We start from the raw sequence: 99609 nt of genomic DNA, 5'->3' as shown, positions 1-99609 counted from the left end.
GGCGTGGTGCATGCCGACAAAGTCACCTACATCCTCACCGATCCCAATGGCACGGTCCTGGCCGAAGCGGACGCGCAAGGCAACATCACCAAGACGTTCGACTACCGACCCTACGGTCAGCAGGCGCTAGGTCAGCCGCCGAACGGGCCGGGTTACACCGGCCACGTCAACGATCCGGATACCGACCTGGTGTACATGCAGGCGCGGTATTACGACCCGGAGGCGGGAAGGTTTTTGAGTGCGGATCCGGTAGGCCCGACGCCGGGTGATGTGTATGGGTTTAACCGGTATGTGTATGCGAACAACAATCCGATTGGCAACATTGACCCGAATGGGCGCGAAACAGGGCCAGCATACGCGGCCATCTATCGACTAGATGGCGGTGTGCCCCAAACGTACATCTCGCCCAACGACAGGGTCGGCCCTGCAATACAGGCGGGGCTAGGCGTTCTGCCCGTCGTAGGCGACGGGGTGAATATTGGCCAGGCCATTACGAATCCCTCGGCAATGAATATTGCTGCTGCTGCGGTTGGTGTATTGCCTGTGGTCGGTGGGGTTGCGGCCGATGCTGTGAAGGGTGCCTCTGCCGCAGAGCGGGCAACAGCCATCGCAGGCACGATGAGTGCGAGAACGCAACGATCTGTCACTATTGCTGTTACGGAAACTAAGGAAGGGGTGCGAGTGGTTTCCTCTAGCGAAGGCACGCTGAGGTCAGCGGCGCAAGGGGCGCTAAAGGACGGTGAAGTCGCCGGAAAAGGCGTCGCCGGTACGCATGCAGAAGTCAATGGTATTAACGTTGCTAAGGAGATGGGTTTGACACCCACCGGCACGGCCGCCAGTCGGCCGATTTGTTCGTCTTGCGCACAAGCGCTAGAGCAACATGGTGTTACCCCATTGTCACCATTGAAGCAGCAGCCATGATGTATTCGTTTGTACCAAGCGTTATCCACGCGCACCTAAAAGAGCTGGATGAAACCAGGCGCATAGCGTTCGGTGTATTTCTTTTGGAACGGGCTTTGCCCAGCTACTTTCAATTTCAAGCTGACTCGGGCGGTTTGGGCGGTGCAGAACTTCGGGCCGCCTTGGCCCAATGCTGGGCCGCACTTGAAGCGGGTTCGCGCGATGGCGCGAAGTTTGTCACTGTGGAGGCATGCGAAGAAGTATTGCCGGACTCAGAAAATTACACATCCATTTACACATCTGCGGCTATCGACGCGGCAAACATCGCTTGCTGCCTGTTGTCCTATCTTGATAGTGGCGACCTATCGAATCTAATGGAAGCGGTCCAAGCAAGATGGGATACGTTGTACCTCTTCATCCTCAACGGCACAGGCATAGACCCTGCTGTTGATGGATTTCAACAGGACATTCTCCACCACCATCTCATGCAAGAAGAGTTGCGCTTATTGCATGACGACATTGCGTATTTGCAAGCTATATCAGGCGAAGGTCCGGTCGTTCTCATTGCCGCCATTGAACGTGTCAATCAATTGGATTATCGCCGGCTACGGCTAAAGCTCTGATAGGTAATCGGGCAAAGAACATCACCATCACCTGGTCCACCGCCAACGGTGTCACCAGCTACAACGTGGAGAAGCAATTCAACGAACAACATTGGACCTCGATCTACAACGGCAGCGCTGCCACCTTCACCATCCATCCCGCCGCCAATGGCACCTACAGTTTTCGGGTGCAGGCTTGCAACGTGTATGGCTGCGGTGATTGGGGGCAATCGACCAACGTGCAATTGGAGAATGTGCCTTCCGCACCGACCTCCATCAGTGTGCCGGGCGCAAGCTTCAATCCCGTGCCGGTAAGCTGGGCCAGCAGCCTGAACGCCACCACCTATAGCCTGGAGCAAAGCATCAACGGCGGCGGTTGGGCCGTGGTGTACGACGGCGGTGGTGCCAGTGCCAATGTGGGAGTCGGCGTGTCGGGCGGCTACGTCTATCGAGTGAGAGCGTGCAACACCTACGGCTGCAGCGGCTACACCACCAGCCACACGGTGTCCGTGACTGTCCCGCCCACCTATGTCCCTAGCATCAGTGTGCCCGGCTTCAGCGCTGACGGCAGCTACACCGTAAGCTGGACTGGCGTGAACGACGCCAATCGCTATGTCTTGCAGGAACAATACAACGGTGGCGGCTGGACCACCGTACAAGATAACGGTGCCACCCATTGGAGTACCGCAGGACGCGGTGCGGGCACCTATGGCTATCAAGTCATAGCATGCAACAACGCCGGATGCGGGCCGTGGAGCAACGTCGTGACCGAAGCGGTCGAGTTGGTACCCGCTGCACCTACCGTCACGGTGAAACAAGTTTCCACAGGCCCGATGATTATGGCAACGGTCACCTGGAACGCCGTGCCCAATGCAGCGTATTACGTGGTGCAAGCAACGACCGGCTCCACCACGATGCAGATGTATTCGGGACCCGATACATCGTGGTCGGGCGGCTATGCCCAAGGCGCCGTACGCACCTTCCAAGTGAAAGCATGCAATAGCTACGGGTGTTCGCCTTGGAGCGGTTGAGTGGGCATGTGATGGTGCAAAGAAGCTGCATTGATGGAAAACAAGCGACGACAACCCGACAAGGAAAGCCATGATGAAACCATCCCTGTTGCGCGCGCTGTGGGTGCTGACGTGCCTGCTGCTCTGCGGCGTGGTGCACGCCGACAAAGTCACCTACATCCTCACCGATCCCAATGGCACGGTCCTGGCTGAAGCGGACGCGCAAGGCAACATCACCAAGACCTTCGACTACCGGCCTTACGGTCAGCAGGCGTTGGGTCAACCACCCAACGGCCCAGGTTACACGGGGCACGTGAACGATCCGGATACCGACCTGGTGTACATGCAGGCGCGGTATTACGACCCGGAGGCGGGAAGGTTTTTGAGTGTGGATCCGGTGGGGGTGCAGCCGGGTGATGTGTACGGTTTCAATCGGTATGTCTATGCAAGCAATAATCCCGTCATGCGCACGGACCCTGATGGTAGGCAGGACTATTCGGCGCAATATTTGGCCGCTTATAGCGGTTGCGCGAATACAGCTGGCTGTAAGCCTGAAGACGTCCCGAATCAAATTGCAGCGGCTCAGGCTCCAGCCGTAAGGTTGATGGGCTTTGTTCCGATAGCTAGCGACGTCCAAAATGTCACGGATGCGGTAAGCGATCCTTCTCCCCTTAATGTAGCTGTTGCTACGGTAGGCGCTCTTCCGGTTATCGGAGGAGTGGCATCAGGAGTATTGAAGGAAGCAGGTGAAGTAGCAAAAGCCGGAAAGACAGCATCGAAAATAGATCGCGCTGCCTTTAAAGCCGAGCGAGCCGCGTATTGGAAAGCGGAGGCTAAAGCCAATCCGGCGAAATATAGCGAAGAAGACCTCGCTAGAATGCAAAAAGGCGGGGCGCCCACCGGGCCAGATGGTCATCCAATGGAACTGCATCATGTCGATGGGACTCCCGAGGGTGGAGTTTCACCGATGAGCCGAACCGATCATCGTAGTGGTGACAATTACAAAGACAACCATCCATGGTTATTCAATGACAAACAATGACATATTTGAAAGCCAGGTAAATTCTGATGGAAGCCGGGCCGGTGTGTACGAGCACGATGATGATGTGGGGTACTTTTATCTTTATGACCTCACGCGCACTGAAGGCCAGAAAGTGACCGCTGCTATCCGTGTTTCCGTTGGACCATTTAGGTACAGCTTGGACGACTTGGCCATTCGATGGAGTGGCAATGAACGTTTTGTTGGTTTGTTCATCAAGAACCAGTTGTGCGCGGTATTCGATGCAAAAAGTCACGAGGCATTCGGCGGTGAATCCGAGCACAGTGGTTCGATCCCGGAGTCGATTAAGAACACCTTCAAAACGCCCTGAAAGCCCTGAGTAGTTTTCAGGCTTCGCAGATGAATAGCATGTCAAAGGCGGCGGCCAATACACCAGCAGGGATCGGAGCAACGATGGCAAAACGGGGTCACCATTTCGCCGCTCCGGTCAATAGGCAAATAGACGCCCATCTCCGATCATCGCGGAGAGGGGTGTTTCCCGTATAGCGCTGACCGACAGCTGTTGTGTTGTGTGCGGTGCCAAGATCGCACCAGTCATCGTTCTGAATCCATGCCGAAACAAAGGGGGCGGAGGTAGTTATTTAGGATTAACTACCTCCGTCTCTTTCCTCGGCGGTGCCGAAATCGTCACCAGTTCGCCCTGGTCGAGTCCGACTGCATAGCAAAAATCATTCACCCATAAACTGTACGAAGTTGAGTCTTTCACGGCGTACGCGGCAAAGCCTGCGGCCTTCAATCAGTGCGCCTGAGCAAGATCAACGCTGGTTGTGGCGTGCTTGATGGTCTCCAGCACATCGCCCATCTGAAAGCTTAGATCGGCGAAGAGACGCCCGATCATGCTGCGGTTGATGAAAAGCATGGTGTCGTGATCACCGTTGGTCGTCTCGGTGCCGGCGAGCTGCGCCATCAGAAGAAGCTTGTCGCGAATCATGCGTAGCTCGTCGTAGTCGTCTTTGGACAGCACGTAGCTTCCCGCGCTGAGCAGGTCGTAGTTGGGGTGATTCATGGGCCTATTCCATTACCGTAGGTCGCGCCACGTATTGCGCGTGGCGCGAAGGGCTACAGGAAAAATCCTGCACGTAGTGTTGGAACTTTCCGGTACCGTTTTCTACGTGTGCCCATTGTGGCCCGACGCCGTCCAGTATGAGCGGCGGTGAAGTAGTACAAATAGCGGCTTGGCGGGGTCACGCGCGAGCGTGCGTGCCGTATGATCGAACGTAACCATGATCAACATCCTAGGTTGGTTGTGGCCAGCGGATCGTTTGGGCGGCTACCCAGGCGATCCGCGCTACTTCACTCATGTCGGGCGTGCCGTAATCATCGAATCGGGATGGGCACGCCCGACGAAAGCACCTTCGCATACCTGCGACATGGTTATCTGTCAGTGCACGCGGATTTGATATTGGCGGTAATGCCGATTTTGACCGCCGCAAAAATGTCCGCCACGGGTCGGAAGCAACGGGGCTGCAAAGTCCCGGTATCGACCTGGGACTGCACGGCCAAAACAGATGTGAAGCGGGCATTCGAGATGGGGCGGGAGGATACCTTGCGTTCAGTGCAATCTGGGTTATTGGCCAGACCTGTCAAGGCGTTGGCGTAAATCCCAATCGGGGCTTCTTCAAGTTGCTGCCGCTTCACTGTGCACGTTGTGGTGCGAGCCTTGGGCCTTTTTTAAAAGTTACGCGGCCGTCTCCGCCAGCCACTCCTTGCTGATCCAGTTCACCAGCAGCGCACCGGCTTTGGCGATGCCTTCTTGCTCGCCGAGCCTTTCCACGAGCATGTCGCAAAGCCCGGCAAAGTTTCCGTCTTTCTGGATCAGCAACATCGCGGCATATTCCAGCGCATCCACCGCTTCGAGAAAGACAGTGAACTGCTGTCGCCATACGATCACGCCGGCGGTTTCCGCGAGCATCTGGCTTTCGGGCAGCGCTTCGTTTCGTTGAAAGGCCGACCAGGTATCTGCTGCATTGGTCGTCGCCGTCAAAATCTTGAGCGACGGCGCGAGACGCAACCGGGCCGCATCCCAATCGGTCTGCGCGAGCGCGTCCGGCGTCAGCGCATCGCCATCGACCGCCACGAACGCTTGCGCAAGCGCGAGTTCGATGCGCGCCAGCTCGCGCACGTCCGGGTTGTCGGGATAGAGCGACGTCAGCGTTCCGTCGAAGTCGCCGCTGTAGGCGTCGAGCGTCCACGCATGCGGCGGGTGGCTGTCGATATGGGCGATGGCCGCGGCCAGAAACGCTTCTTCGCCGAGCCATGTACGGACGTGCGGGTAGCTCGCTTCCAGACAACTGATCAGCTGGACGCGATAGTTGTTCTGATAGACGTTCAACCCGGCGCTGGAGCCGCCGCTCAGGCGCGATGCCGCATCGTCCGATGCGGTCACGAGCCAAGATCGAAAATCGCGTTGCATATCGGCGAGTTTCATGCCGCCACCGCCTTGCGCGCCCACGCATCGATATCGCCGATGCTCCGCGCGATCGCCAGTTCGTCGAGCAGATCCTTGAGCGGCGGAATGTTGCCGTCGCGCTCGATCATGGTCGCGACCGGCCCGGTCAGCGCGATGGCTTTCGCGTAGAGCGCCCAGACCTCGTCGCAAACGGGGCTGTCGTGCGTATCGATCAGCAGCTCGCTGCCCTCGCTGTGTCCGGCGAGATGGATCTGCCGCACGCGATCGGCTGGAATGCCATGAAGGTAGGCGTGCGCGTCGAAACCGTGATTGGTGGCGCTCACGAAAATGTTGTTGACGTCGAGCAGCAGGCCGCAGCCGGTGCGCTTGCTCATCGCGTCGAGAAATTCCCATTCGGTCATCGCGGCATCGCCGAAGGCGATGTAGCTGGACGGATTTTCGAACAGCATGGCGCGGCCCAATACATCCTGCGCCCTGTGGATATTGGCGCAGACGATGTCCAGCGCCTCTTCGGTGTAGGGCACTGGCAGCAGATCGTGCGAATTGAAGCGATCGATGCGAGACCAGCTCAAATGATCGGAGACAAAAAGCGGCTCGATCTCGTCCGCCAGCGATTTCAATGTGCGCAGATACTCTGTCTTCAGGCCATCGGCGGAACCGATCGACATCGACACGCCGTGCAGCACCACCGGGTGACGTTCGCGTATCCGGCGAAGAATGTCGCGCGGCTGGCCGCCTTCGACCATGAAGTTCTCGGAGATGACCTCGACAAAATCGACGCGCACACGGGTGTCGAGGAAGTCGCGGTAGTGCTCCCGGCGCAAGCCGAGTCCATAACCTGCAAACGTGGATAGTGACGTGGACATCGCGTGGCTCCTGGACTGAAGAGTGAAGGGCTGGACCCGCGCCGTGCGGGTCCAGCCGGATCGATTACTTGCCTTGCGGTTCGGTCAGCGTGCCGCCCGCAGCGACGCATGCGCTCGGTGCCTTCACGACGACGCCCTGGCCTTTGCAATCGTTGAGGCCCTTGCAGTCGTGCTTGGCGGTGGCGCAGAGGCTTTGGCCCTTGCAGGTGTTGACGCCGTAGCAGCGGCCCGGCTGTTCCTTCTGCACGGACTGATCGGCGGCGTGCGCGGTGACGTGCACCGAGGCGAGGGCGAGCGCGACGACGGCTGCGGCAGCGGCGAAGCTGTTGCGGGACTTGGAGACGAGAGTGTTCATGATGTTTTCCTTGGGTTGAGTGTGTTGGGGACAGTGAGTAAACGCGGGGTTATTTCAGGCTCTGCGCCGCTTCTTCGATGACTTGCGCAACCTGTTCCGGCTGCGACATGAAAACGAGATGGCTGCCCTTGATCTCGGTGATCTTGGAACCGGCACGCTGGTACATCGAGCGCTGCAGATCGGGGCTGTAGAAATGGTCTTCGGTGGCGACGACCGCCCAGCTGGGCTTGTTGCGCCATGCCGCGACGCCGGCGGCGTGGCGCAGCGCGGCGACGGTTCCCGGTACCTGCGAGATCGCCATGAAGTTGGTGCGGTTCGCGGTGAGGTCGCCGCCGAGATCCGCGCCGAATTTCTTCTGGTCGACCACGATGTAGCCGTCGAAGGACGTTTGCAGATCGCTGCTGGGCTCGGGCATGGATTCGACGAGCTGCAGCACGCTTTCGCCTACGCTCGGCGCCACGGCAGCGACATAAACCAGGCCCTTGACCTTGTCGCGGTTGCCGGCCTCGCTGATCACGGCGCCGCCGTAATCGCTGCCGACCAGCAAGGTCGGACCGTCTTGCTTGCGAAGCTGCCGAAACACTGCGTCGGCGTCATTGGGCAGCGATTCGATGTGCGGCTGCACCACGCTCACGGTGTAGCCCTTGTGGATCAGGATGTCGTGCACGACGTGCCAGCCCGAGCCATCCACGAAAGCACCGGGAACGATCACGATGTTCTTGATGCCGGTTGGTGCGGGAGGCGTGGTGTCGGCGGCGAAGGCGGGGCTGGCCGCCGCCAACATGAGAGCTATCAAACTCAACGATTTACGCATGGGGTTTTTCCTCGGGGGAATTGCTATGAAAGAACGGATGTTTGGTGCGGCGATCAGCGCGACAGCGACCAGCCGCGGCGCAGGCGATCCAGCGACCACGTGCCGCCGCCGCGAGCGACGAGAGGCAGCAGCAGGCCGGCCCAGCTCAAGTGCGTGGGCCACGCATCGGGGTACACGAACACTTCGATCACCGTAGTCATGCCGAGCAGCGCGAGCGCGGAAGCCCGCGTGAACAAGCCCAGCACCAGCAACACGGGGAACAGATGTTCCGCGCCGGTCGATATGCGCGCCGCCCAATCGGATGGGATCAGCGGCAGCGCGTATTCGTTGGCGAACAAGTCATAGGTGGATGGCTTGATCGTCAGGAAACCTTCGACTTTCGTGCGTCCCGACTGGAAGAACACGGCGGCGATGCCGAGGCGCGCGACAAGCAGCAGCAAGTTGTCGGGCACGATGCGCGACAGCCACGTTGTCGGTGCGCTATCGCGAGGTTCGCTCACCGCGAACTTCGTCGAGGCGATTTCCATGCTGCGCGAGCTCATGACTTGGCCTGCAGCGAGCCGAAACCCTTCGGCGTCTTGATCGTGGTGCAGGTGCCCTTGGGGACCAGAATCCAGGCGTTGCCCTGGTAGTCGGCCTTGGCGGTACCCGCGCAGGTCGTGCCCGGGCCGGCGGCGCAATCGTTCTTGCCGGCGCCTGCCACGCCGTAGCATTTCTCCATCGCCGGCTTCGCCGAGCTGGACGTGGCATGTGCGCTGGTCGCCAGCGTTGCCAGTGAGAAGGCCAGTGCGGCGGCCATGGTTGCGTAGGTGCTTTTCATGAATGTCTCCGTGAATGAGTGAGTGAAGTCAGATGTGGGCGCCGCTCAGACGGCGGTGATGACGGCGTTGATGTTTCCGCGCGTCGCCTTCGAGTACGGGCAGATCTGGTGCGCGCGATCGGCGATGGACTGGGCGAGGGCGAGGTCGAGTCCCGGCAGGCTCACCTGCAGGCGGGCCGAAATGGAGAAGCCTTCTTCGGGGGCGTTGTTCAGATCCACTTCGGCGGCCACTGAAGCGTCGGCGGGAAGACGGATGCCCAATTCCTGCGCGGCGCGACCTATCGCGCCAATGAAGCAGGCGGACCAGCCGGCGGCGAACAGCTGCTCCGGATTGGTGCCGGTGCCGGCGGAGCCGGGCAGCGAGAGCTTGATGTCCAGGCGGTTGTCGCTGCTGCGCGACTGGCCGTCGCGGCCACCGGTGGTGACGGTCTGGGCGGTATAGAGAACGGTGTTGTTAGACATGGTGGGTTTCCTGAGTGAAAGGCCATTCGCCCCGGGCGGGCGGCGAGGAGTCGGCCGGTGTGCATAGGAAACCGTCGTGGCGTATCCCGGATGTGTCGCGCGGAGCGCCAAAAAGCATCGGAATGTGTAGCGGGCGGCGCTGGATACGTTCCGATACAAAACCGGCCGATCCCGGGCGGCTGGCGGCGCGATGCCGTTGTACAAACGGATACAAAAAGCCGGTTTGGCGGACACGTCCCGGATAACTGAGGCCCGTCAAATAGCGGCCAAGGCAACGCGCACTGGCGCCGCCATCCACTCTGACGAGGCAAACCCCATGACTTTCCTGCGTATCGCCATCGCCCTGGCCGCCCTGGCTTCGGCGCTGCTGGCCTACTGGCCCGACGCGTGGACCACCACGGCCAGCGCCCAGGAATCGGTCGCCCAGGCGGCGGATTTCACCGGCGCGGACCGCTGGTACAACTCCCAGCCGCTGACGATGGCCGGACTTCGCGGCAAGGTCGTGCTGGTCGAGTTCTGGACGCGCGAATGCATCAACTGCATCCACGTACTGCCGCACACCAAGGAGCTGTATGAGAAATACGGCAAGGACGGCCTGGTGGTCGTGGGCGTCCACACGCCCGAGTACGACGAAGAACGCGATCCGGCCACGCTTCAATCGGCGATCCGCCAGCTCGAGATCACCTGGCCGGTTGCGGTGGATAATGAATCGCGCATCTGGAACGCCTACGGCAACCACTTCTGGCCGGCGCTTTATCTCATCGATCAGAACGGTCGCGTGGTGTACAGCCACATAGGTGAGGGAAACTATGTCGAGACCGAACAGCGCGTGCGACAGTTGCTTGGCAAAGCACCGTAAGACGTCACCGCAACCCAACCTTTTGGATGAATCACATGGATCACGTCGACCACATCCTCGTCGTCGATGACGATCACGACATTCGCACCGGTGTCGTGGACTATCTACGCAAGAACGGCCTGCGCGCGAGCGCGGCCGTCGACGGGCGCGACATGTTCGCGCAGCTCGACACCTCGGCGTTCGACCTGATCGTGCTCGACATCATGATGCCGGGCGACGACGGCCTGGTGCTGTGCCGCACGCTGCGCAGCGGCAAGCATCGCGCCGTGCCGATCCTGCTGCTCACCGCGCGCGACGACGAAACCGATCGCATCATCGGCCTGGAGATGGGCGCGGACGATTACGTGGTCAAGCCGTTCTCGCCGCGCGAACTGCTGGCGCGCATCAAGGCGGTGATCCGGCGCACGCGCATGCTGCCGCCCAATCTGCGCATCACGGAGACGAGCGACACGTTGTCCTTCGGCCGTTGGCGCCTGGATACTACCGCGCGTCACTTGATCGATGAGGACGGCACCATCGTTGCGCTGAGCGGTGCCGAATTCCGCCTGCTGCGCGTGTTTCTGGATCATCCGCAGCGCGTGCTGTCGCGCGACCAACTGCTCAATCTGACGCAGGGCAGAGATGCGGAGCTTTTCGACCGCTCCATCGATCTGCTGGTGAGTCGCTTGCGAACCCGCCTCGACGACAAGGCGAAAGACCAGACCTATATCAAGACGGTGCGCAGCGAAGGCTATGTGTTCAGCATGCCGGTGACGGTGCACGGGGACGACGCATGAGCGGTCTGGCATCGATGGCATCGAAGCGCTGGTTGCCGCGCAGCATGGCGTCGCGTCTCTATCTGATCATCCTGGCGGGTTTGCTGCTGGCGCAAGGCCTTTCCATGGCGCTGCAGTCCTACGAGCGTTACCAAAGCGCCGTATCGGTGATGCTCAATACCGTCGAACATGAGGTAGGCACGTCGGTCGCGATACTGGACCGACTGCCTGCGCAGGAACGCCCCAACTGGCTCGGTCGTCTTCAGCGCGACAATTACCGCTTCCTGCTGGGTACGGGCGAGCCTGGCAAGCCGCTGGCTTCCGAGCGTTCGCGCGAGGTCATTCGCCGCATCGCCAGAGAGGTCGGTCCCGATTACCACGTATACGGCGACAACATCTCGGTAAAACCGGAACGCTACCAGGTGCATCTCACCTTGCATGACGGTTCGCCGCTCACGCTGGAAGTCACGCCGTACATGGCACCCGTGGCGTCGTGGCTTCCTGTCGTGCTGACGTTGCAACTGCTGCTGCTGCTCGTGTGCACGTGGGCGGCGGTTCGGTTTGCGACACGGCCGTTGACGCAGCTGGCGCAAGCCGCCGATTCGATGACGCCGACCGCCGACGGGCCGCGCATGAGCGAGAAAGGTCCCACCGAAGTGGCGCATGCCGCCGTGGCTTTCAACACCATGCAGGAGCGTGTCGCGCGTCATCTCAAGGAACGCTTGCATATCCTGGCCTCGATCTCGCACGACCTGCAGACGCCGATCACGCGCATGCGGCTTCGCGCCGAGAATCTGGACGAGGGCGAAGAACGCAAAAAAATCCTTCGCGATCTGCACGAGATGGAGCATCTCGTGCGGGAAGGCGTGGCCTATGCCCGCAGCGCGCACGGCGGCGCGGAGACGCCGGTGCGCATGAACGTGGAAGCATTTCTCGAAAGCCTGGTGTTCGACTACCAGGATGTCGGCAAGCCAGTCACGCTGTCCGATTCCATCGACGGCGCTGCGATGGTGCGTCAGCAGGCGTTGCGCCGTGTATTGGGCAATCTGGTCGACAACGCGATCAAGTATGGCGGTGCCGCCGAAGTCGGCGCGTGGCGAAATGCGCAGGGCGCACTGTGCATCGCCGTATCGGATCGTGGTCCGGGCATCCCCGAAGAAGAACTGGAACAGGTGCTTCAGCCGTTCTATCGCCTGGAAGCATCGCGCAACCGCGATACCGGCGGTGCGGGACTTGGGCTGGCGATCGCGGCACAACTTACGCGAGCGATCGGCGGAAACCTCACGCTGGCCAATCGAGAGGGTGGCGGGTTGGTGGCGACCGTCACCTTGTCTTGAGCGGAAACCATCGTGGCGACATCGTTGCAGCGTTGCATCCTCTTGCGCACGCGATTTCGTCGATTCGCCGCATTCGTGCAAAATGGAGTCATACCCAGATGCGGAGTGTGGCGCCGTGACGCAACCACGTGAGCTATTGAAGGCGGCCGATATCGAGGCGATGAGCGCCAGGCGTTCGGAGCATACGTTGAATCCCAATGCGATCCGGCACATGAAGTCCGTCGGCGACGTCACGGGATTGACGCAACTGGGCGTGCATATCATTACCCTCATGCCCGGCCACGAATCGTCGGAATATCACCGTCACCTTTACGAGGAAGAGTGCCTGTACATGCTTTCCGGTCGTGGGGAGGCGTTGATCGACGATCGGCGGCATCACATCGGCGCCGGCGATTTTCTCGGTTTTCCCCGGCGAGGCGCCGCGCATGTCTTGGCCAATACCGGGAGCGAGCCCCTCGTATTCCTGGTCGTCGGGCAGCGACTGGAGCACGATGTCTGCGATTACCCCCACAAGGGCATGCGGCTGTACATGGCGGGCGAAGACGAGACGTACGCCAAGCTATGAGACCTTCTTCATCCTGATCGCCCAAAAACCGCAAGCGCTCTTTCAATAAGGTTACTCGTCGTGTCGCATTATTCCGGTCCCCTGCTCACGCGCTCCATCGGCGAGGCGCTGCTTGCCGCGCACGATATCGGCACGAGCGAATGGATCGGCTCGCTGGATCTGGGGCGTTCAAGTGGCAGCGCACTGCTGCAGTCGGACGCCTGGCAGTGGAAAGGGCAGCGCTACCCGTATCCGAACAAGCTGAAAGACCGCACGATTTATTACTGGGATGGCGACGAATTTTCGTCGGTGTCGCGATTTTCGGGCTCCCTGATCAAGCTGGTGCCCACCGAATGGGGTGCGCCCACCTTCGAGATCGACGGCATCAAGATGCTGCCCACGTCGAAGGAATCGCCGTTCGAGGACGCGCGCCGCAAGGTGGCCTTGGTCGAGCCGCGCGGCAAGGTGCTGCTCGATACCTGCGGCGGTTTGGGTTATTTCGCTGCCTGTTGTCTGGAAGCTGGCGTGGCGCGCATCCACTCCTTCGAAAAGAATCCGGATGTATTGTGGTTGCGCACGCTCAATCCATGGTCGCCGGATCCTGGCGAGCCCGCCCACGGCGGTCGCCTGCAACTCACCCATGCGGACGTGTCGCAGGCGATCGCGCAGATCGCCGACGCTTCCGTGGACGCGCTGCTGCACGATCCGCCGCGCTTCGGCATCGCCGGCGAACTCTACTCGCAGGTTTTCTACGATCAACTTGCGCGCGTGATCCGTCGCGGCGGACGCCTGTTTCATTACACGGGCAGCCCCAACAAGCTCACCAGCGATCGCGACGTTCCGCGCGAAGTGGCGAAACGCCTGGAAAAGGCGGGCTTCAAGGCGCAACTCGCGCTCGACGGCGTGCTGGCGACGCGCCGCTAGTTCAGCTGCCGCCTTCTACTCGATCACATGCGGCACGAAGCGCGAGGTGTCGCGCGTGATCAGCGTGGCATCTTCGCGGATGCCCATGCCTGCCGGCGTATCCCCCACCACCCAGCTGCCGATCAGCGGATAACCGCCCGCGAAGCGGGGCAGCGGATGAAACGCCTGCCGAATCGCGGGGCTCTTCGTGTATCGCCCAGGCGAGCTGATCTGTTCGCCATCAGGCAACGTGATGTCGACATTGGCACCCTCGCGCGAGAACAGCGGCTTGCGCACCCATCCCGGTGCCAACGCTGCGGTTCGATCGTCGTCGAAAAAAGCGGGCAGTAAATGGGGATGGCCGGGATGGCGTTCCCACAGCAAGGGCAGGATGCCCTTGTTGCTCAGCACGGCCTTCCACGGCGGCTCGATCAACTGCATGCCCGCGCGAGGAAGGTAAGGGCCATATCGGTCGGCAAACAGATATTCGAGCGGATACAGCTTGAACAGGGAGCCGATCACCTTGTCTTGCAGATCGGTAAAGGTGCCTTGCCGCGACAGACCGATGTCTTCGATGGCAATCGTCTCGCCGTGGACGCCGGCCTGGATCGCGCAGTCGCGGAGGTATTCGATGGTGCCCTGGTCTTCCGCGCTGTTGCGCGCGGCGGCGAAATAGAACGGCCGGCGCAGCGATTTGCCGAACGTGGCGAAGGCAAGGATCAGCAGCTCCTGCAACTGGTTGTACTGATCCGTATTCCCGGCTAGCACACCGCGCTGTTGTTGCTCTTCCAGCCATATCCACTGGAAGAATGCAGCTTCGTAAACGGAAGTCGGCGTGTCGTAGTTCAGTTCGTAGAGCTTTGCGGGCCCGCGGCCGTCGTACACCAGATCCATGCGTCCGTAGAGATGCGGTTGCCGGCGGCGCCACGAATCGGCGATCCAATCCCAATAGGGTTCGGGTATCGCCAATCTGGTCAGCAAAGCTTCGCTTGCGACGATATCGCCGACCAGGGACATGGCGAGCTGATGAAGTTCGGCGGTCGGCGCCTCGATGTCGCGCTCGATCTGCTGCAGCGTAAATGCGTAATAGGCGGATTCATCCCAATAGGGTTCGCCGTTGATGGAATGAAACCGAAAACCGTACCGCTCGGCGGTTGCCTGCCAGTCGCCGCGTGGTTCAACCGTTACACGCTTCACTCGCCATGCCCGCCTTCGCCTTCGCCGTGACCTTCGCCACCGAACCCGCCGCGTCCGATCGTGTCGCCTTCGCCGGCGGTTTCACCCGACGAAATCGAGTGCCACCCACCCGGGCCGGTTGAATAGATGCGGCCGTAGTGGGCCGAATAGTAACTATCGTCGCGCTTGTGAAACACGGGGCCGGCCGGATAAAAGCTGGTGACGCGATCGTGCACGACACGACCGACCAGGAAACCGTACATCGCCGGGTGCCACGTAGAAGTGCCGTCCCAGTTATCGGTTTCCTCGCAGGTGTCGTTGTCATACTGTTGCGCGCACTGGTCGCGGTTTGGAAATGACGGCGCGGCGCGCGGCGCTTCGGCCGAGGCCTGATTCTGCGCTTGCTGACAGATCGGAGCAGGGACACCGCCTTCGGCGCAATTGTCCAGCGTGGTAAACATCTGCTGGCTCTTCTGGGTGTTGTCGCAAGCGCTGAGAAACAGCGGCGTTAATCCCATGACGACAAGCGATGCCGTTCTGGATCGTTTCATGTCGTTCCTTGAATTCCCCCGGTGGTGAGGCGATTCTAAGCCACGGTGAAAGTGTCGCAAGAGCCCGCCGCCAAAGACCACCGTCGCGAGGTTGACGATATGCCTAAACTCCGCTCAGGTTTGGAAGGGCATGCGGCAGGCAATGCCGTTGGACGGCATGGTTCTTCCGTGGAGCCATTCTGGAGCCAAGTGCCGGTTTTCGATCTCATGCGAATGTCGCGCAAAGTGTTCATGCTTGTGCAGATCTATTCCAGGTCCACGGCGAAGCACCTGACTTAGATGCCAGTCTCCGCACCACCCAAGGTGAAAAAATGAAAATTACATTCACGAAGATAGTGAGGCTGGCGGGCAAGGCAGTGCTGTTCATTCTCGTTGCCGCAGGCGTGGTGCTTCTGCTCGCAGAACGCTTTCAGGAAACGTCGTTGATGAACTTCATACGTTCCATGATGTGAATAGGCTGGCGTCTGCTTCCGATCCAAAGCGGTCGCACTAGAATGGCTCCCATCCTGTTAAACCTTAAGCCAGATGCGCTACTTATCTCTTCTGCTTCTTGGTCCCTGGCTCGTCCTTTTAGCCTGGGCCTATTGGGTGGCCTGCAAGCGCTCTCGCGTGACTTGGCGGCACGGGGTGTACGACATGGTGGTCATCGTCGTCGCGTTAGCCGCTGCATACGGATGTGCCCTGGCGGCCTACGATGACATCGCTATCCAAAACGTCGGAAACTTTGGGCGGGAAAGCGGCAGCATCTGGAAGCAGGTCATGCCGGCCCTGTACGGCTACGGCGCTTTCGCTGCGGTGATGGTGGTTGGGGTAGTGGCGAGGTTTCTTTTCCGACGACGCAGGCGCGATCTGTTGAGCCGATAGGTCGAACGTCTCGTCATCGGGATTTCCAGGGGCGGCGGAAACGCCAGGGCGAAAACAAATTGTGGATCAGTGGACGAATAGCCATGAAGGCGATTTACGGTATCGCGGTTCTCTGTGCATGGTTCATCAGCGTCAACGCGGTTGCATCGACATGCGCCTCGCCAGGGCAGCCGGCGAGCATTTCGGTAACGGGACATCCATTTTCGGCGGTTGCTTCGGCAGATAACTGCTGGCTGTTCGTTTCCGTCACCGGCGATGAGAAAGCCGGCTCCGTTCTTGTCCTGCACAACAAGGATGGTGCCTTCGAACCGGACCACGCCGTTCCCTTGAAAAGAAGCGCGCGAGGCGAGTCGCTGTCCCGCGACGGACGCCTGCTGGCGGTCGCTGGCGGCGATGCGACATCCCTATTGGATGTTTCCCGGCTCGAACATGGCGGCAACGACGCATTGCTCGGGGCGTTGCCCGATGGCTCCGGTTCGGGCGCCGTCTACGCCGCGATCACGCCCGATGCAAAGACGCTTTTCGTATCCGACGAATATGCGAAGCAGATCAGCGTGTTCGATCTCGCCAAAGCACAAAGCGCCGGTTTCGACGGCAGCGCCTTGATCGGACGCATCCCCGCTGCGAACTTCCCCGTGGGTCTAGCCGTTTCGCCCGACGGACATTGGTTGTATGCGACGACCCAGCGAGGTCCCGACACCATGGCGCCGATCTGCAACCCCGAGCAGAAGAGGGGGCAAATGCATCCACAAGGGCTCTTGATGAGGATCGATGTTGCAAAGGCCGAGGTGGACCCTGCTCATGCCATCGTCTCCGTCCTGCCTGCCGGCTGCAATCCGGTGCGTGTTGCCGTATCGCCTGGTGGAACGGAATTATGGGTGACGGCGCGTGGTGGCAATGAGTTGTTGAGATTCCTTATCGACGGATGGCTGGAGGGAACCGAGCACGCCAAGGTTGGGCACTTCCCATTGGGACCCAGCCCGGTGGGTGTAGCCATTCGTCAGGATGGCAAGCAGGTCTGGGTGGCTTTATCGAGCCGTTTCGGTGGCGACAAACCTGGACAATTGGCGGGGCTTGGCGGTCTGCAAGGAGCATCGCAGCTGAAGCAGATGTCGATATCCGCAGCGGGCTTTCCGCGCGAGGTGTCCTTTCTCCCCGATGGTCGGACTCTGGTGGCGACCTTGTTCGACGCCAATCAGGTGCAGTTCGTGCCTACGCCGGATGAGTGAACGGCATCGCCGTTGTAACGCGTGTCAGGCGCGTGCCGGTTGCGTGTGACGAGTTCGAATCCATTGATTCAGTCCTGCACACAGCACGAGCAGTGCGCCGGTCACGAAAAACACATCGTGCAGGCCGATGCGCGCGCCGATCTGTCCGCCGATCAGCGGGCCGATCACTTGTCCGGCGAACTGCGAAGATTGCAGATAGCCGAGCGTTTTGCCGGTGTGGCGTTCGTCCACCGCCTGACGTACCAGTTTGGCGATGGAAGGAAGCAGGCCCGCGATCGTCATGCCCATCACCACGCGCAAAAGGGCCAGCTGCCACCATTGCGTGACGAAGGCCTGCGGCACCATCACCAGGCCGGTCGCCAGCAGACAGCCGATGATGACTTTCCAGCTGCCGACGCGATCGGCGAGCGCGCCCAGGCGCGCGGCGGTCAGCATGCTGCCCAGGGCGGAAGCCGCCATCACGATGCCGGCCGTGCGCGCAAGACGATCGGCGGGCACGGCGAGTTGCCCGATGTACACGGTGATGATGGGTTCGATGGACATGTTGGCCAGCAGCACCATCATCGCCGTCACCAGCAATGCACCGAGTACGCCGTATTGAACAGGGTTCGATGATGCCGCGTGCGTGGAGGCCCGGTGCCTTGCGTCCGATTGGCGATCGAAATCCTCTCGAACCAGGAAGATCGTCGCCGCCGCGGCGACCGCGATGATGGCGCCGCCGACAAAAAACGTTCCGCGAATGCCCACCCATGTCGGCAGAAAGCCACCTACCAGTGGTCCCACCAGATTGCCGGTCAGGGCACCGGTGGACAAAACGCCAAGCGCCCAGCCGGATCGTTCGCGCGGCACCTGCGTGCCGATCATCACGATGGAGGCCGAAGCGTAACCGCCGACCAGTCCCGCGATCAGGCGCAGCGCCACCAGCTGGTAAACATCGTGCGCGACACCGATCAGCGACATCACCACCGCCATGCCGAGCGCGGCACGTACCAGCATCGGCTTGCGGCCGTATCGATCGGCCAGATGACCCCACAGTGGCGCCGTGACGGCCGTGCCGAGGAAGGTTGCCCCGAACGCCACGCCGGACCATTGAATGACTGCGGACGACGATGCGATACCCAGTTGCTGTACGTACAGCGGAAGAAAGGGCAGCAGCATGCTGAGGCTGACCAGCGTGGTGAACGATCCGAACACGCACACCACAAGATTGCGTCGCCAGTAGGAAGCGTTGCGTTCCACATAGCCGAGACGAGGTGCATCATTGGCCTGAGCTGACATCGTCATCGCCTCTCACCAAAGCCTTCGTTGCGCGCTTGCGCGTGCGTCGTCGCTACAAAAGGAAACGAGGTTGCGCAGCGGGCTGCGCAACCAGAGGAGTTACTTTTTCCCGGCTTGCTTCTGCTTTCGCAACTCGGGAACAGGCAGTCCGCCCCAGCCCCAGTTCTCCAGCTCCACTTCTTCGATCACGACGAATGTGGAATCGAGCGGCTTGTTCAGAACATCCAGCAACAACTGGCTGGTGCCCTTGATCAAGGCGGCCTTCTCTTCGACAGTGACGGCACTGCGTCCGGGACCCGAACCCTCGCGGGTGATCTTGATGTTGACGATAGGCATGATCGTTCACCTCGTTGTGATCGGAGGCGGGCGTTGCGCTCGCCTCCGGGGGCGTCAGTGACCGGCGCTCTGGCCGCCGTCGACGTGCAGGATCTCGCCCGTGACGAAGCCGGCGGATTCGAGATACAGCACGCCGTCGACGATGTCGCTGATCTCGCCCATGCGGCCGACCGGATGCAGCCCGGCCAGTGCGCCGTGCGTTTCCGGACTATGCATCGGCGTCTTGATCACGCCCGGCGCCACCGCATTCACGCGAATGCCGCGCTTGGCATATTCGATGGCCAGGGACTTGGTCGCCGAATTCAGGCCGCCCTTGGTGAGCGAAGCCAGCACGGACGGCACGCCATCAATCGCGTATTCGGCCAGCGTGGTGGTGATGTTCACGACGTGGCCGCTGCCCTGCTTTTCCATCTCGGCGATGGCGAGCTGCGTGATGTGGAAGAAACCGTTGACGTTGACCGAGAGCACGTTCGCATAGTCTTCCGCCGTGTAGGCGGTGAACGGCTTGGCGATGAAGACGCCGGCGTTGTTCACCAGCGTGTCGACGCGGCCGAAGCGCGACAGGGCTTCCTTGACGAGACGCTCGGCCACGGCGCGATCGCCGATGTCGCCGGGAATGGCGATAACGTCCGGATCGCTCGACGGCTTGATGGAACGCGAATTGGCGATGACGCGATAGTCGCGGTCGCGATAGGCCTTGACCAGGGCCGCGCCGATACCCTGCGAGGCACCGGTGACGATGGCAACTTTACGTGGGCTGTTCATGATGTCTATCACTCGAAGATTGGAGGAGGCCAGCTTGATGCTGATCGGGCCGGCGGCACCGATGGCTCCAATCTAGGAGTGCACGAACGCGATGCGAATCCCTGCTATTCGGCAGACACTCTTCCGCGCCGCGGTGGAATCGGCTGTTCCGGCGGGGTTTCGGCGTCCTTGGCCAGACACGCAAATTGCGTGCGAAGGCGCGGCAGGGCGAAGTCGACGAACGCGCGGACCTTGGGTACGGAAAGACGTCCATACGGCGAAACGAGATGCACCGGAAAGGGCGAAGGCTCCGCATCGGCAAGCACGATGCGAAGCAATCCCTGCCTGATTTCGGGCGCTACGTGATAGGAAAGCAGGCGCGAAATGCCGTGGCCTTCGACCACCGATGAAATCGCGGCGCGCACGTTGTTCACCACCAGGCGTGGCGAGAACGACACCGCGAGCGGCACGGATGAACCGTCCTGGGAAGGAAACGTCCACGAGTCCTGCCCCATGTGCTGCATGGCAATGATGTGGTGCTTGGCGAGGTCTCCCGGCTCGGCGATGCGAGGGTGCGTCGCCAGGTAACGAGGCGAGGCCACGATAACCCGGCGAACTTCACCGATGCGGTGCGCGATCAGCGTCGAATCGGCAAGGTGCGAGATGCGCAAGGCCAGATCCATGCCCTCGTCGATGAGATTGACCGCGCGTTCCAGCAGATACAGGCGCACATTCACCGTCGGGTACTGCTCCATGAATGCGTCGACGATCGGCCGCAATACTTCCACGCCGGAAAATACGGTGGCGGTGATCGTCAAGGTGCCGCGCGGCACGGACTTCTCGCCCGCAGCCTGCCGGTCGGCCTCCTCCAGATCCGTCAGCATCTTTCTGCACGCGGTAGCGTAGCGTTCGCCCGCTTCGCTCAGCTTGATGGAGCGTGTGGTCCGATGCAGCAGCGGTACGCCGACGTGCGCTTCCAGAAATGCGATGGCCCTGCTTACCGCGGCGGCCGAACGGCCCGTCCTGCGGCTGGCTCCGGCAAGGCTGCCCTCGTCGAGCGCCGCAACGAAGACTTTCATGGCATCAATGCGGTCCATAAGCGGTGCCTCGCGGATAGGCCATGGAAGTCAGGGCACCGGCAAGTTTGCTACAAATCTCCCGGATCGGGGTAGGTGTAGTCGACGCCCTTGAGGGTGGACGCATCATGCTCGTGGATCACCACGGTGACGTACTTGGGGTCGGCACCGAGCGTCAGCTGCGTCGCTTCCGTGAGTTCGCGCATGAGCCGGTGTTTCTGCAGGTCCGACAAACCGCGCTTGATGTGGCATTGGATAAGTGGCATGGCATGTTTTCCAGGCGCGAATCAGCCGTTGCTCGAAGCGCGGACAACGTCAGGCAAGTGCTCGCCGTTTTCCACGAAGTTGAAACCGCGGTTTTCGTGGATGACCAGAAACACATTCTCGCGCGGCTCGCCGGTGGTGCGGCTGACGGCATCGAGCAGTGCCGATGCAAGCTTGCGCAGTTGGTCGTCGGTGCGTCCGTTGCGCAAATCGATGGTGAGCATGGCCATGACGGCCTCCTTGGGTTTCGATGGCAGCCTCGGCGTGGCACACATTCGCCGCGGACATCGGCGCGAATGCCGATACCCGATCGATGCCACTCGTCGAGGGGTTCAAACAAGCATCAATGCGCGCGCGTGGCCGCGCTTATGAATTCGATGACGCAAATTCGGTCGAACGGCTGAGCACTTCCCAGGTGTCGATTTCATCGCTCAATGCGGCAAGCTGTTTTCGCACGAGGGACAGCGCGTCGTCGCCAAGCAACAGGTGTACGGGCGGATGCTCCGCGTCGATCAACGCCAGCAGCACCTGTGCCGCAAGGGCTGGATCGCCGGCCTGTTTGCCGCTCTTGTCGTGGCGTGCGTTCCTGATGGGATCGAACAGCGCGTCGTAGTCGGCGATGGAACGCTCGCTGCGAATCATCGAGCGGCCCGCCCAGTCGGTGCGAAAGGAACCGGGCGCCAGCGCCGTCACCTTGATGCCGAATGGCGCGACCTCTTTGGCGAGCACACCCGTGATGCCCTCGATCGCGAACTTGCTGCCGGCGTAATAGGCAATGCCTGCGAGCGGCGCATAGCCGGCCATCGAGGACAGGTTGATGATGTGCCCGGAGCGTCGTTCGCGCATGCCCGGCAACACGGCCTTGATCATGGCGACGGTGCCGAAGACGTTGACATCGAACTGGTGGCGCATGGCCTCCAGCGGCGATTCCTCGAGCACGCCTTCGTGGCCGTAGCCGGCGTTGTTGACCAGCACATCGATATGCCCGAATTCGGCGAGGATCGAAGCCACCGCGCCGTCGATGGCATCGAAGTGCGTGACGTCGAGCAGCACCGCACGCGCGCGTCGGGGATGGATGGCTTCGAATGCCGCGATATCGCTCTCGCTACGCACGGTCCCCACCACCGTATGGCCGGCAGCGACCGCCGCTTCGGAAAAAGCGCGACCGAAGCCGCTGCTTACGCCGGTTATCAGCAAGACCTTGTTGGTTTCGCGGTCCATGGTAGTCCTAGGCCGCCGGCGTACAGGCGAATTCGATGCGCAGGCCACCGGGCTCGCGCACGATACAATGCATTTTCGGGCCCGAACGCACCGGCTGCGGTGCGAATTCGACCACCACGCCAGGCCAATTCGAGACACGCTCATAGAGGCTTTCGAGCTTGGCAAGACTTTCCACTTTGAACGCAACGTGGTGCAGTCCCACATTTTTCCGGCGATCGAACGTCGTATAGCCGCCGGACTTGTCGACCTGCCATAGCGTCAGCAGACCATGTCCGTCGGAAACGAACTTCGCCGGATAGTCGGGCCTCTCGCCGACAACCTTCCAACCCAGGCACTCGACGAAAAAGCCGCACGTCAATTCGAGATCGCTCACCGCAAGCCCAAGGTGATCGATACCCGATGTCAAAGCATTCTGGTCCTGCATGAAAGCTGTTCCTGATGACCTGATAGTCGATGAGATACGCAAGCCAGCCATGCGCCGTCTCTTGTTGCGAACCAGCCTAGGAGAAACAGGCAGGCCTGCGAAGATGCCCTGCACGGAAGACACTCTTCCGCCTCGCGGACGAATGCCCTCACCGCTGTCGTCATACGATGCGGTGCTGCAGCATCCATGACGGGCTTCGAGGCACCCAGGCGGCCGCCGCGAACGAGCCTTGCCGACCCTTCGACCTTGGGAAGGGTTGATTATCGGCATGTACCTATTCGCGTAGCGATCGAACCGGCGTACATTTCCCCCATTCAGGCTGCGCAGGTCACGTCCAGGCCCCATCCCATCGAGCCCTTGCTCATCTTTCGTAATCGAGAACGTTCCGCGGCGAACCTCGGGAGTGCCATCTGATGAACACGAACCGTTTAAGGCCACGTCCCATCCAGCTGCTTCTACTGGTGCCCTTTCTGGGCCTGCTGGATGTGTCGTACTACAACGTCGCGGAGCCCGCGTTGCTGGGGTTCCCCTTTTTTTACTGGTACCAGCTGCTATGGGTGCCCGTCACGGTGATCCTGATCTGGGTGGTCTACCGGAGGACTCCCCATGACGACTAAGCCCGACTATGTGGCGATCGGCATCTTCGTCGCGTTCTTCCTGCTTGTCACGGTGATGGGTTTCTGGGCCGCGCGATGGAATCGGCCGTCGCAGACGGCGAATCTCGACGAATGGGGACTGGGCGGACGCCGCTTCGGTACGTGGATCACCTGGTTCCTGGTGGGCGGCGATTTCTACACCGCCTACACCATCATCGCGGTGCCGGCGCTGGTCTATGCGGTAGGCGCATACGGTTTCTTCGCGCTTCCGTACACCATCATCGTGTACCCGTTCGTGTTCGCGGTGATGCCGGTGTTGTGGCGAACGGCCAAGCAACACGGTTACATCACCGCGGCGGACGTGGTGTACGGAAACTACGGGTCGCGGGTGCTGGAGCTTGCGGTCGCGCTGACCGCCGTGGTGGCGACGATGCCGTACATCGCGCTGCAACTGGTCGGCATGGCCTCCGTGCTCACCGCGCTAGGCTTGAGCGGCGAAATTCCGCTGATCATCGCGTTCATCGTGCTGGCGGTGTACACGTATTCATCCGGCATCCGCGCGCCGGCGCTGATTGCCTTCGTGAAGGACATCATGATCTACATCGCCGTCATCGCCGCGGTGGCGGTGATACCCAGCAAGCTCGGCGGCTACGGCGCGGTGTTCGCGGCGGCGGACGACGCCTTCAAGGCCAAGGGCGCGGGCGGCATTCTCCTGAAGCCCGATCAATTCGTGCCGTATGCCTCGCTGGCACTCGGTTCGGCGCTCGCGGCCTTCATGTATCCGCATACGCTGACGGGTGTGTTTGCCAGCAAGAGCGGCGACACCATCCGGCGCAATGCCATGCTGCTGCCGGCCTACACGTTGTTGTTGGGCCTGCTCGCGCTGCTCGGCTACATGGGACATGCCGCGCACCTCACGCTTGCGAGCAACAACGATGTGGTGCCCACGCTATTCAGGACACTGTTCCCGAGCTGGTTTGCCGGCTTCGCATTCGCGGCCATCGGCATCGGCGCCTTGGTGCCCGCCGCGGTGATGAGCATCGGCGCGGCCAACGTCTTCACGCGCAACTTCTGGAAGGCCTACGTCAATCCATCCATCTCGCCGGAATCGGAAGCGAAGGTGGCGAAAATGGCATCGCTGATCGTCAAGGTCGGCGCCCTGGTCGCCATTCTCTACCTGCCCACGCACTTCGCACTCGACCTGCAGCTGCTGGGCGGCATGTGGATCCTGCAGACGTTGCCGGCGGTCGTGTTCGGTTTGTTCCTGCATCGCCTGAAAGCGTCTTCGCTGCTGGCGGGCCTGCTCGTGGGCCTGGCGAGCGGCACGTGGTTCATCGCGTCCGACGGGTTGAAGCCGATTCACCATCTCGTCCTGGGCTCGTTCTCGGTGTCGCTCTATACGGGCTTGCTGGCACTGGTGATCAATCTGGTGGTGCTGGGTGTCGTGCACCTGGCCACGAGCCTTGGGGGAAAACGCTAAGACGTTTCAGGCTCGCTATCGGTGTTCGAGCGGGGCGATTCGGCGAAGCTTTTATCGCGCTGAATCGCCCTTGCTCGTATAGGCCACGGCGTCGTGCGGATGCAGGCTTTCCTGATGCTCCAGGCGCACATGGAAATCGGCGATGCCGCTGTCGGCATCGAGCGCACGCTGGATGCGACGCGCCGCGTCTTCGCAGAACATCAGGTTGCTGCCGTTGGCCAGCGCGAACGCCTGCTCGTCTTCGCGCTTCACCGCCGTCTGCACCGGCGTGCCCAGCGCGTGTTCGACGCGGTCGAGCAAGCCGATCAGGTTCAGCGGCGCACCGTCGACAAAGCGCACCAGCAAGCGCGCCACGCTGCGCTGCGCATGCGGCGTCGCCACGATGCCCTTCTCGCTACCCAGCCACGCCAGCACGGCCGCGTGATCCACCGGCTTGCCGGCATCGAAATCCTTCGCGAACTGCTCCTGGATCAGCTGGCGCGACAACGCCGCCGAGGCGGGACAGGTGGAGGAGTACACCACTTCGGTGCCCAGCTCCATGCGGAAACCGTCGGCACACAGGCTGGCTTCGATCGAAACCGGGTAGGCGCGCCAGCCGCTGTTGTCGCTGCGCAGCGCGGCGCGGCGCACCAGCTGGTCGAAGCGGATGCTGATGCGTGCGCGATCGGCCAGGTCCTTGTGCGACTCCAGGAAAGCGCGGAGCAAGGACTCCAGCATCGCACCGTCGACGGTACGGGTGCTCAGGTACTGATCGACCAGCAGGTACAGGCGCGACATATGGATGCCGCGACGATCCGGACGGGTGAGATTGACGAAGGCGCCGACCTGGGCGCTGGCGCGCTGCACGTCGCCGTCGCCTGCGTCGAAGCGCACGGGCACTTCGATCCCATCCATGCCTACCCAGTCCAGCGCGCCGGCCACGTGCAGTTGCGACTGAATGGCGACATCGGGCATCAAGCCGACGGTGTAGGGGACGTTCTTCACGGTGCGATTCCGGATGGGTAGCGTTGCAGATCAGCGCTGTGTTTTTCGCGCATCGCCGAGCGTCGCCACGGCTGCTGCTGCGTTCACCTGAAGCACGCCGTGGGAGACTTTGCTGCTGCGTAACAGCAGATCGTGCACGGAGCGCGCATCGAGCTTCGGTGCGAGCGACAGCACCAAAGCGGCAATGCCGCTCACGTGAGCGGCAGCCATGGACGATCCGGAGGTGAAGTCGTATCCGCCGCCGGGTTGTGTCGTAAGAATGTCGGTGCCCGGCGCGCTCAATATGCCTTGCGGTGCCGGCGACGCGCTGCTCATGCGCACCACAATGACGCCCGGTGCGTTGTCGGGAAATCCATCGAGCGATCCGTTCGGCGGCAACGCAGCCACCACGATGCGGCCCTCGCTCAACAATTGATTGAGCAGTTTGCCGAGCAAGGGATCGGCGGGGCCGCCCAAACTGAGATTGACGATGCGCGCATTCGTATCGATGATCGCCGCGAGCGCCTTGGCGAGCGTGAAGGAATTGCAGCGCGCACCGCTGTTGGGCACCTGCGGATACCAGCAGGCCTTGTAGATGCTGACGATCGATTTCGGCGCGATGCCCACGATGCCCTGATGGTTGTCGGCGTCGGCGGTAATGATGCCGGCGACTTCCGTGCCATGGCTGTCGCGGTCGAACGACGATGCGTTGCCATCGACCTCGTCATGCGTGTCGCTGATGCGGCCTTGCAGGTCCGGATGCGTCGTATCGGCGCCGGTATCGACAATCGCGATATGAACGCCGGCGCCCTGGCTGGTGTTGTGGGCGACAGCGGCATCGGTTTCGACGAAGCCGCGCTGCAAGTTCACGTAGGGATCGTTGTAGGGATGTGGCGGGTCCTGGGAATCGTCCGCGTAGACGGCGTAATCCTGCAGCGGTTGCGCAAGCTGTACGCGATCGTCCTTGGCGAGCGCCTTCAACAATGCGTCGCGCGTCACGCCGGCCGGCGGTTCCAGCACCACGCAATAGAGCTTGAGCGCCTTGATCGGCCAGCCTGCGACTTCATGCAAGCCATACTGCTGCTTCAGTGCCGCCAGGTTGGACACGGCACGTTCGCCTGCGCCGTAAAGCGCGTGCGAGGTGTAGCCCAGTAGACTCGAGCCGGCATGCGTCGAAGGTGGTTCGATCGGGTTGGCGACAGCCAGCACGATGTCGCGCTGGCTGTCCATCGTCGATACGTTGACCGGCGCACGGCCGACATCGTTGGGAGAGTCCTGCGAGGCCACGGAAGGCGAGTGCACGCACGCGCTCAACAACGCAGCGAGAGCGACAGAAAGAAAAAAGCCGTGCTTCATGGCGTTCCGACGATGGGCTCCGCCAATCGGATGCCTCGTGCAGCGCGCAGCTGCTTCAACGCCTGTTGTGTCGTCACCGTGGAATTCGCCGGCGCGACCGTGTAGGCGCCCATGTCGTTGGGGCCGCCCACGACCTGCAGGCGCAGCGAATGCAGCAGTGCATTCCAGTCGGTCAAGGTCATGCTTGCATCGGGCACGACCCGGATGGAGCCCGCCGCGACGGGCGCCGATTCCTCACTCAGCGTGCGATACGCCGGCGCTTCGCCCGCCGACCAGAACTTCATGCTCAACGCGCCGATGGCAATCGCCTGCACCATGACGGCTGCAACCAATCCGCGCGTCAGCCAGCTCCCGGAACGCAAGCGATGAGGGGTTTCCTCGCGCACGGGCGCATCGATGCGATCCATCAGGCGCTTCAAACCTGCATTGGCGTCGATGTGAATCTCCGTCGGCAGCGACAGCGCCAGGCGCAGGCGATTCTGCTGCTCGAATTCCGCGCGGCAGGATGCGCAGTGGACAAGATGACGATCCAGCCACTGGCTTTGTTCCTGCGTGGCGCTTTCCTGCAACACCCAGGGCATTGCCTCCCAGGCGCGCAGACAATCCTGGCCGGTATCCATGGGGTAGCTCATGACACGCTCTCTTTCAAAACAGGTGATTCGCCCGCCAAGCTGGGAAGCACGTTGCGCAGCTTGACGCGCGCATGAAACAAGCGTGCTTTCACCGTGCCCACCGGGCACTGCATGATGGTGGCGACATCGTCCAGGGAATGGCCTACGCCGTAGACCAGTTCGACCACGACGCGCTGATCCGCCGACAGACGATCCAGACCCTTGCTCAGCCAGTCGCGCAATTCGCGATCTTCATCCGGGTCCGACGACGGTATGCGATCTTCCGGTATCGCATCGTCTTCCACGGGTTCGTCGCCATGCTGCCGCAGGGTCTTGAGCCCGCAGCGGTAGGCAATGCCCATGATCCACGTCGAAACGCGCGAATCGCCGCGGAACTCGCCGGCTTTCTGCCAGACGATCCAGAAGCAGTCGTTGACGACTTCTTCGATGACGTCCGTGCGCCGGGTCAGGCGCGACAGAAAGCGGCACAGCCGGCCGTGATAACTGTGGTACATCGTTGCCAGCGCGACGCGGTCACCCGTCGACATGCGCTGGAGCAGCATGCGATCGGTTGCGTCGGCGTCGATAGTGGCTTCGTTCATAGGTCTGGAGGAGTCGCCGGGTAGCGGCGGGTTTCCACATGAGTGCGCTTAAGGCGCCGGAAGGTTGCCTCGGAATCAGAAAGACCACGATACCGTGCCCACCCACGGCTGGGCGACCAGGCTACCTGAGCGCCGGGGTATGACCGGATTTGTCGCGATGCGATCCAGCTCCACCCGCCATGGGCCGTAGCTCCACAGCAATCCGGCATGCCCGTAGCGATACACGCCGGTGCCCAGTCGGTTGTTGTAACCATATGATTCATAAGCCTGAATCAATTTCTGTGCGACGCCGACACCCATCGAAAGGGAAAAATGCCAGGCCAGCGGCCAGTGGAAATCGATGTCGGCGGCACCTCGCGGGACGTGATGGGTTCCGTTGGTAAGGCAGATGGCGGACAGGCCAAACGTCAGAATGTCCCGGTATATCCAGTTGAGGCCGATTTCGGTTCGATCGAAAAGCCGTGCCTGGGCATTGCCCGGGTAGTCGTAATAGAGCGCACCGGCCTGCATTTGCCAGTCGCTGGAGAGCGACCAGTCGCGCGACACCTGGGCCATCGCTTCGGAAAAGTGCCCAGGCGAGCGTATCTCGGTGGCACCCGAAACGCCGAGGGACCAGCCCGACGCGGAGGTCCAGGAGCTTGCCGCCTGCAAAATCGGTGTGGTAGGCGTGATCGCCAGGCCGCGATCCACCAGCTGGGAACTGACCGCCACCGCGCCGCTGACCGTGGACGATTGCGCACGGAGCGGCTGGGAAACGCACGCCATCGCCGCCAGCCACGCACACGGAAGACCCATCCGGACAACGCCGAGGCGGCCGGTGCTTCCAGCGCGAAAAGGGCAACGCTCCTTCATGAGGATCTACGCACGCAGAGATCGTAGACAGGCTCTAACAAGTATTTCCGGCTTATAGACGATCCGGAAATACAAGGAAATGTCATTGGTGGCGCGCAACGATGTCATCAGTGGATCGTGCTCAGGTATGAGATGAGGTCATCAAGTTGCTTGGAATCGGTCAAGCCGTCGTACTTCATCTTGGTACCGGGATTGGCCTGTTTGGCGGGTTGCGACAAATAACCGTGCAGCTTGTCGGCGGTCCACACCCAGTGAGCCTGCAGCAACGCATCCGAATACTTGTAGTTGGGCGCGGTGCCTGCCGCGCGTCCGACTATACCGAACAGGCTGGGACCTTTCTTGTTGCGTCCGTCCTTCACGCTGTGGCATTCCGAACATTCCGTCTTGAAAACATCCGACCCGGCGCTTGCGTCACCGGCCATGGCAAAAGGGGAAATAAACGCACCTCCGAGATAGAGTCCAGCAGCAGCCACGCACAACGGTATCCAAAGCAACTTGCTCACTTTCTGACTCCTGTACACATTTTTTGAAGGGGATGCTTTAGAAGGCGACACTCGCCAAAATCAAAAATGCATCGAGGTCCCGCGCACTGGTCCCCGGAACACCGGGCGGCGCGCCGAAAACGTTCATGCTGCTGCCGTTGAATCGGTTGAAGCGGAACCAGGTGGCCGACAGCTTCAGGTTGGCGAAAGGTGTCAGCGAATCGTCCTTGCCGAAAGGCGTCCAGAACACCGTGAACTGGTTGCTGGTGGTATCGGGAACGCCGTAGGGCTCGTAGCGAACGACATCGCGCGTTCCCGTGCTCATCATGTGCGCGACGGAAAAGCCGTAGCTCTGCAGGAACGTGTAGGTGAGCGACAATGTCTTGTCGTGCACCGCCTCGTGCGTCTGCGCCGTGATGCCCGGGAACGGACTGGGCGGCAGGCTGCCGTAATGCCGCAGTTCGAGAATATCGACAAAACTCGCCTGCACGATGTTTTTCCGATTGCCGATGAACTGGTACGTCAGGTCATAGCCAAGATCGGTGAGGTCCTCCGTGGGGCCCGTGCGCGGAAGCTGGCGCTTGGTGGTCAATGCGACGATGCCGGCGGAGAAAAATTGCTTCTTGAGATCCTTCATGTACGCGAAGCGGAAATAGCCGGTATCGCTGAGCTTGCCCGGATCGCCCGATTGCGCATAACCGAGATTGCTCTGTTCGGATAACGGCAGCGCCGTGTACGTGCCGACTTCGCCGTACCAGTCGGAGTCGTAAACGCCATAGACAGTCGCACCGATCACGCGATCGGCCAACGTATTGGGGCTGGAAGGATTAAGCAGCGTACCCGTGACGCCGGGCGGGCCGAGTTGCGTGGAAGCGAACAGATCGCTGACGGCGTCCTGGAATCCCGGGTTGTTGTTCACGCTCACGCCGAAGGTGGCCTGCTTGCTGCCCAGATTCACGTCCTTGGCCACGAAACGCAGGTCGACATCGCTCAACTTGGTGCTGAATTTGTCGTTGCCGTTGTTATCCGTTGCGATCTTGACGTAACCGCCGATGTTGTCCGTCACTCGCCCCGCCAGATAGATATCCGCTTCCGTAAGCAGATTGCTGCTCTGGCCCTTCGCCGGCACGTTGCGTGTGCCGGTGATCTGGGCGGCGACCGGAATCTTGAAGCCGTTGCTATCCGTATCGGTATAACCGTTGAGCTTGAAGCGCATGCCAAACGGCGTCAGTGCAGGGCCATAGGAGCCGGCATGGCAGTCCGCGCATGCGTTGCCGGTCTGCCGCGCATAGGCAGGAATGGCCTGCGCGCCGGTGCTGGCAAAAAGCAGAAGCACGGCGACGGCAAGCCACAGGTAAACCCTGTGCGTCCGGCGCATCGGGCGTCGATTCAAAAGTGATGACATAAGATCTCCTTGTCGTGATCCAGTGCGACAGAACACAAGGCGCTCTCCAAGAGCCTGTTTACGGTCTCGGCGTAGCCCGCGTTGCCAAGGTGCGGCCGGCAGGTGGTAGTGCGTGGCGCAGCGCCTGACTGGCTGTCAGGCCAAGCCGCGCGCTGCCGCATGGCGGCCGCACCTTGGCAACCCTTCGGGCCGGGTCTGTTTGCCCGCCGGGCTGCGTCCTCACTCAGTTGTGTATCGACATACACGCCTTCGTTCCTCCTTGCCCGACAGGCAAACAGTCCCGGCGCGGGCCACGCCGAGACCGTAAACAGGCTCTTACCGTCGGCGTTTGGGAAGCATCAGCCGCAGCGTTCCATCGCGCAGCGCGAAGTGGTGCCAAAGGGCGGCTGCGATGTGCAGCAAGACCAGCGCCAGCAACAACCAGGCGGCATCGAGATGCAAGGTCTGCAGCCGATCGGCGAGATCTTCGTCGCCGCCGACCAGTGCGGGCAGGGTCAGGCCGAAAAAATGCACCGGCTTGTCTTCCGCATTGCTCAATGCCCAGCCGAGGATCGGCAGCGCAAGCATCAATGCATACAGCGCGATATGCGTCAGTGCCGCGGCCGCGCGGATCGGCCAGGCATTGCGGCTTGCCGATGGCAACGTGCCAAGGCGAATGCGCAGTGCCACGCGCAAGAAGAAAAGAATGAGCACGAACAATCCGAAATGGCGATGGCCTTCCAGCAGCCATTGGCGCAAGGCGCGGCCATCGACTTGATCGCGGACCAGGATGAATGTCACCCCCACGCACACGCAAAGCACCGTAAGCCAGTGCATCACCACCAACCTCCTTGGACGCTCCACGGCGATCGTCTGCGAAGGCTGATGCGCGGCGCCGCTCGCGTCGGCTTCCGCGCCGGGCATGAATGCCACGTTTTTCCCCTGCTTTGACCCAGCCTTGATGTCCAATGCCATATCCGAGCTGCCCGCGCGTCCCGTCGATTCATGCCTGCCCATGACCTTCCTCACGCCAGAAGCAAACCGCGTGGCGTTGCGAAGACGGTCTCGTGTGCATGGGTGCCATGCGGGGAGCGAAAGGTTGCGCCGATTCAACGATGAGCCGTGAAAACGGCGTCGACATCGTGGTGTATCGAGCGAGTCATATTGATGTCATCGAAAGGAGTGGCGGCGACTTCGCGTTCGAAGTCCGGCACAACCTTTCCAGGATGGTGCGGCACTCAGGTACGTGGGTCACCTTCACGCAATCACGGCCTGGCCTTGAACATGGAAATCGAACGCATTCAGTTGCAAAAGCATGGCGACGACCGCGGCATGCTCATCGCGTTGGAACAGGATCGAAACGTGCCTTTCGACATCCGGCGCGTGTACTACCTGTTCGCGACGCATAACGACGTCCATCGCGGCCAGCATGCGCACCGTCATCTGCATCAGCTGGCGGTGCCGGTGCGCGGTTCCGTTACCATCCTGCTGGACGACGGCAACGGCCCGGTGGAAGTGGTGCTCGACGACCCTTCGCAGGGATTGCTGATCGGCTGCATGGTGTGGCGCGAGCTGTACAACTTCAGCCACGACTGCGTCTTGATGGTGCTGGCCGACCAGTTGTACGACCCGACCGACTACATCACCGACTACGCGCAGTTCCTGCGCGAAGCGAAGGGTTCCACGTTGCAGGAAGGCTTGGCCGCATGCGCCGTCCGCTAGTGATCATCGGCGCGGGCGAGTTCGCGCAGATCGCCTGCGAATACTTCACGCATGACAGCGATTACGACGTCGTCGCGTTCAGCGTCGAGCGCGACTATCTCAAAGAGTCCACGCTCGCCGATCGTCCCGTCGTGCCGTACGAAACATTGGAGGCGCAATACCCTCCGGCCGACTACGAAGCGTTCGTCGCGATCCCCGCCACCCACCTCAATCGCCTGCGCACGCGCTTTTATCAGGATGCCAAGCGCAAAGGCTACCGATTCGCCACCTACGTCAGTTCGCACGCCTTCCTGTGGCACAACGCCGAGGTAGGCGAAAACAGTTTCATTTTCGAAAACAACGTCATCCAGCCCTTCGTCAGGATCGGCAACAACTGCGTGCTGTGGAGCGGCAACCACGTCGGGCACCGCACGGTGGTGCACGACAACGTGTTCGTCGCCTCGCACGCGGTCATTTCGGGTTATTGCGTGATTGGCGAGGGATGCTTCATCGGCGTCAATGCCACCTTCAACGACCAGGTCAAGGTCGCGCAGGACAACGTGATAGGCGCGGGCGCCCTGGTCACGCGCGATACCGAGCCGGGGCGCATCTACGTGGGCTCGCCGGCTCGCGCGATACCGGACAAATCCAGTCTCGCCGTGAGGCTTTGACAGCGCATGGGCGCATGGATCAAGAAAGGCCTGGTCTTCGAGACCGCGCTGCACAGCGTGGGCGCATGGATGCGCCATTCGGCGCTCACCCCGACGCCCTGGCGCATCAGCGACGAACTCATTCGTGTTTACGCGGGCTTTCGCGATGCCTATGGCGTCAGCCGCATCGGCTATGTGGATGTAAGCGCGGACGATCCGACGGACATCGTGCACGTCGGCGCCGAGCCCGTGCTCGATATCGGCCGGGATGGCTGTTTTGACGACAACGGCATGATCCTCGGCGATATCGTCGATACGCCCGATGGCCTGCACATGTTCTACGTGGGCTTTCAGCGCGTCGCCAAAGCCAAATTCCTCGCCTTCACGGGCCTGGCGATCTCCCGCGACGGCGGGCTTCATTTCGAGCGTGCACAGGAAACGCCGATCCTGGACCGCGCGCATGGTCGCAGCACCATCGGCGCAGTGCATTCGGTGCTGCGGGAAAACGGCCGCTGGCGCATGTGGTACGCCGTCGGCGACGATTGGGAAACCATCGACGGCCGTCCCTTTCCGCGCTATCACATTCGCTGCGCGGAGACGGACGATCCGCGCATCCTTCCGCGCGAAGACCATATATGCCTGCAGCCGAGCGGCACCGAATATCGTATCGGCCGGCCGCGCGTCTATCGCGATGGCGACAAGTACGTCATGTATTTCACGCGCGGCAATGTCACCGGCGAATATTTCCCGGGAGTCGCCTATAGCGAGGATGGCATCCGCTGGGAGCGCCACGACGAAACGCTTGGCGTGGCCCTGTCCGAGAGCGGCTGGGATTCGCGCGTCATCTGCTATCCCACCCTGATCCGCCATCGCGGCAAACTGCTGATGTTCTACAACGGCAACGACATGGGCATCGACGGCTTCGGCGTCGCCGAATTCCATGATGACGATGCGAACGGTGGATTTTATGTACACCGTTAAGCCGTACGCGCCGATTCATGCCGTGGACTGGGATGCGCTCGTCGAGCGCTCCAGGAACGGCAATTTTCTGCATCGGCGCGGCTATATGGATTACCACGCGGATCGCTTCGTCGACCGATCGCTGATGATCGAGCGCGACGGAAAGGTGGAGGCCGTCTTTCCCGCCAACCTGAAAGACGACGTCGTGGTGAGCCACGGCGGCCTGACCTATGCCGGATTGATCACCACGCAGGACCTGCGCGCGGAATCGACGCTCGCCGTCTTCGAGCAAATGAGCGAGCACTATCGTTCGCTGGGCATCAAGCGCATCGTCTACAAGGCCATCCCGCACGTTTTCCATGCCTACCCCGCCGAAGAAGATCTCTACGCCCTGCATCGCCTGGGCGCGAGGCTGAAGCGGCGCGATATCTCTTCCGTCGTGTCGTTGCGGGAGGCGTTTCGCTTCGCCGATGCGCGCAAGCGATCGATCAACAAGGCGAAGAAGGCCGGCGTGCACTTGCGGATCGGTAGCGATCTGGCCGCGTTTCATGCGCTGCTGACCGAGACCTTGCGCAAGCACGATGCCGCGCCGACCCATAGCCTGCCGGAGCTGCAGTTGTTGCAGGCGCGCTTTCCCGACCGCATCGTGCTGCACGAAGCGCGCGTCGACGACAACCTGCTTGCCGGCGTGCTCGTCTACGACTTCGGCCGAACCGTGCACACCCAGTACATGGCCGCGTCGGACGAAGGGCGCGACCTCAACGCCCTCAGCCTGCTTCTCGGCGAACTCATCGGCCATGTCTACGCCGACAGGATCTACTTCAGCTTCGGCATTTCGACCGAGCAGGAAGGACGGCATCTCAATGGCGGCCTGATCACGCAGAAGGAACGTTTCGGCGCACGCGCCGTCGTGCACGATTTCTACGAGTGGGAGCTTTGATGGACGTTCCGTTTTTCAGTGCGAGGGATATCAATGCCCGTTACGCCGACGAGCTGAAGGCGGCCGCCGCACGCGTGATCGATTCGGGCTGGTATGTGCTCGGCGAGGAAGTGGCGGCGTTCGAGCGAGAGTTCGCCGCCTACTGCGGCGTGCGCCATGCGGTGGGCGTAGGTAATGGACTGGATGCGCTGGCGCTGATCCTGCGCGGCTACAAGGAACTCGGCGCGCTGACCGAGGGCGACGAGATCATCGTGCCCGGCAACACCTTTATCGCCACCTTCCTGGCGATCACCGAAAATCGCATGGTGCCGGTGCCCGTGGAGCCCGACGCGGCCAGCTTCAACCTCGATCCGGATAGCGTGGAAGCCGCCATCGGCCCGCGCACGCGCGCCATCATGGTGGTGCACCTGTATGGGCAGCTGGCGAACATGCCCGCGCTGCTTGCGCTGGCGCGTCGATACAAGTTGTTGCTGATCGAAGATGCGGCGCAGGCGCATGGCGCGAGCAGCGACGGATGCAAGGCCGGCGCGTTCGGCGATGCCGCGGCCTTCAGTTTCTTTCCCGCCAAGAATCTCGGCGCGCTCGGTGACGGCGGCGCGGTCGTCACCAACGACTCGATGCTGGCCCATCGAGTCGCCGCGCTGCGCAACTACGGCTCCGACGTGAAGTACCGGCATCTGTTTCAGGGCGTCAATTCGCGGCTCGACGAAATGCAGGCCGCCATGCTGCGCGTGAAGTTGAAATACCTGGACGAGGACATCGCGCGCCGCCGTCATGTGGCGCAACGTTATCGGGACGGTATCCGGCATCCGCATATCCGCTTGCCGCAGGCGCGGAGCGAAGAGCAGCACGCCTGGCATCTGTTCGTGGTGCGCTGCGCCTATCGCGATGCGTTGCAAAAGCACCTCCATGGGCTTGGCATACAAAGCCAGGTGCATTACCCGGTTCCGCCGCATCGCCAGTCGGCGTATGTGTCGCTGCGCGACGTCCGCCTGCCGCTGACCGAGCGATTGCACGACGAAGTATTGAGCCTGCCGATGGGGCCGACGCTGCGCGACGACGAAGTGGACCGGGTCATCGCCGCATGCCAGGTGTTCGAGTGCCCGCCATGAATTTCGTGCGCACCGGCTTCTATACGACCATCGCCACCGCGGCGCGATTGGCCGCGGGCCTGGTGGTCATCAAGCTGGTGGCATGGTTCGCGGGGCCGGAAGGCGTCGGCAAGCTCGGGCAGTTCATGAGCCTGATGTCGCTGCTCGCGGTGCTGGCCGGCGGCGGCATCAGCGCGGGCATCGTCAAGTACGTCGCCGAATATCGCCACGACGCGCAGCGGCTGTCGCGGCTGCTGTCGGCGGCGCTCTGGTATGCCTTATGTGCATCGTGCCTGATGGGATGCGCGGCGCTGCTCTTCAGCCGGCAGATCGCACTGTGGCTGTTGGGCGATTCCCACTACGAAAGCCTGATCCGCATACTCGCCGTCGCGCAACTCGGCATTGCGCTCGTCAACTACATCCTCGCGGTGATCAACGGCTTCATGGACGTGCGCCGGCTCGCATTTGTGCAAGTGCTGGGTTCGGCGACCGGCGTGGTGATGGTCGTCGGGCTGTCGCGCTGGTTGCATCTTTATGGGGCGCTGCTGGCGCTGGTGGTGGGGCAGGTGCTGACGCTGGTCGTCGGTTTGCCCGCGTGGTGGCGCAGCCCGTATTTCCGCCGCAGCATGCTGCGCATGCGGTTCGATCGCGAGATGACCACGCGGCTGGCGGCATTTTCAGTGATGACGCTCACCTCCGCGCTGTTGCCGCCGTTGATCAACATCGCCGTGCGCAATCATCTGGCGCTGCAGTTCGGCTGGGAGCAGGTCGGCTACTGGCAGGCGGTCAGCAAGGTGTCGGATGCGTATCTGCTGTTCCTCACCACGGCCATCAACATCTACTACCTGCCCAAGCTGGCGTCGACGCACGAACGCGCCTCGCTGGCGTTGGAGCTACGCAGCGCGTATCGCCATCTGCTGCCCGCCGTCATCGTGCTGGCGGCCGTGGTGTATGTGCTGCGGAACTGGGTAACCCATCTCCTGTTCAGCGCCGACTTCACCGCCGCCAATGCGTTGTACGGTCCGCAGCTGATCGGCGACGTCGTCAAGATCGCCTCGTTCGTGCTTTCGTATCTGATGCTGGCCAAGGCGATGACGCGGCTGTTCGTGATCTCCGAATGCGTGTTCGCCGTCAGCTACCTCGCGCTGGTCTACCTGTTCACGGCTTACTTCGGACTCGTCGGCGCCATGTACGCCTTCGCGGTCAACTATCTGCTCTATCTCGTGTTCAACGTGCTGGTGGCGCGACGTTATCTGGGGGAAACATGACCGTGGCCGACGCCATGCCGACGAAGCCGCAGACCATGCCGCTGGTCTCGGTGCTCATTCCCGCCTACAACCACGAACGCTTCGTGCAACGCTGCCTGGACAGCGTGCTGGAAGACCTGTATCCGTCCAAGGAAATCATCATCATCGATGACGGTTCCACCGACGGCACGCACGAACGCATCGTGGAATGGATGGCCCGGCATGGCGACAAGCTGCGCGTGGAATATGTGCGCCGCGCCAACCGGGGCATTGCCGCGACCTTGAACGAACTGGCGGCCCGCGCTCACGGCGAATTTCTCCGCCTTGGCGCCAGCGACGACTACCTGCTGCCGGGTGGCCTGGAAGCCCAGGTTCGCTATCTGATGACGCATCCGTTCAAGAAGGCGGTGGTGGGCGATTCGATCGTCGTCGATGAGAACGGGCTGATCCTGCATGGCAGCGGCATGCACGATCTCCACGGCGCGAACAAGAAGCTCTATCGCTCCAACGAAGGCATACGCCGTGCCGTCATCAGCCAGTGGGCCATCGGGGGACCGGTCGCGCTGGTTCGAAAGAATGCGCTCGATACGGTCGATCGCTGGACCGAAGGGCTACGCATCGACGACTGGGATTTCTTCCTGCGCCTGGCAGCGCGCGACGGGCTGGGCTTCATCGATGTCACCGTCTGCGCGTATCGCATCCACGGCAACAATCTGAGCAAGACGCGGCATCGGGAAACGCGCGTCGTCAACCTGATCGAATCGCGCCATGTCGCCATGCGCCGCGCGCACCTGTTCGAGGAGCCTTACCGGACGCTGCTCAAGGCGCAGGCCCATTTCATCGGCGCCAAGATCGCCTTCCTGCAGCGGCGCCTGCTGCTGCTCGTGTTTCATATGACGATGTATCTGTCGCTGATCCTGGTCTCGAAACTGGGATTGCCGACGGCTCATTCGGTGATCAAGGAGGCCTGACGGCATGCTGCGCCTTCCTTCCACCTATCTCTCGCTTCCCATCCTGCTGTCGTGCGGACTCACGTGTCTCACCTACGACCTGTCGGAAAGCTATCTGGAGGGCGTGTTGCTGCTGGCCGTCACCGCGCTCGCGATCATGCTGGTGGACGCGCTGTTCGGATCGCGGCTTCCCGGGTTTGCCCAGTTTCGCGCAGGCAGCTACATCGGCACGCGCGAGTCGTTCGTTGCCATGGCGTTCGCGTGCGGAGTGATGTTCTTCTGCCTGCTCGACCTGACGCTGTTTCCCATTCCGCTGATCGACAATCCGTCGTCCTACGCCAGCATGGAAGGCGGGCACGAACACATTCGGCACATTTCCGACATGTGCTGGGCGCTGCCGCCCATCGGGCTGCTCTGTGCGCGGAGCAAGTGGTTGCGCAATCTGCTCGTTGTCGCGGGATTGGCTTTTCCAGTGCTGGTGATCGACCGCAACCGGATCTTCGCGTCACTGTTCTCATTCGCGCTGGTGGTGATGTTCCGGCGCGACGAGTCGAGGCCGTTGCCGTGGAAGAGCGTCGGTTTTCTGGCCGTGGCAGGCGCCGCCGCTTTTTCGGTGCTGGGCATCCTGCGGTCGGGCACGCTGGATACCGTCACGCTGCCTTTCAGTGCGATGTATCGCGACGCACCCCAGGGCATCAAATGGCTGCTGCTTTACGTCACCGCCGGCCCGTACAACTTTGGAGCGATGCTGGCCAAGCATTATTCGAACGCCAGCTTCCTCGTCAATCAGGTGGTTCCCATGGCGGGGTCCATCGCGACGGCCGGAACGAGCATTCCGCTGGATGCGCCCAACATCAACGTCGGCACGGAGTTCTTTCCGTTCCTCATGGCGCTGGGTCCCATGGGCGCGGTGGCTTCGATCCTCACGCTGTACGCCATGCTGTGGTGGAGCGTGCGGCGCCTGCATCCGCCGGTTTCGTTGTTCGCGTGGCTCGTCTTTCTGCGCATGTCGTATGTCTGCGTGATGTCGCCGTTCGCGCCGCAGGCATTCACGTGGACCAACATCGGCTTTGTCGTGCTGTGCATGGTCATGCAAATGCTCGCGGCGTGGTTGCCGAACAGGAGGGCGCCGTCGGTGGAGAGGGAACATGCCGCGACAGTCGCTCGAACGATGTCTTCACCAACGTTGCAGTGAGTCCAAGACGATGGAACACGATGAAATTTACTTGATCGATACGTGGCGGATCCTGGTCCGCGAATGGAAATGGTTTGCGGCGCCGTTGCTGCTGGTGCTGGCGGCGACTTTTGCCTTCATCCATGTCGCCAGGCCGCAATGGGAAGCGACGGCCTGGATCCAGATCGGACAGGTGGGTGCCGTGCCGCCCGGCCAGGATCCGAAGGCCGAACCCTTGCAGCGCGTGATGGAGCGCTTGCAACTCCTGTCTTTCCAGAACGATGTGGTGAAAAGCGTTGGCCTCTCGCCGGACGCGCGCGACGCCCATCTTTATCGCAAGAGCCTGAAGTTGGAGCCGCTGCCGTATGCGGGGCCGCTCATCAAGCTGACCCTGCGCGCGTATTCGCCGCAACAGGCCGATCAGCTTGCTACCGCCACGATGACCCAGTTGCAGGCGATCCATCGGCGCATCGAGGCCATGCCGCTGGCGCGTGCGCATAGGCATCTCGATGAAGTGCAGAAAGAGCTGCAGGCTGCCCTGGCCGACCGCGACCGGCTGCAGCAGGCGGCCGCACCGGGCAACCAAGGCGACGCGGGAGGCAAGAATGCACCGGGCTCCGTGCTGGCGAGCGCGTTGCTGTCCAGCAAGAACGAAGAAGTGCACGCCTTGCAGCAGGCGGAAGGCGAGCTCGCCGATCGTCTCAGCGCTGCATACACCTACGACACATCGCTGATGTGGCCGGTGTACGTGCCGGACAGGCAGGCGTTTCCCAATCCCGTGTTGATGTGGGCCGTGGGCCTGGTGCTCGGCTTGCTCCTGGGAGCCCTGGCCGCGATTGCGCGAAATGCCTTGCGGCGTGCCGCAACAACGCGGCATGCGCTCGGAAAAAGCATTCAACCAAAAAAGCCCGTTCACGCACTTACGGATTAGAAGGCGTCGCTTGCCATCTGGTGGAACGGAAATCGAAGTGAGCAGAGCATACAAACTTGAAACCGGAAGCATGACGATGGCGCTCGACGAGACGCAACTGCTCGATACGCAACGCGCCTTCGACAGCGTCGCGGCCGACTACGACGGTCCTCGTGGCAACAACGAGCTGATCCAGCGCATGCGGCTGACCTTGTGGGATACCGTGCGCGATGCCGTGCCTCCGGGTTCCCGCCTGCTCGACCTCGGTTGCGGCACCGGCATTGATGCGGCCGAGTTCGCGCGGCAAGGTCATCACGTCGTCGCCACCGACTGGTCGCCGGAAATGGTCGCGCGCACGCGCGCACGCGCCGACGAAGCAGGACTTATGTCGCGCGTGCAGGCGATGCATGTCGGTATCCATCAGCTCGACCGGCTCGACGACCGGTTCGACGCCGTCTACTCGAACTTCGGTCCGCTCAATTGCGCACCCGATCTGCGCGTCGTCGCGGCCGAATGCGAACGGTTGCTGCGGCCGGGCGGCATGCTGGTGTTTTCGGTGATCGGGCGGATCTGCCCGTGGGAAGTCGGGTACTACGCGCTGAAGGGCCGCATCAAGCGTGCGACCGTGCGCGCTGCGCGCGGCGCGACGGCGGTGGGCATGAATCGCCACACCATCTGGACGTATTACTACCTGCCGCGCGAGTTCTATCGCGCCTTCGCCGATCATTTTTCGCTCGAGAGCTACCGGGCGCTGAGCCTGTTCATGCCGCCACCCTATCTGGTGGATGTCTACCGGCGCCATCGCGAGAGGTTCGAGCGCCTGGGCCGGCTCGACGATCGCTACGGTGCGCTGCCGCTGCTGCGCGACATGGGCGATCACTTCCTTATCGTGATGCGTCGGCGCTGAATCCGTGAATACGTCGCCCGTACGAACGAACGCCAGTCTTTGCCTCGCGGCTACGGTGACGCCGGAAGGTGTGACGCGCGCACCGTTGCCGATACGCGCAGGACGCGTCGGTTCGTCCAGGGCGGCATGGGCGTATCAGCTCGATCTTCGCGATCACCTGATTTTTCCGGCCCTGATCAATGCGCACGACCACCTGCATGTCAATGCCGTGCCTCCACTGATACCGGATATACCTTTTCCGAACAGCTATGCCTGGATCGCGGCGTTCCAGGCACATTTTCAGGATGCGGATGTTTCGGCCGCGCTGCGGATACCCAAAGCGCTGCGCCTGCGGCACGGCGCGCTGAAGAACCTGCTTGCCGGTACCACTTGCGTGGCGCATCACGATCCCTGGCATCCGGTACTCGACGAGCCGGATTTTCCCGTGGCGTTGCTGCGCAACTACGGCTGGAGCTATACGCTCGGTTGGCAGGAATATGGCCCGCCGGTGCAGCAGAGCTTTTTGGCGACGCCGGCGGAATGGCCCTGGATGATTCACCTGGCCGAAGGCACCGATGCGGTCGCGCAGACAGAGCTGGCACAGTTGGACATGCTGGGATGTCTGTCGGCCAACAGCGTTCTGATTCATGGCGTCGGTTTGCGCGAGCAGGACATCGAGCGCGTGATCGCCTGCGGCGCGGCAGTGATCTGGTGTCCAGGCAGCAATCGCACCTTGTTGGGACGCTCGCTCGATCCGCGTCGTTTGTGCGAAGCCGGCCGGCTTGCGCTGGGCAGCGATTCGCGACTCAGCGGCGAGCGCGATCTGCTGGACGAATGGCGTGCCATCGTTGATACCTGCGAACTCGGTGCAGCGCAATTGCTTGGACTTGCCACCACACAGGCGGCACGCATCCTGCGACTTCCATCGCGCGGCGCGCTGCTGCCTGGCGCGCATGCGGATCTGGTGATCGCCGAGGATCGCGGCGGCGACGCGGTTCGCAGTCTCGTGGGCATCGAGCGCAGCCAGATCCGCGCGGTGGTGCGCGATGGCGTTCCGCAAATCGCCGATACCGATTTCGCCGAATGGTTCGCGGTGACCGGCACGGAAGCCGTGCCGGTGAAGCTGGATGGCAAACCGAAACTGCTCGCCAAACATCTCGCCGAACCCGCGCTGATCGCACTCGAGCCAGGACTGGAGCGCATCGCCGACTGGGACGAACGCGCGTGCGATGTCGCCGTGGAGGCTAGGTATCACTGATGCCGCACACGCCCGTCCTTACGCCGGCAAAAGCCTATGCCTTGTGGGCACCGAATTACCCGGCGCGCGCCCACAATCCGGTCATGCAGGCCGAGGAGCGCGCCATGCTCGCGCTGATGCCGGAAGGACTGCACGGACAAACCGTGCTCGACGCCGGCTGCGGCAGCGGCCGTTACATGCTGCACGCGCTGCAGCGCGGCGCGATGCGCGTGAAGGGCGTGGACCTGTCGCTGGAAATGTTGCAACGCGCGGCGCAGGAATTGCGTGAGTATCGCTTCGACGCGGACGTGCGCCTTGTGCAGGGAAGCCTGACCTCGCTGCCGACGCCCGACGCCTGGGCGGACCTGACCATCTGCGGCCTGGTGATCGGCCATCTCGACGACCTCGAACAATCGCTGGCCGAGTTGTGCCGTGTGACGCGCCCTGGCGGCACGGTGTTGTGCAGCGACGTGCATCCGATCGGCCACGCGCTCGGATGGCTGCGCGACTTCAAATGCGATGGACAGCGCTATGCCGTGCGGCATAAAGCGCATCGCTACAGTCACTGGCACGCCGCCTGCGCCCACGTCGGGCTGGACATCGAGCAAGTGCTGGAACCCATGCTCGATCCGGAAGACGTCCCCGGCGACGCCCACTTCGACCGCATGGCACTGGAAGTTCCCGTGGCCCTGGTATTCCAGCTGCGGAGAACGCCATGACCTTTACCGCCCTCGATACGCACCAATGACGCGCCCGCATACGCTGCTGATCAATCCGACCGTCACGTCGCGCTCCAGCGCGCGGTTTCCGCTGTCGCTGCTGCACCTCGCCGCCGCGCTCGACAAGAGCGGCAGCAGCGACATCATCGACGGCAATGTCGACCGCGATTTCGTCAACGACACCTTGCACGCACTGCGAACGCGCCGCTTCGATGCCGTGGGCATCAGCGTGATGGGCGGTCCGCAGATGGCGCCGTCGATCGAAGTGTCGAAGGCAGTGCGCGAACATTTTCCCGACATGCCCATTGTGTGGGGTGGCTATTTCCCCACGCTTTACACGGATACGGCGCTTGCCGCGCCGTATGTCGATTACGCCATCCGTGGGCAGGGCGAGGAAAGTTTTCCGGCGCTGATGACGGCGCTGAGTACGGGTGATGCATCGTCGCTGGCAAAGATCGGCAGCCTGTCGCGTAAGGTCGACGGCGAGATCGTCCACAACCCGAGCCGTCGGTTCTCGCTCGCCGATCCCAACACCGTGCTGTCGTACGACAAGCTCGGCGATCCCAGTCGTTATCTCGCGCGCACCTTCCTTGGAAGACGTACCGCCGCGCATCAGGCTTCGGTGGGATGCCGCTTCCGCTGCACGTTCTGCGGCGTGGCGGCGATGTTCGGCGGCGCCACGGCGCTGCCTGCCACCACGCGGCTGGAGCGCGAACTCAGCTATCTGAAGTACGAGCTGGGCGCCGATTCGATCCAGTATTTCGACCACAACTTCTTCGACCGCGAAGAAGACATGGTGCCGCTGCTTGAAGTCATGGCCAAGCTCGAACTGCCGTGGTGGTGCTACGCGCGCTCGGACGCCTTGCTGAAACTGTCGGAGAGTTCGTGGAAGCTGGTGCGCAAGAGCCGTCTGCGCATGGCTTACATCGGCGCGGAATCGCCCAGCGGACAGATGCTCAAGGACATCCGCAAGGGCACGCGTCCCGATCAGACGTTGGAAGTGGCCGAACTGTGCCGGCGCAACGGCGTGATTCCCGAACTGTCCTTCATGGTGGGGCCGCCGGAAAACACGGAAGAAGAAACCGAGCACACGTTCGAGTTCATCCGCGAGCTGAAGCGCATCAATCCGCAGTCCGAGATCATCGTCTACGTCTACACGCCGTTGCCCGAAAGCAGTCGTCACGAAAAGGATCGCGGCAAGCGGCCTTCAGCGCCTCTGCTCGATGTCAACGGCGAACCGGTGGTCTTTCCGAAGACGCCGGAAGAATGGACGCAGCAACACTGGGTCGACTACGCCTGCCACGCGGATGCGCCATGGCTGACCGACAAGCTGCGGCGCCGCATCCGCGACTTCGTGACGGTACTGCGTTGCCGTTATCCCACGGCGCAGGACCTGCGTTCGCCGCGCTGGGCCAAGCGCACGCTCAGCGTGGCCGCGTCGTGGCGTTACAGCTACCGCAAATACAACCGGCCGTGGGAGCTGGAGCTGGCCAATCGCCTGGTAAAACTGCGCATGCCGCAGGTTTCGGGACTCTAGGCGAATGCCGGCGTTGCATGTTGCGCAGATCAACTTCGTTCCGGTGCCGGAGGGCCTCGGCGCGACCGAGGTTTTCAGGCAATGGCCGTCGCTGGTGGATGTCGCCGAAGCGGTCGCCAGTTCCGGCACGCGTGTGTCGGTGATCCAGGCGACCACGCAACCGGTTCACGTGGTCCACAACGGCATCGGGTATCACTTCAGCGACATTCGCGATGCGGAAACCGCCATAAGTCGCGGCCGTCGCTTCGCGAATCTGATCGACGACATCAAGGCGGATGTCCTGCATGTGCATGGCCTGGATTTCGCCGAAGATGCATTCGCCATCGCGCAATACCTGCCGGATCTGCCGATCCTTTTCCAGGATCACGCCAACCGGCCGCCGCACTGGTGGCGACGACCGCAGTGGCGGCGCTGGTACAAGGCTGCCTCGGGCGTTGCATTCACCGCACCGGAACTCGCGCAACCTTTTACCGACGCGCATTTGCTCGATCCCCGCGCGCAGGTATTCGCCATACCGGAATCCAGTTGCCGCTTCACGCGCGGCAGCCGCGCCCGCGCCCGCGCGGAAACGGGGCTCTATGGCGATCCGTGCATCCTGTGGGTGGGACATTTGAGCGCCGGCAAGGATCCCATGACCGTGCTCGACGGCGTCGCGCAGGCCGCGACGAAACTGCCGGGACTGAAATTGTGGTGCGTCTTCGGCGATGCGCCGCTGCTGCCGGCCGTGCAACGACGCATCGATCGCGATCCACACCTTTCCGGGCGCGTGCATCTGCTGGGCAAGGTGGCGCATCAGCGTGTGGAATGGCTGATGCGCGCGGCGGATATATATGTCTCGGGAAGTCGTAGCGAAAGCTGCGGCTATGCGTTGCTGGAAGCCATGGCGTGTGGCGTCACGCCAGTCGTCACGGATATCCCATCGTTCCGCGCACTGACTGGCGATGTCGGGCATCTGTGGCCGTGCGGCGATGCGACGCGATTGGCGGAAGCATTGATTCATGCGGCAACGCATCGCCAGTTGCCGGAACGGGTGCGCGCACACTTCGACGCCGCGCTTTCATTCCCGGCGGTGGGACGGCAGTGGGCCGAGGCCTATGCGCAAGTGCTCGGCGACCAGCCACGGGGGTTGCGATGAAACTGGCCCTGGTCGTTCCGGGCGGCGTGGATCGCAGCGGAGAATTCCGGGTGATCCCCGTGCTGCTTGCCTTGATCGAGCGCTTGGCGCGTATCCACGACGTGCATGTGTTTGCCTTGCGGCAGGAAGCCGCGCCGGATCGCTGGAAGCTTGCCGGCGCCACCATTCACAACATCGGCGACGGTTGGACGCGGCTTCGTGCCATCAAGGCCATTCATGCCGAACACCAAAAGGCTCCTTTCGATCTCGTGCACGCGATCTTCTCGGGCTCCTGCAGCTTCGTCGCCGTGGCGGCGGCGAAGTGGTTGCGATTGCCTAGCGTGGTGCACATCGCAGGCGGCGAGCTCGTCGCGTTGCACGAGATCGGTTATGGCGGTCGGCAGAAGTGGAAAGGGCGGCTGCGCGAAGCGCTGGTATTGCGCGCCGCCGACGCGATCACGGCGGCGAGCGCGCCCATCATCGACTCGCTGCGCGGCCTCGGCCTGCATGCGGAGCGCATACCGCTCGGCGTCGACCTGAAGCAGTGGCCACCCATTTCCCCGCGCGGCCGCACCGGCGCGCAGGCCCGGCTTGTCCACGTCGCCAGTCTCAATCGCGTCAAGGATCAGCCGACGCTGCTGCGCGCGCTCGCCGCGCTGGCGAAAGCCGGCGTCAACTTCCGGATGGACATGGTCGGCGTCGATACGCTGCAAGGCGAGATCGACCGGCTGGCGCATCAGCTTGGCCTGGAGCCGTACATCCGCTTTCTCGACTTCAAGACGCAGCGCGAGTTGCGGCCGATCATGGCAGCGGCGGACCTGCTGGTGATGTCGTCGCTGCACGAAGCCGGTCCGCTGGTACTGCTGGAGGCTGCAGTGTTGGGTGTGCCGACAGTCGGGACCGCGGTAGGGCATATCGCCGAATGGTCGCCGCAGGCCGCGTGTGCCGTGCCGGTGGGCGATTGGGAAGCGCTGGCGCGTGCGATCCAGCATGTGCTGGCGCATGAGGAGTTGCGACTTCATCTGGCAAGCGAGGCGCAACGCCGTGCGATGGCCGAAGATGCCGATTACACCGCGGGCATGTTCGAGGCGCTCTATCACCAGCTGCTCGCGGCGCGTTTCAGCAGCGGTCTGCGCATCGCGCGCTAAGAGCCATCAACAAAACGTAGCGAGCGGCTCTAAACCGCGAGCTTGGTCGATTCCAGCGCCGCACGCACGACATACAAGGTATCCATACGAGGCACCGGTTTCGTCAGCCAGGTCAGCACGCGGCGGCCGTGATTCAACGTCACCCAGCTTTGGCCCTGCAACCAGACCTGCGTGCGTACCATGTCGGCACGTTCCTTCACGGCTTCTTGGGTGGGCTTGATGCGATTTCGGATGCAATGCCCTGCTTCGCCGACCGAGCGCGACCATTCGATGCCTGGCAGCGCACGCAGCCATAATGCGGAACACGAAACCTGCGTCAGCGTCTGCCGCCTTGACACGGCGCGCAGCAGGACATTGCAATCGCGCTCGACGCGCCTGAGCACCGAATCGGGAATCGCTTGGCGGTAATAGCGTGTCACCAGTCGTAACGGTGGCAGTGCCCACCACGGCGCTTCGGTGGCATGCGTATCCCAAAGCGCGTCCCAGTCGCGCGTGGTCATGCGCGTGGCCAGCAGGGAGATGTCGTTGAGGTGAATCAGGCGTAGGCTGCGGCCGCAGATATTGCCGGCTGCGTGCAGCAACAGGTGACTCATCAGCGCACCTGTCGAAGGATAGGCATTCAATCCGGGATGCGGCTTCTTCGGGTAGATCCGGTCGGTGATGTCGATGGTGGAGATCGGCAGCCGTTCCTGGATATGCGTATGCAGTTCGATATTGACCGGCGTATCGCGATGTTCGCCAAGGCCCGCGAACGCTTCGCCGTCCGACGGCTTGAATACCCGATGTTTCCATTGCGCGTACGATTCGACGTAGCCGAGCTCTTCCAGCAGCGCGGAGGCGCGTTCGGTATCCGCTTCGCGCACCAGCAGGTCGATATCGGCCATGGGCCGATCACCGGCCGCATACATCCCGATGGCGTGCAGCGCGGAACCCTTCAGGGGCACGATGGCCAGGCCGGCGGCGCGCGCTTCGGCATCGATCTGCGCCAGCAGCGAGACGATGCGTTGCTGGCGATGTTCGACATGCTCGCGTTGCTCGGCGAGAAACTGTTTCCATCCCGGGTTCTGCCAATAGGAAAGCCGGGAGAGCAGCGGCGAAACGCCGTGCGCCACCGCCGCCGCCGAAGCCAATCGCCATTCGAGATCGCTCCACGCGGGCGTCGGCGTGCCCGGCCGCGCAAGCGCCAGTTCGGCGGCGAGCGCTTCGGTGGTGCGATACAAGCCGGCCTTAACGGTTTTGAGCGGTGGCAACATGGCGTGGCGGTCGGGTGTGGCTTGATGCGGTGGCGAGCGACGTTGTCGCATGTTCGGTGCGGTGCTGTTGTTCGACAGCGAGCAACGCATTCCAACGGACATCGAGGGTGGAAAGCGCTTCGTCGTAACGTTCCGGCGGCGTGCTGCTCTTCGATTGCTGGATGGCGATCTGCTCGTGCATGAGATCGCGCACGCTGCGATAGAAATCGGAGTCGTAGGCGCCGCGAAACATCATCGCGAGGTCGGCGCTATCCCGCCAATGCGTCTTTTCGCCGAGCTGGGCTTTCACCTGTTCGTAGAATTTGGTGCCCGGCAGCGGGTAGGAGACGCTGACGCCGATGTCGTCCGGCGCCGCGGCCGTGATCAACTCGCGCGTCGCCAGCAGATCGATGAGTTGCTCGCCCAGATAACCGAGCTGGATGAAGAAGCCTACGCGTATGCCGTGTTTGCCGAGTCGTTCGCGTGCTGCGATGAGTTCGGCGACCTTGGTGCCTTTGGTCATGGCATCCAGCACGCGCTGGCTGCCGCTTTCCGCGCCGATCCACGCTTCGGTGCATCCGGCCTGCTTCAAGGCGGCGGCCATGCGTTCGCTGATCAGGTCGGCGCGCGTCTGGATGGTGAAAGGCACGGAACCGTCGGCGGCACTCAGATGTTCGGCGAATTCCACCACCCAATCGATGTGGAAGCCGAAGATGTCGTCGGCCATCCAGATGTGGTCGGGCTTGAACATGCGTTTGAGATACGTCATCTCCGCGGCCATGTCCTGCGCGCTGCGTTGTTTGTAGTGGTTGCCCCAGATCGGCTTGGCGCACCAATTGCAGCGGAAGGGGCAGCCGCGCGACGCCGCCATGTTGAGGCTGAAGTAGCCGTGATGCGCGAGCCACATCGTGCGGTAGCGCTCGATGTCGACCAGATCCCACGCCGGGTGGATCACCAGGCGCGGATCGGGCGGCTGCACGCCGATGCGTGTGACGTGCGTCTGTTCGCTCACCAGCGTGGCGACCCCGGTGATGCCCGATGTCCAGTTTTCGGCATCGATGCCTGGGTTCTGTTCCAAACGGTTGATCAGTTCGACCAGCGCCGCGACGCCTTCGCCGATAAGTACCGCATGCGCGCCCGCTGCAAGAAAAGCGTCGGGCTGGTCGGATGCGTCGGAACCCGCAACGATAACGCGGGCACCGTAGGCACGCGCTTCGCTGATCATCTGGCACGCCGCCTCGCGCATGCGGGCGAGACACATCTTGGTCAGGAAATTGAAGTTGTCTTCATAGATGACCACCACGTCTGGCTGGGCGCGATGGAGCGAGCCTGCATAATCTTCGACGCCATCGGCGAGCATCGCGTCGAACAACGCGATCTCATGCCCCATCTCCCGCAGGAGCGCGGCAAGGTGCAGGGTGGCAAGGGGAGGGTAGGGCTTGCCGCGCTCCCACTGTTTCCGATCGTATGTCAGGAAGTAGGAGTGGCCTACCTGGATCTTAAGCATCGGGGAGGAGCCTCGATCGTAGCGTTGGATAAGCTGCATCAGCACCGGCGTTGGCGCCGGCGTGTCGGCTCCATCGTTCAACGCTGTTTGGTCGTGAGTGCTGCGTGGCACGCCGGCGGTTGCCTGGCGCGACGAAATAGTCGGATGCGCAACCCATTCGGGGAAAAACCGCACTCACCCGCACATTGATCTGGATGGATCTGGTGCCGTGCTGCGCAGGGCCGGACACGAATCGGCTGACACCTTATGGCTTTGACCTGTAGCCCCCGCATAAGCGAAACCCACGTCGATCCCTTTCGCGAACGGTCGCGCCAGCCGTTTTCCACGCGCAAGCAGATCCTCGGCGGAAGCTTCCTGTTCGAGAGCAACAGCGTTGCGCTGCTGCATGTGGTCGATCAGGCCTACGGCGGCCTGCCATCGCATCACCTGCCGACATCCGCGACGTCATTTCGCATCGAATTGCGTCTGCTCCCGCGCAACGCACCGAGTACGGCCGAACCGCCGCCCGTGCAGATGCAGTCCGGGGCCGGCATCCTGTGCGGCATCATGGATGCATGCAATTACGTCGTCCTGATGCCCGAGCAGCACAAGGCATTGGTGGTGGCATCGGAGGACATGCTGCAGCGTCCTTATCATCTGCGCTACGAGCTGATCGAATTCGCCGTCTTCACCCTGGCATCGCGTGGCGTGGGTCTGGTTCCGTTGCACGCCGCATGCGTGGGACTTGACGGACGCGGCGTGTTGTTACTCGGCGCGAGTGGATCGGGCAAATCGACGCTCGCCTTGCACAGCCTGCTGCGCGGCCTGGACTTTCTCGCCGAAGATGCGGTGTTCGTGCAGCCGGAAAACATGCTCGCAACCGGTGTGGCCAATTACCTGCATATGCAAGCCGATGCCTTGCGATTTGTTGAAGACGAAAGCGCGCGCCGATGGATCAGCGAATCGCCCGTCATTCGCCGCCGTAGCGGCGCGGCGAAATTCGAGGCGGATCTCAGGTTGGGATATGGCCGGCCCGCCACCGCTCCACTGAAACTGGTCGGTGCGGTGTTTGTATCCAGCCAGGCCGCCGATGATGCGAGCGAGTTGTTGCATCCATTGCCGGAACACGACATCGCCGGCCGGCTCGTGGCCGATCAACCGTATGCCGCCGGGCAGCCGGGCTGGTCGCGTTTCGAAGAGCAGCTGCGGCACGCGGGTGTATACCGGCTGCGCCGCGGCAGCCATCCGCGAGCATCCGTCGATGCATTGCTGCAGCTGCTCGGCAAATGACTTCAACGCGTGCAACCGACACCCACGAACGCCGCACTTACGGGCATGGCGGCGTGCCATGCGGAAGGAGAGGGGTTCTGAGTACAGCCAAAGCTTCAACGGAATCGCGGCCGTCCCGGCCGGACGGCCGCGAGGACGTGTAGCGATGTCCGGTCATGCGCCCTTGCCGGACGAACCGCTGCGCGCGTTTGCGAGCACGCTGAAAAGCGTCGGCGTGGCTGGCATTGCCGTTTACGTGCTGCTGTCGCTGGGATCGGCATTGGTCGGCAGCCTCGCGGCGGTGCTGGTGTTGCCGCTGGTTCAACCCGGGCACGCCTTGCCGATCGGCAACGGATTGTTCGATGTGCAAGGCGGCACCGATCTGCATGCAGCCGTCTTCGCGGGAGCCACCATCGCGTTTGCATTGCTGCGCTGGCAGGCGGCGCGGCAAGGTGCGCGTCTTGCCGGTCGCTACGGCATGCATCTGCGGCGCTCGGTCCATGCGCGGTTGATCGATGCCCCGCTGGCGTCGCTGGCCGATGCCACCTCGGCGGAAATCGCCAACGTGCTTACCTACAACATCGAAATCATCACCCAGGGTTTCAACGCGTTGTTGCAGCTGCTGGTCGCGGGCGTGACCGCCGTCGTGAGCGTCGCCTTTGCACTGTGGGTATCGCCGCCGCTGGTTCTGGCGACGCCCTTGCTGGCTGGTTTGGGTTTGGTGGCGTCGCGCATCAGCAGCCGCGAGCAGGCGCAGGTCAGCCGGCAATACGTGTCGGACCTGACGCGCCTGTTCTGGCTCAGCGAAGATTTTCCGCGCCGCTTGCGCCACGTGCGCTCGTTCGAGAAGGAACAGGCGGAAAAAGAAAGCTATGGCGATATTTCCGAACGACTCCGCCACGGCTATCAACGTCAGCTGTACCTGATCGCTTCCGGGCGACTGATGCTGGAGTTGCTGGCAGCGGTCGGCATCGCCGCCATCTTCGTCCTGGCGTATCGCCTGCATGGCGTCGATCAGGCTTCGCTTATCGCCGTGTGCCTGCTGCTGGGGCGTTTGTTGCCTTATCTGGTGTCCACGCGGCAAAGCTTCCAGCAATTGCGTGCCGCGGTGCCCGCGTTCGAATTGTGGCAGCGGTACATGCATCGGCATCCGTCATCGTCATCCTGTGTGCCTTCGCATCGCGTCGTTGCCGAAGACGTACTTCATATCGGGCGCGTGCGGCTGATGCCGCCGCTCGATACGCTGGATATCGGCGAACTCGCACTCGCGCCCGGCAAACTGACCTTGGTGTCGGGCGACTCCGGTATCGGCAAGAGCAGCCTGGTCGATGTGCTGGCCGGCATGGCCAAGCCTAAGGAGTTCGTCGCCCGTATCGGTGCGCGATCGATCGATTTCGATGCGTATTGCGAACTGGTACGTCGAGGCGCCTACGTCAGCCAGAGCGTTCGGCCATGGCAGCGTTCGATCCGCGAATGCCTGCTGTGGGCGGCGCCCGATGCCACCGACGACATGCTGATGAGCGTGCTGGAAGATGTTGGTCTGGCCAGGCGGCTTGCCGAAACACACCGCAACCTGGATTCCGCCATCGACAACGCATCGAGCAAACTCTCCGGCGGCGAGCTGCAACGGTTGCTGCTGGCGCAAGTGATCCTGCGCCAGCCGCGTCTCGCTTTACTGGACGAAGCGACCAGCGCGCTCGACGTCGCTTCGGAAATCAAGGTGCTTTCGAAACTCAGGCAGCGTCTGCCGCAAACGATACTGATCGTGGTGTCGCACCGGCCCGACGTGATGGCGATCGCCGATCAGCGCATTGCCATCGGACAAGATCGCAACGTCGCCGCTTGAATCAACCGCCAGCCAGCGACGGCTTCAGGCGCTGCCGGTGCGCCGCCTGCTTCGCGCGGTTGCCGCAGAGCGACATGCTGCACCATTTGCGTGCGTGCCCGCGTGTGTGATCGGCGAACAGCAGCGTGCAGACCGGGCCTTCGCACGCTTTCACAAAAGAGAAGTCTTCGTCGCAAACCAATTGCGCGAGCGATTGTGCGATCGGGAGCAGCAACGCCTCGGGCGAACTCCAGCGACGCGAGCGGATCAGGCGCAGCGTGGAGGTTGCGTCGCTTTCCGGGGCGATGATTTCGTCATACCCCTCGTCGCGTTTCAGTAACTGATTGAGCGGTTCAAGCTCGGCCAGGTCCGCAGCTTCGAGCGGACGTCCCTTGTGCGCGCGGACGAAGTGTCGGAACCACTCCCTGAGCGTGCGCGCCTGATCCGCCAGGCGATCGATCTCTCCCGGAATCGCCCGCGCACGCATCGAGTCGATCACCTCATCCGGCACCAGGTGCGCCTGCCGGAGCCAGCTCAACAGGCCTTCGCCGTCTTCGAGCCAATCGATGGGGGTATCGACCGGTGTGGCTATGGAATTGAGGAAATCCAGTCCGAGCGAGTCGGCCAGGAAAAGGGCGGGCATGGGCTGGGTCATGGGTCTGTCTCCTGGTGCGCAAAGTAACCCCCTTAAAAGCTCTTGACAAGTTACTTTTGCAGGAATAACCTCCTTGTCATTGTTGAGGCGGTTATCAAGATTTCAATCTTCAGGCCGCCCCCGTTCCGAGTTCCAACTGCATGGGAGAGGCCGAAAATGAACACCAACGCAGCAACCGTGGTGCTGGTCCATGGTGCATGGGCGGATGAGACGAGCTGGGATAAGGTCGTTCGGCTGCTCCATCAAAAAAGCATTAAGGCAGTTACGGCACGCCTGCCGCTTTCGTCCCTGGCTGACGACACGGCGGCTCTGAACAAGACGCTGGAACGGGTCGAGGGGCCGGTGGTGCTGGTCGGTCATGCGTATGCGGGCGCGGTGATCGCCTCGACCCAAAGCTCCAAGGTGAAGGCATTGGTGTACGTCGCGGCGCTCGCGCCGGACCAAGGCGAGACGGTGGCCGACGTGTTCTATCGCAACGAACACGACGACAAGGCGCCGAAGCTCGCGCCGGATGAGAACGGCTGGATCTGGTTGCCGAAGGAAGCGTTTGGCGCTGCGTTCGCGCAGCACGCCACCCCCGAGGAGCAACAGGCGCTCGCCGCCGCGCAGCTTCCGATTTCGCCCAACTGCATCACCGTTCCCGTCGATCAGCCGCTTTGGAAGCGCGTGCCTGCCTGGTACCTGGTGGCGCAGCGCGATCACATGATTCCGGAGAAAACGCAGCGCTTCATGGCCGAACGCATGAACGCGCAGATCAGCGCCTATCCCGTCGATCACGTACCGAGCGTCACCGCGCCGGAACTCGTCGAGCGCGTGATTGTCGACGCCGTGCAGCAAAGCAAGGCTTGAGCGCGCTTACAGCTTTGCCGTTCGCCAACACCCTGGTGATGCGGCTCCAACCACACAACCCTGTAAATCAATTCTTCCCAAGGAGAATCCGCCATGAGCGCTATCCATTATCGTCACGCCGATGTCGACGGCTTCAAAGTCTTCTACCGCGAAGCCGGTTCGCCCGGTAAGCCGAAACTGTTGCTGCTGCACGGCTTCCCGAGTTCCGGCCACATGTTCCGCGATCTGATTCCGTTGCTCAGCGATCGCTTCCATATCGTGGCACCCGATCTGCCGGGGTTCGGTTTGTCGGATATGCCGTCGCGCGATACGTTCACGTATACGTTCGACAACATCGCCAGCGTCATCGATCGCTTTACGGAAGTGGTGGGCTTCGATCGCTTCGCCGTCTATGTTTTCGACTACGGCGCACCGACCGGTTTTCGCCTGGCCGTGAAACATCCGGAACGCATCACCGGCATCATTTCCCAAAACGGCAACGCCTACGTGGAAGGATTGAGCGATGGCTGGAATCCGATTCGCGCGTATTGGGAGAACCCCTCCGAAGAAAACCGGCAAGCGTTGCGCGGATTCCTGGCGCCGGAATCTACGCGCTGGCAATACACGCATGGCGTGACGGACGAATCCCTCGTCTCTCCCGACGGCATTGCGCTGGACAACTACTACCTCGCGCGCAAGGGTGCCGATGACGTGCAGCTGGATCTCTTCCTCGATTACCAGAGCAATGTGGCGTTGTATCCCACTTTCCAGGCGTATTTCCGCAAGCACCATCCGCGCTTCCTGGCGGTATGGGGCAGGAACGATCCGTTCTTCCTGCCGCCGGGTGCGGAAGCGTTCAAGCGCGATATCCCGGATGCGCAGGTGCGTTTCTTCGACACGGGACACTTCGCGCTCGAAACGCATGCGAAGGAGATCGCACAAGCCATCCGCGAATTTTTCGCGGCGTGATATCGGTCATCGCAGCCGGATTTGGAGAAAGTCATGTCTAACTCAACGGCAATCGTCACGGGCGCAAGCCAGGGTATCGGCCGAGCCACTGCGGTTCGTCTGGCGAAGGATTTCGGTTCGCTGGTTCTGGTGGCCAGGAGTCGCGATCATCTGCAGGAAACCGCGGAGACGGTTCAGGCCCAGGGCGCCAAAGCGCTAGTGCTGGATCTCGATCTCGCAGACAAAGCCTCGGCGAAGATTGTCGTTGAGAAGACGCTGTCGGCATTCGGTCGCATCGATGCGTTGATCAATATTGCCGGCGCCGTCCCACAGATCGATCTGTTCGAGATGACGGATGAGCAATGGGACGCAGGCATGGCGCTCAAGCTGCATGGTGCGCGACGTTTGACGATTGAGGCTTGGAACGCACTCAAGCAAGCCCATGGGTCGGTGGTGTTCACGTCGGGCAATTCGGCGATCTTTCCCAAGGCACCTTATGCCGCCGTGGGCACCATCAACGCCGCGATCGCCGCGCTGGCTAAAGCGTTTTCGGATCGCGGCATCGCCGATGGCGTGCAGGTCAACAGCGTGTTGCCTGGTCCGGTGATGACAGGTCGCCGCCGTTCGTATCTCGAACATTGGGCGCCGTTGCACAACATGAGCGTCGCCGAAGCGACGGAGTACTTTCCGCGCGAAGCGGGCATTGCCCGATATGGCAAACCCGAAGAAATCGCCGAACTGATGGCATTCCTGGTCTCGCCCGGCGCGCGCTGGATGACCGGCGCCATGCTTCGCATGGATGGCGGCGAGGTCAAATCGGTCTGACTGATACGGCCGGCTTATGGCCAGCTACCGATAACGCAACGACTCCACCAGTAGCGAAAAGGCAGGCGAATGCTGCCGCCTGCTCGGGTAGTAAAGGTGATAGCCGGGGAACGGCGGACACCAATCTTCAAGGACACGGACCAGCCGTCCTGCTTTGACGTGATGGAGCACCATGTCCTCCGGCACGTAGGCCAAGCCAAAGCCATCGAGGCAGGCGGCGAGGACGTGTGGCGCCGTGCTAAACGCAAGTTGTCCTTGCACGCGAGCATGCATCTGTCGCCCACCGCGCTCGAACTCCCAGGCATAAGGTCCGCCATACGTAGGCAGGCGCAGATTGATGCAGCGATGTTTGGTGAGATCCTGTGGTTTCTTCGGTTTGGTCTTTCCGGTGAAATAGGCTGGAGACGCCACTGCCGCCATGCGCATCGACGGGCCGATTCGCACGGCGATCATGTCCTTTTCGATCTGCTCGCCCATGCGCACGCCGGCATCGAATCGCTCGGCGACGATATCCTTGAGTGCATAGCTGACGTCGAATTCCACATGAATATCGGGATAGTCGCGCAACAACGGGCGCAGCTTGGGCCATAAAAGCGTGGTGAGTGCATGCTCGCCGGTGGTGATGCGTATCGTGCCGGCCGGTTTGTCGCGCAGTACGCTCAGTGCATCGAGTTCTTCCTCGATCTCCTCGAGGCGGCTGCCGATGGAACCGAGCAGACGCTCGCCCGCATCGGTGAGCGCGACGCTGCGCGTCGTGCGGGTAAGGAGTCGCACACCCAATCGGGCTTCCAGGCTCCGGATCGTGTGACTCAAGGCAGGCTGGCTGATTCCAAGATCGGCTGCAGCCTTGGTGAAGCTGCGCGTGCGCGCGACCGCGGTAAAAGCGAGCAGGTCGTTGAGGTTCTGGCGAGGCATGGCCGTGGCACCTCGATTTATAAATACGCGTTATATGTTCAATCATATTATTCCGTCTAATCAATAGCCGATGACGGCGTCAAACTGTTGCTTGTCCATCCTGTTTGGAACAAGCACATGCACATCGTTCGCGGCGGTTCGCAGGCCTCGGTAAAAGGCCCGGCAGACTTTTTCACGGGAAACGTGCGTATCGACCCGCTCTTCAATGCCACGGAACCCGCACGCGTGGGTTGCGCCAGCGTCACGTTCGAACCGGGCGCCCGCTCGGCGTGGCATACCCATCCGCTGGGTCAGATTCTCATCGTCACGTCGGGTTGCGGCTGGACGCAATGCGAAGACGGCCCCATCGAAGTCATTCGCGCCGGCGACGTGATCTGGTGTCCGCCGGGACATCGCCATTGGCATGGCGCGACGGCAACGACTTCCATGACGCATATCGCTGTCCAGGAGTACTTGAATGGCAAAGCCGTCGAATGGATGGAGCACGTGACCGACGAACACTATTTGGCAAGGGAGGGTTGATTCGATGAGTAGTGAGACCAAGCCCGCGGCCGGTCCTTATGCGGATATCGCGCCCGCACTCAACGATTACACCCGGCAAGTTCTGTTCGGACAGGTGTGGGAACGCGCCGCGCTTCCCAAGCGTGATCGAAGCCTTGTCACGGTGGCCGCACTGGTGGCGCTCTATCGCGTCAATGAGCTGCCATTTCATCTGAAGTTCGCGTTGCAGAATGGCGTCACGAAAGAGGAGCTTATCGAGCTCATCACGCATTTGGCGTTCTATGCCGGATGGCCGTGTGCCAACACTGCCATTGAGATCGCGCGGAAAGTTTTTGCCGAATCCCTATGATGCGAGTTGCCAAACCATGCCTCATGTCATCGTGAAACTGTGGCCAGGCAAAAGCGAGCCGCAGAAGCAGCGCCTGGCGGACCGCATAACCCGGGATGTAATGGATGTTTTCCGCTACGGCGAGGCGGCCGTGTCGGTGGCCATGGAGGAGATCGACCCGAACGAATGGGCCGAGAGGGTCTATCGCACGGATATCCAGGATCCGCCTGGCAAGTTGTACAAGAAACCCGGTTATCAGATGTAACTCGGCCAGGCAGGAGTGCTCGTGGCCGACGCCTCCGGCCGTGCAGCCCTCGCACCAAAATCGTCAGTTTAACTTGCAAGTTAAACTTCTAAGTTGTATGGTGGCGACATGGTCAAGTCGACTCGTACCAGCGCCGCCATGGAAGCCGCCGTCACCGACCTCACGGCGGCGGTGGGACTGCTTTTGCGCCGCCTGCGTTCGGAAGCGAATCCGAACGAACTCAATCTTTCGCAACTCGGCGCCTTGGCGCGGCTGGATCGGAACGGTGCCGCGACCACCGCGGATCTGGCGCGCGCCGAATCGATGAAACCGCAATCGATGGGGGCGATTCTTGCGAGCCTGGAACAGGAAGGGCTGGTCAGGCGGCAGCCACATCCCACCGATGGGCGGCAGATTCTTTTTGCCTTGACGGCAGCAGGCGTCGAAATGAGACGCCAGCGCGGCATCGCCAAGCGCGAATGGCTGCTCGCCGCGATGGCTGAGATGGAGCCTGCCGAGCTGCAGACGCTTATCGACGCAATCCCTCTGATCAAACGCCTGGGCGAGCCATAGCGGCGGAACTGCTTCCGGCTCGCGTAAGCATCGCAAACGCGCGACGAGACGACGCGCACGGTAACGCTCTGCTTGAAAAGGGATTCCATCATGATGAATTGGCTTCACGACCTCTCTTATTTCTTCGGTGGCGCCTTCCTGGCCAACGCCATCCCGCACTTCGTGAGCGGCACGATGGGGCGCCCGTTCCAGTCGCCTTTCGCGCATCCGCCTGGTCAGGGCTTGTCGTCGTCCACGGTCAACGTGATCTGGAGTTTCGTCAACTTCGTCGTGGCCTATCTGTTGATTCTTCGCGTTGGTCAATTCGACATGCGCGACGTGGAATCGATAGCTGCATCAGGGTTGGGTGCGTTGTTGATCAGTCTGTTTCTGGCCAGGCATTTTGGCCGCATCAACGGCGGCAACCTTCAGGCGGCCGGGCGTTCGTGACTTCGCAGGCCAGCTCCGAAGCGCTTGATGCGGCCGATCGACTGCATCCGTCGATCTGGAAAATCACGGCTGTAGTGATACTGGGTTCGTTCCTCGCGCAGCTCGACGCGACCATCGCCAACGTATCCCTTTCCAGTCTTGCCATCGAGTTGCACACCGGTCTGTCGACCATTCAGTGGGTCACAAGCGGGTACCTGTTGGCGTTGACGCTGGCGTTGCCCATGAGCGGCTGGCTGGTGGATCGCATCGGTGCGAAGGCGGTGTACGTGTGGTGCTTCGCCGCGTTCACCCTTTCCTCCGCGTTGTGCGGATTGGCGTGGTCGGCGCAATCGTTGATCGGATTTCGCGTCATTCAAGGGATCAGTGGCGGATTGCTCGCACCCATGGCGCAAATGATGATGGCGCGCGCCGCCGGCAGGCATATGGCGCGCGTGATCGGTTACGCCGCCGTGCCGGTGTTGCTTGCGCCGATCCTGGGTCCGGTCATCGCGGGGCTGATTCTGCAACATGCATCGTGGCGCTGGTTGTTTCTCGTGAACTTTCCAGTCGGCGTGTTGGCGCTGGCACTTGCCGCCATCTTCCTGCCTCACGATCGGCATCAGGTCAGGCCACGCGACCTGGATTGGGTCGGGCTGGCATTGCTGTCGCCCGGCCTGGCGATCTTTCTCTATGGATCGGACCGCATCGGTGCGCCGGCAGGCCAGGTCGCGATGCTGGTTTCCTGCATCCTGCTTGGCCTGTTCTTCTGGACGGCCAATCGCAAGGGCGATGACGCATTGGTGGATCTTCGGCTCTTCAAGAGCGGCGTGTTTCCTGTTTCCGCGGTGACGCAGTTTTTATCCAACGGAGCGATATTCGCCGGGCAGATGCTCATTCCGATCTACCTGATTCGCGATTGCGGACGCTCGCCCGGCGAGATGGGTTGGCTCCTGGCGCCGCTGGGGATCGGCATGTTGTGCACCTATCCGTGGATGGGCGCGCTGACCAGCCGCTTCGGCATTCGAAATGTTTCCGCGGCTGGCGCACTGTTGGCCTTGATCGGTACTTTGCCTTTCCTTTACCTCGCCAGCCATGCACTCGATCTCACCGTGCTGGCGATTGCGCTGTTCATTCGCGGCGTGGGCCAGAGTGCGGTTGGCATTCCTTCCATATCCGCCGCGTACGCGGCGGTGAGCCGGCACGAGCTGCCCATGGCCACCACATCCCTCAATATCGTCCAGCGTCTCGGCGGACCTACGTTTACGACGCTCTGCGCAACGTTGCTCGGATGGCGTCTTGGCATGCAGCCTTTGCACGAGTCGTCGCTGAGCGCTTATGCGTGGGCGTTTCTATTGCTCTGCATCGTGCATGCGGGCACGGTCATGGCGGCATGGCGACTGCCTCGTTCCATGAGTGAAATAATCGGTAAGCACGTTGCGGAAGCGAAAGACGGCGCAGAGGTTGTTAATCGCGCATGACGACTTCCAATCCGTTTTCTGAACCAGGCATGCCATCTGGCACTGTATCGAAAGCACGCGTGTCATTACGTTAGCGGACGAGGCTGAGTTTCCCCAACTCAATACCCCCGCCCTATTGCCATGTCCAAGAGTGGTTGCCGTGCTGCGCTCGTGTCGGCAGGTGGTCTGCTGCTGACGTTATCGGTCCTATGCGCTGATGCGCATGCCGAGTATCGATTCCTGACCGACTCGCCCGATGCCGGTGGCAACATCGATGCCGATGTCACGCCTTGCCAGCGTTACGACAGGATGCAGCCGCAGGGCACCACCAATCCCGCGATCAGCACCTGCGAAACAGTGTCGCCCGATTGGGGCGGATCGCGCCAGAAAATGGCCGATAGCGGCTGGTTGCTTCAAGGCGGCGTTTATGTGGGCGGCACGTTCGATCTGTTGAATCATGATCAGCACCCTCAGCTCTATATCGGCCAGGATTCGACGTACCGGGCCAATGTGTTCCTGACTGCCACCTACGATTTGTCGCGGATCGGTTTCGCCGGGGCATCGCAGCTGGTGTTCAACGCGAACGAGCAATGGTTCTCCTACGCGGGAGAAAACCCGACCGGCTTCGCGATCAACAGCCTCTACATCACCCAGCGTTTCAATGAGGGGCGGGTGCAGCTGCAATACGGTTATGAGGAACTGGGAAACCAGTTTTACGGTTTTTCCCTGGGCACCAATTCGACGACATCGCCGGCGGGTGTCGGGAGTTCCATTCCTTACGAGGTCGGATTCATCTTCAACAAGACCGCACCCGAGATCAATTTACGTTTGGCTTCGCCTGACAAACACTTTTACGACCGTTTCGGTGTGACGCGCAGCGTGGATCCCCAAGGCCCACAGGCCGATTGGGACAGCAATAATTTCTGGGGACTGAAGTGGCATATCCCCGGTGCCAAGGCGCTCTTCATCAATGAGCTGGGCTACCAGACCGATGCCGCGCCTCAGCAACGCATGATGTGGGTGCGCCAGGGCGTGATGTACAACGAAAGCCAATTTCCCGATTTCCACGGCGGCTATGCCAACCACAACTACGCCTACTACCTGGTCGGCGACTATCAGCTGGTTCAAACCGATGCGGCACAGCCGTTTCACGGGTTCTACGTCAACGTAAAGACCGACTATGCGCCGCCCGATCGAAACGTCTTCACCGGCGATGCCGGCATTACGTTCTACATGCTAGGTCCCTTTGGTCAGTCCTACGATGTGTTCGCACTCGGTTACACCTTCGATCAACTGAGCAGATCGTTTGAACACATGCGACAGGCAAGTGGCTTTACGGCGGTGGATTACAGCCGCAACTATTCGCTGTCCTATGTCCACCGTTTGTCGCGCGGCATTTATCTGTCCAATCAGCTGAGCTATACCGTCAATCCCATTCCGACACCGAAACAGCCGGCTGCTTTGACCTGGATGAGTTCGCTGTCGTTGTCTTACTGAATTTGAAACATAAAAAGCACGGCCTCCGTCCTGAAAAAGAGGGTGGAGCAGGCCATTGGTGATGCGCGCGTTACGCACCAGCAGTCGATCGCAGCGCGCTATGCGACAAACAGGCGAGTCATGTCATCATTCGCAGCGGGGGAAAGTAATCACTGACTTCGAGAAGGAGCGGTGCCGTGCGATTCAGCGTCCTAACCATGTTAGTAGCCGGCCTTGCCGCTGCCTCCGCAGCGCGCGCCGACGTCGTTACAGCCGACGCCGCCGGCTTCCAGATCAAGAACACCCTGACCATCAACAGCACGCCTGACAAGGTGTACGCCGCCCTGTCCAGGATCGACCAGTGGTGGAACCCGCAGCACACCTTTTCCGGCAAGTCCGCCAACCTGAGCCTGCAGACTCGCGCAGGCGGTTGCTTCTGCGAGAAGCTCGCGGACGGCGGCAGCGTCCAGCACATGCTGGTGATCTACGCCGCGCCGGGCCACGAGCTGCGCCTCAACGGTGCGCTTGGACCGCTGCAGACCGAAGCCGCCACCGGCGTGCTGACGCTGAGCCTCAAGGCGAAGGGCGGCGCCACCGAGTTGACCGAGATCTACACCGTCAGCGGCTGGACCAAGGGCGGTTGGGGCGACTGGGCCTCGGGCGTGGACGCGGTGCTGCTCGAACAGATCACACGGCTCAAGGGCTACGTCGAAACGGGCAAGCCTGTGCAGTAGCCGGCTCCTGATCCGCGGGACAGTGTCGATTCCCGAAAACCCCATTCGTCGTTCCAATGCGGAGCTGATGAATTTTAGAGCCTTGAAGACGAACGAGTGGCACCATCGGGAGAATCCATGAACGACATGAGCGCGCTATCGGAGTACCTCGTCATCTCTCGCGGGCAGTGGGATAAAGACAGATCGCGCGAGGAAATACAGAAGGCGATTGACGACTTCTACACCTGGCACGATCGACTCGTCAGCGAAGGGGTAATGAAATCGGGACAGCGGCTCGCGAGAGAGGCAAAAATTGTCTCAAGCGGCGGCGTGACCGATGGCCCCTTTGCCGAAGGCAAGGAGGTTGTGGGCGGCTACTGGTTCTTCCTGGCCGGTAGCCTGGCCGAAGCGGCGGCACTTGCCGCGCAGAATCCCTGCCTGGCCTGCGGCCTGACGTACGAGGTTCGACCCATTGAAGAGGAACGGGCCAGTGCATTTAAGTTGAGCAATGAAATGCCTGAGAATTTCGGCCATGGAGAATGACTCACGGCAAGAGTCATTGCGCGCAGCCACTGCGATCCAAGCCGGAACGAAAGGGGGCAGAGCACTTTTCTATAGAAGCGGAAAAGAAAAGTGCTCTGCCCCCTTCTTTCGTTATTGCGAGCGCAGAACACCGTCGCCGATGCCAAGGCACAGCCGCAACGACGTGACGACCTGTCTCGCCAGCGTGCCCCGGCTTTCCTCTGGTTTTGTACGGGGCATGGGTGGCGGAATCTCGATTATGTTGCGCAGCAGTCTTGGATCTGTGATGTAGCCATGCAGGATTAGCAGCTCAACCCATGGCGACGGCATGCGCAGATCCAGAAGTGGCTGGCTGGGGGTGATCGACGGTGTCGCCGGAGAGGAGTGTCGCCGTCATCGAGGGACGTGAGCAGAAACGCTGATACCAGCCGGATAGCCGCGGGCGTCCGGCCTGGAAGGCATGGATGTTGCGGAATTCGATCCAGCTAAGCGCCGTGGCGATCGCGATATCGCCGATGTCCACGTCGTCGCTGTCGGTGACGTTGGCTTCCAGGTAATCGCAAGTGGCGATGACTTTTTGCAAATGGCCATCGAGCAACGGCGGCCATCGCGTGGCCTCGGGCCGCCGTTCCGACTCCCATCGAATCGCGATGCCTGCGTCCGCCAGTCCTGCTGCAAGCGCCTGGTTGCGCAGCGATCGAAAGCGAAGAGATGGTATGGATGAAATGAGTTTCCGGCCGTCATGCAGGCTATCGAGGTATTCGCAGATCACGCTGGAGTCGAACAGTACCGTCTGGTCGTCGCAGACCAGCACTGGCACCTTGCCCAATGGATTGAGCGCGAATACGTGCTCGTTGCGTTGTACCGGGCTCGTTTCGTGGTGAACGACATGGATGCGATCGGCCAGGCCAATCTCATGGGCGAATACGAGCACTTTGCGGGCATACGGCGAATGCGACTGGTAAAGCAGCTTCATGAGGCGAAATTCCGGGGTCGTCTTGGGGTCGGGCCATGCTAAAGTCCGCCGACGCGGCCAGCCCGCGAGTTGGGCCGGTGCGGTGCATTTTTTCCCCGCTTCCCATTGAATCCGCGCGCAGATGACCAGTGAACTGGACAAGATCGATCGACGCATTCTGGGCATCGTGCAGAAGGATGCTCGCCGTCCCGCCGAGCTGATCGGCGCGGACGTGGGCTTGTCCGCCTCCGCCGTCCAGCGTCGCATCGCACGCATGCGCGATGAGGGCGTCATCCTTGCCGAGGTGGCGTTGGTTGATCCGAAACGCGTGGGGCGACCGTTGACGATGATCGTCGATGTCGAGGTGGAACGTGAGCGGCCGGAGTTGCTGGCGAGCCTCAAGCAATGGATCGCCGCCGAGCCGCGCATACAAGAGGCGTGGTATGTCACCGGTGCTGGCGACTATGTGCTCATCATCGTGACGAGCGACGTCGACGATTTCGATGCGTTGATGCAACGTCTGGTGACGGAGAACGCCAACGTCCGCCGTTTCCAGACCAGGGTGGCGCTGGGCACGCTCAAGCGCGGTATGCAGGTACCGATGGACCCGCCGCCGGCCATCCCATAGGCCGGATGTCAGCTTACTGCCCTCAGGAACATTCGCTAGCATCCGCTGATCACGATCGGACGGGCTGCGAAGCAATGCAAAATTCCTCGATGGGTACGTGCTCTTTTCTCGACAAGGGATTCCACCACGTACCACGGCGCTGTCCCTCAAAGCGCGTGCTCCCAGCCGCGATACTGCTTGCGTTCGGCTTGGTCTCGACCGCGTGGGCCGATACCTCCGAGTCCGCCCGCTGGCATCGCGAGGCGCAGGCCGTCACCATCACGCGCGATGACTGGGGCATCGCCCACGTACACGGCAAGACCGATGCGGACGCCGTGTTCGGCATGGCCTACGCGCAGGCGGAAGACGATTTCAATCGCGTCGAGACCAACTACCTCAACGCGATGGGACGTCTCGCCGAGGCCGAAGGCGAATCGGCGATCTGGCGCGATCTGCGCATGAAGTTGTTTATCGATCCCGCCGAGCTGCAGCGGCAGTACGCCAGCAGTCCGGCCTGGTTGCGGGCGCTGATGAATGCCTGGGCCGACGGCTTGAACGACTACCTCGCCACGCATCCCGACGTGCATCCGCGCGCTATCAAGCACTTCGAACCGTGGATGGCCTTGAGTTTCAGCGAAGGCAGCATCGGCGGCGATATCGAGCGCGTGGCGCTCGGTCCGCTGGAATCTTTTTATGGACATGACGGCGACACGGTAGCGAGCGTGACGTCGCCATCGAGCTGGGCCGAGCCGTCCGGCTCGAACGGTATCGCCATCGCGCCCAAGCTCACCGTGAACGGTCATGCCTTGTTGCTGATCAATCCGCATACGTCCTTCTACTTCCGCTCGGAACTGCAGATGTCGAGCGATGCCGGTCTCGATGCGTACGGCGCCGTCACCTGGGGGCAGTTCTTCATCTACCAGGGTTTCAATCCGCACATCGGTTGGATGCATACGTCAACGACGGCCGACGCGGTGGACGAATTCGCCGAAACCATCGTGCACAAGGATGGCAAGCTGTTCTATCGCTACGGCGGCGCGTTGCGGCCGGTAAGCGTGCGTCAGATCAGCGTGCCGTATCGCAAGCCGGATGGCTCGCTGGCCGAACGCCGCTTCACCGTCTATGCGACCCATCATGGTCCGATCGTGCGCGAACAGGATGGCAAGTGGATCGCGATGGCGCTGATGAACAAGCCCATGCAGGCATTGGAGCAAAGCTGGCTGCGCACCAAGGCCAGCGACTATGCCAGCTATATGAAGGTGGCCGCACTGCAGGCCAACTCGTCGAACAACACCCTTTTCGCGGACGACAAGGGCGAGATCGCCTATCTGCATCCGCAATTCATCCCGCGCCGCGACAATCGTTTCGATTACACCAAGCCGGTCGATGGCAGCGATCCCGCGACCGACTGGAAGGGCCTGACTCCGCTCGACGAATTGCCGCAGGTGCTCAACCCGCCGAACGGCTGGGTGATGAACACCAACGATTGGCCGTACTCGGCGGCAGGTGCTTACAGTCCGAAGCGCGAGGACTTCCCGAGCTACATGGATACGGTCGGCGAGAATCCGCGCGGCATCCACGCCACGATGCTGCTGACGGGCCAGCGCGACTTCACGCTTGCATCGCTGATCACGCTCGCCTTCGACTCGTATCTGCCGGAATTCGCGCGCCAGCTTCCGATTTTGGTTGCCGATTACGACGCATTGCCTGCGGGCGATCCACTCAAGCAGAAACTGGCCGGCCAGATTGCCATGCTGCGTCACTGGGACTATCGCTGGGGCATCGCCTCCATGCCCACCACGCTGGCGGTGTTCTGGGGCGACATCCTGTGGGACAAAATGGACAAGGCGGATAACGCCGAAGGCGTGTCGGTCTACGACCTCATGGCGCAAAAGGCCGGCGCGAAGGCGCGGCTCGATGCCTTGTCGGAAGCCTCCGACCGGCTCGTGAAAGATTTCGGCAGTTGGGGTATTCCCTGGGGTGAGGTGAATCGCTACCAGCGCGTCAACGACGCCCTCGTGCAACCCTTCGATGACAGCAAGCCGAGCATCCCTGTGCCTTTCACGTCATCGCGCTGGGGTTCGCTCGCTTCATTCGGTGCGCACCGCTGGCCGGGTACCCGCAAGTATTACGGCACCAGCGGCAACAGCTTCGTCGCCGTGGTGGAGTTCGGCGATAAAGTTCATGCACGCGCCATCACCGCCGGCGGCGAAAGCGGCCATCTCGATTCCGCGCATTTCAACGACGAGGCCGAGCGTTACACCACCGGCAACCTGCGACAGGTTTATTTCTGGCCGGAGGAGCTGAAGGGACATGTCGAGCGTGTCTATCATCCCGGGGAGTAATCGTGAGAAAGGTGGAAAATTGTGGTTGTTGTTGGCTTGCGTCGGCGATGGCTAGGGAGTGCCCCTCCCGACACGCAGTGGCATTGCATCAACTCAAACGAACTCGGACTTTTGTCGCCAGGATTGAAGATGAGTCGAGGAATCAGGTTCAAAAAGTTATGGTTCGATGAAGACTTGACCGAATTGGAGATAACCACGTCTGATGGAGAATCGACCTTTCGCAGTCGCGTGTATACAAGTCACGAAAATCTGAACGAGATCATCAATGGCTTAGTCGCGTTCAAAGGCCACCTGCACGGAGGCATTTATGATATTCGCCTAGGAGCTATTGGCCCCGAGTTTGCGAGGGGCGCTTTCCATGCTCGGTTGCACTTTCACAAGTTGGGGCGCGGGCGGCTATTCATCACCGTGATGGCGGAGTCAGAGTGGCTCGATTTCACCGTAACTAAGGTGGCAAATCGTTGCACTCTTCATCTAATTAGCGAGCCATCTCTACTAGATAACTTCATTGACGAACTAAAGCGACTACAGCACGGGGCTACCGACGAGGCCTTTCTCGCACTTGCTTCGCCGTAATACCCATGTTGTTCTGGAATGTCGGCTTCCGACCCGGAGTGGGCACCGAAAGGCCCTGTGCGTAACAGACCTTGAAGAAGGTGAGCATCACTTTCTGCGGTGCCCCGGTGGTTTCCACCCCATAAGTTCCTCTGCGCTCCATTCCGCCGCAGCGAGTTTGGCGATGAAGAAATCGGCCAGCGCGCTAACTTTCGCAGGCCGTGCGCGGGCCGTTGGCGTTACGAAATACAGACCACCTTCGGGAATGCGCCAGTCGGTCAAAATGGGCTCAAGCTGCTTGTCGCGGAAATACTGCGTCGCCACGAACTCGGGAAGTTCGGTGATGGCGAGTCCGGCGAGGACGGTGGGCAGTAACGCTTCCACGCTCGTTCCTCGCAACGCTCCAGTGGGTGTGACCAGGCACTCCTCGCCGCTTTGGTGGCTAAAACGCCAGACATCGCGCCTGCTCCTGTTCGCGTAGGTCAGGCACTGGTGCGCGCCGAGATCGTGCGGATGTTGGGGGCGACCATAGCGAGACAGATAGGTCGGCGATGCCACGACAAACCGGCGCACGGGTGCGATGAGACGCGCGACCAGCGATGAGTCTTCCATGATCGCGATGCGGAGCGCGGCATCAAAACCATCGCCGATCAGATCGGCATGTGCGTCCGTGAGATGAAGATCGACGGAAATTTCCGGATAGGTGCGAAAAAACTCGGGCAGCAAGGGCGCGACCCAGCGCGCACCAAAGGAGAGTGGCGCCGCGAGTTTTACGAGACCGCGCGGACGGCTTGAGGTCTCGCGTGCGACATCCTCGGCTTCCTCCGCATCGGCATAAATTTTCGCGGCGCGCTCGGCAAGCGAGCGGCCGTAGTCCGTGAGCGCGAGCCGCCGGGAGGTGCGGTTGAACAGTCGCCCTCCGAGCCGTTCTTCGAGGCGGGTCACGGCCCGGGAGACCGTGGCGACCGAGACGCCCATGGCGGTTGCCGCCGCCGCGAACGAACCTTCTTCGGCGACCTTGCCGAACATCGCCAGCCCTTCGAAATCCGGTAGTTTGGACATAGCAATCCTGCAACGATAGTTTTCATTCATTGCTATTTCGAAAAGTAGCACGCCGCCCTAGATTTGTCCCGTCGCACCACACCACCTATTCCGGAGACAAATCATGGCTCGCAAACTCGAAGGAAAAATCGCCGTCGTGACCGGCGGCACCGCTGGAATCGGCCTCGCCACCGCCAAGCGCTTTGCTACCGAAGGCGCGCAGGTCTTTGTCACCGGCCGTCGCCAGGCCGAACTCGACGCCGCCGTGGCGGCGATCGGTTCGAGGGCCACCGGCATCAAGGCGGATTCCGCCGATCTCGGCGATCTCAATCGCCTCTACGAGCGCGTGAAGACCGAGGCAGGCCGCATCGATGTGCTGTTCGTCAATGCCGGCGGCGGTTCGATGTTGCCCTTGGGGTCCATCACCGAAGATCAGTACGACGAGACGTTCGGCCGCAACGTGAAAGGCGTGATCTTCACGGTGCAGAAGGCGTTGCCGCTGCTGGTCGATGGCGCCTCGGTGATCCTGACCGCATCGAACGTCAGCATCAAAGGCACGCCGGCGTTCAGCGTCTACAGCGCTTCGAAAGCAGCCGTGCGCAACTTTGCACGCAGCTGGACGCTCGACCTCAAGTCGCGCGGCATCCGCGTCAATGTCATCAGCCCGGGCCCGATCAAGACGCCTGGCCTCGTCGACCTTGCCGGTCCCGATGCCGCGCAACAACAGGGCCTGCTCGACTACATGGCCACCACGATTCCGCTCGGGCGTGTTGGCGATCCGGAAGAAGTCGCCGGCGCCGCCGTGTTCCTCGCTTCCTCCGACTCCAGCTTCGTCGCCGGCACTGAACTCTTCGTCGACGGCGGACAGGCTCAGATCTGACGAAACCATTTAAGTGGCCTGGAACATTCGAACCGGCCATGCAGTTCGACACACCTCAAACATCGCCACAAACAGTCAACCACCTCGGAGATTCCCATGAACAACCAGACTTACGCAGAAACCACGGTCGTTCCCTCGGCCATTCCCAGCGCTGTCACCACGATCGTTCCGGCCGTCGGCCGCGTGCTGATCAGCACTCTCTTCCTCCTTGCCGGGCTTTCGAAAATCGCCGCGCCGGCGATGACGATCGCCTACATCCAGTCCGTCGGATTGCCGTTGCCGTCGATCGCGTTCGGTCTTGCCGCGTTTACCGAGATCGTCGGCGGCATCACGCTGCTGCTCGGTTACCGCACTCGCATCGTCGCGAGCGTGATGTTCGTGTTCACGCTGGCAACCGCCGCGTTCTTCCACAACCACTTCGGCGACCAGAACCAGTTCATCCATTTCTTCAAGAACGTCGCCATCGCGGGCGGCCTGCTGCACGTGATCGCTTTCGGTGGCGGCCGCGTGAGCCTGGATGGTCGCCGGTCCTGAGATGACGGCTGGAGCGGCGAAGGCCGCTCCAGCCGCAACTTTAAAGAGATGGAGATGACCATGCTTGAAGTACTTGCGTTCGCCACGCCAAACAGCGTCAAAGTCCCTATCGCGCTGGAAGAGATGGGGCTCGACTACAAACTCATTCCGGTGAATTTGCGTCAGGGCGATCAGAAGACCGATGCCTTCAGGGCCATGAACCCCAACGCGAAAGTGCCCGTGCTTATCGACCGTTCCTCCAAGTCTGGAGAAGGCGATCTGGTACTGAGCGAATCCGCTGCGATTCTTGTCCACCTTGCGGAAAAGACCGGGCAGCTGCTTCCGAAGGAAGGCGTCCATCGCGGCAAGGTTTTCGAACAACTCTTCTTCCACGCATCTGGCTTGAGTCCGGCATTCCTGCAGGCCTTTGGCGTTGCGCTGCAGTCGTCACCGCAACCCGAAGCCAAGGCACGCGCCCTGGCGGAGGTCGATCGGGTGCTTGGCGTGCTTGATCACGGCCTCAAGCATCACCGCTACGTGGCGGGCGATGCGTACAGCATCGCGGACATTGCCCATTTCGGATGGGTGTGGCGTCACCAGGCGATCGGCGTGTCTCTGGACAAGTTTCCGTCTGTCACCCGTTGGTACAACGACGTCTCGGCACGACCCGCCGTCGTCACCGCCATCGGCAAGACGCTGGCGCTCGCTCAATAGCACCAGCGCCATATCGACCATTTTTCTGAAACAGCGCGTGCACAACCTGGACGCGCAACGATTTTCACACCATGCGACCGAAACCCGGTCCACAAACAATGAATAGGGAGAAGTGTCATGAGTGATCGTATCGATGAACTGCTTCATCGCAACCTGCAGGAGGTTTTCGGCGAAGGCGACGCGACACGTCGTCGTGCGGCGATCAAGGAGCTCTATACCGAAGACTGTGCGGTTTACACGCCACTGGGTGTACTGGTCGGGCACGACGCGCTCGACAAGTTCTCCGGCGACCTGCGCGCAACGCATCCGCACTTCGTGTACACCCCGCACAGCAAGCCCCAGGCGTTGCACAACGCCGGCCGCCTGGCGTGGGGATCCGGCCCGCGTGGCGAATCGCCCGATTACACGGGTTGGGATGTGATCATCGTTCGCGACGGGAAGATCGCCGCGCTCTATGTCTTCCTGGATTCCAATCCTGCATGACCCTGTGACGATCTCGCTGGTTATCCACTAGAGCCACCAGCGTAGATCGCCGTGACATGCCAGACCATGGCTAGTGGCGCAGTATCGCAATCACAATTTCCACGACGATCAACGCAATGATCGCGATTTCCAGCAGCTCCGCACGCTTGCCGGAGGCCTCCTCGTAGAGGGCGGCATACGTGTCTCGAATGATCGACAGCTTGCGATCCACCGCCTCGCTGACATGGCGCACGCGGAACAGGTCCAGTGCCGAGGTATAGACGCGCGCAAGATAGACATCCTCGGTGACCTGCAAGGCGTTATCGACCTTCTCGGTGATTTCGGTCACTTCCGCCACCAGCGTGTAAAGCTTGCGCGCCAGGTCGGCGAAGTGACGCGCGGCCATCGGGTTGCCGGCATGGTGGGCCGCTTCGACCATGTCGTACATGCGCGGCAACTCGGCATCGAGCAGCTCGTCGTAGAAGCGCATTTCCAGCAGCTGCGCGTTGGCGACCTCCAGAATATCCACCACGTCGGAATCGCCGCGCGGTTCGTAGATAAAGGCGCGGTCCCAGGTCAACACGACGAGATCGTCGGCGTAGTAGGAGAAACGCTGCTGCAACAGGTCTTTGCGCGCCTGCTCCGACAACGGGCGCTGCTCGCCGGAAAGCAGCGGCACCAGGTCGATGCGTTCGTGCATGGTGCTGACAGGTATCGTTTCGTCGAAGGCATGCACGATGCCCAACAGATAATCCTCGTGCAACGAGGCCGGGCTGGGTTTCGTCAAGGCCGGCAACAGTGCGGCGCGTACATGTTCCAGCAGCTGCGTCCATACAGGACTGTCGGCGCCAGGTCCCAAATGCGCGTCCACTGCATTGATCAACTGCGAAAACGACAGCCAATCGCAGGATATGACCGGCACCTGCACCGAAAACGCAGCCGCGCCGAACTCGTAAAGCCTTACCGTGACTTGCGCTCGGTAGGATTTTCCAAGCAGCGAGAGCTCCAGCGGATCGAGTGTCAGCAGCACCGGAGGAACCCCGAAAGCCAGCGCTTTCGGTGGCGTGCTGGTGAGCTTGCTGCGCACGCTGGCCGAGCGCTTTTGCCTCTCCCACAGCGCTTCCACGCTAGGGAGATCGATCGCGTCGGCAATATCGATCATATGCATCGCAATCACGACAGCCGACTGAACCGTGGGTTGTTCGTATGGCATAAACAGGGCGCCCGAGTGGATGCGGTATCCGTACGCTTACCCTAACGTCACGCTTAAAACGCGTTTCCGTTTGGACAAAGCATCTGGTGCTTGACTGGAGAGAGGCCGGTTTCGCTTCTTGCGCATCCATCGGGCAAGAAGTAAACCTGATCTCGTTCTGGGCAGCCCAATCGCACGCTTTGGTGATGTCGGCGTGTCGCGGCTAGTGTGTGCGGACATGCAAAAGGCCGCAAGTGCCGTAGCGCAGCAACCGTCGGCGCAGCGACTTTCGTCGTTTACGCGTTGTTAGACGGGAATGTTGCAATCAAAGCGATGTTCGCTTCCGAAGCATTCTGAGTGGCCCGTACTTTCAAATGTCAGAGACCGCTCCGCCCGTCATCAACCACGCTTGGGCAACTTCCAATCCGGCCGGATGAAGTGGCAGGTGTATCCGTCGGGATAATGTTCCAGATAGTCCTGATGTTCCGGCTCGGCTTCCCAGAACGGGCCGGCGGGGGCGATCTCGGTGACGATCTTGCCGGGCCAGATACCTGATGCATCGGCGTCGGCCACCGTGTCTTCGGCGACGTGTTTCTGCTCATCGTTGAGGTAGAAGATGGCCGAGCGGTAGCTCATGCCCACGTCGTTGCCCTGGCGATTCTTCGTCGTCGGATCGTGGATCTGGAAAAAGAATTCCAGGATCTGGCGATAGCCGATGCGGTTCGGATCGAACACGATCTCGATCCCTTCGGCATGCGTGCCATGGTTGCGGTACGTGGCGTTGGCCACGTCGCCACCGGTATAGCCCACGCGCGTGGACACTATTCCCGGATAGCGCCGCAGCAAATCCTGCATGCCCCAGAAGCAGCCGCCGGCCAGGATCGCGGTTTCGTTTTTAATGGTCACGTTTCTATCCTTCCTGCAAGTCATCACCCGATAGAGCCAGGCTGGCATGGCCCACGCCGGCTCCGGTCGCTGGTGCCGACCACCCTATGACGTTCAATATGGTTATGCCAGAGGTGTGATTCAATGGAGAGGCAGGGAGGATTTCTCTACACAAAACGCAGCCATGTTCACTTTCCAAATCGGCAACCTCGCAGGAAGTACACCAGGCCCGTTTTTTCGGGAAACGGTGCAGGCTTGCGCTGCCAGGACAAGGGAGAGGTTGTCATGCGAGCCGTAGCGCGAATCGCCCTGATCGTTACATTGGCGCTTGATCTCGCGGGTTGTTACAGCGTGATCAAAACGCCCGACATTGCGACTGCATCTGTCTATGGTCCCCAGGTTTCCGGCGGAGCGTTAAGTCCGCAAGAGGTAGCGCAACTGTCGAGTTGGATCAAAGCGCACGACGCCGGCTGGAGAGGATTGATGGCAACGGCTCCCACACCCATTACCATGGCCATCGTCATGCGCGAACCAGGTGGCCGACAGACTTCATTGGATTTATTCGAGGCAAAAGACGGCACGGCGATGGCGTACTTAAACGCGCCAAGTCCAGCACCACCGCTCGAGCGCTACCTGTCGGAGGCGGATGTGGCAGCTCTTCGAGCTGCAGTGGGACATTAGGCGCATAGGTAGGCATGCGTGAAAGGACGATTGTTTCTTTGCAATCTTGGGATGTCCGCTTTCGGCCGGTTGAAGTCGCAACCCGAAGCGGACATTCCGATTGGAGCTTTGATGTTGAAGCTCGGCTCCAGCATGGCCTGATTGTGTGCGACCGTCAGCCCTCTTGGCGCGTGGGGCGGAAGAGGATCTCATTCACATCGACCTCCGGTGGCTGGCTGATCGCGAACGCAACCGCCCGTGCGAATGACTCGGCTGGAATGGCGTATTGCTCGTAAAACTTTTGGATGTGACTGGCGACATCGGGTTCGGTCACGCTGTCTGGAAGATTCGTGGCCACCGCGCCGGGCGAGATCACTGTCGTGCGTATGTCGTAGGGTTTCACTTCCTGACGAAGCCCCTCGGACAACATCAATACGGCGCTTTTGGTAGCCGCATACACAGCGCTACCGGGTCGGACAGTACGGCCTGCGACGGACGAAACATTGATGATGTGACCGCTTTTCTGCTGCTTCATGTATGGCAAAGCAGCCGCGATGCCATACAGCACACCCTTGATGTTCACATCGATCGTTTGGTTCCAGTCGTCGATCTTGAGTCGCTCGAGTGGCGAGTGAGGCATAAGGCCGGCATTGTTGATCATGACGTCAACGCGCCCGAAGGTTTGAACTGCGGCATCGACCAGTGCTTTGACCTCTTCGTGACGCGTGACATCGGTAACCACGGCGATGGCCTTGCCGCCAGCGTGGGCCAAATCGCCGGCCAATGATTGAATGCGATCAAGGCGTCGCGCTCCCAGCGCAAGAATGGCGCCGCGTGCACTCAGATAGCGGGCAGTTGCTTCGCCGAGGCCGCTGCTCGCGCCGGTGATCACGACGACCTTTCCTTCGATGTTGGTATTCATCGGCTTATTCCTTCTCCAAATTTATTAAAAGACTTCAGGCTGCCGATGACGGGCGACCGGCGCCTGTGCGCCGATCAGCGATCGACACGCTGCTGGATGTGAGGCGGATAACGGTCACCCACCACTTTGACTTGGTGCAGTGCCACGTCGATGGCCGACAGATCGCTGGTCGATAGCTCGACTGTCGCGGCCCTGATGTTTTCTTCCAATCGATGTAGCTTGGTCGTTCCGGGAATCGGCACGATCCAGGGCTTCTTTGCGAGTAACCAGGCAAGGGCGATTTGCGCGCGCGTAGCCCCTTTGCCGTCCGCAATCTGCCCGAGCACCTCGACCAGCTGAACGTTGGCCTTGCGATTCTCTTCGGAAAAACGTGGCACTACATTGCGAAAATCAGTCTTGTCGAAGATGGTGGTCTCATTGATTGCGCCGGTCAGAAAGCCCTTGCCGAGCGGGCTAAATGGCACGAAGCCAATCCCTAACTCTTCGAGCGTTGACAGCACCGTTTCTTCAGGCTCGCGCCACCACAGCGAGTACTCGCTTTGCAGCGCAGCCACCGGCTGCACAGCATGGGCGCGACAAATTGATTTGGCACTCGCTTCGGACAAGCCGAAATGCTTGACCTTGCCCTCCTGAATCAAATCCCGAACGGCGCCGGCTACGTCCTCCATCGGCACAGCGGGGTCCACGCGATGCTGGTAGAAGAGGTCGATGCGATCTGTCTTCAACCGGCGCAGCGATGCCTCGGCGACCGCACGTATGCGTTCGGGTCGGCTGTCGAGCGGCTGCCTTGAATCGCCATCTTGAAAGCCGAACTTGGTGGCAATAACCACGTGGTCGCGAATGGGGGCAAGAGCCTCGCCGACCAGTTCCTCGTTGATAAACGGGCCGTAACACTCGGCGGTGTCGAAGAAGGTGACGCCCCGCTCAAATGCTGACCGGATTAATGCCACGCCTGCAGACTTTTCGGTCGCCGGGCCATAGCCGAAGCTCAGCCCCATGCAGCCAAGGCCGACCGCCGACACTTCGAGACCGCTGTTTCCAAGTTCACGCTTTTGCATGCTGATCTCCTTTCGAAAGGTTGCCGCCCAGAGGGGCTTTGGTTGGCGCCAAACGGGCGGGCAGCACGTGGCCACCAGGCCCATCAAGCGTCCATTGGCATTTCATGGAGGCATGGTAGGCTGGTGTGTATAGCTCAACAATCTGGCTAAGACTGCACGGGCTATTGAGGTAAATTCATCTATGCGGCGTGCTGGCCTCTCTGAACTCACTGCATTCGTCACCATCGCCGAGCAGCGAAGCTTTCGCGCCGCCGCCCGTCAGCTAGGTGTTTCACCTTCCGCGCTGAGCCATGCCATGCGGAATCTCGAGGCGCGACTGGATGCGCGATTGTTCAACCGGACAACTCGATCGGTTGCCCTGACAGAAGTGGGCGAGCGACTTCTACGGCGCGTGCAGCCTGCCATTGCCGACCTCGACGATGCAGTCAGCGAAGTGGGGGCAGCTCGCGATCGTCCGTCGGGCTCAATACGGATCAGTGCGGCAGAATCCGGAGCGAAGCCGCTCATCCGGCATGTTCTTCCTCAGTTCCTGTCTGCCTATCCCGACATCCACGTCGAAATAGTCGTAGATACACGAATGGTCGACATCGTGGCCGACGGTTTTGATGCAGGGGTCCGACTGTTCGAGGACGTGCCACGCGACATGATTGCCGTCCGGTTCGGGCCGGACTTGCGGTTTGTGGCCGTGGCGTCGCCTGTTTATCTCTCGCGTCATGAAGCGCCGAACGTGCCTCAGGATCTGGGGAAGCACCGCTGCATCCGTTTCCGGTTCCTCAGTGGCGCGCTCTTCCGCTGGAATCTTGAGCGTCGTGGCAGTCATATGGATATGGACGTTGAGGGACCCATGACATTGGGCAACACAAATCTGATGGTCGATGCGGCCCTGGCCGGTATCGGCATCGCCTGGGTGCCGGAGTACCAGGTCGCAGAGCATCTCGCATCGGGTCGATTGATCCACCTGCTTCCGGAGTGGAGTCCTTCCATTCCCGGGGTGTGCCTCTATTACCCCTCCAACCGGCATCCTCCGGCTGCACTTAGATTGTTTACGCAAGCGGTGCGCGATTGGGCGAACAGCCACTTGGCATAACGATGATCCGAAACATCCCGACTTCAGTACCTGGCTTTAGGTCCGCTTACGACCCGAAGCGGACGTCCGCCACGAAATGGCTAAGATAGGTTGCAGCGACCGAAAGGGCATTCCTGTGACCTCATCCGATAGTGATTTTGACAGCGAGCACGACTTCGACGAGAAAGAGCGTGTTGATGACTCAGTAGAGGCGTGTGTCTGGCAGCTGCTAGTGCTGATCAATCCGGGTGATGAAGAGATGGCCCTGCAGCAATTTGCGGATTACCGCGATGCAGTCGCCCAGGCGGACGAGAATGACGTAGAGCCGATTGAAATCATCCGCAGAGTGATCGACTGGCGATCCGGCTTCTATGTCGACGGACAGGACACGCGTGCACTGGTGCAGGCCATCGACGAGCTTTCATCGCGCTGGAATATATCTATTGATTGGGGTGGCGACCCGGACGATGACGATTTCCACTCGGACATCGATGCGGCTTCGCTGTTCGCCGTCGCCTATGACCGCCTGCTTGAGCACGGCTATACCTTGTGGGCCTGGGAGGCCGAGGATGACAGCTACGGGGGCTGGATCACACTGAAGCGCGACAATGAGTTTTTACGCGAGCTAGCGATTTCACTGGGTATCAACATGCGGCTGGGCAGCGAAGTTACTTGAGTTTGACTGGTCATACTGCGTATGTGTTTTGATCGCACATACGAGATCTCGGAGGTTCTGCGAGTTATAAATGGTGATTTTTTAGACGTGACCAAGCATTGGTTGACGCGTCCGCTTTCGACCTGAGGCGGACATGCTAGACATATCGACAAGTCGGTTTTGCGCCCCAGGGGGAACGGGTGGACACGGACGAGAAGATTTATTCCCTTCGCTACAGATCGAGCCGCGCTGAAGTTTGGCGTTGGTACTGGCGTGCGTGGCTTTCCAGATATGGGTGGTGGCACCTGCTCCTGGCTGTAGCCGTAACAGGGGAGACGTTGGCGATCCAGGACGGCGAGTTTCAACTATCGAAATTCCTGCTTCGATTCTTGTGGGTTGCACCAACACTCGTTGGCTTGATGGCTGCCTGGCCGCAGGTTGCATTCAAAAGCCAAGAGCGCCTGCTTGAGGTTGGTCCCGAAGGCTGGTCCACAAGCATCGCCAAAAAGAGCGGATCTAGGACATGGCGCATGGTCGGCTCCATTCGAAGCAACGACGAGATCATTTTCATCGTTAGCACTTCGGGCAACGCATTGCTTATTCCTAAACGGGCGTTTCAAAACGGGATATCCAGGGAAGCCTTTCTTGCGGACATTCGTCACTGGCATGGCTCGTGTGCCAGCCCAACATAGAGTGTCCACGAAATCCGAGTTGCAGCACGAGTAATGTCCGGATAAGTAGGCGGAGCACTTTTCTATAGGGACGGATATGGAAAAAGTGCCCCGACGCCTTTTTTTCACTTGGCCGAAGCGTCGTCAGCAATCGGCGGCGATGTCCGCTATCGGCGCGAAGCGAACATTTCGGATATCACGGCCTCACTTCACTCGCGAGCTGATTTTCCAACCTTATCTGCGATTGAGGGCTGACGACACTTGGTTTCACTTTTCTGCATGGGTCGATGGTTGCCGCGTCCGACATCGCGGTCCCATTCATGAAGGCTTTGTTTTGGACAATAAACGGATTAGTAACGATTTTATTAGCTTGCGGGTGGAGCGGCGGGGCCGTCATGGATTCGCTCCTTGACTCGGCAATTCGCGCGGCGTAGGAGATGGATTGTCTAACTGTCACAAGGAGACGGACATGCGAACGCTACTGTTTCCTGCCCTGATCGTCGCATTGCTGAGCAGCACGAGTGTCGTTGCCGTCGAGCCGACAACGCTTGGCTACCAGAACAACCGCTATATCGAACCGGTACTGGTACGGGTGAATGCCCAAGGCAAGGTGACCGATTTCATCCCGGCTTATCCGCTTTCGCCCGAGCTCACGCGCTTGCTGGGCGCCAACTTGAACGAAATGATCCATACGCCTGCCACCACCAAAGATGGCAAGCCGGTGCCCACCCAGTTCGTCATCAACGTGGCCTTGCAGTCCGAACCGCGTAGTACGGGCGATTACGATGTCCATTTCACTTACGTCTCGGCCTTTCCGATACCGCTCGGCAGATGGTATTGGTCACGCAACAACTTTGGCCAGCTGGCGCTGGGCAGTCCGAACATTTTGTCGACGTACCCTGTTCCTACCCGCTTTACCCGCGACTTTTCGACTGGCGCGATGTTCAGCGCGAACAACTCGCCATCTCCGAGCGGCGTGCACGTGAGCGGCGGGCACTCGCATTAGGGATGCGCTGATTAGCCTTGGCGCCAACGGCCTCATGCTCAAAAGGTTCGCTAAAAACGGTACCTAAAAACCGTACCTGGTACCGTCATGAGGTTCACTCATCGTGCGACCAGGCCTTTCGACCGCGACTTCAGCCGGATGACGCCACGCATTGACCTATGCATGCATCATCCACGCCGTAGCTACAGCAAGCCATCGATGGGAAGCTGGCGCAGCAGGGTGACTTCCGTACGTCGCTTGGCGCTTGCATTGGGCTCGGTCTGATAGGTGACCGGTTTGCCATTCTCCTCCGCATGCCAGGCAAGTTGGTGGGTAGCCGGGTCGACCGTCACCTGGTACGCATTTGAAGGTTGCGTCGCGGTGTGGAAGAAATCGCTGATGGCACGGGCCAACCCGGGCGAATCCACGATCACGCCCATTTCGGTGTTGAGCAGCTTGGAACGCTGATCCATGTTGAGGGAACCTATGAAGACCTCGCGGTCGTCCACCACGATGGTCTTGGCGTGAAGGCTGATACCCGACGACTTGCCAATGTCCGTGGTGGGTTGGCTCTGGCCCGACGTGGGCTTGAGTTCGTAGAGCTGCACGCCGCCTTCGACCAGCGCCTTGCGATAGTGCACATAGCCAGCGTGCGCTGCTGTTTCGTCGGTCGACGCGAGTGAGTTCGTCAGTATCTTGATGGACACGCCACTCTGGGCCCGCTCCACCAGATGCTGGGTGCCGGCATCGCCAGGTATGAAGTAGGGCGTCGTCGCAAGTATCTCGTGTTGCGCGCCGTCCAGCATGGTCTTGAGCCGTGGGCCGATGCGCAACGCCGGCACGTCGCCGTCGGCCTCGATTTTCTCCGGTTGATCGGCCACGAACTCGGCATCGCCCCAAAACCATGCCCCGCGCTTGTCGGCGGTCGGCCCGTCGGGCAACTCGTCCATCACGGCCTGCGCATAGTCCGATTGCGCGAATTTGCGCACTTCTTTCTGGAGAATCACCCGTGCGGCAGCGAGACGCTTGCCGGAATCGTCCGTCTTCTTGAGCTGTTCGAGCGGATAGGCGGCATCGCAGTTCCAGTAGGCGTCGAACGCATCGGAAGCCTGCTGTACGACGGGGCCGATGGCCACCACGTCGAGGTCGCGAAAGTGCGTGTCGCTACCTGCGTCGAAGTAAGGATCGCCAATGTTGCGTCCACCGATGATGGCCACGTTGTTGTCGACGATGAACGCCTTGTTGTGCATGCGCCGATTGAGGCGTCGCCACTCCAGCATGAACTGGACGGCACGCGACACCAGCGTCGGGTTCCGCGTCCGGAATGGATTGAACAGGCGAATTTCGATGTTCGGGTGCGAGTTCAGCGCTTCGAACAGATGATCCTTGTCATCGAAGTTGTCGTCGTCGATGAGCATCCGCACACGCACGCCACGGTCGGCGGCGGCAAGGAGGTGCTGCATCATCAGGTGCCCGGTCATGTCGTTGGCGAAGATGTAGTACTGCAGGTCGATCGAGTGCGCGGCATGATCGGCCAGCGCCACACGACTCAACAGTGCGTTCGTGCTCAGTGTCAGCAACCGAAAGCCGGACTGGTGCGGATGCTTGTCCACCTCCGTGTGCGCGTATCGCGCCGATGGCGTATCGGCGGCTGGCGGCAGGTGATGCGTCTCCACCTTCGCCGTGCTGGGCGGAAGCGTGGAGCACGCCTGGAGGAAAAGACAAACGATTGTGAAGGCAAACGCGACGACCCAGCGATCTGTTCGCATGCTTACACCCTCAAGTTGGCCAGCCAGTCCGCTGCTTGCGGACCATTCCCGCTCCGGTTGATGGTTCATTTAGCATAACCAGGCGCTATCCCTGCTGACTGCCGGCGTGCATCGGGCTTTGTTACAGCCCGCGTCGCCACGCGGTCGTACACTGTTCAGCAAAGCGACGATTCACTGACGCCGGTGGAGACTACCGGATGGATCCGCAACGCGAAGCGAACACTTAAGACTCGGCAAGCCGCCGGTTTGGAATCGTACAATGGGAAAAGAAGGCCCAATGGCGTTAACGCATGCAGTCGTCAGGCCTGGATATAAACCCACGCCTGGTTGCCGGATTTGAGCCGCACCGCAACGCGCTTGTAATCCGAGACTTCATAGCTATCGGCTGAAGCCAACTCCGCTTCGGTGATCCAAAACACTTTGCCGTTCACTTCATCGGTCGAGTTGTCGCTCTGAACAACGATCGGATGAAACGTCTGGCCACTCTTGCGAAGGACGTCGGGATCGGTGATTTCGACCATCAGCTGGCGGTAGCCGGGCATGGCATCTTCTTCCCCGTCCAGGAGACGGCCGAAGGATTCGAGTTGGACGCGTTCAAGCTGCAACGTTCCGTAGGAGAACAGCAGCACATTCTGGTCGTCAGACACGCTTTCTTCTCCAAGGATGCATGGTTGGCCAAAGCGCTGGCACCCAGTAGCAGGATTTTACGACCGACGCGGCCTTTGCGCAGGTGTCGCCAGTAGCGGGGTGGTAGCCGTCGGCGCCCGTTGTCAGGCTGCCCATATCCGATCTCGATCCGACGCGGGCCCATGTCGTGCGGCAGGGAAGGGGCGAGGTAATATAGGGCAGGTCCACCGTCCGCAAAGGGCTGCCTGTCGTGAGTATCCCAAGCCTTGGCAGTACTCCATCGCAGTCCATAAGTGGTCTCATTGCGCGCCCATACCCTCATCACAAAGGAGGGTTCAGCGAGTCGACGGCGCCGGCTGTTGTCGCCCCGGCGGACTCCTCGACCAATAAAAACGCGAACCAGCTGGCCGCGGCTGTTGCGGCAGCGCTGACGCAACTCGGACTCACCGCTACACCCAGTACGGTGTCCACCGCCGCCACGGCTGCAACGGCGGCGAGTGGATCGGGTGATGCGGTCGCAGGAAACAGCACACCGCTCGCACCCCTGCCGCAGCAACTAAAAGCATCGCAGCAGGTACAGCAATACAAGAATGTCGCATCGACGTTCTCGAATCTGGCTCAGGCATTGAGCTCCAGTTCCAGCAGCACTTCGTTAGCGTCGAACGGTTCCAGCAATTTGACCGCGGTCTTCCAAAACCTTTGGACGTCGCTGGGCGCGTCATCCGGAACATCCGCCGACTCTTCGAGCGGCGCACTCCCGAGCTTGCCATCGTTTCTGCAAACGCTGGCGCAAAATTTCGGTGAAAGCGGGATTTCCGGCCTGCGTGGGGTGTTTGTCGACACCATGGCCTGATGGCAACAGGCGATTGGATTTTTGATAAGTTTCTCGTAGGAGAAACGATGATCGTTGCGCTACGCATGGTCGCAAAGACATTTGTCTGATTTATCGTCTGCTCGCTTGCGGAATGGTTCAACGGGATTGAGGGAAGAGGCCTGCATTCTGCGGCCATGACATACAGGGGGAGGGAATGGCGATGAGGATGTTGCGTTTTTGCTGCCTTGGCGTAGGCATGTTGCTCACCAGCAATGTCTGGGCGGATGTCTGCCATTTGAAGGATTACGGCACCTTGCCAGTGGAAATGACCGGCGGAAGAGCCATGACCACGGTCAAAATCAATGGGAGCGATACGCGCTTCATCCTCGATACCGGGGCTTTCTTCAGCGTCATGTCGAAGGCCAACGCGTCGTCGCTTGGGCTCAAGCTGCGATCTGGTCCAGACGGTCTTCGCATCATGGGTATTGGCGGCGCCGCGAACGCTGAGGTCGCGCGCGTCAAGGATTTTGGCATCCTCGGTACGACGCTCAACAACGTCGAATTCATCGTCGGCGGTACCGATGTGGGCTATGGATTGCTTGGCGCCAACCTGATCGACATGATGGATGTGGAAATCGATCTGGCCCATGGAAAGCTGACGCTGTTCGATGCAAGTGAATGTGATAAATCCCCTCTGGCCTATTGGACCAAAGAGGGCTACAACGTCGTCGATATCGAGACGCCTCGCGGCCGGTCCGATCGGCGCACTTTCTTTTACGTAACGATAAACGGCAAGCGCGTGTTGGCGCAGCTCGACTCGGGCTCGCCTGCCACCTTGCTGACCCGTCATGCCGCCGAGCGAGTAGGCATCGACCTCAATGCGCCCGACGTCAAGACCGGCAGCAGCACCTACGGCATTGGGCAAAAGTTGATGAAGACATGGATCGCACACGTCGACGCCTTTTCCGTTGGCACGGAAACCATCCAGCATAGCCAGATGGAGGTCATCGACGGATCCATTGGCGACGGGCAAACCGACATGCTTCTCGGCGTGGATTTTCTCCTCGCCCATCGCATGTTCATTGGCAACAGCCGAGGCAAAGCCTATTTCACCTACAACGGTGGCCGCGTGTTTACCTTCGCGGCGGCCATGAGCGACGGCGACAAATCCGATGTGGGTGCTGCTGATGGAGGCAACGCCACAGCGCCCAAGACCGCGAGCGACTACGCATTGCTTGGCGATGCGCATTTGTCTCGCGGCGAAACGAAAGCGGCGCTCGACGATCTGGACGAGGCCATCCGCATGGCGCCCGATCAAGCGGCTTACTATGTTTCCCGTGCAAAGGCTCACGAAGCGGACAAACAGCCCGATTTGGCACTCACGGATCTGGATAAGTCCTTGAGCCTGGATCCGAAGAGCGTCGACGCGCTGCTACTGCGCGCACAACTTCGCTATACGCACAAAGACCCCGCAGGTGCGACGGCCGACGTGACTGCGGCTGGCGCCTTAGTACCTGCAGGATCAACGCAGGCGCGTTTGATTGCCGCCATGTACATCCAACTCGATCAACCCGCTGCGGCGCTGCCGATCCTCGATGATTGGATTCGCCTGCATCGCGAGGACGCCATGCTCGGCAACGTGCTCAACGCGCGCTGCTGGGCACGAAGCCTGAGCAATCAGATGCTCGACGACGCCTTAAGCGATTGCCGCAAGGCGATCAGGCGCGATGGCGAAAACCCGGCTTATCTCGACAGTCTCGGCATGGTGCAGTTGCGGCTTGGACATTATCCCGAAGCGATCAAGGCCTATGAGCAGGCCGTCGCGCAAAGGCCGCGTTCCGCGTGGTCGCGCTATGGCCTGGGCCTGGCGAAAATCCGCAACGGCCAGAAGGATGACGGCGATGCCGATCTGGTCGCCGCGCGTACGCTCGATCCGCAAATCGATGCACGTGCCACCAAGTACGGTTTGACCGTGGCGGGGCCATAGGCGGATGCGACCTGTGTATGGAAACCCCGCCTGCGTAGCCGGTTTTCCAGTGCAACATCGCGGCGCGACAACATGACAGCACACCATCTGACCATCGTTCACTACCCGCCCCATGAACCTTGGCGTTGCGTGGAGATCCAATCGCCTGGCTGGGAGGACGTTTCCGCTGCAATCCGGCAGATGGACGACAACGGACATCCCATTGTCCAGTTGAGCTGGGACGACGTAGACAGCTGCTTCGACGACGAGTCGTCGTTCAATATCATCGGCGGCGGTGCATCGGGTTTTGCTCTGTTCGAAATGAATGGATGGCAGTTCGATGACCCACGTGGAAGCGATGAAGACGTTCGCCTCTGGCAGAGTGACCAAGGCTACTTCTGCAAGCGCAGAAACATAATCGATGACATCGATGTGGTGCTAAAATTGGCCAGGATTTATTTCGAGACTGGCTCCTATGACGAGGTTCGGCGCGCGTGCTCCGATCTTTCGCGTCTTGCCGGATTACCCTGACGCTTCATTGCGAAGAGGGAGTGGATATGAAAAGACACATAAAGCTATCGATGTTAGTGATCTTTAGCTGCGCCGCAGTCCTCTCCCAAACGGCTCGGGCTGCTCAGCCGCCAAGCCTTCAGTGCATTATGGGTCCGGTAACCAAACAATTTGGTAATACACCTTGGTTGGTTTACAGCTGCGACGACAAAATGTCCATTGTCATAGTCACCGCAACCAACAATCCCGCCATGCCTTTCTACTTTTTCTTCTCGCACTCGGACAAGGGCTACGAGCTGCATGGAGAAGGCACGGGGGACAAGCATCTGACCGATGCGACATTTGCCCAACTTAAGCTTCTCTCCGATTCTCAGATCATGTCGCTGGTCGCCGAAACGCAAAAGGCATCGACCAAGAACTAGGATCAATCAGCACGAAAAGGGGTGGGGCACTTTTCTATAGAAACGGAATTAGAGAAGTGCGATGACCCAGGGTTTTCCAGGCGAGTTTATTTACGGGGTAAGGCGATGAGGCAACAGCTCAAGCGTATTTTTGCGTTGCTGTTAGCGGTGAGTTTCTTCCTGCCGCTAACGCAGTGCTCGCAAAAGCTGGGAGACACATCACAGCCTCTAACGGAATCGGCCAGCAACGCTTACGAATGGCCAAGCTTGCTTTCGATCGCGGTTCTTTTGCTTTTCTTCTGGCCGCTCGCGCTTCAGCTGTGGCGAATGGTCAAGAGGATACGAATATCAAGCCGAAGATCGTCTTGGATCGAATTTGGTTTGAGCATTTCGAGTCTTGCTGGGATCTCATGGCTGACGTTGCCTTGGATGTTTAAGTTTGGCGCGTCCCTTCGATATGGTGCTTTTGTAGCGTTCGGTAGCGCATTTGCGTATGGCGTTGTATCGCTGGTTGAAGCGATGCAGCACAGTTCCATCCAAGGGAAGTAGCGTCGCAACCCTAGGCGGACGCTATGGGGGCATGCGGTGGGTCAAGCCTGGGACGTCATAAAGTACAAGGGCGGAAAACGGGTTCTATTGCTTGCAAAGTCGATCGATTACGATCAAGGGGACGCTAAATTCATGGTATCTCAAGCTGCGCGCTTTCCGATTCTGATTGGTGTGTCGCTTGTCGTTTTTATCGCCATCCTCTTGCTCGTTTTGCATAAGCGTGCCACGCCACCGTCTTACGTTAGCGTCGCTCTAATTTCGCTAGTGGTTGTTGTCGGCGGTATGGTCTTTGCGAAACTTACGCAAAATGCCGGCTGGCCTTGGTGGATCTACTATACCGTGCCGGCTGGCATCACTTTATTGCTCCCTACCTTGGCGCTTCGCATGTCGTGGCCCGAGCTGTGGCGATATTTGATTCTGGCTTTCTTGTCGGCTCCGGTCATACATGCTGCCTTTTCATTCTTTCTAGATTGGCACGATTACATGCCGTTTCTACATGTGCTTTCGCTCAAAAGCCTGATCGCGTAGGCACGCAGGTCTTTTAATAACGTAGCTAGGTAGGCTTCACAGGGGGATTCATGCAAAGCCTTCGTTGCTTTTTATCGGCTATCTTGGTTTGCACTTTGGTAGGGGCAGTTGCTGCATCGGAAAGTCGTCCGTTGGTGGACAATACGAAAGTCGTTCCATTAACGCGATTTCTTGAGGAGCAACCACTTAACAAGGACGCGCCACTTGTACGCGCCGCGTTGCTGGATTGGGAAGACAAAAGCACAGATGTGGTCGATGTCGTCTGTCCGGGTATGTTTTCGCCGGTGCCGGACAAATCCATCAAATATAGCGCCGAGCTGATGGCGCAATTTATCTTTGGCAGCGCCGCATACCAAATCGCAAACCCAAGCGAGAAAGGCAAGCTTATGCCGGCTCAATTAGCTGGCATGAAGAGCATGCTCAAGGCGTACCGCTCCATTATTGCGCTGGAACCGAATGCTCGGATAAGTCGCTTTGATGAGTTATCCAAGGACGAAGAGCAAGGGAATCTTCCGCAAGTTGTCGAGCCTTTGGTCGTTGCCAACTGCAAGTCTCCAGCCGACGCGTCCACTGGCGGTTTGCCACCCTGGCATTTCCAAATGACTCCGCAAGAGGTCGCGTCGTTCAGCGACTATGGCCCTTATGACAAGTTTCGCAACGGCGACCTTGAAACATATTCAGGGCTATTCAATGGTCACAAGGAGAACGTGCAGTTCTACTTCGAAGACGGCAAGCTCGCGAGGATTGAGATCAGCCTTTACGAGGGTCAAGACGTCAAGGCCGCTGCCAAAGCGTGGGGGCAGACATATACGGTGCTAAAGACACAGTATGGCAATTTGGAATTGCACGGCATCCAGATTAACCCGTCTGACGATACGCCTTCGCCCGATGTGATAGCCGTTGCTTCAGGGGCCGCGGTGCAGGCAGGAGGAAAGGTTCAACTGGCTCCGCTCAAGCAGCCCATGGATAAATTCGTCTTTGCCAGCTTCAGCAGCTCAACCGTACAGGGAGACGTCTTTTACTACGTGGAAGTCTTTTACGATCCGCCTCATGGTTGATGGCGTGAGTGGGTGCGGCGCCAAGTTACGCGACCCATGAGCTTGTCTCGAGCGGTGCGGGCGCGGTCACTGCCGAACAGACAAGCGCCATCATGGATGTGATGTTGATCACGCCGAATTCGCCGCGTAAATGCTATCGGCCATGGTTGCGTCGTCAAATAAGTTTTTGTCAGTTAAGCGTAAGTGCCGGCGTCATTGCTGCGTCGCGCAACACGTTACGCGAATCTTCTTGGCATATTGCTCGAACATGGGCACTCGGGGGTGCCGATGTGCTGATGGGTAAATCAATCCATTAGCGTGGTTGTTCTTGTGTCTATAAATTAAAAGAGGGGATTTTATGACCGTTGATCGGAAGGGCATGCCATGCAAGCGTCACGCACTATGGCTGTCGATGGTATTTGCTGGATTGGCTGTTTCATCGCTACACGCTCAGGACAATGCCTCGCAGAATGACACCTCGCAGCAGAACAGCAACGTCAAGCAGCTGCAACAGGTCATCGTTACGGGTACGCGTACCACCGATCGCACGGTGGCCGAATCGTTGTCGCCGGTCGATGTGATTTCGCCGCAGGATCTGGCGGCGACGGGTCAAACCGATCTGGCCAGTGCGCTGAACGTGTTGCTGCCTTCCCTGGACTTCCCGCACACCGCCATCACCGATGGCAACGACGGCCTGCGTCCCGCCACGTTGCGCGGACTATCGCCTGATGACGTATTGGTGCTGGTCAACGGCAAGCGCTATCACACCTCGTCACTGATCAACTACAACTATGCGGTCGGCCGCGGCTCCGCGCCGGTGGATTTCAACTCGATTCCCATGTCGGCCATCGATCACATCGAAGTGCTGCGCGATGGTGCGGCGGCGCAATACGGTTCCGATGCGATAGCCGGTGTGGTCAACGTCATCCTGAAGGGTGCCCCCGGAGCAGGCAAGAACGAGATAGACACCTACGGCGGCATCATGGACAAGGGTGATGGGGCCAACAACGGGGTGGAAGGCACAGTGGCCGTTCCGCTCGGCAATGCCGGCAACGGTGCCACTGCGCCGGGTTGGCTGCGCTTGTCCTTCAACTACCAGAGCGTGATGAGCACCAACCGGGCGGCCGTTACCGACCCCACGGTCAACTATCCGCCAGCCGTCTTCTATGGCACCAACTTCCCGCCGCCGACACCTTACGAGCGTTACGGCGAGCCGGCCCAGAAGATCTACCAGGCGGTGATCAATTTCCAATACGACTTGAACAGCAACGCCCAGCTGTACGGCTTTCTCGATCTGAGCAAACGTACCGCCAAGTCCAACGGTTTCTGGCGCTTCTGGAACAACTACGACAATACGGTACCGGCCGTCTATCCGAACGGTTTCCTGCCGCAGTTCGACAACCCCACCAAGGATTATCAAGGTGTGTTCGGCGTGCGCGGCAAGGCGCTGGGCTGGAATTGGGATCTTTCCGCCAACTACGGCGAGAACAATCTGCAATTCGACATACAGAACTCGATCAACAGCAACCTGTATTACTCCACGGGTTACTCGCCGACATCCTTCTATGCCGGCAGTTACACCACACGGCTCTTCACGCTGGATCTGGACGCCAACCGCGAGTTCGATCTTGGCTTCCTGAAAAATCCGCTGTCCGTTGCATGGGGCGTGGAGTTCAAACAGGATACCTACGCCGTCGGCTCCGGCGACGCCGCATCCTGGTACTTCAACCCCAACACCATCGATCCCAACACCGGCGATGTGTATACGGCCGGGTCGCAGGTCTGGGGCGGTATCAAGCCCAGTCTTGCCGGCACCTGGAAACGCAACAACGGCGCCGTCTACATCGATTTGGAAAACGACCTTACCGACAAACTATCCGTCGGCGCGGCAGGTCGCTTCGAGGACTACGACGACGGCATTGGCAGCGTGGCGGCCGGCAAGCTGTCGGCGCGCTACCAGTTCACCGACACGTTCGCACTGCGTGGCACGGTATCCAATGGCTTCCGTGCACCGTCGCTGGCGCAGATGAACTACAGCTCCACCGTGACCCTGGTGGAAAACGAACAGCTGGTCCAGGTAGGTACGTTGAGGCCGAACAATCCGCTGGCCATCTCCTATGGCGCCAAGCCTCTGACACCGGAGCAATCCACCAACATCTCGGTGGGCAGCGTCTGGCAACCCAGCAACCACTTCAGCAGCACCGTGGATTTGTATCAGGTCCGCGTCAACCATCAGATCGTCTACAGCGATCAGATGAACAACACCAACCCCAACTATCCGCAATACGGTGAAATCCAGTTCTTCCTCAACGGGGCCGACGTCACCAGTCGCGGCGCCGACGTCGTGTTCAACGGCATCCAGGATCTGGGCAATTGGGGCAGTCTGGTCGGTAGCGTAAGCGCCAATTACAACCGGATCAGCGTCACCGGCGTCACCAATCCAACGCTGTTCGGTCCGTACAGCCAGGCACTGCTCACCGATGGCACGCCGCGTACCAAGTACGTGTTCAGTGGCGACTGGAATTACCACCACTTCAAACTGCACGCCGACGTCACGCGATACGGCGAGGTCAGCGAGATCACCATCGATACGCCGCAATCCATCAACGACTTTGGTGCCCCTTCGGTCGGACAGATCTATGCCGCACGTTGGATCACCGACCTTACGGCTTCCTACAACTGGCGCCAGTGGACCTTCTCCGCAGGCGTCGACAACCTGTTCAACCAATACCCCACCAAGGTCATCCTGCCCAATATCGCCGGTGACGAATATGCAGCCGTTGGCCTGCAATACTCGTCGCTCTCGCCGTTCGGGTTTGATGGTCGCTATTGGTTCGGGAAGATTGCCTACAACTGGTAGACCGATACCAATAAGGGGCTCGATGTAGTTAAGTGCACCTGACTACCTCGAGCCCTAAGTTCTCCTCGCGTTTCGCGTCGTTACCGTCGTCTGTTCAAACACGTGCGACGGCAAGTCTCAGATCACCTAGAGGTGCTTGATGAGTACCCATGACGCCATTAAAGATGCCTTGATCGCCGTGGCGATTTTGAATCTGGTCGTCTCTGTGGCTGTTGCGAGCAGCTCTGCATACAGCGGTCGCCAAAAGATGCTGCAAATTTTGGTCATTTGGGTCGTCCCGGTAGCCGGTGCTCTGCTTCTTGGCCTATTCATGCTGACTCGGCGTGGGAATGCACCACGTACGGGGTATCCGTCTGAAAGAAGCGAGGACATTGGCCAAATTTGGTCAGGCCTCCACCCGCCAGACCAGAAGCACTGACTTTTTAGGGCAAATCAAATGTCCGTTTTCGACTCAAAGCGGACTCAAGTGAGAGTTTGACGACATGGACGAGCACACATTGGCGTCCCCTTAAAGCGAACACAAAAGTCTGTGATGTGGTTGGCCGGGTACCCGATAGAGCACGGCTGCTATCGCCCGCAGAAATGGATCGCACGCCGGCACTAAGTGGCATATCGCCGGACCCAATCACAAGGAGATCATGCTGTGAGAAATGCAGTGATGTGGTTTGCACTTGTCGCCATGGCCGGCAAGGTTCTAGCCGGGGAGCCAGTTATTCGTCAGCAACTACCGGCGGCTTACGAAGCAGGTCATTTCTACGTACTGTCTTCCGTCCCTGCGGGCCAATCTTTGCGATTGCTGGTCGATACGGGAGGAGCAGGGGGAAGCGGTCTGTTTGCTCTTAAGGCATCTGTCGTAAAGCGACTTGGGTGGAACCCTCGTTCGTGCACGGCCCTTGGCGAAGGAATACCGGTCGTTACTTCATCACGCTTGGCGAAATCTCTCCCGTCGCCATCACGAGAAACTCCCTGTCACGCAACGGCGATGGTGCTGCCCGACGCTAATCTTGGTATCGATAACCTGGATGGCATTCTTGGAGCCGGCTATTTGCCGGGCCAGACGTGGACTTTCGACTATCCAAATCAACAATTGTGGCGTGAAGCGAACAACTGGAGGCCGACGCATGAGTATCATGAAACGGCCATGGAATTGCCTCATGACCGCGAGGGACATCCTGCGGGCCTTCCGCGCATTCACCTGATAATCGATGGTGAAGATATTCCGATGTTGCTGGACACTGGAGCTACAGCCAAGCCCACGGCGGCCGGCGAAAAGGCGACGGACATTCCTACCGTTCTTGGCTATGGGGTGACCAGTTATGCCCCGAATAGCCTCATCGATCGTTGGCATGCGCGTCACCCGCAGTGGCCATTAGTCGAGAACGGCGATGACCTGATTCCCCATGCGCGGCTGATTCGCGTGCCAGAGATTCAAATTGCGGGCTGGTCGATCGGCCCAGTCTGGTTTACAGAACGAGCAGATCGGAATATCGAAGGCCTCGCCAGCTATATGAGTGGCCCGGTTCAGGGCTCGGCAGGTGCCAATATCTACCAGCACTTCATCATGACGTTGGATTACAAGGAAGGTAAGGCCTATTTCGCGTGTGCGACGGGCTGCCGTCCATCCAACGGCTCTGAGGTAGTGTCGCGAGCTGGAGAGAAATCCCCCGATTGAACGGCCGTTGTTGTCATGTCCGCTTTCGATCCAAAGCAGGTGCTTCAACACATAAATTGAACTCTTGAGCATCAGGGGAAAGGCGTATGAACATGAGCCCTCATGAAGCGAGTTCGAGCCGGATGCTCTCGGGCGAGTGTTTGTGTGGCGACGTCCGTTACCGCGTGGAAGACAGCTTCCTCTATGCGCTGAACTGCCACTGCTCTCAATGTCGAAAGGCGACCGGTTCCGCCTTCAAGCCTTTTGCAGGTATCGAACGAAGCAAATTAAGCGTCATCGAGGGCGACGAGGCGCTTTTGATTTTTGGCGATGAAAACGGACACGATGCGCGCTGCAAACGGTGCGGAGCCTATCTTTATTCGGTGGTTCGCGATGGGCAATACGTGCACGTCACCTTGGGCACGCTGTTCGATACGCCATCGATACGGCCGACCGCACACATTTTTGTCGGCTCAAAGGCGCCGTGGTACGCGATCAACGACGACCTCCCACAGCATCAGGATCTCCCCTGACGAACTCTTCAATGAGCGTTGATCGGGGTGCAACTCATGATCAGATGTAATGCCCGCTTTCGGCAAAAAGGGTGCCTGGTAGTGTTATTCGCGTTATTAGTCGAATCGCTGCGCGCGGTTTTGCAGACCATCGATAGGCGCATATTTCGAATACTTACATGGCATGCAACCCTGCCTGGCGACTTTGACCAGGCATTCACAGGATGAGGCGTATAGCTCCCACTCCGAAACCAAACGAACGCCCTTGAGTGCAGTTCCGGAGGTTTGACCATGAAAACCGCTGCCTTGTTAGCTTGTTTTGCATGTGCTGCCGTTACATCAATGGCATCAGCTCAATCTCTACCATTTGATGATCCGGCGATCAGTGATGGCCCATGCAATCCTCCACCCCCTATTCCATTTCCATGGCAAATTCTTGATGCCTTGGAAGGATTGCCTCAAGGTTTCCAACTTTATTTGCCTTTTGGCAACCAGGCTTATTATCGATTTATTTGGCAGCAGGTTAATGGTGCAACGCCTGCTAGTAGCCAATCTCAAATTTTATCAACGCAACCAAGGGTTACGTTTCCCGATGTGCTTGCAGCACTTTCATTATCCGCGGGGACGGTTTTTGTTTTTAATTCAGACAATTATTATTATCATCTACAACCAATTCCACAGAATCTTGATGACACGGTATTGGAAGTCAATATTGTTTTCCCAAGCCCCGGTTCTGCTCCGTTTGGATTTGGAGGCACTTTAATTCCATCGAGATTCGTTTGGGCTGATAACTCCACGTTTGTCGAATGGCACTGTTTTACTGGTTCCGCTGGTCAAGGGGTTCAAATCTTCGATGTAATCTCGTTGAATCCCTCGCTTACGAATGACGAGACGTCACAGATTTCAACTCTGCTGGAAGGCTATGGATTCCTGCCACAGAACTTTGTGACCATGCCTTATTAGTTGTGCGTAAATGTCTTTTGGTTTGACCGCCTGATTGCGGCGCAGCGCTGGAGCCAGGCTACCGGCACAGTTCCTTCACCGGCATGTCAGCTTCCACTGCACGCAGCAAAGCTTGCCCTTCTCCCACACAGAAAAAGCGCCGTTAAGGCGCTTTTTATTACCCTCACATCGGAGGCCGGAGCGGAATCGTGAATCGGTACCATGAAACCATGATGAAACGGTACCAGTTCTGTTATTCGATTCGTTATTTGTATTTGGGCTGGTCAAGCCCCCCGCAAAGGGGGGCTTTTTTTGTGCTCTGCCTAGATGGGAGATAGAGAACCTTGTTCCCCTCCTTGTCAGAGCCGTACCTCCACAGCTAATGGTGGGTGCTTCAGTTGACAGATCGCCGATCGATCTCTCTAACCAATCGCGAATCCCAAGGACACCATATGCCATCTTGCAGAAAGCCTGCATCTGGCACCCCTACCTTTTCGATGTGCTCTTCAACTTCGAAGGCAGTAGCAGAGCACTGCTCAGTCGTATTGCTGAACAACTGGATGGACTTTTCGTCAAGATAAAACGGGTACTCCTCGTTGTACTCAACTCGACCACGTACGACCTTGCCCATTATGTGCACGTCTCTACCTTGATCATTGCTGTTAATAATTGCGCGTATTCGTTCTATCAGCACCTGATTACTGGTCGCGAAAACAAACTCGTGAGGACCAAATGTCGAACGTGGCCCTGGGCCCGAGCTATTCGGGGAATTAGGTGTTACAAACGAAAAATACCGTGTTTGGGAAGCGGCGGAAAAACTCAACATGCCGAAAGCAAGCGTCACTGCTCCAAGGACAAACGTTTTGCTTTTCAAGTTTCTTCTCCATAAGAAAGAGTGCAAGCCGCACTCATGCCCACCCTGTACGGGTCGAATCTAGAAAGCAGCGCTTAGCTAAATTGCGCCAACTATCACAAATCTCTTGGCGTGCGTTGAAAGCTGACAGTCGACTTCCCGTAATCTGACATCACGCATTACTGGAGGTCTCCGGGCAAACTAGCCCCAAGGAGACCAATGGTGCGCAAGAGTAGGTTCACGGAAAGTCAGAACGTCGCGGCGCTAAAGCAAGTCGAGGGTGGTCGGCACGTCAAGGACGTGTGCCGAGAACAGGGCATTTCCGAAGCGACGTGCTATGTATGGAAGTCCAAGTACGGCGGCATGGAAGTCTCGGACGCGGAGCGGTTGCGCGACATCGAAGTGGAGCATGCCAAGCTCAAGTGCATGTACGCCAGAAAAACGGTACATGGCACCGTTATTATTATTATGGAGGTTGGAGTGCTTTGACTGAGCCGGATTCCGAGGTCAGAGGTTTAGTTCGCTAATCAGCCCGCGAATGTCCACTTCCGACCCGAAAATGACAATCTTACGGCGATCAAAAATCGGGTTTATCGCCAACACCGAATCTGCGTGCACTGACAGAAACCGCGTCGCAAGTATGCGATGGTGCTGTCGTCGGGCGTGCCCATCCGCCTAGATGCCCACGGCACGCCCGACATGAGTGAAGTAGCGCGGATCGCCTGGGCTGGCACCCAAACGATCCGCTGGCCACAACCAACTAGGAAACAGTTGACCATGGTTATGTTCGATCATACGGCACGCACGCTCGCGCGTGACCCCGCCAAGCCGCTATTTGTACTACTTCACCGCCGCTCATACTGCGCGGCGTCGGGCCACAATGGGCACACGTAGAAAACGGTACCGGAAAGTTCCACCACTACGTGCAGGATTTTTCCTGTAGCCCTTCGCGCCACGCGCAATACGTGGCGCGACCTACGGTAATGGACGAGGCCCATGAATCACCCCAATCACACCCTGCTCGACGCGGGGAGCTACGTGCTGTCCAAGGACGACTACGACGAGCTATGCATCATCCGCGACAAGCTTCTGCTGATGGCGCAACTCGCCGGTACCGCCACCACGAACGGCGATCATGACACCATCCTTTTCATCAACCGCAGCATGATCGGGCGGCTCTTCGCCGATCTGAGCTTTCAGATGGGCGATGTGTTGAAGATCGTTAAACACGCTTCAACGTGTGTGGACCTTACGCAGGCACATTGATCGAAGGCGCCAGGCTTCGCCCGAACGGCATCAAAGAAAAGTTCGAGGCTTCTATGGCTTCGGCGTTGAAACACGCGCGATCAACTCATCCAGGTGCGACAGGAACATCTTCAGGATGGGTGAGTTGTTCGATTTGCTGTAACCCACGGCCAGATCGATCGTGGGTGCCTTGCCGGCGAGCGGTCTGCTCACCACCGACCACGGCATCAAATTCTGCACGTACGACGGAATCAGCGTCACGCCGCGCGTCGACGACACCAGCGACATCACCATGGCGGGATTGTCCACGAGTTGCTCTGGCGTGAACGCTACGCCCGCACTTTCCAGATAGGTGTTGATCACGTTGCCGAGTACGTTGGCTTTCTTGCCCATGCCGATAAACGGCTCGCCGACCAGGTCGCTCGGTTTGATGGTGTCGCGCGAGGCGAGCCGGTGATCGCTGGGCATCAACACCACCAGCGGTTCCTGCTTCACCGAGCGGTAGATCAGGTCGTAGTCGGGTTCTGCGCGCAGAAAAGCCAGATCGAGTTTGCCGCGCGCCACGGCATCGGCGAGATCCGGCGAGTAGTCGCTGGACACCGTCACGTCGATGTTCGGCAGTTCGGCGCGAAGAATGTGCATCGCTTCGGACAGCCATGTCATTTCCTGGCCGGTGAGAAAGCCGAGTGCGAAGCGCTGCTTGGCCGGTTGCGCGGCGCGGCGTGCGGCTTCAATGCCGGCATCGACCTGGCTCAATGCCATGCGCGCGTGATCGAAAAACACCTTGCCGGCTTCCGTGAGCTCGACACCGCGTGCACTGCGCACCAGCAACTCCGCGCCGACCTGATCTTCCAGATCCTTGATCTGCCGGCTGAGCGATGGCTGGGAGGTATGCAGGCGTCGTTCGGCGGCCACGGTCAGGCTGCCCGTTTCGGCGACCGCTATGAAATACCGCAGATGGCGCAGTTCCATCGGTGTCTCCCGAAGGCATGCTTTTCAGGCATGGGCTCCAGCTTACAAAGTCTTTTTCAAGCGCGCCACAGAAGCCTAGATTGCGCTCCATGGCGAAGCGAGCACCGCATCGGTGATGCCTGAGAGGCCTATCTGAACGCAGCGGCGCGGCCCTTGAAATTAGCCCCAATGCCCGGAGTTGATGACATGAATACCCATACCGAGCAGACCGCGCCGACCCCATTCGTGAAAGCCAACGGCATTCGTCCCGGCGCAATGACGTACGCGGAACATCCGCGACACGAAGCCCCCATCTCCATCGCCATCCCTGAAGGAGCAACGACATGATCTCATCCTCCGCCCAGCGCCCCATGAAAATACCGGGTCCGGATCATCCCATTACCGTCGAACGCACCGGCAAGCGCGTCGTGGTGAAGGTCGGCGGCCGCACCGTGGCCGACACGCGCGATGCGTTGACGCTGAAAGAAGCGAGCTATCCGGCCGTGCAGTACATCCCGCGCAAGGATGTGGACATGACGCTGCTGGCGCGCACCGATCACGCCACGTACTGCCCATACAAGGGCGACTGCAGCTACTACAGCATCACGAGCGCAGGCGAACGCGGCATCAATGCCGTGTGGACGTACGAACACCCGTACGACGCCGTCGCGCAGATCGAGGAACACCTTGCTTTCTATCCCGGGCGCGTCGACGCCATCGAACTGCTCGATCACTGATTTCGTCATCCCACCCTCCCTTGAAATTGGAGCACTGTCATGAGCAACCTCACGGGTAAAACCGCCCTGGTCACCGGGGCATCGCGCGGCATCGGCCGCGCCGCCGCGCTGGCGTTGGCCAAAGCGGGCGCGCAAGTTCTGGTTCACTACGGCAGCGCGCAGAGCGAAGCCGATGCCGTGGTCGACGAAATCCGCAAGGCCGGCGGACGCGCGGAAAAAGTGGGCGCCGACCTGAGTGCGCCGAACGGCCCGCACGAACTGGCCAAGCATGTGCGCAGCATCGTGGGCGATCGGCTGGATATTCTGGTGGCGAACGCCGGCGTTTCCAAAGCCGCGCAGATCGAAGAGACCACGGTGGAAGACTTCGATCGCCTGTTCGCCGTCAACGTGCGCGCACCTTATTTTCTCGTGCAGCAGCTGATGCCGACGTTGAGTACGGGAAGCAGCGTCATCTTCACGTCTTCGCTCGCCGCACGCGCCGCCGTGGGCAATCTGTCGGCCTATGCGGCGACCAAGGGCGCGGTGGATACCATGGTCAAACACTTCGCTTCCGCGCTTGGCTCGCGTGGCATTCGCGTGAACGCCGTGGCGCCGGGTGTGGTGGAAACGGATATGTCCAACTTCACCAAGACCGAGGAAGGCCGCAACGTCACGCTCGGCATGCAGGCGTTGAAGCGCGTTGCGCAACCGGATGACATCGCGGGTGCGGTGGCGTTTCTCGCCTCCGATGATGCACGCTGGATCACGGGCGATACCTTGCAAGTGGACGGCGGTTCGAAGTTGTGAAGCGTGAGCGCCGTGTCGCATGGACATGGCGCTTAAAGGGGAATTCGGTTGTAGCCATCGCGTTTCGGACGATGTGTACGCGAAGCCGATATTTGGCCTTATCCGATCAGCATCCTTTGGCCGCCGAAGTCGGGCAGCGCGGACAGTACACTCGCGGCATGCCACCGGAGGACAAGGCGATGCGAATCGCTAGCTGGGGTCATGCCGTTTTCGCGGCGACCATGATCATTCTCGGGGTCATGGGTTTCATCGAAGGGGATTTCGCGGAGCTTTGGCAGCCGGTATCCAAGGCTTTGCCCGTGCGCGAGGTGCTGGTTTATCTCTGTGCTTTCCTCTTTCTGGTGTGCGGCATCGGCTTGTTCTGGTTGCGTGCTCTCGCTGCGCGTGTGTTGCTTGCCTATCTTCTGGTCTGGTTGGCGTTGTACAGAGTGCCTGCGGTTTTCATCGCACCTGCGACGCAGGATGCCTGGTCGGGGTGTGGCGAAAGTGCGGTGTATGTGGCGGGAGCCTGGGTGTTGTATGCGTGGTTCGCCACGGATTGGGATGGGCGGCATCGCCTTGGTTTCGCCGTGGGCGATCGAGGGGTGCGCATCGCTAGAGTGTTTTATGGCCTGGCGATGATTCCGTTTGGTGTGGCGCATTTCACCTATTTCAAAGAGACGGTTGCGCTGGTGCCTGGCTGGTTGCCGTGGCATGCGGCGTGGGCGGGTTTCACCGGCTCGGCGTATATCGTCGCGGGTGTGGCGGTGCTTGTGGGTGTGTGGGCGCGGTTGGCGGTTGCGCTTTCGGCGGTGCAGATGGGGGTGTTTACGTTGTTGGTGTGGGGGCCGGTTGTGGTGGCGGGTGCTAATGACTTTCAGTGGAGTGAGAGTGTTGTTTCTTGGACGTTGGCGGTTAGTGGATGGGTGGTGGCGGATTCGTATCGGGGGATGTCTTGGTTTGCTGTGGGTAGGCGCTAATTGGCGGTCATTGCTGCTTGCGTCGCGCTTCATGTTCGTCGTCCCGGCGGAAGCCGGGACCCAGTGGCGTCGGTTTTTATTTGAGCGTTGA

The 99609-nt window shown here is 60.3% G+C and carries 111 protein-coding genes and 1 pseudogene; 72 read left to right on the top strand and 40 right to left on the bottom strand.

Annotation, left to right across the window (positions count from 1 at the left end; translation table 11 throughout):
- From DWU99_RS16355 to DWU99_RS16335, 5 genes are all read left to right on the top strand, one after another.
- A partial coding sequence (locus DWU99_RS16355) for an RHS repeat-associated core domain-containing protein (protein WP_199535826.1) occupies positions 1-921 on the top strand: 921 nt, incomplete at its 5' end.
- A complete protein-coding gene (locus tag DWU99_RS16350; RefSeq protein ID WP_115479136.1) occupies positions 918-1523 on the top strand; it encodes a DUF416 family protein in 606 nt (201 codons plus the stop codon). The genes DWU99_RS16355 and DWU99_RS16350, both read left to right, overlap by 4 nt.
- A gap of 65 nt (positions 1524-1588) precedes the next feature.
- Positions 1589-2533: a phage tail protein gene (locus tag DWU99_RS16345; RefSeq protein WP_115479135.1), complete on the top strand. Its 945-nt coding sequence runs from the start codon at positions 1589-1591 to the stop codon at positions 2531-2533.
- Positions 2534-2606: 73 nt separating this feature from the next.
- Positions 2607-3554: an RHS repeat-associated core domain-containing protein gene (locus DWU99_RS16340; RefSeq protein WP_233511183.1), complete on the top strand. Its 948-nt coding sequence runs from the start codon at positions 2607-2609 to the stop codon at positions 3552-3554.
- Positions 3541-3882, top strand: coding sequence for a DUF2251 domain-containing protein (locus tag DWU99_RS16335; protein WP_115479133.1), 342 nt, complete (start codon positions 3541-3543; stop codon positions 3880-3882). Before DWU99_RS16340 ends, DWU99_RS16335 begins: the two co-directional genes overlap by 14 nt.
- 426 nt (positions 3883-4308) lie before the next feature.
- On the opposite strand, the gene DWU99_RS16330 is transcribed toward DWU99_RS16335, so the two are convergent.
- The 8 genes from DWU99_RS16330 to DWU99_RS16290 form a co-directional block, all read right to left on the bottom strand.
- Positions 4309-4578 (bottom strand): XAC0095 family protein, encoded by a 270-nt coding sequence (locus tag DWU99_RS16330; RefSeq protein ID WP_115479132.1) that lies wholly within the window; start codon positions 4576-4578, stop codon positions 4309-4311.
- 672 nt (positions 4579-5250) lie between these two features.
- Positions 5251-6000 carry an HvfC/BufC N-terminal domain-containing protein gene (locus tag DWU99_RS16320; RefSeq protein ID WP_115479207.1) on the bottom strand — a complete coding sequence of 250 codons (750 nt, stop codon included), beginning with the start codon at positions 5998-6000 and terminating at the stop codon, positions 5251-5253.
- Entirely contained in the window at positions 5997-6848 is an 852-nt protein-coding gene (gene bufB, locus DWU99_RS16315; RefSeq protein WP_115479130.1) for an MNIO family bufferin maturase, read from the bottom strand. Before bufB ends, DWU99_RS16320 begins: the two co-directional genes overlap by 4 nt.
- A 64-nt stretch (positions 6849-6912) precedes the next feature.
- Entirely contained in the window at positions 6913-7203 is a 291-nt protein-coding gene (gene bufA2 / locus DWU99_RS16310; protein WP_115479129.1) for a BufA2 family periplasmic bufferin-type metallophore, read from the bottom strand.
- Positions 7204-7252: 49 nt separating this feature from the next.
- Entirely contained in the window at positions 7253-8017 is a 765-nt protein-coding gene (locus tag DWU99_RS16305; protein WP_115479128.1) for an alpha/beta fold hydrolase, read from the bottom strand.
- A gap of 53 nt (positions 8018-8070) precedes the next feature.
- Positions 8071-8559, bottom strand: a complete 489-nt coding sequence (locus DWU99_RS16300; RefSeq protein WP_199535825.1) for a DoxX family protein — start codon at positions 8557-8559, stop codon at positions 8071-8073.
- Complete coding sequence (locus DWU99_RS16295) at positions 8556-8837, bottom strand: BufA1 family periplasmic bufferin-type metallophore (protein ID WP_115479127.1); 282 nt, start codon at positions 8835-8837, stop codon at positions 8556-8558. Before DWU99_RS16295 ends, DWU99_RS16300 begins: the two co-directional genes overlap by 4 nt.
- A gap of 45 nt (positions 8838-8882) precedes the next feature.
- The gene (locus tag DWU99_RS16290; protein ID WP_115479126.1) at positions 8883-9299 is read right to left on the bottom strand and encodes an organic hydroperoxide resistance protein; all 417 of its coding nucleotides are present in this window, start codon (positions 9297-9299) and stop codon (positions 8883-8885) included.
- Positions 9300-9615: 316 nt separating this feature from the next.
- Here DWU99_RS16290 and DWU99_RS16285 point away from each other — a divergent pair, with 316 nt between their 5' ends.
- The 5 genes from DWU99_RS16285 (at position 9616) to DWU99_RS16265 (ending at position 13718) form a co-directional block, all read left to right on the top strand.
- The gene (locus DWU99_RS16285) at positions 9616-10158 is read left to right on the top strand and encodes a redoxin domain-containing protein (protein ID WP_115479125.1); all 543 of its coding nucleotides are present in this window, start codon (positions 9616-9618) and stop codon (positions 10156-10158) included.
- 35 nt (positions 10159-10193) lie between these two features.
- Complete coding sequence (locus DWU99_RS16280) at positions 10194-10934, top strand: response regulator (protein ID WP_115479124.1); 741 nt, start codon at positions 10194-10196, stop codon at positions 10932-10934.
- Positions 10931-12250 (top strand): sensor histidine kinase, encoded by a 1320-nt coding sequence (locus DWU99_RS16275; RefSeq protein ID WP_233511182.1) that lies wholly within the window; start codon positions 10931-10933, stop codon positions 12248-12250. Before DWU99_RS16280 ends, DWU99_RS16275 begins: the two co-directional genes overlap by 4 nt.
- A 115-nt stretch (positions 12251-12365) precedes the next feature.
- On the top strand, positions 12366-12815 hold the full coding sequence (locus DWU99_RS16270) for a cupin domain-containing protein (protein ID WP_199535824.1): 450 nt from the start codon (positions 12366-12368) through the stop codon (positions 12813-12815).
- Positions 12816-12875: 60 nt separating this feature from the next.
- The gene (locus DWU99_RS16265; RefSeq protein ID WP_115479122.1) at positions 12876-13718 is read left to right on the top strand and encodes a class I SAM-dependent methyltransferase; all 843 of its coding nucleotides are present in this window, start codon (positions 12876-12878) and stop codon (positions 13716-13718) included.
- Between the two features lie 15 nt (positions 13719-13733).
- On the opposite strand, the gene DWU99_RS16260 is transcribed toward DWU99_RS16265, so the two are convergent.
- Both DWU99_RS16260 and DWU99_RS16255 read right to left on the bottom strand, forming a co-directional pair.
- Positions 13734-14894 (bottom strand): glutathionylspermidine synthase family protein, encoded by a 1161-nt coding sequence (locus DWU99_RS16260; RefSeq protein ID WP_115479121.1) that lies wholly within the window; start codon positions 14892-14894, stop codon positions 13734-13736.
- Entirely contained in the window at positions 14891-15424 is a 534-nt protein-coding gene (locus DWU99_RS16255; protein WP_115479120.1) for a DUF1190 domain-containing protein, read from the bottom strand. The genes DWU99_RS16260 and DWU99_RS16255 overlap by 4 nt, the downstream gene beginning before the upstream one ends.
- Before the next feature lie 311 nt (positions 15425-15735).
- Between DWU99_RS16255 and DWU99_RS21040 the strand changes: the two genes are divergently transcribed.
- The 3 genes from DWU99_RS21040 (at position 15736) to DWU99_RS16245 (ending at position 17517) form a co-directional block, all read left to right on the top strand.
- Entirely contained in the window at positions 15736-15876 is a 141-nt protein-coding gene (locus tag DWU99_RS21040; RefSeq protein WP_158543319.1) for a hypothetical protein, read from the top strand.
- A 184-nt stretch (positions 15877-16060) separates the two neighbouring features.
- A complete protein-coding gene (locus DWU99_RS16250) occupies positions 16061-16288 on the top strand; it encodes a hypothetical protein (protein WP_147292952.1) in 228 nt (75 codons plus the stop codon).
- An 83-nt stretch (positions 16289-16371) separates the two neighbouring features.
- Positions 16372-17517 carry a YncE family protein gene (locus tag DWU99_RS16245; RefSeq protein WP_115479118.1) on the top strand — a complete coding sequence of 382 codons (1146 nt, stop codon included), beginning with the start codon at positions 16372-16374 and terminating at the stop codon, positions 17515-17517.
- Between the two features lie 24 nt (positions 17518-17541).
- On the opposite strand, the gene DWU99_RS16240 is transcribed toward DWU99_RS16245, so the two are convergent.
- The 8 genes from DWU99_RS16240 to DWU99_RS16205 form a co-directional block, all read right to left on the bottom strand.
- Positions 17542-18801: an MFS transporter gene (locus DWU99_RS16240; protein WP_115479117.1), complete on the bottom strand. Its 1260-nt coding sequence runs from the start codon at positions 18799-18801 to the stop codon at positions 17542-17544.
- A gap of 93 nt (positions 18802-18894) precedes the next feature.
- On the bottom strand, positions 18895-19131 hold the full coding sequence (locus DWU99_RS16235; RefSeq protein ID WP_115479116.1) for a tautomerase family protein: 237 nt from the start codon (positions 19129-19131) through the stop codon (positions 18895-18897).
- A 54-nt stretch (positions 19132-19185) separates the two neighbouring features.
- Positions 19186-19896: an SDR family NAD(P)-dependent oxidoreductase gene (locus DWU99_RS16230; protein ID WP_115479115.1), complete on the bottom strand. Its 711-nt coding sequence runs from the start codon at positions 19894-19896 to the stop codon at positions 19186-19188.
- 104 nt (positions 19897-20000) lie between these two features.
- Entirely contained in the window at positions 20001-20954 is a 954-nt protein-coding gene (locus DWU99_RS16225; protein ID WP_233511181.1) for a LysR family transcriptional regulator, read from the bottom strand.
- Positions 20955-21022: 68 nt separating this feature from the next.
- Positions 21023-21217, bottom strand: coding sequence for a tautomerase family protein (locus tag DWU99_RS16220; protein ID WP_115479113.1), 195 nt, complete (start codon positions 21215-21217; stop codon positions 21023-21025).
- A 21-nt stretch (positions 21218-21238) separates the two neighbouring features.
- A complete protein-coding gene (locus tag DWU99_RS16215) occupies positions 21239-21445 on the bottom strand; it encodes a tautomerase family protein (protein ID WP_115479112.1) in 207 nt (68 codons plus the stop codon).
- A 136-nt stretch (positions 21446-21581) separates the two neighbouring features.
- A complete protein-coding gene (locus tag DWU99_RS16210) occupies positions 21582-22436 on the bottom strand; it encodes an oxidoreductase (protein WP_115479111.1) in 855 nt (284 codons plus the stop codon).
- Between the two features lie 7 nt (positions 22437-22443).
- Complete coding sequence (locus DWU99_RS16205) at positions 22444-22860, bottom strand: VOC family protein (RefSeq protein ID WP_115479110.1); 417 nt, start codon at positions 22858-22860, stop codon at positions 22444-22446.
- Positions 22861-23273: 413 nt separating this feature from the next.
- On the opposite strand from DWU99_RS16205, the gene DWU99_RS16200 reads away from it, so the two are divergent.
- Positions 23274-23477, top strand: coding sequence for a DUF3311 domain-containing protein (locus DWU99_RS16200; protein WP_115479109.1), 204 nt, complete (start codon positions 23274-23276; stop codon positions 23475-23477).
- Positions 23467-24936 (top strand): monocarboxylate uptake permease MctP, encoded by a 1470-nt coding sequence (gene mctP / locus DWU99_RS16195; protein WP_115479108.1) that lies wholly within the window; start codon positions 23467-23469, stop codon positions 24934-24936. The genes DWU99_RS16200 and mctP overlap by 11 nt, the downstream gene beginning before the upstream one ends.
- Positions 24937-24987: 51 nt before the next feature.
- On the opposite strand, the gene folE2 is transcribed toward mctP, so the two are convergent.
- From folE2 to DWU99_RS16155, 8 genes are all read right to left on the bottom strand, one after another.
- Complete coding sequence (gene folE2, locus DWU99_RS16190) at positions 24988-25890, bottom strand: GTP cyclohydrolase FolE2 (protein WP_115479204.1); 903 nt, start codon at positions 25888-25890, stop codon at positions 24988-24990.
- 60 nt (positions 25891-25950) lie between these two features.
- The gene (locus DWU99_RS16185) at positions 25951-27255 is read right to left on the bottom strand and encodes a S8 family serine peptidase (RefSeq protein ID WP_115479107.1); all 1305 of its coding nucleotides are present in this window, start codon (positions 27253-27255) and stop codon (positions 25951-25953) included.
- On the bottom strand, positions 27252-27887 hold the full coding sequence (locus DWU99_RS16180; RefSeq protein WP_115479106.1) for a zf-HC2 domain-containing protein: 636 nt from the start codon (positions 27885-27887) through the stop codon (positions 27252-27254). The genes DWU99_RS16185 and DWU99_RS16180 overlap by 4 nt, the downstream gene beginning before the upstream one ends.
- A complete protein-coding gene (locus DWU99_RS16175) occupies positions 27884-28468 on the bottom strand; it encodes a sigma-70 family RNA polymerase sigma factor (protein WP_115479105.1) in 585 nt (194 codons plus the stop codon). The genes DWU99_RS16180 and DWU99_RS16175 overlap by 4 nt, the downstream gene beginning before the upstream one ends.
- A 75-nt stretch (positions 28469-28543) precedes the next feature.
- Entirely contained in the window at positions 28544-29263 is a 720-nt protein-coding gene (locus tag DWU99_RS16170; protein ID WP_115479104.1) for a TorF family putative porin, read from the bottom strand.
- Between the two features lie 164 nt (positions 29264-29427).
- Entirely contained in the window at positions 29428-29742 is a 315-nt protein-coding gene (locus DWU99_RS16165) for a c-type cytochrome (protein WP_115479103.1), read from the bottom strand.
- A gap of 118 nt (positions 29743-29860) precedes the next feature.
- Positions 29861-31207 (bottom strand): cytochrome C, encoded by a 1347-nt coding sequence (locus DWU99_RS16160; protein WP_233511180.1) that lies wholly within the window; start codon positions 31205-31207, stop codon positions 29861-29863.
- 315 nt (positions 31208-31522) lie between these two features.
- Positions 31523-32023, bottom strand: coding sequence for a cytochrome b (locus DWU99_RS16155; protein ID WP_233511192.1), 501 nt, complete (start codon positions 32021-32023; stop codon positions 31523-31525).
- Between the two features lie 447 nt (positions 32024-32470).
- On the opposite strand from DWU99_RS16155, the gene DWU99_RS16150 reads away from it, so the two are divergent.
- The 15 genes from DWU99_RS16150 (at position 32471) to DWU99_RS16080 (ending at position 47450) form a co-directional block, all read left to right on the top strand.
- Complete coding sequence (locus DWU99_RS16150; RefSeq protein WP_115479101.1) at positions 32471-32908, top strand: sugar 3,4-ketoisomerase; 438 nt, start codon at positions 32471-32473, stop codon at positions 32906-32908.
- Positions 32893-33558: an acetyltransferase gene (locus DWU99_RS16145; RefSeq protein ID WP_115479100.1), complete on the top strand. Its 666-nt coding sequence runs from the start codon at positions 32893-32895 to the stop codon at positions 33556-33558. Before DWU99_RS16150 ends, DWU99_RS16145 begins: the two co-directional genes overlap by 16 nt.
- A gap of 6 nt (positions 33559-33564) precedes the next feature.
- Positions 33565-34518 carry a glycoside hydrolase family protein gene (locus tag DWU99_RS16140; RefSeq protein WP_115479099.1) on the top strand — a complete coding sequence of 318 codons (954 nt, stop codon included), beginning with the start codon at positions 33565-33567 and terminating at the stop codon, positions 34516-34518.
- A complete protein-coding gene (locus tag DWU99_RS16135) occupies positions 34505-35437 on the top strand; it encodes a GNAT family N-acetyltransferase (RefSeq protein ID WP_115479098.1) in 933 nt (310 codons plus the stop codon). Before DWU99_RS16140 ends, DWU99_RS16135 begins: the two co-directional genes overlap by 14 nt.
- The gene (locus tag DWU99_RS16130; protein WP_115479097.1) at positions 35437-36549 is read left to right on the top strand and encodes a DegT/DnrJ/EryC1/StrS family aminotransferase; all 1113 of its coding nucleotides are present in this window, start codon (positions 35437-35439) and stop codon (positions 36547-36549) included. The genes DWU99_RS16135 and DWU99_RS16130 overlap by 1 nt, the downstream gene beginning before the upstream one ends.
- On the top strand, positions 36546-37796 hold the full coding sequence (locus tag DWU99_RS16125) for an O-antigen translocase (protein WP_115479096.1): 1251 nt from the start codon (positions 36546-36548) through the stop codon (positions 37794-37796). Before DWU99_RS16130 ends, DWU99_RS16125 begins: the two co-directional genes overlap by 4 nt.
- Positions 37793-38746 carry a glycosyltransferase gene (locus tag DWU99_RS16120; RefSeq protein ID WP_233511179.1) on the top strand — a complete coding sequence of 318 codons (954 nt, stop codon included), beginning with the start codon at positions 37793-37795 and terminating at the stop codon, positions 38744-38746. The genes DWU99_RS16125 and DWU99_RS16120 overlap by 4 nt, the downstream gene beginning before the upstream one ends.
- Positions 38747-38750: 4 nt before the next feature.
- Positions 38751-39920 carry a hypothetical protein gene (locus DWU99_RS16115; RefSeq protein WP_115479095.1) on the top strand — a complete coding sequence of 390 codons (1170 nt, stop codon included), beginning with the start codon at positions 38751-38753 and terminating at the stop codon, positions 39918-39920.
- Positions 39921-39930: 10 nt separating this feature from the next.
- Positions 39931-40830, top strand: a complete 900-nt coding sequence (locus tag DWU99_RS16110; protein WP_115479094.1) for a Wzz/FepE/Etk N-terminal domain-containing protein — start codon at positions 39931-39933, stop codon at positions 40828-40830.
- A gap of 70 nt (positions 40831-40900) precedes the next feature.
- Positions 40901-41716 (top strand): class I SAM-dependent methyltransferase, encoded by an 816-nt coding sequence (locus DWU99_RS16105; RefSeq protein WP_115479093.1) that lies wholly within the window; start codon positions 40901-40903, stop codon positions 41714-41716.
- A gap of 4 nt (positions 41717-41720) precedes the next feature.
- Complete coding sequence (locus DWU99_RS16100) at positions 41721-42953, top strand: amidohydrolase family protein (RefSeq protein WP_115479092.1); 1233 nt, start codon at positions 41721-41723, stop codon at positions 42951-42953.
- Positions 42953-43651: a class I SAM-dependent methyltransferase gene (locus DWU99_RS16095; protein ID WP_115479091.1), complete on the top strand. Its 699-nt coding sequence runs from the start codon at positions 42953-42955 to the stop codon at positions 43649-43651. The genes DWU99_RS16100 and DWU99_RS16095 overlap by 1 nt, the downstream gene beginning before the upstream one ends.
- 25 nt (positions 43652-43676) lie before the next feature.
- Positions 43677-45188, top strand: coding sequence for a B12-binding domain-containing radical SAM protein (locus DWU99_RS16090; RefSeq protein ID WP_115479090.1), 1512 nt, complete (start codon positions 43677-43679; stop codon positions 45186-45188).
- A gap of 4 nt (positions 45189-45192) precedes the next feature.
- The gene (locus tag DWU99_RS16085) at positions 45193-46323 is read left to right on the top strand and encodes a glycosyltransferase family 4 protein (RefSeq protein WP_115479089.1); all 1131 of its coding nucleotides are present in this window, start codon (positions 45193-45195) and stop codon (positions 46321-46323) included.
- The gene (locus DWU99_RS16080; RefSeq protein ID WP_115479088.1) at positions 46320-47450 is read left to right on the top strand and encodes a glycosyltransferase family 4 protein; all 1131 of its coding nucleotides are present in this window, start codon (positions 46320-46322) and stop codon (positions 47448-47450) included. Before DWU99_RS16085 ends, DWU99_RS16080 begins: the two co-directional genes overlap by 4 nt.
- Positions 47451-47479: 29 nt before the next feature.
- Here DWU99_RS16080 and DWU99_RS16075 read toward each other — a convergent pair whose 3' ends face one another.
- Complete coding sequence (locus tag DWU99_RS16075; protein ID WP_115479087.1) at positions 47480-48703, bottom strand: nucleotidyltransferase family protein; 1224 nt, start codon at positions 48701-48703, stop codon at positions 47480-47482.
- The gene (locus DWU99_RS16070; RefSeq protein WP_115479201.1) at positions 48678-50189 is read right to left on the bottom strand and encodes a B12-binding domain-containing radical SAM protein; all 1512 of its coding nucleotides are present in this window, start codon (positions 50187-50189) and stop codon (positions 48678-48680) included. The genes DWU99_RS16075 and DWU99_RS16070 overlap by 26 nt, the downstream gene beginning before the upstream one ends.
- Before the next feature lie 246 nt (positions 50190-50435).
- Between DWU99_RS16070 and DWU99_RS16065 the strand changes: the two genes are divergently transcribed.
- Positions 50436-51458: a phosphoenolpyruvate carboxykinase (ATP) gene (locus tag DWU99_RS16065; protein ID WP_115479086.1), complete on the top strand. Its 1023-nt coding sequence runs from the start codon at positions 50436-50438 to the stop codon at positions 51456-51458.
- Positions 51459-51603: 145 nt separating this feature from the next.
- Complete coding sequence (locus tag DWU99_RS16060) at positions 51604-53283, top strand: ATP-binding cassette domain-containing protein (protein ID WP_115479085.1); 1680 nt, start codon at positions 51604-51606, stop codon at positions 53281-53283.
- Position 53284: 1 nt separating this feature from the next.
- On the opposite strand, the gene DWU99_RS16055 is transcribed toward DWU99_RS16060, so the two are convergent.
- Positions 53285-53917: a CGNR zinc finger domain-containing protein gene (locus tag DWU99_RS16055; protein ID WP_115479084.1), complete on the bottom strand. Its 633-nt coding sequence runs from the start codon at positions 53915-53917 to the stop codon at positions 53285-53287.
- A gap of 156 nt (positions 53918-54073) precedes the next feature.
- On the opposite strand from DWU99_RS16055, the gene DWU99_RS16050 reads away from it, so the two are divergent.
- The 3 genes from DWU99_RS16050 to DWU99_RS16040 all read left to right on the top strand — a co-directional run bounded on the left by DWU99_RS16050 (position 54074) and on the right by DWU99_RS16040 (position 56518).
- Complete coding sequence (locus DWU99_RS16050; RefSeq protein WP_115479083.1) at positions 54074-54766, top strand: alpha/beta fold hydrolase; 693 nt, start codon at positions 54074-54076, stop codon at positions 54764-54766.
- Between the two features lie 93 nt (positions 54767-54859).
- A complete protein-coding gene (locus DWU99_RS16045) occupies positions 54860-55714 on the top strand; it encodes an alpha/beta fold hydrolase (RefSeq protein ID WP_115479082.1) in 855 nt (284 codons plus the stop codon).
- A 33-nt stretch (positions 55715-55747) separates the two neighbouring features.
- Positions 55748-56518, top strand: a complete 771-nt coding sequence (locus tag DWU99_RS16040; RefSeq protein WP_115479081.1) for an SDR family oxidoreductase — start codon at positions 55748-55750, stop codon at positions 56516-56518.
- Positions 56519-56542: 24 nt separating this feature from the next.
- On the opposite strand, the gene DWU99_RS16035 is transcribed toward DWU99_RS16040, so the two are convergent.
- A complete protein-coding gene (locus DWU99_RS16035; protein WP_115479080.1) occupies positions 56543-57433 on the bottom strand; it encodes a LysR family transcriptional regulator in 891 nt (296 codons plus the stop codon).
- A 117-nt stretch (positions 57434-57550) separates the two neighbouring features.
- On the opposite strand from DWU99_RS16035, the gene DWU99_RS16030 reads away from it, so the two are divergent.
- From DWU99_RS16030 to DWU99_RS15990, 9 genes are all read left to right on the top strand, one after another.
- On the top strand, positions 57551-57955 hold the full coding sequence (locus DWU99_RS16030; RefSeq protein ID WP_115479079.1) for a (R)-mandelonitrile lyase: 405 nt from the start codon (positions 57551-57553) through the stop codon (positions 57953-57955).
- A gap of 4 nt (positions 57956-57959) precedes the next feature.
- On the top strand, positions 57960-58283 hold the full coding sequence (locus DWU99_RS16025; protein WP_115479078.1) for a carboxymuconolactone decarboxylase family protein: 324 nt from the start codon (positions 57960-57962) through the stop codon (positions 58281-58283).
- 16 nt (positions 58284-58299) lie between these two features.
- On the top strand, positions 58300-58527 hold the full coding sequence (locus tag DWU99_RS16020) for a tautomerase family protein (protein WP_115479077.1): 228 nt from the start codon (positions 58300-58302) through the stop codon (positions 58525-58527).
- 108 nt (positions 58528-58635) lie between these two features.
- Positions 58636-59079: a MarR family winged helix-turn-helix transcriptional regulator gene (locus tag DWU99_RS16015; RefSeq protein ID WP_115479076.1), complete on the top strand. Its 444-nt coding sequence runs from the start codon at positions 58636-58638 to the stop codon at positions 59077-59079.
- Between the two features lie 90 nt (positions 59080-59169).
- Positions 59170-59508, top strand: coding sequence for a hypothetical protein (locus tag DWU99_RS16010; RefSeq protein ID WP_199535822.1), 339 nt, complete (start codon positions 59170-59172; stop codon positions 59506-59508).
- Positions 59505-60965: a DHA2 family efflux MFS transporter permease subunit gene (locus DWU99_RS16005; RefSeq protein WP_115479075.1), complete on the top strand. Its 1461-nt coding sequence runs from the start codon at positions 59505-59507 to the stop codon at positions 60963-60965. Before DWU99_RS16010 ends, DWU99_RS16005 begins: the two co-directional genes overlap by 4 nt.
- 120 nt (positions 60966-61085) lie before the next feature.
- Complete coding sequence (locus DWU99_RS16000) at positions 61086-62441, top strand: hypothetical protein (protein ID WP_115479074.1); 1356 nt, start codon at positions 61086-61088, stop codon at positions 62439-62441.
- Between the two features lie 176 nt (positions 62442-62617).
- The gene (locus DWU99_RS15995; protein WP_199535821.1) at positions 62618-63154 is read left to right on the top strand and encodes an SRPBCC family protein; all 537 of its coding nucleotides are present in this window, start codon (positions 62618-62620) and stop codon (positions 63152-63154) included.
- A gap of 117 nt (positions 63155-63271) precedes the next feature.
- On the top strand, positions 63272-63676 hold the full coding sequence (locus DWU99_RS15990) for a YciI family protein (protein WP_115479072.1): 405 nt from the start codon (positions 63272-63274) through the stop codon (positions 63674-63676).
- 289 nt (positions 63677-63965) lie between these two features.
- Here the strand turns inward: DWU99_RS15990 and DWU99_RS15985 are convergent, their stop codons facing one another.
- A complete protein-coding gene (locus tag DWU99_RS15985) occupies positions 63966-64631 on the bottom strand; it encodes a glutathione S-transferase family protein (RefSeq protein WP_115479071.1) in 666 nt (221 codons plus the stop codon).
- Between the two features lie 121 nt (positions 64632-64752).
- On the opposite strand from DWU99_RS15985, the gene DWU99_RS15980 reads away from it, so the two are divergent.
- Positions 64753-65238 carry an Lrp/AsnC family transcriptional regulator gene (locus DWU99_RS15980; protein ID WP_115479070.1) on the top strand — a complete coding sequence of 162 codons (486 nt, stop codon included), beginning with the start codon at positions 64753-64755 and terminating at the stop codon, positions 65236-65238.
- Positions 65239-65327: 89 nt separating this feature from the next.
- Positions 65328-67562 carry a penicillin acylase family protein gene (locus DWU99_RS15975; RefSeq protein WP_115479069.1) on the top strand — a complete coding sequence of 745 codons (2235 nt, stop codon included), beginning with the start codon at positions 65328-65330 and terminating at the stop codon, positions 67560-67562.
- A 663-nt stretch (positions 67563-68225) separates the two neighbouring features.
- Here DWU99_RS15975 and DWU99_RS15965 read toward each other — a convergent pair.
- Positions 68226-69146: a LysR family transcriptional regulator gene (locus tag DWU99_RS15965; RefSeq protein ID WP_233511177.1), complete on the bottom strand. Its 921-nt coding sequence runs from the start codon at positions 69144-69146 to the stop codon at positions 68226-68228.
- Positions 69147-69282: 136 nt separating this feature from the next.
- Here DWU99_RS15965 and DWU99_RS15960 point away from each other — a divergent pair, with 136 nt between their 5' ends.
- The 4 genes from DWU99_RS15960 (at position 69283) to DWU99_RS15945 (ending at position 71748) form a co-directional block, all read left to right on the top strand.
- Positions 69283-70038: an SDR family oxidoreductase gene (locus tag DWU99_RS15960; protein ID WP_115479066.1), complete on the top strand. Its 756-nt coding sequence runs from the start codon at positions 69283-69285 to the stop codon at positions 70036-70038.
- Between the two features lie 96 nt (positions 70039-70134).
- A complete protein-coding gene (locus DWU99_RS15955; protein WP_115479065.1) occupies positions 70135-70572 on the top strand; it encodes a DoxX family protein in 438 nt (145 codons plus the stop codon).
- A gap of 60 nt (positions 70573-70632) precedes the next feature.
- Positions 70633-71265, top strand: coding sequence for a glutathione S-transferase family protein (locus tag DWU99_RS15950; RefSeq protein ID WP_115479199.1), 633 nt, complete (start codon positions 70633-70635; stop codon positions 71263-71265).
- A 117-nt stretch (positions 71266-71382) separates the two neighbouring features.
- Positions 71383-71748, top strand: coding sequence for a nuclear transport factor 2 family protein (locus DWU99_RS15945; RefSeq protein WP_115479064.1), 366 nt, complete (start codon positions 71383-71385; stop codon positions 71746-71748).
- A 70-nt stretch (positions 71749-71818) separates the two neighbouring features.
- On the opposite strand, the gene DWU99_RS15940 is transcribed toward DWU99_RS15945, so the two are convergent.
- Both DWU99_RS15940 and msrA read right to left on the bottom strand, forming a co-directional pair.
- Positions 71819-72940, bottom strand: a complete 1122-nt coding sequence (locus DWU99_RS15940; RefSeq protein WP_115479063.1) for an RMD1 family protein — start codon at positions 72938-72940, stop codon at positions 71819-71821.
- 378 nt (positions 72941-73318) lie between these two features.
- A complete protein-coding gene (msrA, locus tag DWU99_RS15935; protein WP_267897537.1) occupies positions 73319-73819 on the bottom strand; it encodes a peptide-methionine (S)-S-oxide reductase MsrA in 501 nt (166 codons plus the stop codon).
- 270 nt (positions 73820-74089) lie between these two features.
- On the opposite strand from msrA, the gene DWU99_RS15930 reads away from it, so the two are divergent.
- Positions 74090-74485, top strand: a complete 396-nt coding sequence (locus DWU99_RS15930; protein WP_115479061.1) for a hypothetical protein — start codon at positions 74090-74092, stop codon at positions 74483-74485.
- A 154-nt stretch (positions 74486-74639) separates the two neighbouring features.
- Here DWU99_RS15930 and DWU99_RS15925 read toward each other — a convergent pair whose 3' ends face one another.
- Together DWU99_RS15925 and DWU99_RS15920 are read right to left on the bottom strand one after the other, a co-directional pair.
- Complete coding sequence (locus tag DWU99_RS15925; RefSeq protein WP_115479060.1) at positions 74640-75386, bottom strand: SDR family oxidoreductase; 747 nt, start codon at positions 75384-75386, stop codon at positions 74640-74642.
- Between the two features lie 74 nt (positions 75387-75460).
- Positions 75461-76444, bottom strand: a complete 984-nt coding sequence (locus tag DWU99_RS15920) for an aldo/keto reductase (protein WP_115479059.1) — start codon at positions 76442-76444, stop codon at positions 75461-75463.
- Positions 76445-76625: 181 nt separating this feature from the next.
- On the opposite strand from DWU99_RS15920, the gene DWU99_RS15915 reads away from it, so the two are divergent.
- The 4 genes from DWU99_RS15915 to DWU99_RS15900 all read left to right on the top strand — a co-directional run bounded on the left by DWU99_RS15915 (position 76626) and on the right by DWU99_RS15900 (position 79842).
- Entirely contained in the window at positions 76626-77531 is a 906-nt protein-coding gene (locus tag DWU99_RS15915; protein WP_115479058.1) for a LysR family transcriptional regulator, read from the top strand.
- Positions 77532-77640: 109 nt separating this feature from the next.
- Complete coding sequence (locus DWU99_RS15910) at positions 77641-78186, top strand: DUF6630 family protein (RefSeq protein ID WP_425476824.1); 546 nt, start codon at positions 77641-77643, stop codon at positions 78184-78186.
- Between the two features lie 317 nt (positions 78187-78503).
- Entirely contained in the window at positions 78504-78857 is a 354-nt protein-coding gene (locus DWU99_RS15905; RefSeq protein WP_147292951.1) for a YcxB family protein, read from the top strand.
- A 448-nt stretch (positions 78858-79305) separates the two neighbouring features.
- Positions 79306-79842, top strand: a complete 537-nt coding sequence (locus DWU99_RS15900; RefSeq protein ID WP_115479055.1) for a hypothetical protein — start codon at positions 79306-79308, stop codon at positions 79840-79842.
- A 182-nt stretch (positions 79843-80024) separates the two neighbouring features.
- Here the strand turns inward: DWU99_RS15900 and DWU99_RS15895 are convergent, their stop codons facing one another.
- Entirely contained in the window at positions 80025-81590 is a 1566-nt protein-coding gene (locus DWU99_RS15895; protein WP_115479054.1) for a phospholipase D family protein, read from the bottom strand.
- A 299-nt stretch (positions 81591-81889) separates the two neighbouring features.
- Positions 81890-82237 (bottom strand): gamma-glutamylcyclotransferase family protein, encoded by a 348-nt coding sequence (locus DWU99_RS15890; protein WP_115479053.1) that lies wholly within the window; start codon positions 82235-82237, stop codon positions 81890-81892.
- Between the two features lie 443 nt (positions 82238-82680).
- Between DWU99_RS15890 and DWU99_RS21240 the strand changes: the two genes are divergently transcribed.
- From DWU99_RS21240 to DWU99_RS20835, 11 genes are all read left to right on the top strand, one after another.
- Positions 82681-83070 carry a hypothetical protein gene (locus DWU99_RS21240; protein ID WP_115479052.1) on the top strand — a complete coding sequence of 130 codons (390 nt, stop codon included), beginning with the start codon at positions 82681-82683 and terminating at the stop codon, positions 83068-83070.
- A gap of 181 nt (positions 83071-83251) precedes the next feature.
- Positions 83252-85018: an aspartyl protease family protein gene (locus tag DWU99_RS15880; protein ID WP_233511175.1), complete on the top strand. Its 1767-nt coding sequence runs from the start codon at positions 83252-83254 to the stop codon at positions 85016-85018.
- 72 nt (positions 85019-85090) lie between these two features.
- Positions 85091-85528 (top strand): hypothetical protein, encoded by a 438-nt coding sequence (locus tag DWU99_RS15875; RefSeq protein ID WP_147292949.1) that lies wholly within the window; start codon positions 85091-85093, stop codon positions 85526-85528.
- A 26-nt stretch (positions 85529-85554) separates the two neighbouring features.
- Positions 85555-85929 carry a hypothetical protein gene (locus DWU99_RS15870; RefSeq protein WP_147292948.1) on the top strand — a complete coding sequence of 125 codons (375 nt, stop codon included), beginning with the start codon at positions 85555-85557 and terminating at the stop codon, positions 85927-85929.
- A gap of 236 nt (positions 85930-86165) precedes the next feature.
- A complete protein-coding gene (locus tag DWU99_RS15865) occupies positions 86166-86345 on the top strand; it encodes a hypothetical protein (RefSeq protein ID WP_115479048.1) in 180 nt (59 codons plus the stop codon).
- Positions 86346-86493: 148 nt separating this feature from the next.
- Positions 86494-86985 (top strand): hypothetical protein, encoded by a 492-nt coding sequence (locus DWU99_RS15860; protein ID WP_115479047.1) that lies wholly within the window; start codon positions 86494-86496, stop codon positions 86983-86985.
- A gap of 50 nt (positions 86986-87035) precedes the next feature.
- Positions 87036-88043, top strand: coding sequence for a DUF5118 domain-containing protein (locus tag DWU99_RS15855; protein ID WP_147292947.1), 1008 nt, complete (start codon positions 87036-87038; stop codon positions 88041-88043).
- 391 nt (positions 88044-88434) lie between these two features.
- Positions 88435-90882, top strand: coding sequence for a TonB-dependent receptor plug domain-containing protein (locus tag DWU99_RS15850; protein ID WP_425476823.1), 2448 nt, complete (start codon positions 88435-88437; stop codon positions 90880-90882).
- A gap of 982 nt (positions 90883-91864) precedes the next feature.
- The gene (locus DWU99_RS15840; protein ID WP_115479044.1) at positions 91865-92554 is read left to right on the top strand and encodes a hypothetical protein; all 690 of its coding nucleotides are present in this window, start codon (positions 91865-91867) and stop codon (positions 92552-92554) included.
- Between the two features lie 86 nt (positions 92555-92640).
- Complete coding sequence (locus tag DWU99_RS15835; RefSeq protein WP_233511173.1) at positions 92641-93066, top strand: GFA family protein; 426 nt, start codon at positions 92641-92643, stop codon at positions 93064-93066.
- A 270-nt stretch (positions 93067-93336) separates the two neighbouring features.
- Positions 93337-94008, top strand: coding sequence for a hypothetical protein (locus tag DWU99_RS20835; RefSeq protein ID WP_147292946.1), 672 nt, complete (start codon positions 93337-93339; stop codon positions 94006-94008).
- Positions 94009-94381: 373 nt separating this feature from the next.
- Here DWU99_RS20835 and DWU99_RS20830 read toward each other — a convergent pair whose 3' ends face one another.
- A complete protein-coding gene (locus tag DWU99_RS20830; RefSeq protein ID WP_147292945.1) occupies positions 94382-94861 on the bottom strand; it encodes a BP74-related protein in 480 nt (159 codons plus the stop codon).
- 201 nt (positions 94862-95062) lie between these two features.
- On the opposite strand from DWU99_RS20830, the pseudogene DWU99_RS15820 reads away from it, so the two are divergent.
- Positions 95063-95275, top strand: a pseudogene (locus DWU99_RS15820) (transposase); the annotation flags it as partial.
- 561 nt (positions 95276-95836) lie between these two features.
- Positions 95837-96106, top strand: a complete 270-nt coding sequence (locus DWU99_RS15815; RefSeq protein ID WP_115479041.1) for an XAC0095 family protein — start codon at positions 95837-95839, stop codon at positions 96104-96106.
- A gap of 51 nt (positions 96107-96157) precedes the next feature.
- Here the strand turns inward: DWU99_RS15815 and DWU99_RS15810 are convergent, their stop codons facing one another.
- Positions 96158-97057 (bottom strand): LysR family transcriptional regulator, encoded by a 900-nt coding sequence (locus tag DWU99_RS15810; protein ID WP_115479040.1) that lies wholly within the window; start codon positions 97055-97057, stop codon positions 96158-96160.
- 186 nt (positions 97058-97243) lie between these two features.
- Between DWU99_RS15810 and DWU99_RS21025 the strand changes: the two genes are divergently transcribed.
- From DWU99_RS21025 to DWU99_RS15795, 4 genes are all read left to right on the top strand, one after another.
- Entirely contained in the window at positions 97244-97384 is a 141-nt protein-coding gene (locus DWU99_RS21025; RefSeq protein WP_158543315.1) for a hypothetical protein, read from the top strand.
- Entirely contained in the window at positions 97381-97773 is a 393-nt protein-coding gene (locus tag DWU99_RS15805; RefSeq protein ID WP_115479039.1) for a DUF427 domain-containing protein, read from the top strand. The genes DWU99_RS21025 and DWU99_RS15805 overlap by 4 nt, the downstream gene beginning before the upstream one ends.
- Before the next feature lie 39 nt (positions 97774-97812).
- Positions 97813-98559 (top strand): SDR family NAD(P)-dependent oxidoreductase, encoded by a 747-nt coding sequence (locus tag DWU99_RS15800; protein WP_115479038.1) that lies wholly within the window; start codon positions 97813-97815, stop codon positions 98557-98559.
- A gap of 179 nt (positions 98560-98738) precedes the next feature.
- Positions 98739-99518, top strand: a complete 780-nt coding sequence (locus tag DWU99_RS15795) for a DoxX family membrane protein (protein ID WP_147292944.1) — start codon at positions 98739-98741, stop codon at positions 99516-99518.
- The last annotated feature ends 91 nt before the right edge of the window (positions 99519-99609 follow it).

It is taken from the genome of Dyella psychrodurans (assembly GCF_003363265.1).
GTDB classification, from domain to species: Bacteria; Pseudomonadota; Gammaproteobacteria; order Xanthomonadales; family Rhodanobacteraceae; genus Dyella_B; species Dyella_B psychrodurans.
This window is presented reverse-complemented; position numbering and strand designations above follow the sequence as displayed.

What these genes read in the sequence shown, in the direction of transcription:
- DWU99_RS16350 (WP_115479136.1), top strand. Translation starts at nt 918, where the DNA reads ATGATGTATTCGTTTGTACCAAGCGTTATCCACGCGCACCTAAAAGAG.
- DWU99_RS16340 (WP_233511183.1), top strand. Translation starts at nt 2,607, where the DNA reads ATGAAACCATCCCTGTTGCGCGCGCTGTGGGTGCTGACGTGCCTGCTG.
- DWU99_RS16335 (WP_115479133.1), top strand. Translation starts at nt 3,541, where the DNA reads ATGACAAACAATGACATATTTGAAAGCCAGGTAAATTCTGATGGAAGC.
- DWU99_RS16330 (WP_115479132.1), bottom strand. Translation starts at nt 4,578, where the DNA reads ATGAATCACCCCAACTACGACCTGCTCAGCGCGGGAAGCTACGTGCTG.
- DWU99_RS16320 (WP_115479207.1), bottom strand. Translation starts at nt 6,000, where the DNA reads ATGAAACTCGCCGATATGCAACGCGATTTTCGATCTTGGCTCGTGACC.
- bufB (WP_115479130.1), bottom strand. Translation starts at nt 6,848, where the DNA reads ATGTCCACGTCACTATCCACGTTTGCAGGTTATGGACTCGGCTTGCGC.
- bufA2 (WP_115479129.1), bottom strand. Translation starts at nt 7,203, where the DNA reads ATGAACACTCTCGTCTCCAAGTCCCGCAACAGCTTCGCCGCTGCCGCA.
- DWU99_RS16305 (WP_115479128.1), bottom strand. Translation starts at nt 8,017, where the DNA reads ATGCGTAAATCGTTGAGTTTGATAGCTCTCATGTTGGCGGCGGCCAGC.
- DWU99_RS16300 (WP_199535825.1), bottom strand. Translation starts at nt 8,559, where the DNA reads ATGAGCTCGCGCAGCATGGAAATCGCCTCGACGAAGTTCGCGGTGAGC.
- DWU99_RS16295 (WP_115479127.1), bottom strand. Translation starts at nt 8,837, where the DNA reads ATGAAAAGCACCTACGCAACCATGGCCGCCGCACTGGCCTTCTCACTG.
- DWU99_RS16290 (WP_115479126.1), bottom strand. Translation starts at nt 9,299, where the DNA reads ATGTCTAACAACACCGTTCTCTATACCGCCCAGACCGTCACCACCGGT.
- DWU99_RS16285 (WP_115479125.1), top strand. Translation starts at nt 9,616, where the DNA reads ATGACTTTCCTGCGTATCGCCATCGCCCTGGCCGCCCTGGCTTCGGCG.
- DWU99_RS16280 (WP_115479124.1), top strand. Translation starts at nt 10,194, where the DNA reads ATGGATCACGTCGACCACATCCTCGTCGTCGATGACGATCACGACATT.
- DWU99_RS16275 (WP_233511182.1), top strand. Translation starts at nt 10,931, where the DNA reads ATGAGCGGTCTGGCATCGATGGCATCGAAGCGCTGGTTGCCGCGCAGC.
- DWU99_RS16255 (WP_115479120.1), bottom strand. Translation starts at nt 15,424, where the DNA reads ATGAAACGATCCAGAACGGCATCGCTTGTCGTCATGGGATTAACGCCG.
- DWU99_RS21040 (WP_158543319.1), top strand. Translation starts at nt 15,736, where the DNA reads ATGAAAATTACATTCACGAAGATAGTGAGGCTGGCGGGCAAGGCAGTG.
- DWU99_RS16250 (WP_147292952.1), top strand. Translation starts at nt 16,061, where the DNA reads ATGGTGGTCATCGTCGTCGCGTTAGCCGCTGCATACGGATGTGCCCTG.
- DWU99_RS16245 (WP_115479118.1), top strand. Translation starts at nt 16,372, where the DNA reads ATGAAGGCGATTTACGGTATCGCGGTTCTCTGTGCATGGTTCATCAGC.
- DWU99_RS16240 (WP_115479117.1), bottom strand. Translation starts at nt 18,801, where the DNA reads ATGACGATGTCAGCTCAGGCCAATGATGCACCTCGTCTCGGCTATGTG.
- DWU99_RS16235 (WP_115479116.1), bottom strand. Translation starts at nt 19,131, where the DNA reads ATGCCTATCGTCAACATCAAGATCACCCGCGAGGGTTCGGGTCCCGGA.
- DWU99_RS16230 (WP_115479115.1), bottom strand. Translation starts at nt 19,896, where the DNA reads ATGAACAGCCCACGTAAAGTTGCCATCGTCACCGGTGCCTCGCAGGGT.
- DWU99_RS16225 (WP_233511181.1), bottom strand. Translation starts at nt 20,954, where the DNA reads ATGAAAGTCTTCGTTGCGGCGCTCGACGAGGGCAGCCTTGCCGGAGCC.
- DWU99_RS16220 (WP_115479113.1), bottom strand. Translation starts at nt 21,217, where the DNA reads ATGCCACTTATCCAATGCCACATCAAGCGCGGTTTGTCGGACCTGCAG.
- DWU99_RS16215 (WP_115479112.1), bottom strand. Translation starts at nt 21,445, where the DNA reads ATGGCCATGCTCACCATCGATTTGCGCAACGGACGCACCGACGACCAA.
- DWU99_RS16210 (WP_115479111.1), bottom strand. Translation starts at nt 22,436, where the DNA reads ATGGACCGCGAAACCAACAAGGTCTTGCTGATAACCGGCGTAAGCAGC.
- DWU99_RS16205 (WP_115479110.1), bottom strand. Translation starts at nt 22,860, where the DNA reads ATGCAGGACCAGAATGCTTTGACATCGGGTATCGATCACCTTGGGCTT.
- DWU99_RS16200 (WP_115479109.1), top strand. Translation starts at nt 23,274, where the DNA reads ATGAACACGAACCGTTTAAGGCCACGTCCCATCCAGCTGCTTCTACTG.
- mctP (WP_115479108.1), top strand. Translation starts at nt 23,467, where the DNA reads ATGACGACTAAGCCCGACTATGTGGCGATCGGCATCTTCGTCGCGTTC.
- folE2 (WP_115479204.1), bottom strand. Translation starts at nt 25,890, where the DNA reads ATGCCCGATGTCGCCATTCAGTCGCAACTGCACGTGGCCGGCGCGCTG.
- DWU99_RS16185 (WP_115479107.1), bottom strand. Translation starts at nt 27,255, where the DNA reads ATGAAGCACGGCTTTTTTCTTTCTGTCGCTCTCGCTGCGTTGTTGAGC.
- DWU99_RS16180 (WP_115479106.1), bottom strand. Translation starts at nt 27,887, where the DNA reads ATGAGCTACCCCATGGATACCGGCCAGGATTGTCTGCGCGCCTGGGAG.
- DWU99_RS16175 (WP_115479105.1), bottom strand. Translation starts at nt 28,468, where the DNA reads ATGAACGAAGCCACTATCGACGCCGACGCAACCGATCGCATGCTGCTC.
- DWU99_RS16170 (WP_115479104.1), bottom strand. Translation starts at nt 29,263, where the DNA reads ATGGGTCTTCCGTGTGCGTGGCTGGCGGCGATGGCGTGCGTTTCCCAG.
- DWU99_RS16165 (WP_115479103.1), bottom strand. Translation starts at nt 29,742, where the DNA reads ATGGCCGGTGACGCAAGCGCCGGGTCGGATGTTTTCAAGACGGAATGT.
- DWU99_RS16160 (WP_233511180.1), bottom strand. Translation starts at nt 31,207, where the DNA reads ATGTCATCACTTTTGAATCGACGCCCGATGCGCCGGACGCACAGGGTT.
- DWU99_RS16155 (WP_233511192.1), bottom strand. Translation starts at nt 32,023, where the DNA reads ATGCACTGGCTTACGGTGCTTTGCGTGTGCGTGGGGGTGACATTCATC.
- DWU99_RS16150 (WP_115479101.1), top strand. Translation starts at nt 32,471, where the DNA reads ATGGAAATCGAACGCATTCAGTTGCAAAAGCATGGCGACGACCGCGGC.
- DWU99_RS16145 (WP_115479100.1), top strand. Translation starts at nt 32,893, where the DNA reads ATGCGCCGTCCGCTAGTGATCATCGGCGCGGGCGAGTTCGCGCAGATC.
- DWU99_RS16140 (WP_115479099.1), top strand. Translation starts at nt 33,565, where the DNA reads ATGGGCGCATGGATCAAGAAAGGCCTGGTCTTCGAGACCGCGCTGCAC.
- DWU99_RS16135 (WP_115479098.1), top strand. Translation starts at nt 34,505, where the DNA reads ATGTACACCGTTAAGCCGTACGCGCCGATTCATGCCGTGGACTGGGAT.
- DWU99_RS16130 (WP_115479097.1), top strand. Translation starts at nt 35,437, where the DNA reads ATGGACGTTCCGTTTTTCAGTGCGAGGGATATCAATGCCCGTTACGCC.
- DWU99_RS16125 (WP_115479096.1), top strand. Translation starts at nt 36,546, where the DNA reads ATGAATTTCGTGCGCACCGGCTTCTATACGACCATCGCCACCGCGGCG.
- DWU99_RS16120 (WP_233511179.1), top strand. Translation starts at nt 37,793, where the DNA reads ATGACCGTGGCCGACGCCATGCCGACGAAGCCGCAGACCATGCCGCTG.
- DWU99_RS16115 (WP_115479095.1), top strand. Translation starts at nt 38,751, where the DNA reads ATGCTGCGCCTTCCTTCCACCTATCTCTCGCTTCCCATCCTGCTGTCG.
- DWU99_RS16110 (WP_115479094.1), top strand. Translation starts at nt 39,931, where the DNA reads ATGGAACACGATGAAATTTACTTGATCGATACGTGGCGGATCCTGGTC.
- DWU99_RS16105 (WP_115479093.1), top strand. Translation starts at nt 40,901, where the DNA reads ATGACGATGGCGCTCGACGAGACGCAACTGCTCGATACGCAACGCGCC.
- DWU99_RS16095 (WP_115479091.1), top strand. Translation starts at nt 42,953, where the DNA reads ATGCCGCACACGCCCGTCCTTACGCCGGCAAAAGCCTATGCCTTGTGG.
- DWU99_RS16090 (WP_115479090.1), top strand. Translation starts at nt 43,677, where the DNA reads ATGACGCGCCCGCATACGCTGCTGATCAATCCGACCGTCACGTCGCGC.
- DWU99_RS16085 (WP_115479089.1), top strand. Translation starts at nt 45,193, where the DNA reads ATGCCGGCGTTGCATGTTGCGCAGATCAACTTCGTTCCGGTGCCGGAG.
- DWU99_RS16080 (WP_115479088.1), top strand. Translation starts at nt 46,320, where the DNA reads ATGAAACTGGCCCTGGTCGTTCCGGGCGGCGTGGATCGCAGCGGAGAA.
- DWU99_RS16075 (WP_115479087.1), bottom strand. Translation starts at nt 48,703, where the DNA reads ATGTTGCCACCGCTCAAAACCGTTAAGGCCGGCTTGTATCGCACCACC.
- DWU99_RS16070 (WP_115479201.1), bottom strand. Translation starts at nt 50,189, where the DNA reads ATGCTTAAGATCCAGGTAGGCCACTCCTACTTCCTGACATACGATCGG.
- DWU99_RS16065 (WP_115479086.1), top strand. Translation starts at nt 50,436, where the DNA reads ATGGCTTTGACCTGTAGCCCCCGCATAAGCGAAACCCACGTCGATCCC.
- DWU99_RS16060 (WP_115479085.1), top strand. Translation starts at nt 51,604, where the DNA reads ATGTCCGGTCATGCGCCCTTGCCGGACGAACCGCTGCGCGCGTTTGCG.
- DWU99_RS16055 (WP_115479084.1), bottom strand. Translation starts at nt 53,917, where the DNA reads ATGACCCAGCCCATGCCCGCCCTTTTCCTGGCCGACTCGCTCGGACTG.
- DWU99_RS16050 (WP_115479083.1), top strand. Translation starts at nt 54,074, where the DNA reads ATGAACACCAACGCAGCAACCGTGGTGCTGGTCCATGGTGCATGGGCG.
- DWU99_RS16045 (WP_115479082.1), top strand. Translation starts at nt 54,860, where the DNA reads ATGAGCGCTATCCATTATCGTCACGCCGATGTCGACGGCTTCAAAGTC.
- DWU99_RS16040 (WP_115479081.1), top strand. Translation starts at nt 55,748, where the DNA reads ATGTCTAACTCAACGGCAATCGTCACGGGCGCAAGCCAGGGTATCGGC.
- DWU99_RS16035 (WP_115479080.1), bottom strand. Translation starts at nt 57,433, where the DNA reads ATGCCTCGCCAGAACCTCAACGACCTGCTCGCTTTTACCGCGGTCGCG.
- DWU99_RS16030 (WP_115479079.1), top strand. Translation starts at nt 57,551, where the DNA reads ATGCACATCGTTCGCGGCGGTTCGCAGGCCTCGGTAAAAGGCCCGGCA.
- DWU99_RS16025 (WP_115479078.1), top strand. Translation starts at nt 57,960, where the DNA reads ATGAGTAGTGAGACCAAGCCCGCGGCCGGTCCTTATGCGGATATCGCG.
- DWU99_RS16020 (WP_115479077.1), top strand. Translation starts at nt 58,300, where the DNA reads ATGCCTCATGTCATCGTGAAACTGTGGCCAGGCAAAAGCGAGCCGCAG.
- DWU99_RS16015 (WP_115479076.1), top strand. Translation starts at nt 58,636, where the DNA reads ATGGTCAAGTCGACTCGTACCAGCGCCGCCATGGAAGCCGCCGTCACC.
- DWU99_RS16010 (WP_199535822.1), top strand. Translation starts at nt 59,170, where the DNA reads ATGATGAATTGGCTTCACGACCTCTCTTATTTCTTCGGTGGCGCCTTC.
- DWU99_RS16000 (WP_115479074.1), top strand. Translation starts at nt 61,086, where the DNA reads ATGTCCAAGAGTGGTTGCCGTGCTGCGCTCGTGTCGGCAGGTGGTCTG.
- DWU99_RS15990 (WP_115479072.1), top strand. Translation starts at nt 63,272, where the DNA reads ATGAACGACATGAGCGCGCTATCGGAGTACCTCGTCATCTCTCGCGGG.
- DWU99_RS15985 (WP_115479071.1), bottom strand. Translation starts at nt 64,631, where the DNA reads ATGAAGCTGCTTTACCAGTCGCATTCGCCGTATGCCCGCAAAGTGCTC.
- DWU99_RS15980 (WP_115479070.1), top strand. Translation starts at nt 64,753, where the DNA reads ATGACCAGTGAACTGGACAAGATCGATCGACGCATTCTGGGCATCGTG.
- DWU99_RS15975 (WP_115479069.1), top strand. Translation starts at nt 65,328, where the DNA reads ATGGGTACGTGCTCTTTTCTCGACAAGGGATTCCACCACGTACCACGG.
- DWU99_RS15965 (WP_233511177.1), bottom strand. Translation starts at nt 69,146, where the DNA reads ATGTTCGGCAAGGTCGCCGAAGAAGGTTCGTTCGCGGCGGCGGCAACC.
- DWU99_RS15960 (WP_115479066.1), top strand. Translation starts at nt 69,283, where the DNA reads ATGGCTCGCAAACTCGAAGGAAAAATCGCCGTCGTGACCGGCGGCACC.
- DWU99_RS15955 (WP_115479065.1), top strand. Translation starts at nt 70,135, where the DNA reads ATGAACAACCAGACTTACGCAGAAACCACGGTCGTTCCCTCGGCCATT.
- DWU99_RS15950 (WP_115479199.1), top strand. Translation starts at nt 70,633, where the DNA reads ATGCTTGAAGTACTTGCGTTCGCCACGCCAAACAGCGTCAAAGTCCCT.
- DWU99_RS15945 (WP_115479064.1), top strand. Translation starts at nt 71,383, where the DNA reads ATGAGTGATCGTATCGATGAACTGCTTCATCGCAACCTGCAGGAGGTT.
- DWU99_RS15940 (WP_115479063.1), bottom strand. Translation starts at nt 72,940, where the DNA reads ATGCCATACGAACAACCCACGGTTCAGTCGGCTGTCGTGATTGCGATG.
- DWU99_RS15930 (WP_115479061.1), top strand. Translation starts at nt 74,090, where the DNA reads ATGCGAGCCGTAGCGCGAATCGCCCTGATCGTTACATTGGCGCTTGAT.
- DWU99_RS15925 (WP_115479060.1), bottom strand. Translation starts at nt 75,386, where the DNA reads ATGAATACCAACATCGAAGGAAAGGTCGTCGTGATCACCGGCGCGAGC.
- DWU99_RS15920 (WP_115479059.1), bottom strand. Translation starts at nt 76,444, where the DNA reads ATGCAAAAGCGTGAACTTGGAAACAGCGGTCTCGAAGTGTCGGCGGTC.
- DWU99_RS15915 (WP_115479058.1), top strand. Translation starts at nt 76,626, where the DNA reads ATGCGGCGTGCTGGCCTCTCTGAACTCACTGCATTCGTCACCATCGCC.
- DWU99_RS15900 (WP_115479055.1), top strand. Translation starts at nt 79,306, where the DNA reads ATGCGAACGCTACTGTTTCCTGCCCTGATCGTCGCATTGCTGAGCAGC.
- DWU99_RS15895 (WP_115479054.1), bottom strand. Translation starts at nt 81,590, where the DNA reads ATGCGAACAGATCGCTGGGTCGTCGCGTTTGCCTTCACAATCGTTTGT.
- DWU99_RS15880 (WP_233511175.1), top strand. Translation starts at nt 83,252, where the DNA reads ATGAGGATGTTGCGTTTTTGCTGCCTTGGCGTAGGCATGTTGCTCACC.
- DWU99_RS15875 (WP_147292949.1), top strand. Translation starts at nt 85,091, where the DNA reads ATGACAGCACACCATCTGACCATCGTTCACTACCCGCCCCATGAACCT.
- DWU99_RS15870 (WP_147292948.1), top strand. Translation starts at nt 85,555, where the DNA reads ATGAAAAGACACATAAAGCTATCGATGTTAGTGATCTTTAGCTGCGCC.
- DWU99_RS15865 (WP_115479048.1), top strand. Translation starts at nt 86,166, where the DNA reads ATGGCCAAGCTTGCTTTCGATCGCGGTTCTTTTGCTTTTCTTCTGGCC.
- DWU99_RS15855 (WP_147292947.1), top strand. Translation starts at nt 87,036, where the DNA reads ATGCAAAGCCTTCGTTGCTTTTTATCGGCTATCTTGGTTTGCACTTTG.
- DWU99_RS15850 (WP_425476823.1), top strand. Translation starts at nt 88,435, where the DNA reads ATGGTATTTGCTGGATTGGCTGTTTCATCGCTACACGCTCAGGACAAT.
- DWU99_RS15840 (WP_115479044.1), top strand. Translation starts at nt 91,865, where the DNA reads ATGGTGCTGCCCGACGCTAATCTTGGTATCGATAACCTGGATGGCATT.
- DWU99_RS15835 (WP_233511173.1), top strand. Translation starts at nt 92,641, where the DNA reads ATGAACATGAGCCCTCATGAAGCGAGTTCGAGCCGGATGCTCTCGGGC.
- DWU99_RS20835 (WP_147292946.1), top strand. Translation starts at nt 93,337, where the DNA reads ATGAAAACCGCTGCCTTGTTAGCTTGTTTTGCATGTGCTGCCGTTACA.
- DWU99_RS15815 (WP_115479041.1), top strand. Translation starts at nt 95,837, where the DNA reads ATGAATCACCCCAATCACACCCTGCTCGACGCGGGGAGCTACGTGCTG.
- DWU99_RS15810 (WP_115479040.1), bottom strand. Translation starts at nt 97,057, where the DNA reads ATGGAACTGCGCCATCTGCGGTATTTCATAGCGGTCGCCGAAACGGGC.
- DWU99_RS21025 (WP_158543315.1), top strand. Translation starts at nt 97,244, where the DNA reads ATGAATACCCATACCGAGCAGACCGCGCCGACCCCATTCGTGAAAGCC.
- DWU99_RS15805 (WP_115479039.1), top strand. Translation starts at nt 97,381, where the DNA reads ATGATCTCATCCTCCGCCCAGCGCCCCATGAAAATACCGGGTCCGGAT.
- DWU99_RS15800 (WP_115479038.1), top strand. Translation starts at nt 97,813, where the DNA reads ATGAGCAACCTCACGGGTAAAACCGCCCTGGTCACCGGGGCATCGCGC.
- DWU99_RS15795 (WP_147292944.1), top strand. Translation starts at nt 98,739, where the DNA reads ATGCGAATCGCTAGCTGGGGTCATGCCGTTTTCGCGGCGACCATGATC.